This window comes from Flavobacterium proteolyticum, assembly GCF_015223105.1.
Classification (GTDB): Bacteria; Bacteroidota; Bacteroidia; order Flavobacteriales; family Flavobacteriaceae; genus Flavobacterium; species Flavobacterium proteolyticum.
Window position 1 is genome coordinate 1,038,087 of the sequence record NZ_JADFTZ010000001.1, and the last position, 115,343, is coordinate 1,153,429.

92 protein-coding genes and 2 tRNA genes (2 of these 94 cut by a window edge) are annotated in these 115,343 nt (G+C 32.8%); 57 read left to right on the forward strand and 37 right to left on the reverse strand.

Going from position 1 to position 115,343, the window contains the following annotated elements; genetic code table 11:
• Positions 1 to 344: the 5' portion of a riboflavin synthase gene (locus tag IM755_RS04540; RefSeq protein ID WP_194094034.1), read on the reverse strand. It extends 247 nt beyond the left edge of the window; only the first 344 of its 591 coding nucleotides appear in the window; it begins with the start codon at positions 342 to 344; its stop codon lies beyond the left edge, outside the window.
• A 58-nt stretch (positions 345 to 402) separates the two neighbouring features.
• On the opposite strand from IM755_RS04540, the gene pdxA reads away from it, so the two are divergent.
• The 6 genes from pdxA to accC all read left to right on the forward strand — a co-directional run bounded on the left by pdxA (position 403) and on the right by accC (position 5,397).
• Positions 403 to 1,452, forward strand: a complete 1,050-nt coding sequence (gene pdxA, locus IM755_RS04545) for a 4-hydroxythreonine-4-phosphate dehydrogenase PdxA (RefSeq protein ID WP_194094036.1) — start codon at positions 403 to 405, stop codon at positions 1,450 to 1,452.
• An 81-nt stretch (positions 1,453 to 1,533) separates the two neighbouring features.
• Positions 1,534 to 2,073: a YceD family protein gene (locus IM755_RS04550; RefSeq protein WP_194094038.1), complete on the forward strand. Its 540-nt coding sequence runs from the start codon at positions 1,534 to 1,536 to the stop codon at positions 2,071 to 2,073.
• Between the two features lie 9 nt (positions 2,074 to 2,082).
• Positions 2,083 to 2,277, forward strand: coding sequence for a 50S ribosomal protein L32 (gene rpmF / locus IM755_RS04555; protein WP_008255033.1), 195 nt, complete (start codon positions 2,083 to 2,085; stop codon positions 2,275 to 2,277).
• A gap of 166 nt (positions 2,278 to 2,443) precedes the next feature.
• Positions 2,444 to 3,439 carry a beta-ketoacyl-ACP synthase III gene (locus IM755_RS04560; protein ID WP_194094040.1) on the forward strand — a complete coding sequence of 332 codons (996 nt, stop codon included), beginning with the start codon at positions 2,444 to 2,446 and terminating at the stop codon, positions 3,437 to 3,439.
• Positions 3,440 to 3,466: 27 nt separating this feature from the next.
• A complete protein-coding gene (accB, locus tag IM755_RS04565) occupies positions 3,467 to 3,955 on the forward strand; it encodes an acetyl-CoA carboxylase biotin carboxyl carrier protein (protein ID WP_026726015.1) in 489 nt (162 codons plus the stop codon).
• Between the two features lie 92 nt (positions 3,956 to 4,047).
• Positions 4,048 to 5,397, forward strand: coding sequence for an acetyl-CoA carboxylase biotin carboxylase subunit (gene accC, locus IM755_RS04570; RefSeq protein WP_194094042.1), 1,350 nt, complete (start codon positions 4,048 to 4,050; stop codon positions 5,395 to 5,397).
• Between the two features lie 38 nt (positions 5,398 to 5,435).
• Here accC and IM755_RS04575 read toward each other — a convergent pair whose 3' ends face one another.
• The 3 genes from IM755_RS04575 to IM755_RS04585 all read right to left on the reverse strand — a co-directional run bounded on the left by IM755_RS04575 (position 5,436) and on the right by IM755_RS04585 (position 11,236).
• Entirely contained in the window at positions 5,436 to 5,951 is a 516-nt protein-coding gene (locus tag IM755_RS04575) for a hypothetical protein (protein WP_317172428.1), read from the reverse strand.
• A gap of 71 nt (positions 5,952 to 6,022) precedes the next feature.
• Positions 6,023 to 7,927, reverse strand: coding sequence for a S9 family peptidase (locus tag IM755_RS04580; protein WP_194094044.1), 1,905 nt, complete (start codon positions 7,925 to 7,927; stop codon positions 6,023 to 6,025).
• A gap of 93 nt (positions 7,928 to 8,020) precedes the next feature.
• On the reverse strand, positions 8,021 to 11,236 hold the full coding sequence (locus tag IM755_RS04585; protein ID WP_194094046.1) for a reprolysin-like metallopeptidase: 3,216 nt from the start codon (positions 11,234 to 11,236) through the stop codon (positions 8,021 to 8,023).
• A 264-nt stretch (positions 11,237 to 11,500) separates the two neighbouring features.
• Between IM755_RS04585 and IM755_RS04590 the strand changes: the two genes are divergently transcribed.
• The 11 genes from IM755_RS04590 (at position 11,501) to IM755_RS04640 (ending at position 24,329) form a co-directional block, all read left to right on the forward strand.
• Positions 11,501 to 12,745, forward strand: a complete 1,245-nt coding sequence (locus tag IM755_RS04590) for a dicarboxylate/amino acid:cation symporter (RefSeq protein ID WP_194094486.1) — start codon at positions 11,501 to 11,503, stop codon at positions 12,743 to 12,745.
• Positions 12,738 to 13,430 (forward strand): DedA family protein, encoded by a 693-nt coding sequence (locus IM755_RS04595; RefSeq protein WP_194094048.1) that lies wholly within the window; start codon positions 12,738 to 12,740, stop codon positions 13,428 to 13,430. Before IM755_RS04590 ends, IM755_RS04595 begins: the two co-directional genes overlap by 8 nt.
• The gene (locus tag IM755_RS04600; RefSeq protein ID WP_194094051.1) at positions 13,430 to 14,542 is read left to right on the forward strand and encodes an NAD(P)/FAD-dependent oxidoreductase; all 1,113 of its coding nucleotides are present in this window, start codon (positions 13,430 to 13,432) and stop codon (positions 14,540 to 14,542) included. The genes IM755_RS04595 and IM755_RS04600 overlap by 1 nt, the downstream gene beginning before the upstream one ends.
• Position 14,543: 1 nt before the next feature.
• Entirely contained in the window at positions 14,544 to 15,281 is a 738-nt protein-coding gene (gene mtgA / locus IM755_RS04605; protein WP_194094053.1) for a monofunctional biosynthetic peptidoglycan transglycosylase, read from the forward strand.
• A 10-nt stretch (positions 15,282 to 15,291) separates the two neighbouring features.
• Entirely contained in the window at positions 15,292 to 16,116 is an 825-nt protein-coding gene (locus IM755_RS04610) for an SDR family NAD(P)-dependent oxidoreductase (RefSeq protein WP_194094055.1), read from the forward strand.
• 98 nt (positions 16,117 to 16,214) lie between these two features.
• Complete coding sequence (locus IM755_RS04615; protein ID WP_194094057.1) at positions 16,215 to 19,187, forward strand: sensor histidine kinase; 2,973 nt, start codon at positions 16,215 to 16,217, stop codon at positions 19,185 to 19,187.
• 19 nt (positions 19,188 to 19,206) lie between these two features.
• Positions 19,207 to 19,959, forward strand: a complete 753-nt coding sequence (locus IM755_RS04620) for a LytR/AlgR family response regulator transcription factor (RefSeq protein ID WP_194094059.1) — start codon at positions 19,207 to 19,209, stop codon at positions 19,957 to 19,959.
• 98 nt (positions 19,960 to 20,057) lie between these two features.
• Positions 20,058 to 22,517, forward strand: coding sequence for a T9SS type A sorting domain-containing protein (locus IM755_RS04625; RefSeq protein ID WP_194094061.1), 2,460 nt, complete (start codon positions 20,058 to 20,060; stop codon positions 22,515 to 22,517).
• Between the two features lie 28 nt (positions 22,518 to 22,545).
• A complete protein-coding gene (locus tag IM755_RS04630; protein WP_194094063.1) occupies positions 22,546 to 22,866 on the forward strand; it encodes a hypothetical protein in 321 nt (106 codons plus the stop codon).
• Between the two features lie 107 nt (positions 22,867 to 22,973).
• The gene (locus IM755_RS04635; protein ID WP_194094065.1) at positions 22,974 to 23,777 is read left to right on the forward strand and encodes a TIGR00266 family protein; all 804 of its coding nucleotides are present in this window, start codon (positions 22,974 to 22,976) and stop codon (positions 23,775 to 23,777) included.
• Between the two features lie 78 nt (positions 23,778 to 23,855).
• Positions 23,856 to 24,329, forward strand: coding sequence for a hypothetical protein (locus IM755_RS04640; RefSeq protein WP_194094067.1), 474 nt, complete (start codon positions 23,856 to 23,858; stop codon positions 24,327 to 24,329).
• A 24-nt stretch (positions 24,330 to 24,353) separates the two neighbouring features.
• Here IM755_RS04640 and IM755_RS04645 read toward each other — a convergent pair whose 3' ends face one another.
• The 8 genes from IM755_RS04645 to IM755_RS04680 form a co-directional block, all read right to left on the reverse strand.
• Positions 24,354 to 24,806: a 6-pyruvoyl trahydropterin synthase family protein gene (locus tag IM755_RS04645; RefSeq protein ID WP_194094069.1), complete on the reverse strand. Its 453-nt coding sequence runs from the start codon at positions 24,804 to 24,806 to the stop codon at positions 24,354 to 24,356.
• Between the two features lie 6 nt (positions 24,807 to 24,812).
• Positions 24,813 to 24,992 carry a hypothetical protein gene (locus IM755_RS04650; protein WP_026726002.1) on the reverse strand — a complete coding sequence of 60 codons (180 nt, stop codon included), beginning with the start codon at positions 24,990 to 24,992 and terminating at the stop codon, positions 24,813 to 24,815.
• Entirely contained in the window at positions 24,989 to 25,744 is a 756-nt protein-coding gene (locus IM755_RS04655; RefSeq protein ID WP_194094071.1) for an enoyl-CoA hydratase/isomerase family protein, read from the reverse strand. The genes IM755_RS04650 and IM755_RS04655 overlap by 4 nt, the downstream gene beginning before the upstream one ends.
• A 2-nt stretch (positions 25,745 to 25,746) precedes the next feature.
• Entirely contained in the window at positions 25,747 to 29,196 is a 3,450-nt protein-coding gene (locus tag IM755_RS04660; protein ID WP_194094073.1) for a T9SS type B sorting domain-containing protein, read from the reverse strand.
• A 67-nt stretch (positions 29,197 to 29,263) separates the two neighbouring features.
• The gene (locus IM755_RS04665; RefSeq protein ID WP_194094076.1) at positions 29,264 to 32,668 is read right to left on the reverse strand and encodes a porin family protein; all 3,405 of its coding nucleotides are present in this window, start codon (positions 32,666 to 32,668) and stop codon (positions 29,264 to 29,266) included.
• Between the two features lie 117 nt (positions 32,669 to 32,785).
• Positions 32,786 to 33,136: a hypothetical protein gene (locus IM755_RS04670; RefSeq protein WP_194094079.1), complete on the reverse strand. Its 351-nt coding sequence runs from the start codon at positions 33,134 to 33,136 to the stop codon at positions 32,786 to 32,788.
• Between the two features lie 69 nt (positions 33,137 to 33,205).
• Positions 33,206 to 34,459, reverse strand: coding sequence for an aspartate kinase (locus IM755_RS04675; protein WP_194094081.1), 1,254 nt, complete (start codon positions 34,457 to 34,459; stop codon positions 33,206 to 33,208).
• 83 nt (positions 34,460 to 34,542) lie between these two features.
• Complete coding sequence (locus tag IM755_RS04680) at positions 34,543 to 35,013, reverse strand: GNAT family N-acetyltransferase (protein ID WP_194094083.1); 471 nt, start codon at positions 35,011 to 35,013, stop codon at positions 34,543 to 34,545.
• Positions 35,014 to 35,127: 114 nt separating this feature from the next.
• Here IM755_RS04680 and fbp point away from each other — a divergent pair, with 114 nt between their 5' ends.
• The gene (gene fbp, locus IM755_RS04685; protein ID WP_026725996.1) at positions 35,128 to 36,135 is read left to right on the forward strand and encodes a class 1 fructose-bisphosphatase; all 1,008 of its coding nucleotides are present in this window, start codon (positions 35,128 to 35,130) and stop codon (positions 36,133 to 36,135) included.
• A 77-nt stretch (positions 36,136 to 36,212) separates the two neighbouring features.
• Here the strand turns inward: fbp and IM755_RS04690 are convergent, their stop codons facing one another.
• Complete coding sequence (locus tag IM755_RS04690; RefSeq protein ID WP_194094086.1) at positions 36,213 to 36,647, reverse strand: tellurite resistance TerB family protein; 435 nt, start codon at positions 36,645 to 36,647, stop codon at positions 36,213 to 36,215.
• A 141-nt stretch (positions 36,648 to 36,788) separates the two neighbouring features.
• Between IM755_RS04690 and IM755_RS04695 the strand changes: the two genes are divergently transcribed.
• From IM755_RS04695 to IM755_RS04710, 4 genes are read left to right on the forward strand one after another with little or no spacing between them, the layout of a single operon-like run.
• Entirely contained in the window at positions 36,789 to 37,382 is a 594-nt protein-coding gene (locus IM755_RS04695; protein ID WP_194094088.1) for a HupE/UreJ family protein, read from the forward strand.
• A complete protein-coding gene (locus IM755_RS04700) occupies positions 37,382 to 37,810 on the forward strand; it encodes a deoxycytidylate deaminase (protein ID WP_194094090.1) in 429 nt (142 codons plus the stop codon). Before IM755_RS04695 ends, IM755_RS04700 begins: the two co-directional genes overlap by 1 nt.
• Position 37,811: 1 nt before the next feature.
• Entirely contained in the window at positions 37,812 to 39,380 is a 1,569-nt protein-coding gene (locus IM755_RS04705) for a S41 family peptidase (protein WP_194094092.1), read from the forward strand.
• Positions 39,381 to 39,392: 12 nt separating this feature from the next.
• On the forward strand, positions 39,393 to 39,908 hold the full coding sequence (locus IM755_RS04710; RefSeq protein WP_194094094.1) for a hypothetical protein: 516 nt from the start codon (positions 39,393 to 39,395) through the stop codon (positions 39,906 to 39,908).
• Positions 39,909 to 39,912: 4 nt separating this feature from the next.
• Here IM755_RS04710 and IM755_RS04715 read toward each other — a convergent pair whose 3' ends face one another.
• From IM755_RS04715 to IM755_RS04725, 3 genes are read right to left on the reverse strand one after another with little or no spacing between them, the layout of a single operon-like run.
• Positions 39,913 to 40,521 (reverse strand): FAD-dependent oxidoreductase, encoded by a 609-nt coding sequence (locus IM755_RS04715; RefSeq protein ID WP_194094096.1) that lies wholly within the window; start codon positions 40,519 to 40,521, stop codon positions 39,913 to 39,915.
• The gene (locus IM755_RS04720) at positions 40,521 to 40,718 is read right to left on the reverse strand and encodes a hypothetical protein (RefSeq protein ID WP_194094099.1); all 198 of its coding nucleotides are present in this window, start codon (positions 40,716 to 40,718) and stop codon (positions 40,521 to 40,523) included. Before IM755_RS04720 ends, IM755_RS04715 begins: the two co-directional genes overlap by 1 nt.
• A gap of 12 nt (positions 40,719 to 40,730) precedes the next feature.
• Complete coding sequence (locus tag IM755_RS04725; RefSeq protein ID WP_194094102.1) at positions 40,731 to 41,312, reverse strand: MarC family protein; 582 nt, start codon at positions 41,310 to 41,312, stop codon at positions 40,731 to 40,733.
• Positions 41,313 to 41,653: 341 nt separating this feature from the next.
• On the opposite strand from IM755_RS04725, the gene IM755_RS04730 reads away from it, so the two are divergent.
• The 7 genes from IM755_RS04730 to IM755_RS04760 all read left to right on the forward strand — a co-directional run bounded on the left by IM755_RS04730 (position 41,654) and on the right by IM755_RS04760 (position 51,857).
• Positions 41,654 to 42,220 (forward strand): DUF3109 family protein, encoded by a 567-nt coding sequence (locus tag IM755_RS04730; protein ID WP_194094105.1) that lies wholly within the window; start codon positions 41,654 to 41,656, stop codon positions 42,218 to 42,220.
• A 268-nt stretch (positions 42,221 to 42,488) separates the two neighbouring features.
• Positions 42,489 to 43,466 carry a ribonucleotide-diphosphate reductase subunit beta gene (locus IM755_RS04735; RefSeq protein ID WP_194094109.1) on the forward strand — a complete coding sequence of 326 codons (978 nt, stop codon included), beginning with the start codon at positions 42,489 to 42,491 and terminating at the stop codon, positions 43,464 to 43,466.
• Between the two features lie 251 nt (positions 43,467 to 43,717).
• Positions 43,718 to 46,153 carry a ribonucleoside-diphosphate reductase subunit alpha gene (locus IM755_RS04740; RefSeq protein ID WP_194094111.1) on the forward strand — a complete coding sequence of 812 codons (2,436 nt, stop codon included), beginning with the start codon at positions 43,718 to 43,720 and terminating at the stop codon, positions 46,151 to 46,153.
• A 118-nt stretch (positions 46,154 to 46,271) separates the two neighbouring features.
• Positions 46,272 to 46,496, forward strand: coding sequence for a hypothetical protein (locus IM755_RS04745; RefSeq protein WP_026725983.1), 225 nt, complete (start codon positions 46,272 to 46,274; stop codon positions 46,494 to 46,496).
• A gap of 5 nt (positions 46,497 to 46,501) precedes the next feature.
• Positions 46,502 to 47,014, forward strand: a complete 513-nt coding sequence (locus tag IM755_RS04750) for an RDD family protein (RefSeq protein ID WP_194094114.1) — start codon at positions 46,502 to 46,504, stop codon at positions 47,012 to 47,014.
• Between the two features lie 73 nt (positions 47,015 to 47,087).
• Complete coding sequence (dgt, locus tag IM755_RS04755; protein ID WP_194094489.1) at positions 47,088 to 48,428, forward strand: dGTP triphosphohydrolase; 1,341 nt, start codon at positions 47,088 to 47,090, stop codon at positions 48,426 to 48,428.
• A gap of 90 nt (positions 48,429 to 48,518) precedes the next feature.
• Positions 48,519 to 51,857, forward strand: a complete 3,339-nt coding sequence (locus IM755_RS04760) for a PA domain-containing protein (protein ID WP_194094122.1) — start codon at positions 48,519 to 48,521, stop codon at positions 51,855 to 51,857.
• Positions 51,858 to 52,329: 472 nt separating this feature from the next.
• Here the strand turns inward: IM755_RS04760 and IM755_RS04765 are convergent, their stop codons facing one another.
• Both IM755_RS04765 and IM755_RS04770 read right to left on the reverse strand, forming a co-directional pair.
• Positions 52,330 to 53,271, reverse strand: a complete 942-nt coding sequence (locus IM755_RS04765) for a DUF3078 domain-containing protein (protein WP_194094124.1) — start codon at positions 53,269 to 53,271, stop codon at positions 52,330 to 52,332.
• A complete protein-coding gene (locus IM755_RS04770; RefSeq protein WP_194094126.1) occupies positions 53,264 to 55,039 on the reverse strand; it encodes a 1-deoxy-D-xylulose-5-phosphate synthase in 1,776 nt (591 codons plus the stop codon). Before IM755_RS04770 ends, IM755_RS04765 begins: the two co-directional genes overlap by 8 nt.
• 42 nt (positions 55,040 to 55,081) lie before the next feature.
• On the opposite strand from IM755_RS04770, the gene IM755_RS04775 reads away from it, so the two are divergent.
• The 4 genes from IM755_RS04775 to pbpC all read left to right on the forward strand — a co-directional run bounded on the left by IM755_RS04775 (position 55,082) and on the right by pbpC (position 64,437).
• Positions 55,082 to 55,522, forward strand: coding sequence for a nucleoside deaminase (locus tag IM755_RS04775; RefSeq protein WP_194094128.1), 441 nt, complete (start codon positions 55,082 to 55,084; stop codon positions 55,520 to 55,522).
• A 114-nt stretch (positions 55,523 to 55,636) separates the two neighbouring features.
• Positions 55,637 to 61,129, forward strand: a complete 5,493-nt coding sequence (locus tag IM755_RS04780) for an alpha-2-macroglobulin family protein (RefSeq protein WP_194094130.1) — start codon at positions 55,637 to 55,639, stop codon at positions 61,127 to 61,129.
• Between the two features lie 52 nt (positions 61,130 to 61,181).
• Entirely contained in the window at positions 61,182 to 62,057 is an 876-nt protein-coding gene (locus tag IM755_RS04785) for a hypothetical protein (protein WP_194094132.1), read from the forward strand.
• Positions 62,032 to 64,437 (forward strand): penicillin-binding protein 1C, encoded by a 2,406-nt coding sequence (pbpC, locus tag IM755_RS04790; protein ID WP_228063892.1) that lies wholly within the window; start codon positions 62,032 to 62,034, stop codon positions 64,435 to 64,437. Before IM755_RS04785 ends, pbpC begins: the two co-directional genes overlap by 26 nt.
• A gap of 186 nt (positions 64,438 to 64,623) precedes the next feature.
• Here the strand turns inward: pbpC and IM755_RS04795 are convergent, their stop codons facing one another.
• Positions 64,624 to 66,168 (reverse strand): Rne/Rng family ribonuclease, encoded by a 1,545-nt coding sequence (locus tag IM755_RS04795; RefSeq protein WP_194094493.1) that lies wholly within the window; start codon positions 66,166 to 66,168, stop codon positions 64,624 to 64,626.
• A 261-nt stretch (positions 66,169 to 66,429) separates the two neighbouring features.
• Positions 66,430 to 66,723, reverse strand: a complete 294-nt coding sequence (locus tag IM755_RS04800) for an HU family DNA-binding protein (protein ID WP_194094134.1) — start codon at positions 66,721 to 66,723, stop codon at positions 66,430 to 66,432.
• A 131-nt stretch (positions 66,724 to 66,854) separates the two neighbouring features.
• On the opposite strand from IM755_RS04800, the gene mutY reads away from it, so the two are divergent.
• Genes mutY through gldD form a run of 4 tightly spaced genes read left to right on the forward strand, consistent with a single transcriptional unit; the run spans position 66,855 to position 70,215 of the window.
• Positions 66,855 to 67,904, forward strand: a complete 1,050-nt coding sequence (gene mutY, locus IM755_RS04805; protein WP_194094136.1) for an A/G-specific adenine glycosylase — start codon at positions 66,855 to 66,857, stop codon at positions 67,902 to 67,904.
• Positions 67,905 to 67,942: 38 nt separating this feature from the next.
• Positions 67,943 to 68,344, forward strand: a complete 402-nt coding sequence (locus IM755_RS04810; RefSeq protein ID WP_194094139.1) for a single-stranded DNA-binding protein — start codon at positions 67,943 to 67,945, stop codon at positions 68,342 to 68,344.
• Positions 68,345 to 68,359: 15 nt separating this feature from the next.
• Positions 68,360 to 69,652 (forward strand): gliding motility-associated protein GldE, encoded by a 1,293-nt coding sequence (locus IM755_RS04815; protein WP_194094141.1) that lies wholly within the window; start codon positions 68,360 to 68,362, stop codon positions 69,650 to 69,652.
• Positions 69,653 to 69,654: 2 nt separating this feature from the next.
• Positions 69,655 to 70,215: a gliding motility lipoprotein GldD gene (gene gldD, locus IM755_RS04820; protein ID WP_194094143.1), complete on the forward strand. Its 561-nt coding sequence runs from the start codon at positions 69,655 to 69,657 to the stop codon at positions 70,213 to 70,215.
• Positions 70,216 to 70,248: 33 nt separating this feature from the next.
• Here gldD and IM755_RS04825 read toward each other — a convergent pair whose 3' ends face one another.
• Positions 70,249 to 70,617, reverse strand: a complete 369-nt coding sequence (locus tag IM755_RS04825) for a heavy-metal-associated domain-containing protein (protein WP_194094145.1) — start codon at positions 70,615 to 70,617, stop codon at positions 70,249 to 70,251.
• Positions 70,618 to 70,727: 110 nt separating this feature from the next.
• On the opposite strand from IM755_RS04825, the gene IM755_RS04830 reads away from it, so the two are divergent.
• Positions 70,728 to 71,597 (forward strand): DMT family transporter, encoded by an 870-nt coding sequence (locus tag IM755_RS04830; protein WP_194094147.1) that lies wholly within the window; start codon positions 70,728 to 70,730, stop codon positions 71,595 to 71,597.
• A 50-nt stretch (positions 71,598 to 71,647) separates the two neighbouring features.
• On the opposite strand, the gene IM755_RS04835 is transcribed toward IM755_RS04830, so the two are convergent.
• Together IM755_RS04835 and IM755_RS04840 are read right to left on the reverse strand one after the other, a co-directional pair.
• Positions 71,648 to 73,699, reverse strand: a complete 2,052-nt coding sequence (locus tag IM755_RS04835) for a M16 family metallopeptidase (protein ID WP_194094156.1) — start codon at positions 73,697 to 73,699, stop codon at positions 71,648 to 71,650.
• 12 nt (positions 73,700 to 73,711) lie between these two features.
• Complete coding sequence (locus IM755_RS04840) at positions 73,712 to 75,037, reverse strand: M16 family metallopeptidase (RefSeq protein WP_026725347.1); 1,326 nt, start codon at positions 75,035 to 75,037, stop codon at positions 73,712 to 73,714.
• Positions 75,038 to 75,226: 189 nt separating this feature from the next.
• Here IM755_RS04840 and rplU point away from each other — a divergent pair, with 189 nt between their 5' ends.
• The 4 genes from rplU to IM755_RS04860 all read left to right on the forward strand — a co-directional run bounded on the left by rplU (position 75,227) and on the right by IM755_RS04860 (position 77,431).
• Positions 75,227 to 75,649: a 50S ribosomal protein L21 gene (gene rplU, locus IM755_RS04845; RefSeq protein WP_194094158.1), complete on the forward strand. Its 423-nt coding sequence runs from the start codon at positions 75,227 to 75,229 to the stop codon at positions 75,647 to 75,649.
• A 19-nt stretch (positions 75,650 to 75,668) separates the two neighbouring features.
• The gene (rpmA, locus tag IM755_RS04850) at positions 75,669 to 75,929 is read left to right on the forward strand and encodes a 50S ribosomal protein L27 (protein ID WP_026711141.1); all 261 of its coding nucleotides are present in this window, start codon (positions 75,669 to 75,671) and stop codon (positions 75,927 to 75,929) included.
• Positions 75,930 to 76,052: 123 nt separating this feature from the next.
• Positions 76,053 to 76,134: transfer RNA gene (locus tag IM755_RS04855), tRNA-Leu, on the forward strand.
• Positions 76,135 to 76,207: 73 nt separating this feature from the next.
• Entirely contained in the window at positions 76,208 to 77,431 is a 1,224-nt protein-coding gene (locus IM755_RS04860; RefSeq protein ID WP_194094160.1) for a BaiN/RdsA family NAD(P)/FAD-dependent oxidoreductase, read from the forward strand.
• On the opposite strand, the gene IM755_RS04865 is transcribed toward IM755_RS04860, so the two are convergent.
• Entirely contained in the window at positions 77,409 to 78,767 is a 1,359-nt protein-coding gene (locus IM755_RS04865; protein WP_194094162.1) for an LPP20 family lipoprotein, read from the reverse strand. The genes IM755_RS04860 and IM755_RS04865 overlap by 23 nt on opposite strands.
• Entirely contained in the window at positions 78,767 to 80,401 is a 1,635-nt protein-coding gene (locus IM755_RS04870; protein ID WP_194094164.1) for a hypothetical protein, read from the reverse strand. The genes IM755_RS04865 and IM755_RS04870 overlap by 1 nt, the downstream gene beginning before the upstream one ends.
• Positions 80,402 to 80,560: 159 nt before the next feature.
• Between IM755_RS04870 and IM755_RS04875 the strand changes: the two genes are divergently transcribed.
• Positions 80,561 to 81,145 (forward strand): hypothetical protein, encoded by a 585-nt coding sequence (locus IM755_RS04875; protein ID WP_194094166.1) that lies wholly within the window; start codon positions 80,561 to 80,563, stop codon positions 81,143 to 81,145.
• A gap of 70 nt (positions 81,146 to 81,215) precedes the next feature.
• Here the strand turns inward: IM755_RS04875 and IM755_RS04880 are convergent, their stop codons facing one another.
• A complete protein-coding gene (locus IM755_RS04880) occupies positions 81,216 to 81,692 on the reverse strand; it encodes a TspO/MBR family protein (protein ID WP_194094168.1) in 477 nt (158 codons plus the stop codon).
• A gap of 82 nt (positions 81,693 to 81,774) precedes the next feature.
• Here IM755_RS04880 and IM755_RS04885 point away from each other — a divergent pair, with 82 nt between their 5' ends.
• The 7 genes from IM755_RS04885 (at position 81,775) to IM755_RS04915 (ending at position 88,061) form a co-directional block, all read left to right on the forward strand.
• Positions 81,775 to 82,851, forward strand: a complete 1,077-nt coding sequence (locus tag IM755_RS04885) for a diphosphomevalonate/mevalonate 3,5-bisphosphate decarboxylase family protein (RefSeq protein ID WP_194094170.1) — start codon at positions 81,775 to 81,777, stop codon at positions 82,849 to 82,851.
• Positions 82,852 to 82,897: 46 nt separating this feature from the next.
• A complete protein-coding gene (locus tag IM755_RS04890) occupies positions 82,898 to 83,836 on the forward strand; it encodes a mevalonate kinase family protein (RefSeq protein ID WP_194094172.1) in 939 nt (312 codons plus the stop codon).
• 1 nt (position 83,837) lies between these two features.
• Positions 83,838 to 84,380, forward strand: a complete 543-nt coding sequence (locus tag IM755_RS04895; RefSeq protein WP_194094174.1) for a hypothetical protein — start codon at positions 83,838 to 83,840, stop codon at positions 84,378 to 84,380.
• Positions 84,367 to 85,287: a geranylgeranylglycerol-phosphate geranylgeranyltransferase gene (locus IM755_RS04900; RefSeq protein ID WP_194094176.1), complete on the forward strand. Its 921-nt coding sequence runs from the start codon at positions 84,367 to 84,369 to the stop codon at positions 85,285 to 85,287. Before IM755_RS04895 ends, IM755_RS04900 begins: the two co-directional genes overlap by 14 nt.
• A 28-nt stretch (positions 85,288 to 85,315) precedes the next feature.
• Complete coding sequence (locus IM755_RS04905) at positions 85,316 to 86,209, forward strand: pseudouridine synthase (RefSeq protein WP_194094178.1); 894 nt, start codon at positions 85,316 to 85,318, stop codon at positions 86,207 to 86,209.
• A gap of 157 nt (positions 86,210 to 86,366) precedes the next feature.
• Complete coding sequence (locus tag IM755_RS04910; protein ID WP_194094180.1) at positions 86,367 to 86,726, forward strand: nuclear transport factor 2 family protein; 360 nt, start codon at positions 86,367 to 86,369, stop codon at positions 86,724 to 86,726.
• A 105-nt stretch (positions 86,727 to 86,831) separates the two neighbouring features.
• Positions 86,832 to 88,061: a hypothetical protein gene (locus IM755_RS04915; RefSeq protein ID WP_194094182.1), complete on the forward strand. Its 1,230-nt coding sequence runs from the start codon at positions 86,832 to 86,834 to the stop codon at positions 88,059 to 88,061.
• On the opposite strand, the gene dusB is transcribed toward IM755_RS04915, so the two are convergent.
• Entirely contained in the window at positions 88,058 to 89,053 is a 996-nt protein-coding gene (dusB, locus tag IM755_RS04920; RefSeq protein ID WP_194094184.1) for a tRNA dihydrouridine synthase DusB, read from the reverse strand. The genes IM755_RS04915 and dusB overlap by 4 nt on opposite strands.
• 157 nt (positions 89,054 to 89,210) lie before the next feature.
• Here dusB and lepA point away from each other — a divergent pair, with 157 nt between their 5' ends.
• From lepA to IM755_RS04940, 4 genes are all read left to right on the forward strand, one after another.
• Entirely contained in the window at positions 89,211 to 91,007 is a 1,797-nt protein-coding gene (gene lepA, locus IM755_RS04925; protein ID WP_194094186.1) for a translation elongation factor 4, read from the forward strand.
• A 127-nt stretch (positions 91,008 to 91,134) separates the two neighbouring features.
• Positions 91,135 to 95,424 carry a T9SS type B sorting domain-containing protein gene (locus tag IM755_RS04930; protein WP_194094188.1) on the forward strand — a complete coding sequence of 1,430 codons (4,290 nt, stop codon included), beginning with the start codon at positions 91,135 to 91,137 and terminating at the stop codon, positions 95,422 to 95,424.
• Between the two features lie 60 nt (positions 95,425 to 95,484).
• Positions 95,485 to 96,750, forward strand: coding sequence for a Y-family DNA polymerase (locus IM755_RS04935; protein WP_194094190.1), 1,266 nt, complete (start codon positions 95,485 to 95,487; stop codon positions 96,748 to 96,750).
• Complete coding sequence (locus IM755_RS04940) at positions 96,741 to 97,178, forward strand: LexA family protein (RefSeq protein WP_194094193.1); 438 nt, start codon at positions 96,741 to 96,743, stop codon at positions 97,176 to 97,178. The genes IM755_RS04935 and IM755_RS04940 overlap by 10 nt, the downstream gene beginning before the upstream one ends.
• A 51-nt stretch (positions 97,179 to 97,229) precedes the next feature.
• Here the strand turns inward: IM755_RS04940 and IM755_RS04945 are convergent, their stop codons facing one another.
• The 7 genes from IM755_RS04945 to IM755_RS04975 form a co-directional block, all read right to left on the reverse strand.
• Entirely contained in the window at positions 97,230 to 99,293 is a 2,064-nt protein-coding gene (locus IM755_RS04945) for a peptidylprolyl isomerase (protein WP_194094195.1), read from the reverse strand.
• Positions 99,294 to 99,392: 99 nt separating this feature from the next.
• Positions 99,393 to 100,658, reverse strand: coding sequence for a hemolysin family protein (locus IM755_RS04950; protein ID WP_194094197.1), 1,266 nt, complete (start codon positions 100,656 to 100,658; stop codon positions 99,393 to 99,395).
• A 7-nt stretch (positions 100,659 to 100,665) separates the two neighbouring features.
• Positions 100,666 to 100,845 carry a hypothetical protein gene (locus tag IM755_RS04955; protein ID WP_194094199.1) on the reverse strand — a complete coding sequence of 60 codons (180 nt, stop codon included), beginning with the start codon at positions 100,843 to 100,845 and terminating at the stop codon, positions 100,666 to 100,668.
• A 47-nt stretch (positions 100,846 to 100,892) separates the two neighbouring features.
• Positions 100,893 to 101,453: an LPS export ABC transporter periplasmic protein LptC gene (gene lptC / locus IM755_RS04960; RefSeq protein ID WP_228063893.1), complete on the reverse strand. Its 561-nt coding sequence runs from the start codon at positions 101,451 to 101,453 to the stop codon at positions 100,893 to 100,895.
• 1 nt (position 101,454) lies between these two features.
• Positions 101,455 to 102,816, reverse strand: a complete 1,362-nt coding sequence (locus IM755_RS04965; RefSeq protein WP_194094201.1) for a tetratricopeptide repeat protein — start codon at positions 102,814 to 102,816, stop codon at positions 101,455 to 101,457.
• A 19-nt stretch (positions 102,817 to 102,835) separates the two neighbouring features.
• Positions 102,836 to 104,101, reverse strand: coding sequence for a porin family protein (locus tag IM755_RS04970; protein WP_194094203.1), 1,266 nt, complete (start codon positions 104,099 to 104,101; stop codon positions 102,836 to 102,838).
• On the reverse strand, positions 104,094 to 104,828 hold the full coding sequence (locus IM755_RS04975) for a type III pantothenate kinase (protein WP_194094205.1): 735 nt from the start codon (positions 104,826 to 104,828) through the stop codon (positions 104,094 to 104,096). Before IM755_RS04975 ends, IM755_RS04970 begins: the two co-directional genes overlap by 8 nt.
• Before the next feature lie 122 nt (positions 104,829 to 104,950).
• On the opposite strand from IM755_RS04975, the gene IM755_RS04980 reads away from it, so the two are divergent.
• Positions 104,951 to 105,023, forward strand: a tRNA-Phe gene (locus IM755_RS04980).
• A 54-nt stretch (positions 105,024 to 105,077) separates the two neighbouring features.
• Here IM755_RS04980 and IM755_RS04985 read toward each other — a convergent pair.
• Genes IM755_RS04985 through IM755_RS04995 form a run of 3 tightly spaced genes read right to left on the reverse strand, consistent with a single transcriptional unit; the run spans position 105,078 to position 111,084 of the window.
• On the reverse strand, positions 105,078 to 105,992 hold the full coding sequence (locus IM755_RS04985) for a GYDIA family GHMP kinase (RefSeq protein ID WP_194094207.1): 915 nt from the start codon (positions 105,990 to 105,992) through the stop codon (positions 105,078 to 105,080).
• Complete coding sequence (locus IM755_RS04990) at positions 105,992 to 107,308, reverse strand: hydroxymethylglutaryl-CoA reductase, degradative (RefSeq protein ID WP_194094209.1); 1,317 nt, start codon at positions 107,306 to 107,308, stop codon at positions 105,992 to 105,994. The genes IM755_RS04985 and IM755_RS04990 overlap by 1 nt, the downstream gene beginning before the upstream one ends.
• Before the next feature lie 44 nt (positions 107,309 to 107,352).
• Positions 107,353 to 111,084, reverse strand: coding sequence for a PAS domain S-box protein (locus tag IM755_RS04995; RefSeq protein WP_194094211.1), 3,732 nt, complete (start codon positions 111,082 to 111,084; stop codon positions 107,353 to 107,355).
• A gap of 745 nt (positions 111,085 to 111,829) precedes the next feature.
• On the opposite strand from IM755_RS04995, the gene IM755_RS05000 reads away from it, so the two are divergent.
• Together IM755_RS05000 and IM755_RS05005 are read left to right on the forward strand one after the other, a co-directional pair.
• Positions 111,830 to 114,001, forward strand: coding sequence for a S9 family peptidase (locus IM755_RS05000; protein ID WP_194094214.1), 2,172 nt, complete (start codon positions 111,830 to 111,832; stop codon positions 113,999 to 114,001).
• A 26-nt stretch (positions 114,002 to 114,027) separates the two neighbouring features.
• Positions 114,028 to 115,343: the 5' portion of a peptide MFS transporter gene (locus IM755_RS05005; protein ID WP_194094216.1), read on the forward strand. 388 nt of this gene lie beyond the right edge of the window; only the first 1,316 of its 1,704 coding nucleotides appear in the window; it begins with the start codon at positions 114,028 to 114,030; its stop codon lies off the right edge, out of view.

A 115,343-nucleotide genomic window follows, 5' to 3' on the forward strand; every position in this document is an offset into this window, starting at 1 on the left:
CCATTAGCTTCTTTAATGTTTGTACACGTTCCAGTTTGGTCAACATGGCCTTGAACAATGTGTCCGTCAAGTCTGTCGCCAAGTTTCATCGCACGTTCTAAATTCACAACATCTCCAACTTTCCAAGTCCCAATAGAAGTTTTATCAATCGTTTCTTTAATAGCGGTTACGGTGTAATTTTTGTTTTCGATTTTCACTACCGTTAAACAAATACCGTTATGCGCAACGCTTTGGTCAATTTTTAATTCATGAGTAATGTCGGACTCCACCGTTACATGCAGGTTTTCCTGATCTTTTTCGATTTCTTTTATAATTCCAAGGGTTTCTATAATTCCGGTAAACATAACTGATTTAATTTTACTAAATTTGCACATCAAAAGTAAGCAATAAATCACACTTGTCATGGTTAAAAAAGCAGAAAATATAATTGTTGGAATTTCGATTGGAGATTTAAATGGTATTGGAAGCGAAGTAATTTTAAAAACATTTGAAGATACTCGAATGTTAGAATTGTGTACGCCAGTAATTTTTGCAAATGCTAAGATTGTTTCTTTTTTGAGAAAAGAATTAAATATTGATATTGCCATTCACGGAATTGATAAAATAGAGCAATTGGTTGTTGGAAAAATCAACGTACTAAATGTTTGGCGTGAAGGAGTAAATCTTGAATTAGGTAAAAATGATGATTTAGTAGGAAGTTATGCAATTAAATCTTTTGTTGCTGCAACAAAAGCTTTAAAAGAAGGTTTGGTTGATGTTTTAGTAACAGCACCTATTAATAAGTATAATATTCAATCAGAAGAATTCAAATTTCCAGGTCATACCGATTATTTGGATAAAGAATTAGAAGGCGATGCTTTAATGCTAATGGTTCACGATGATTTGCGTGTTGGTTTGCTAACTGATCACGTTCCAGTGAATGAAGTGGCGAAACATTTGAATGAAAAATTAATCTCGAGTAAAATCAAAACCATCATTCAAACGTTAAAGCAAGACTTTGAAATTGAAAAACCAAAAGTGGCTGTTTTAGGATTGAATCCACATTCGGGTGATAATGGAGTTATTGGTCAAGAAGAGGAAAAAATCATCAAACCGGCCTTGAAAAAATTATTTGAAGCTGGAAATATGGTATTTGGGCCTTTTTCGGCAGATGGCTTCTTTGGTTCGGCTCAATATGAGAAATATGATGCGGTTATTGCAACGTATCATGATCAAGGATTAATTCCTTTCAAAACATTATCTTTTGGAAACGGAGTCAATTATACGGCTGGATTAAATAAAATTAGAACTTCACCCGATCACGGAACTGCATATGAAATTGCAGGTAAAGGAGTTGCTAATCACGAGTCATTTAAAGAGGCGGTTTATTTAGCAATTGATATTTTTAAGAAAAGAAATGACTATCAAGAGCTGATTAAAAACCCTTTAAAAACAAAAGAAAAGCAGTTATAAACAAAAAAATGTTTACAACTAGTTTGAATTTATAAATATTTTATATCTTTGCACACCTTTTAAAAAGGTAAAACTGTTGTTATGAACAATTTAAAAGAATATTTAATTCCTTTTGTGGGATTAAAAATAGGGAAGCATCAGTTTGATTATCAAATAGATAATACGTTCTTTAAAAACTTTGATTACGACGAATTTAATGACGTTTCGGTTAAAGTAGATATTGTTTTAGAGAAAAAGAGCACCATGCTTGAACTCGATTTTAAACACAAAGGAACTGTAAATGTGCCTTGTGATGTTTCGGGTGAAGAGTTTGATTTGCCAATTAAAGGAAAATTAAAACTTTTAGTTAAGTTTGGAGATGCCTTTAATGATGAAAATGAGGAGTTGCTCATTTTACCACATGGTGAATTTCAAGTAAATGTAGCGCAATATATATATGAATCTATTGTATTGTCAGTTCCTTTACGAAGAGTACATCCTGGTGTTAAAGATGGTTCGCTGTCTGATGTAATTGAAAAATTAGAATCGCTTTCTCCAAAAGAAAACAAAAAAGAAGAACAACAAAATAATGATATTGACCCTAGATGGGAGAATTTAAAAAAACTATTAACGGATAAATAAAATAGAACAATGGCACATCCTAAGAGAAGACAGTCGTCTACAAGAAGAGATAAGAGAAGAACACATTACAAAGCGACAGTTGCTCAAATCGCAACATGTCCAATTACTGGTGAAGCACACTTATACCACAGAGCTTACTGGCATGAAGGTAAAATGTACTACAGAGGTCAAGTTGTAATTGATAAAAATGAAGCAGTAGCTTAATTGCATCAACAAAAAAATAGAGAAAACTCTCACATTGTGAGAGTTTTTTTGTTAAGTACCCATTCGTTTTAAATTAATAAAAACGAATAGGATTCGTTTGAAATTTTTTTTGTAATTTCCACCACTTTTTGAATCTTAAAAATTCAGAAGGAAAAATTAATCGAAGATGAATAAAATAACAGCAGCAATTACGGCAGTAGGTTCTTATGTTCCCGACTTTGTTTTGTCGAATCAAGTATTGGAAACATTAGTAGATACGAATGATGAATGGATTACCACTCGTACCGGAATTAAAGAAAGAAGATTGTTAAAAGAAGAAGGTCAAGGAACTTCTTTCATGGCAATTAAAGCCGCTCAAAACTTATTAGAAAAAGCCAATTTAGATCCTAAAGATATCGATTTAGTGATTATGGCAACGGCGACACCAGATATGCCAGTAGCTTCAACAGGAGTTTATGTGGCTACACAAATTGGAGCAACGAATGCATTTGCATTTGATTTACAAGCCGCTTGTTCAAGTTTCCTTTACGGAATGTCTGCAGCATCAGCTTATATCGCATCTGGAAAATACAAAAAAGTTTTATTGATAGGTTCTGATAAAATGTCATCGATTATCGATTATACTGACAGAGCTACTTGCATCATTTTTGGTGATGGAGCAGGAGCTGTATTGTTTGAACCAAACACAGAAGGATTAGGTCTTCAAGATGAAATCTTAAAAAGTGATGGAATCGGAAGAGAATTCTTAAAAATTGAAGCAGGTGGTTCTATTTTGCCCGCTTCTGAAGAAACCGTAAAAAACAAACAACATTTTGTATTCCAAGATGGAAAAACGGTTTTCAAATACGCCGTTTCTGGAATGGCTGATGTGAGTGAAAAAATCATGGAGCGCAACAATTTGTCACATGATGATATCAATTGGTTAGTGGCTCATCAAGCCAATAGAAGAATTATTGATGCTACTGCAAATAGAATGGGATTAGACGAAGCTAAAGTTCTAATCAACATTCAAAAATACGGAAATACCACTTCGGCAACCCTACCATTATTATTATCAGATTTTGAAAACCAATTGAAAAAAGGAGATAACATTATCTTTGCAGCTTTTGGTGGCGGATTCACATGGGGTGCTATCTATTTAAAATGGGCTTACACTAAATAATAACAAAACTAAACTAAATCAAATATTATGGATATTAGAGAGATTCAAAACCTAATCAAATTTGTAGCTAAATCAGGTGCTACAGAAGTAAAATTAGAAATGGACGATTTTAAAATCACCATAAAAACAACTGCTGAAGGAACAGAAAGTACAACAACTTATGTACAGCAAATGCCTATGCAAGCAGCGCCTCAAATGGCAGCTCCACAAATAGCAGCAGCTCCAGTGGTTGCAGATGCTCCAGCAGCAACTCCAGCAGCTGATGATAATGCAAAATATATTACAGTAAAATCGCCAATCATTGGTACTTTCTATAGAAAACCAGCTCCAGACAAACCAATGTTTGTAGAAGTAGGTTCAACTATCGGAAAAGGAGATGTTCTTTGTGTGATTGAAGCAATGAAATTATTCAACGAAATCGAATCTGAAGTTTCTGGTAAAATTGTAAAAGTTTTAGTAGATGATTCATCTCCAGTTGAATTTGATCAACCATTATTCTTAGTTGATCCATCTTAATAAAGTTAGAAATTAGAGGTTAGAAGTCGAAAATCATTTCGCTTCATAATTGTCTAATTGACAGATTGTCTAATTGTCTAATTATAAAGTACATGTTTAAAAAAATATTAATTGCCAATAGAGGTGAAATTGCACTACGTGTAATTAGAACTTGTAGAGAAATGGGTATTAAAACAGTTGCGGTTTATTCAACTGTTGATGCGGAAAGTTTGCACGTAAAATTTGCTGATGAAGCGGTTTGTATTGGACCTGCACCAAGTAAGGATTCTTACTTAAAAATGTCAAATATTATAGCTGCTGCTGAGATTACAAATGCAGACGCTATTCACCCAGGATACGGATTCTTATCTGAGAATGCAAAGTTTTCAAAAATTTGTCAAGAGCATGGTATCAAGTTTATTGGTGCTTCTCCAGAAATGATTGAAAAAATGGGAGACAAAGCTACGGCAAAATCAACGATGATTGAAGCTGGAGTTCCATGTGTTCCAGGTTCTGAAGGGATTTTAGAGTCATTTGAACAAGCTAAAAAAATAGCAAAAGAAATCGGTTACCCAGTAATGATGAAAGCTACTGCAGGTGGTGGTGGTAAAGGTATGCGTGCTATTTGGAAAGAAGAAGAACTAGAAAAAGCTTGGGAAAGTGCACGTATTGAAGCAGCTGCAGCCTTCGGAAATGATGGTATGTACATGGAAAAGCTTATTGAAGAGCCACGTCATATCGAAATTCAAGTTGTTGGAGATTCTTTTGGAAAAGCGTGTCACTTATCAGAAAGAGATTGTTCGGTTCAACGTCGTCACCAAAAATTAACGGAGGAAACTCCTTCACCATTCATGACAGATGAATTGCGTGAAAAAATGGGTACAGCAGCAGTTAAAGCAGCAGAATATATCAAATATGAAGGTGCTGGAACCGTTGAATTCTTAGTTGACAAACACAGAAATTTCTACTTCATGGAAATGAATACTCGTATCCAAGTAGAGCATCCAATTACAGAGCAAGTTATTGATTACGATTTAATTCGTGAGCAAATTTTAGTTGCGGCTGGTGTGCCAATTTCTGGTAAAAACTACTATCCACAATTACATTCTATAGAATGTCGTATTAACGCTGAAGATCCTTATAACGATTTCCGTCCTTCGCCAGGTAAAATTACGGTTTTACACGCGCCAGGAGGACACGGAGTACGTTTAGATACACACGTTTACGCTGGATATACAATTCCGCCAAATTATGACTCTATGATTGCTAAGTTAATTACAACTGCTCAAACTAGAGAAGAGGCTATCAATAAAATGAAGCGTGCTTTAGATGAGTTCGTAATTGAAGGAATCAAAACCACAATTCCATTCCACAGACAGTTAATGGACGAACCAGATTATGTGGCTGGAAATTATACTACAAAATTCATGGAATCTTTTGTAATGAAAGACCCTCAAGAATAAAAACTAAAAAAGCGATTTCAAATTGAAATCGCTTTTTTTTATCCTAAACTTTTAATTAATTCGTCAATTTCTAGTTTCTGATTTTCATATTTCAATCGCAACGGATTGGCTTCTTTTTCTGAACGATTGTAATAAATCATCGCTTTTTCAGCAAAAAACTTTTGATGATGCACCGAAGCTTTTGGAATTAAAGGGAATTCTTTGTGAAACAACATTTCGTAATAAGCTTGCCATTCGCGCTCGTTTTTATCTTGCATGGCTATTTCTGGTGCTTTTTGTTTTACGTGCATCATTTCATGTGCCAATAAATTCAACATCAAAACCAATGGAAATTCAAACGTGTTTTCTGGAATTCGTATAATTTGTGTGCCTCCAATTTCACCTTCGGCAGTCATTAAAATAAAATCGGGTTTTGCGGCTTCTCTAAATTCAAAACCAGCAAAATTTGGATGTTCTAATTCATATACTTTTAAAAGCCATAACGCTGCCTCTTTCGTTAAGCCATGCTTATGAAAGGTTTTGATGGTGAGTTCTATGTCTTCGAATGGCATCATTTTCAAGGTCAAAAATCAAATTCAAGAACAAGAACAATTTGAAAATTGAACTTGCTCTTGCCCTTGAACTTTTAAAGTGTTTCTTTCAACCAACCAAAAAATTCTTTTTGCCAAACTAAGGCATTTTGAGGTTTTAATACCCAATGGTTTTCATCTGGGAACAATAAGAATTTACTTTTAATTCCTTTTAATTGAGCCGCTTGAAAAGCTTCTTGTCCTTGTCCAATTGGTACACGGTAATCTTTTCCGCCTTGGATAATTAAAATCGGTGTATTCCAATTGTTAATTAACTTAATTGGATTGAATTCGTTATACGTTTTTTGTGCTTTTGCATTATCTTTTTCCCAATAAGCACCACCTGAATCCCAATTCGTAAAGAAAACTTCTTCTGTAGTTCCATACATACTTTCTGTATTGAAAATACCACAGTGCGAAATGAATGTTTTGAAACGATTTTTGTGAATTCCAGCTAAATAGAAAACAGAATATCCGCCATAACTCGCACCCACAGCACCTAAACGTGTTTTGTCTACGTACGATTCTTTTGCTACATCATCAATTGCAGCTAAGTAATCATCCATAACTTGTCCGCCCCAATCACCTGAAATTTGTTCGTTCCAAGCCGTTCCGTGTCCTGGCATTCCTCTACGATTTGGTGCTACAATTACATAGCCTTGCGAAGCCATTAATTGGAAATTCCAACGGAAAGAATACGATTGTGTCAACGCACTTTGTGGTCCGCCTTGGCAGTATAAAAGCGCTGGATATTTTTTAGTTTTATCGAAATTTGGAGGTAAAATTACCCAAACCAACATTTTTTTACCATCGGTAGTCGTAACCCAACGTTTTTCTGTTTTACAAGAAGCGATTTTAGCGTAAGCTTCATCATTTACTTTGGTAATTTGTTTCCAAGTTTTCTTAGCTAAATCATACGAATATATTTCTGGCGCATGGTTCATATCATTTCGAGTCACTAAAACAGAAGTTCCTGAAAAACCTACAATCGCATTTACATCAAAATCACCATCTGTAATTTGTTTAACTTTATAATTCCCTAAAGTAACGCCTATATAGGTTACTTCAAAAAGTTGTTTTGTTCCTTTGATTGGTGCAATGAAATATACTTTTTTTCCATCCTTACTCCAAATAAAACTGTCTATAGTTCCATCCCAGTTCTCAGTAAGATTAACAAACGTTTTATTGTGTTTAATAATAATATCATTTTTATCCGCTTCAAAACCATCGCGTTTCATTTGTAACCAACTCAATTCCCCAAGTGGAGAAAAAATTGGATGGGTGTCGTAACCTAAATTACCTTCGGTAAGGTTTTTTGTGATTTTTGTTGCTAAATCGTATTCGTATAAATCGGTGTTGGTGCTGGTTGCATAAGCTGTTCCGGCTTTCTTTTTACAAACGTAGATGATTTTTGTCCCGTCTGGAGACCAAACATAATCTTCATCACCACCAAAAGGTTTTTGAGGAGCATCATAAGGTTCGTTTGGCATAATGTCAATTCCAACGGCATCTTTTTTATTTTCGGAATAGAAAACATGATTGTGCGTTCCATCATTCCAAGTATCCCAATGACGATAATCTAATCCAGTATAAACTTGAGCAGTAGTTTTTGATAATTCAGGATAAAGGTCTTTTCCTAATAACTTTTCTACTTTTACTTCTTTCGAAAATAAAAGGTTTTTTCCATCAGGAGAGACATTTTTATCAGCTAATAACGATTTGTAATCTTCCACCAAAGTAGCAGTTCCACCTTGAACAGGAATTGTATAATATTTTGAATTGATTTTGTTTTCTTCCACAGAAGGTGTTCCCACTTTGTAAACTAAAAGTTTTCCATCTTTTGAAATTCCTAAAGGCGTAACTCTTCCTAATTGCCATAAGGTTTCGGGAGTCATTACGTTTTGTGCGCTTGCGGCAGTTATACTCATAATACAAGTAATTAGTAAGGCTAATTTTTTCATGTTTGTAAATATTAATGGTATAAAAATACAAAATTAAACGCATAAAAAAACCGCTCAATTACTGAGCGGTTTTTAGATTTCCATTTACTGGAATTATTGTTTGATGAAACGTTTCATGTTTGTTCCATTAGCAGTAGTAACTTCAATCATGTAAGTTCCTGTCGCTAAGTGACCCACATTGATAGCGTTGTTTTCTACTTTTCCATTACCTAAATCTTGACCCATAGCGCTGAAAATTCTGTAAGAAGCTTCGCCTTCAAAGTCTGAAATGTTTAACACGTCTCCTTTTACAGGATTTGGATATAAACTGAAAGTTAATGGTGTTGTATTAACCTCTTTAGCAGTTGAAGTTACGTTAATGGTGTAATCTTCTACTTGTCCGTATGAGAAAGCTTCGCATGATGTTGGTATACCATTATATTTCATAGAAACTCTCATTCTTTTCGCTCCTACTGTTGTTGTTGCAGGAATTGTGAAACTTCCAGTTGCAGGAGTTGTTGTTGAAGCAGCTTTAGTAAATACTGTTTCTCCAGCATCAACGAAATCACCATCGTTATTGTAATCGATAAATACAGCATAACCTTCACTGTAAACAGTACTTGTCCAAGATGGAGTAATAGTAATTGTGTATGCAGTTCCTCTAACAGCATTTGTTGAAATTGCTGTAAAGTTTTCGTAACCAGCAGTTCCTGTAGAAGCATTGTTAATAGTTCCAAATTGTACTCTTCCAATTCTCTCGTCAGCTGTGCTATTTCCTTGAGAAGCACAATACGTTACTGTTGTATTTGCTAAAGTTGTTACGTTTACGGTGTTACTTGAAGCTGAGATATTTCCAGCAGCATCTTTAGCTCTAACTGTAAATGAATAAGCAGTTGAAGCTGTTAATCCAGTTGCAGTATATGTATTTCCAGTAACTGTTGTAAGTAAAGTTGTTCCTCTATATACGTTATAACCTGTTACACCTACGTTATCAGTTGCAGCTGTCCAAGACAAGTTAGTGCTTGTTTGAGTAGTTCCTGAAGCAGATAATGTTGGAGTTGATGGTGCAGTTGTATCAGTTGTGTTAGCTAAAGTTGTTACGTTTACGGTGTTACTTGAAGCTGAGATGTTTCCAGCAGCATCTTTAGCTCTAACTGTGAATGAATAAGCTGTTGAAGCTGTTAATCCTGTAGCAGTATAAGTTGTACCAGTAACTGTTGTAAGTAAAGTAGTTCCTCTATAAACATCATAACCAGTTACACCAACATTATCAGTTGAAGCAGTCCAAGACAAATTAGTACTTGTTTGAGTAGTTCCAGAAGCTGTTAAGTTAGTTGGAGTTGAAGGAGCTGTTGTGTCAGAAGTTCCAGCAGTAATTGTGAAATTTGTATTGGATACATCAAAGAAAATATGATTTGTTCCTTTAATCATAATTCTGTTTTGAGTCCCGGCTGTATTTGGAATAGTAACCGCTTGAGTTCCATCATTTGGAGTAGCTGCTAATAATGTTGACCAAGTTGTACCTCCGTTAGTTGAGATTAAAATATCAACATTAGCACAGTTTACACCATTTGCAGTTGTCCCTGCTACGTTCCAAGTAATGGTTTGAGATGAACCACCCACATATGAAACCGCAGTATTTGGTGCAGTTACAGTAAATGGGCCAGCAGTTGCATTAACTGTAACAATCATGTCGTCACTGTTATTTGTTGAACCACCTGCTCTGTTGTCTCTCACAGTAAATCTAAAATTCATGGTTCTTGCCACAGAAGGTAAAGCTTCTACTACAATTTCAGAACCCGAAGTAGTAGTAGCACCTGTTAATACAGATTGCATTCTAGGAAAATATCTTGTTGTTGATGTTGATGGGCTGTATGATCTGAATGTTGGTCCAGATGTTTTAGTTGCACTTGCCGCAGAGCTTGCTCCAGTTTGAGTTGAAGAAGCATTGTCAAATTGTTCCCAAATGTAAGTCAAAGCATCGCCATTAGCATCGGTTCCAGAACCTGTTAACATGAATGGAGTGCTTTTTGGAATCGTATAATCTAATCCTGCATTTGCTGTAGGAACTGAATTTCCTGTTGCAGTGATGGTTGGACAAGTTTTTGTTTTGATGTTATTCGTTACTTGTTGGATGCTGATTGCATGAAAATATGGGTCAGAATTCATTTGAATGTCTTGACTTGTAATTCCAGCATATCCCATGATGGTTGAACCAGAACCAGGCTCCATATTAGCACCTGTTCCTTCGTTATTCATAGAGAAAGTGTGGTTAGCTCCAAATTGGTGACCCATTTCATGAGCTACATAATCAATATCAAAAGCGTCCCCTGAAGGAACTCCGTTAGCTGGTGAAGTGTAACCACTTCCTTTTCCTAGTGGAACAGTAGAAGTTGGATTCACACAAACACAACCAATACAACCTGCATTTCCACCACCACCAGTTGCGCCAAATAAGTGACCAATATCATAATTAGCATTTCCAATTGTATTTGTTAGAGTAGTTTGTAATTGTTGGTTCCAGTTTGACATCGAACTTGATGCTGAATACGGATCCGTTGAAGCACTTGTGTAAATTACTAAGTCAGTATTTGAAATTAACACCATTCTAGCGTTAAAGTCTTTTTCGAAAACACCATTAACACGTGTCATTGTGTTGTTAATAGCTGCTAAAGCTTGCGCTTTTGTACCTCCAAAATAAGCGGTATATTCACCAGTAACAGACATTGCTAAACGGAAAGTTCTCAAACTTCCATCATCTGCATTTGGTCTTAAATTATTGCCATCTGTAGGAGTTATTCTGTCTAAAACAGAACATTCGAATTTAGTGAAAGCCGTTCTTTTATCAGATTTGGTGTAAACCGTATAGGTTTGTAAATCTTGAGAAAAAGGCTCTACAAATACCGCCGGTTTCCCTGGGTTTAACACCATAGATTTGAATCCAAGTGGCGAAGTACTGATGTAAGCACTTGCAGTTGGATTGTCAATTCCAATCCCAATATACGATTTGATTTCTGGATATCTTGCTGCTAATTCAGGTTCCATGTTGGAATTTTCATAAATTTTGAAATTTTCCATTGTCCCATCAGGATTAGGTAAAGCAAGAATTACATTTGAATTTTGATTAGAAAAACGATTGGGAGCATTTTTTAAAAAATTTGCTGCTGCTGGAACATCTAAATCTAAAAGTTGTTTTTCTGGAAGGTCTAATTTACTTTCCAAAGCCACTTTGCTTTTGCTTTGAGCTGTTTTCCAAAAGGTTCCTTTATCTTGAGCTTGTAGGAAACTCGTAGTTGCTAATAAAGCAATAAAGAGAAATTTTTGTTTCATAAGTTATAGTTTGGGTTTTAGTTGAGCAAATATATTTAAGTTTTTTAATATTGCAATACGAATAATTAAAAAAAAATATTTAAAAAATAGCATATTTGTAATTTTAAAATAAAATAATTAAACATATGTTAATAAATTATTGGTTATTTTACTTTTAAAGTAAAACGTTTGTTTTTGTAATTTTAAACACAACTTCAAAATAATATTACATAATCATTTTAAGGTTTAAAAAATATACTTATTTTCACAATCTTAAAATTATAGATTGTGAAGAATAATAAATTATTTGTTTTAATCATTATTTCATTAATAATTGGTGTTGCATTAGGTGGAATCGTACATTACCAGTTTCCAGATTCAATTGATGCTTTTTCAAAAAATATAAAACTTCTTGGAACCATATTTATCCGATTAGTTCAAATGATTATAGCTCCATTAGTTTTTTCAACTTTAGTGGTTGGAATTGCAAAAATGGGCGACATGAAGATGGTTGGTCGTGTTGGAGGAAAGGCAATGGCTTGGTTTATTTCTGCATCGTTGATTTCTTTACTTCTTGGAATGGTGTTAGTTAACTTTTTTGCACCAGGAAAAGGAACTTCTATCAAGTTAGAAGATACTTCTAGTGCGTCTGAATTATTAGAAAATTCTAAAGGGTTTTCATTAGAAGAATTTGTGAAGCACGTTATTCCAAAAAGTTTGTTTGAAGCTTTGGCAACCAATGAAATTTTACAAATCGTAATTTTTTCTATCTTATTTGGTGTCGCTTTGGCTGCTTTTTCAAAAAAAGAAGCAAAACCTATTTTAAAATTATTAGATACAGTATCTCACGTAGTTTTAAAAATGGTTACCTATATTATGTGGACCGCGCCGTTAGGAGTTTTAGGAGCTGTTGCAGGCGCAATTGCTAAACATGGTTTTGAAGTATTTACGTTATACGCAAAATATTTAGGTGCCTTTTTTGTTGGTATATTAGTTCTTTGGTTATTGCTATTGTTTGTAGGATATTTAATTTTAGGAAAGCGATTGTTTGTCTTATTAGAAAGAATCAAAAGTCCTTTGTTAATTGCCTTTTCAACTACTAGTAGTGAAGCAGTATTTCCAAAAATGGTTGAAGAATTAGAGCGCTTTGGTTGTCAACCAAAAATAGTATCATTTACATTACCTCTTGGTTATTCATTTAACTTAGATGGAAGTATGATGTATATGACATTTGCCAGTATTTTCATAGCCCAAGTATATGGAATCGATATGTCAATAGGTGAGCAATTAACTATGTTATTGGTTTTAATGTTGACGAGTAAAGGTGTGGCTGGCGTTCCAAGAGCTTCTTTAATTGTGGTTGTGGCAACTTGTGCTATGTTTGGTATTCCGCCTGAAGGAATTGCATTAATTTTACCAATTGACCATTTTTGTGATATGGCAAGGAGTATGACAAACGTTTTAGGAAATGCATTGTCAACTGCAGCAATCGATAAATGGGAATCTAAACCAGAAGAGCATCATGGATAATTTTCACTGGACTAAACTTTTTAATCCCGAGTTCTACATCACTATGGAAGTAGGAGGAATTCCTATTGGGATTTACATGGTTTTATTCATCGTCTTTGCTGAAACGGGTTTGTTTGCTGGATTTTTTCTTCCAGGAGATAGTCTTTTGTTTCTGTCCGGAATTTATAGTCGTGAATTAGTTGAAACCTTTTTCATGATTCCAAGTGATTTATCTAACGTCACCATTTTAGCTTTATTAATTGCAACTGCTGCAACTTTAGGGAATATCTTTGGGTATTGGTTTGGCGCCACTAGTGGACAATTTTTATACAACAAACAAGATAGTTTCTTTTTTAAGAAGAAATATTTATACGAGTCGCAAGCTTTCTTCGAAAAACATGGTGGAAAAGCTATTATTTTTGCTCGTTTTTTACCAATTGTTAGAACATTTGTACCTATTATAGCTGGAATTGTTCACATGGAGAAAAGCAAATTCATGTTTTATAACGTGTTAAGTTCCCTTCTGTGGTCCTTTCTTTTGGTTTTTGCAGGTCATTATTTATACGGATTATTTAATGAGGAATTTGGTATCGATTTAAAGAAACATATTGAAACAATAATCTTAATTTTAATTGCTGTGACTTCATTTCCATTGATAATGAAAGCCATTAAATCTAGAAGAAAGTCAGCAAATACTCAAGAATAATGCAACTCAGTTATTGGGAAATAAAAAATTGGTTTTCAAACGTAGATTTTACTATCGTAGGTAGTGGAATTGTAGGCTTACATACCGCATTAGCGTTGCGTGAAAGATTTCCTTCGGCAAAAATTTTAATTCTTGAAAAAGGGGTTTTACCTCAAGGTGCGAGTACAAAAAATGCAGGTTTTGCTTGCTTTGGAAGTATTTCCGAAATCATAGACGATTTAAAAACCCATACCGAAGAAGAAGTCATTCAACTCATTCAAAAACGATATGCTGGTTTACAATTGCTTCGAAAAAATCTCGGCGATTCAGTCATTGATTTGAAACCTTATGGCGGCTACGAATTATTCTTAAAAGAAGACGAATCGTTTTATAACGAATGCATTCAGAAAATCCCATTCATTAACGATATTATAAAACCGCTTTTCAAAACCGATGTTTTTTCGAAAGAAGTCGATCGATTTAATTTTGGAAGTATTTTCGAAAATTTGATTTTCAATCCGTTTGAAGCGCAAATCGATACTGGAAATATGATGCAAGCTTTGTTAAAAAAAGTATATCAAAATGATATCCTGATTTTAAACTCTCAAACCGTAACGAATTTTCAAGAAGTACACGATGGTGTTGAGGTAGAAACCAATGGGATTATATTCAAAACCAATAAATTATTATTCACCACAAATGGTTTTGCATCACAACTCACAAATAATCAAGTAAAACCAGCTCGGGCGCAAGTTTTAATCACAAAACCAATTCCGAATTTAGATATTAAAGGTACTTTCCATTTAGACAAAGGCTATTTTTATTTCAGAAATATAAACGATAGAATTCTTTTTGGCGGCGGAAGAAACTTAGATTTCGAAGGAGAAACTACAACTTCTCATGATACAACCGAATTGATTCAAAATCGTTTGGAAGAGTTATTAAAAAAGGTAATTTTGCCTCATCAGGAGTTCGAAATCGAACACCGATGGAGCGGCACTATGGGTGTGGGAATACATAAAAAACCTATAGTGGAACAACTTTCAAATAACGTTTATTGCGGAGTTCGTATGGGCGGAATGGGAGTTGCCATTGGCAGTTTGGTCGGACAAGAATTAGCAGATTTAATATAGAATGACAAAAAAAACTACTACAAAAAATAAATCACCAAAAGCACCAGCTAAAAAAAGAACTACAGGGCAAAAGATATTACGTTTCTTTTGGTTGCTCTTTTTATGGTTCAATATCATTAGTTTTTCGGTTGTTTTACTTTTCAAATTTGTTCCAGTTCCGTTTACACCTTTAATGGGTATGCGCGCTTTAGAACATAATGAAGCCGGGAAAGAAATGACATGCAGTCACGAATGGGTGCCAATTGATGAAATTTCATTAAACCTTCAAAAAGCAGTTATCGCTAGTGAAGATGGTCGGTTTTTAGAACATTCTGGTTTTGATTTTGAAGCAATGCAAAAGGCTTTCAAGAATAATCAGAAAGGGAAACGTTTAAAAGGCGGAAGTACGATCTCACAACAAACCGCAAAAAATGTTTTTCTTTGGCAAGGTAGAAGTTATGTTCGTAAAGGTTTAGAAGCATATTATACGGTTTTAATAGAACTAATTTGGGGTAAAAAGCGTATTATGGAGGTTTATCTTAATAGTATCGAAATGGGAGATGGTGTTTATGGAGCAGAAGCTGCAGCAAAACATTGGTACAGAAAAGATGCCGCTAGTTTAACCCGTTATGAAGCGGCTGGTATTGCAGCTATTCTTCCAAATCCAAGAAAATACAAAGCTTCAAATTCATCATCATACATTAATCGTAGAAAAGCAAGAATAAGTCGTGAAATTGGTTACGTGAAATTGGATTATTAAAAATACAAATTTGAAAAAAACTATACTTATCACAGGTGCTTCAAGCGGAATTGGGAAAGAAACTGCCTTATATTTTGCAAATAATAATTGGACGGTAATTGCTACTATGATTTCACTTGATTTAGCGGATGATTTAGATACGATTCCCAATGTTTTTTGCTATGAACTCGATGTGACATCTTCTCAAAGTATTACAAAAGCAAAAGATAAAATTTTAAATAACCACAAAACCATTAATGTTGTTTTAAACAATGCTGGTTTAGGCTACAGAAGTTTTGTGGAGTTGTCTGAAGATAATAAAATTGATAACATTGTTAATGTTAATTGGTTGGGCGCTGTTAAAGTGTGTAGAGCTTTTATACCCGTTTTTAGAGAACAAAATTTTGGGCAATTCATTACAATTTCATCCATTGCGGGATTGGTTAACTTACCTTTAGGAAGTTTTTATCACTCTACAAAGCAGGCAGTAGAAAGTTTCTCAGAATGCATGGCATATGAACTTTTAGATTTTAATATTAGCGTTAGTACGGTTCAATTTGGTAATGCACCTACTTCTTTTCAGGCTAATGTGACAAAATGTAACGCCACGATAATAGAATCTTACAATAGGTTAATGGATAAAGTGACTGCAATTTTACACAAAAAGACAAAGAAAAACACCAATCTAACACCAATAATTACTAAAACTTTATTGAATATTGCAGAAAACCCTAAGAAAAATTTTAAAAGATACACCATTGGCTTTGATGCTAATTTTATGAGTTTTATTAGACGTTTATTAGGATATAAATTATTTAATTCGTTAATTCGAAAATCGGTTTTGGGTAAATTTTAATATTTATATAATCGTTTTAGAAAGAAATTCACAGGTTTTAAAAAGTTTATTTCTAATTTTTCATCGGATTCTACTACTTTTATGGTTTAATCTGAGTTTTGAAAAGTAAATTTCTTCCATTTATTTTGCTGTTGTTTGCTGTCCAATTCTGGGCACAGCAGCCTGTTACTATTCAGTTAACAGAAAAAGATGGTTTGCCTGATATCGAATTTTACGATGTTTTGGAAGACAAAAACGGTTTTGTTTGGTTAGCCGCCGACAAAGGTTTGTTTCGATATGATGGAAAAACATTTTTAAACTTTTCTCATCCACAAAAAAGAGGGTTATCGGTTTTTGGTTTGTTTGAAGATGCGGAAGGAAGAATTTGGTGCAATACCATTTCGGGTCAGTTTTTCTATATAAAAAATGGGAAAATGACTTTGTTTACTGATTTAAAAGACGAACTAAAAGGTCAACTTCCCGAATTTGAAGTAATTCAAAATCAATTGATTGCTTTTTCTGAAAAAGGAGTTTTTGTTATTGATGTAGCTACAAAAAAGCAAAATGTAATTAAAGATACTTCATCAGCTTCGCCTTATTATGGTTATCCTTTCCATTACAAAAACCAACTTTATTTTACATTTGACAATCAAATTAAAATCTTTGAAAATAAAAAAATAAAATCTGTTTTTACGTTTTCGAACAAAAGAATTCAAACAACTAATAATGCGTTTTGTAATCTAAATAACGGGATTTTCTTTTCTTCCAATTTTGAAGGAAAACAACACTTTTTTATTAAAAATGATACGAGCAATTCATTTAAGGAATGCTCCGTTCCAAAAGAGTTAGTAAATAAAGTCATCGTTAATGTAATTAAAAGCGATGATTTGTTATGGTTTTGTACCAATCAAGGTGTGATGGTTTGTACGATTTCAGGTGATAAAATAGCGTATAAAGCTACTTATTTAAAAGATGAGTATATCACAAAAATTATCAAGGATAAAAATAATAATTATTGGTTTACATCGCTTCGAAATGGTGTTTTTGTTATGCCAAATATTTATATCCAAAAAGAAGATTTCAATGGAATTTCGAATCAAATTGCAACACTTTGTAATGTAGAATCTAATTATTTGGTTTACGGAACTACAGATGGTAAAATCGGATTTTGGGACAAAAAAAATAACAAATGGACGCAGTTTTCTTTAGATTCCAATGCAAAAGTGGCCCAAATTCTCTACAATCCTACCTTTAAAAGTATTTTTATAAGTCAGGATAACCAATCGTATATATGGAATCTAAATCGAAACGAAATTCATAAAGTTTCCTTTTTTGTTTCTTCAAAAAGCATCTCAATTTCCGCTAATAACGATTTGTTAAACGCAAGTTATGATAGGGCAACTGTTATGAAAAATCCTTTTGAAACAGTAAAAATTGGAACAGGTAAGTTGGTTATTCAAATTCCCCGTTTTGTTGAAAAGAAAGGATTGGAAATTAAAAATGATATTCGTTTCAAGCGTGCTTATGCGTCTTTTTACAGTTCAAAATACAATGCTAATTATGTTGGTTTCGTTGATGAATTGATGCAATTTGATACTCAAAACAACTCTTTTACTATTCGAAATAACAACAAGCCCATTTTAGCTTTAGATATTCAAGAAACAAGTGATGGAACAATCTGGGTAGCGACTTTTAATGATGGAATTATTGGAATTCAAAATCAAAAAGTAGTTGCAGTTTTAGGTACGAATAATGGTCTTTTGTCGAACCAAATTAACAAGTTAAAAAGTAGTCATAACGAGTTGTGGATTGCCACCGATAAAGGAGTTCAGTGTTATAACACGAAAGATAAAACGTTTAAAAATCTCACTCGAAATGATGGATTAGAAAGTTATACGATTTCCGATATTGAAATTATAGATAACACGATTTTCTTGTCATCCAACAAAGGAATTTATAGTATCGATAGAGCCAAAGGGTTCAAAAAATTGTTGCAACCTAGTGTGTATTTCACTTCAGTGTCTATTCAAGAAAAGGATACCATTTTACAACTAAATTATGAGTTAGATTACGATCAAAATGCCATTAAATTTAGTTTTAATACCAATGGATTTCAATCGAACGAAAGTATTCAGTATCAATACAAAATGCAAGGCCTGAATACGAATTGGTTAACCTTGGAAAAAGGAAATGATTTTGTACGATATTCCAGTTTGCCAGCGGGAAATTATACGTTTTCTGTGAAAGCAATTAATGCTAACGGAATTGCATCTTCACCCATTTCAACATCGATAATAGTTCAAGCGCCTTTTTGGCAAAAGTGGTGGTTTTATTTCTCGGTAATTGCGGGTGTAATTACGTTAAGTTGGATGTATTTCAAAGTAAGATTGCAAAGAATCGAAAAAGAAAAGAAAATTGCCTTAGAAAAAGCCGAAATGGATAAAGAATTGGTTTTTTCACAATTGGAAAATCTGCGTTCCCAAATGAATCCGCATTTTATTTTTAATGCTTTGAATTCGATTCAGGAATATATCGTTACGAATGAAAAAGAAACCGCGAGTGCTTTCTTGGTTAAGTTTTCAAGATTAATTCGTATTTATTTAGAACATAGTCGATTGAGTGAAGTTCCGTTAGAAGAGGAATTAAAAGCATTGCAATTGTATTTAGAATTAGAAAAAGACCGATTCGAAGATACACTGCAATATTCGATTCATGTTGCTAAAGATTTAGATTTAAAAAATAGCAAAGTTCCGTCGTTATTCATTCAACCTTATGTCGAGAATGCTTTGAAACACGGATTACTTCATAAAAAAGAAAATCGAATTCTTACTGTAAGTTTTGATTTAAGTGCTACTAAAGAAATGCTCATTTGTGCGATTGAAGATAACGGAATAGGTAGAACAGCTTCAGTTCAATTGAATTCGTCGAGATCCCATTCGCATAAATCGTTTGCTACCACGGCTAATCAAAGAAGAGTTGAGTTAATCAATAAAACAAAAAAGAACAAGACAACTGTAACTATTGAAGATTTACAAGATGTAAATATGAATGCACTCGGCACAAAGGTTGTAATTGCAATGCCTCTAACGTAGTGAAATAAAGAATAAAAAAATGAAAGTTATAATTATAGACGACGAAAATAAAGCAAGACGATTAATAAGTACATTATTAACCGAAAATTGCTCTGATATTACTCTCCAATTAGAGGCGAATGATTTGGAAACAGGTGTGGCTTTAATTAAAGAACACCAACCCGATATTGTGTTTTTAGATATTGAGATGCCAAAACATTCGGGTTTACAAATAGTCGATTTTTTTGAGCCTCATGAAATGAATTTTCAAATCATTTTTGTAACGGCTTATAACGATTATGCTATTCAGGCATTTAAGCTTTCGGCAGTAGATTATATTTTAAAACCAGTAGATGTTTTGGAATTAAAAAGTGCCATTGAAAAAGCCAAAAAGAATATCGAATCAAAAAGCATCAACAATCGATTAGACGATTTGAAAAGAGTGTTTCAACAATTGTCGTTAAATAAAATGATTTTAGAAGTACCAAAAGGAATTCTATTTGTGTCGCACGACGATATTATTTTGTTTGAAGCCGATGGTATGTATACCAAAGTGTATATGAAAAATAATGAATCGCAACTCATTTGTAAACCCATGAAGCACTTTGTAGACCAGTTGGAAGACAAACCTATTTTCTACAAACCACACCGTTCTTTTTTAGTGAATTTGAAATACATAAAAGAACTTTCTAAAAAAGATGGTTTTCATTTAATTATGGAAAATAACAAAACCATTCCCATTGCAAAAGAAAAGAAAGACGAATTCATGCAATTGATTCAAGATTTGTTTTAAATAAATGTCGGTTTAGAAAGAAAAGCCGATGATTCAGAAAAAAATAGGAGAAAGTGGTTTATATAAGTAGGAGATTTGACCAAACAAATTTCTTACTTATGAAAAAACTATTACACATTTTAAGTTTATTTATCTGCTTCACAATTAATGCGCAAAATCCTGGAGATATTTCGCAAAATTTTGGGTACTACTCTGGTTTTAATAATGTTGTAAGAGCTATTGAAATACAAGTAGATGGTAAAATTTTGATTGGTGGAGATTATACCAATTTTAAAGGCATTACTGAAAATGGAATTATTCGTTTGAATCCTGATGGATCTAAAGATACGTCATTTAACATTGGTTCAGGTTTTAATGCAACTGTTTGCGCAATTAAGAAACAATCTGATGGTAAAATTCTAGTGGCGGGAAATTTTACTACCTATAAAGGTGTTACTGAAAATAGAATTATTCGATTAAATGAGGATGGGACAAAAGATACTTCTTTTAGCATTGGTACAGGTTTTAATAACGTTATTTATTCACTTGCATTACAAACTGATGGTAAAATTGTAATAGGCGGACAGTTTTCCATGTATAATGGAATTACCGAAAAAGGGATTATTCGTTTGAATCCTGATGGCACTAAAGATACTACTTTTAGTACTGGAGCAGGATTTGACTTTACAGTTTTTACGATTAAATTACAAACCGATGGTAAAATTGTTGCAGGTGGAGATTTTACTACTTATAAAGGTGTTACCGAAAATAGGATTATTCGTTTAAATACTGATGGCACTAAAGACACTACTTTTGCCACTGGAACAGGATGTAACAATGCCGTTTATACAATAGAACAACAAGTTGATGGTAAAATTATATTAGGAGGTTCATTTACTGGTTACAAAGGTGTAACACAAAACAGAATTATTCGTTTAAATGCCGATGGAACAAAAGACACTGCTTTTAATGTAGGAACTGGATTTGACGCTACTGTTTACACAATTAATATTCAGGCCGATGATAAAATCGTAATAGGAGGTTCTTTTAATGCCTACAAAGGTGTTACTGAAACAAAAATTATCCGTTTAAATACAGATGGAACAAAAGATGCAACTTTTAACTCAGGAACGGGTTTTAATAACTATCCGTGGGTTATAGTACAACAAGCTGACGGTAAAATTTTAATAGGCGGAAATTTTACTACTTATAAGGGAATTTTTGAAAATAAATTCATTCGCCTTAATACAGATGGAACAAATGATACTACCTTTAATACAGGTGACGGATTTAATAATATTGTTAACACAACAAAACAACAAGCTGATGGTAAAATACTTGTAGGAGGCTCTTTTACAACCTATAAAAGAACAAGTACCAATAGAATTATACGGTTAAATACTGATGGAACAAAAGATGATTCTTTTAACATAGGAACTGGTTTTAATAATAGTATAAGGGCAATAGAAATTCAAAACGATGGTAAAATTTTAGTTGGAGGTGATTTTACAAGTTACAACGGTGTTACCGAAAATAGAATTATTCGTTTAAATGCTGATGGAACAAAAGACACTTCTTTTGGCATAGGAGCAGGGTTTAATGATATTGTTTATACTATCAAACAATTAACAAGTGGAAAAATACTTGTAGGAGGGGCTTTTACTTCTTATAAAGGAATAACTAAGAATAGAATTATCTGTTTGAATTCAGATGGTACAGAAGATACTTCTTTTAACACAGGTACTGGGTTTAATATTGTTGTTATGACTACTAATCAACAAGCTGATAATAAAATTATAATAGGAGGAGGTTTTACTTCTTACAATGGTATTTCAGAAAACAGACTCATTCGCTTAAATACAGATGGGACAAAAGATGGTTCTTTTAACATAGGAACAGGTTTTAATAATAATGTAAGTGCAATAGAAATTCAAAACGATGGTAAAATTTTAGTTGGAGGTGATTTCATTACTTACAAAGGAATTGCCGAAGTAGGAATTGTTAAATTGAATTCAGATGGGACAAAAGATGCTTCCTTTAACACGGGAACAGGTTTTAATAATAGTGTAAGTGCAATAGAAATTCAAAATGATGGCAAAATTTTAGTAGGCGGAAATTTCACTACCTATAAAGGTGTTACCGAAAATAGAACCATCCGCTTAAATACAGATGGTAGTAAAGATACTACTTTTAATACAGGAACTGGTTTTAACAATGCAGTAAATACTATAGAACAATTGGCTGATGGGAAAGCTCTTGTAGGAGGTGCATTTACGACTTATAAAGGAAATTACGAATCGGTTTATTTAGTAGGTTTAAATTCCGAAACAACTTTAAGTTCAGACGACTTTGTCCAACCCAAAACCTTGAGTGTTTACCCTAATCCAAGCAACTCGATAATAAATATTGATAGTGAGATAGATATAGAGCAAGTTATTGTTTTTTCATTACAAGGTCAAGTTGTTTTACATTCTAACAAAAGTACAATAGATGTTTCTAATTTATCTAACGGAATTTATTTAATACAAGTAAAAACTACTGATGGTAAAATAAATAACCAAAGAATAATAAAAAATTAGTAACTTTCACTTTGTAAAAAATAGAAATATGAAAAAAATAATTTTGCTTTTTAGTTTAGCTTTCTTTTCATCGTTTGTTAGTGTTGACGGATGTTATTTAGAAAATGAAGTTACGAAAAAATTTGTTTTAAGTAGCAGTTTTAGTTTGATTAATGATTCCAAAGACAAAATTTCGATTCACACCGGGACAGGTTTTGTTTCTTTAAATAAAGGTTCAAAAACTAGTATTGGTTGTAACGTAGGAAAAGAAGTGTGTTGGGCAAATGAAGGTAAAAAAGGAGATGTGATCTTTAAAATTACAGCCGATATGTGCGGAAAAACGTTAAAATTATCCGAGTTAATGAAATAATTTATTCTAGTTGTAATTTAAAAACCGAAAGCACTATTGTTTTCGGTTTTTTGTTTTTGTAGTAACATTTTAAATAGGTGTTCGACTAATTATTAAAAATTAAAATTATGCAAGCACACGAAATTGATTACCATATTTATGGTGAAGAAATGCAATATGTTGAAATCGAATTAGATCCCCAAGAAGTTGTTATTGCGGAAGCTGGGAGTTTTATGATGATGGAAGATGGAATTAAAATGGAAACTATTTTTGGTGATGGAAGTCAAGAACAACAATCAGGAATTTTTGGTAAATTATTGTCGGCAGGTAAACGCGTTTTAACAGGAGAAAGTTTGTTTATGACCGCCTATCAAAATCAAGGATTTGGAAAACGTAAAGTTTCTTTTGCTTCACCTTATCCCGGAAAAATTGTTCCAATAGATTTACGTCAATTTGGAGGAAAATTTATTTGTCAAAAAGATTCGTTTTTATGCGCTGCTAAAGGTGTTGCGGTAGGAATTGAATTTTCTAGAAAAATTGGAACTGGGTTATTTGGAGGCGAAGGTTTTATCATGCAAAAAATTGAAGGAGATGGAATGGCTTTTGTTCACTCAGGAGGAACTTTAGCTCGAAAAGACTTGCAGTCAGGAGAATTATTACGTGTTGATACGGGTTGTTTAGTTGGATTTACCAAAGATGTAGATTATGATATCGAATTTGTTGGTGGAATTAAAAACACCATTTTTGGAGGTGAAGGGATTTTCTTTGCAACGCTTCGTGGTCCTGGAATTGTTTATATTCAATCGTTACCATTTACTCGTTTAGCAGATAGAATTATAGCATCGGCACCTAAAGCTGGTGGAAGCAGTAGAGAAGAGGGAAGTTTACTTGGAGGATTAGGAAGAATGCTTGACGGCGATAATCGTTTTTAATTTAACTTATTTTTATATATTGATTTTCAGTAGTTTAGATTAAAATTTGTAATTTTATTAGTCTAAACTCTGGAAATCATGAAAAATAGAACAGTATTAAAAAATGCATACCTAATTTTTTTAGGTATCGGATTGTTTTTCCTATTAATGGATTTTTTAGGATTGGCAAGTAAAAATTACTTACGCTCGTTAAACGCTTTTATAGTTTTATACGGAATTCATAAAACAATTAAGTATAATTACGATAAAGGGAAAATGGACTATTTTGAAAATCTATTTTCTGGATTTGTAACAGGAGTGTTAGGCGTTTTCCTTGGAATAGTTGGTTTAATCGCATTCATCTATATAAAAGGAGGAGAAAGCTATTTAACAACATTGTCTGATACTTTCTTTTTTGTTGGAAAAATAAATATCATTCAGTATTGTGGCGTTTTGTTTTTTGAAGGCGTTGCTTCAAGTTTAATTGGCGCTTTTGTAATGATACAATTTTATGGTGACAATAAAATTAAAACTATAATTAAAAAGCCAAAAACAGCAAAGTCTCCATTATAGGGACGCACTTGTAATTTAGATTTGCTAATCATTATCACTAGCAAACCATTCTGCAAAAGAAGTCTCAGTTTCTTGCAAACGTAAGGAATGTAGTTTTATGTTTTCAGGTAAAAGATTTTTTATTTTATTTGAAAAATCAATTACCATGTTTTCGCTAGTAGGTTGGTAATCTACTAGAATAACATCATGCCCTCTTGATTTTAATTCATGAGCTAGTTCTATATGTGGAGTGTTTTTATTAAAAACCGTGGCATGATCAAAAATATCAACAATTTGTTCCTTTACAATTTTTTTCAAATCACCAAAATCGATTACCATTCCAAATTTTACATTTGATGAGTCTTTGATAGGTTTCCCAATAACAGTAACTGACAGTTTGTAACTATGTCCGTGAACATTTTTACATTTCCCGTCATAACCATAAAGTGCATGACCTGTTTCAAAGTTGAATTGTTTGGTGATTCTTATATTAGACATGGTGTTTTATTTTAAATTTTGTTCTTTTTTTTTAGCTCTGTAATATAGTGTATAAGCTATTACTGCTAATACAATAAAAGGTACAAATGATCCAATTAAAACTCCTATTTGATATTGACTATCTGGAGCTTCTTTTAATTTTTGTTCTACATTTACTTGTTGTAAAAAAATAATTAAGTTTCTCATTTCTTAAATTTTTCTAATGCTTTTTTTGTAAAATCAGACAAAACTAATCTTCCTGAAATAGCAGCTCTTTCATACAATAAGCTATCCCAATTATCGGTGCCTTCCCACAATATTTGTTTTAAATCGGCTAAGGCTTCCTTATTATATAGTGCAAGTTCGTTTGTGTAATTTTCGAGACGTTCATCTAAATCATCTATGTTTTCAAAAACTTCAGTGAATAGACCTTTTTCTTTTGCCCAATTGGCCGATTTCCATAAAGTTGGGGTTAAGGTCATTTCAGCTAAAGCGGTTTTTCCTATTTTTCTACTCACAGCTGGCTCAATTACAAATGGACCAATTCCAATAGCAATTTCTGATAATTTGATATCGCTTTTTTGTGTTGCAAAAGTGTAATCACAAGCAGCAGCAAGGCCTACACCACCGCCAACAGCTTTTCCATGAATTCTTCCAATGATTAACTTAGAACATTTTCGCATGGCATTAATTACATTAGCAAATCCAGAGAAGAATTTACTTCCGTCTTCATAATTCGATATAGCTACCAATTCATCAAAAGAAGCTCCTGCACAAAAAGCACCAGTTCCTTCACTTTGTAAAATAATTACTGTTACAGATTCGTTTTTATTTAGTGATGCTAACTCATCTGTTAATTGTTGTAATAATGAGCTTGGAAATGAATTACTAGCCGGGTGAGAAAAAGTAACCTTGGCAATATTATTTGCTATTTCTGTCTTAATTGAACCTAATTCCATTTTTATCTTTTTAAACTGAAATGTGATTTAAATTCTTTCTTTTGATTATTTTCTAAATACTCTACTTTAAACCAATAATCAGTAGAAGGCAATAAATTTCCATTGTATGTTCCATCCCAACCTTCGCCATATGGACTAATTTGTTTTAATAATTTGCCATATCTATCGTAGATATAAATTACACCTTCATAAGATTCAGGTAAATAGATATTCCATTTGTCGTTATAGCCATCATTATTTGGTGTGAAATAATTTTGGTATGTTATGGTTTGGATTATGTTAGTTTGTAATAAGCCACAACCTTGAATATCTCTTACATAAATTGAGTAACTTCCATTTGGTAAATTGGGAAATATTGGACTTGACTGCCAATCTATAGCATTTAAACTATATTCATAAGTTCCAAATCCACCAACTGCTGTTGCGGTAATGGTCGATAGTCCAATAGAAAAAGCTGGTGTAGATAGAGTTGCATAAACCGATTCTGGTTCTGAAGAAAAAGTTGCCGTAATACTATCGGTTTCTGAACAACCTGTAATAGTATTGGTTACAATTACTGAATAGGTTCCTGCTGCTGTAATATCAAATAATGGTGAGTCTCCATTTGGATTTGCTGGTGTCCAAACATAAGAATAATTCCCTGGAACCGTTGGAGTAGCGTCTACAATTTGAGAGCCAATTCCTGTTACAGGATCTAAGCACAAAGTGAAATTAACCCCTAAATCGATTACAGGTAATGGATTAATAATTAGTTCAAGCCAAGGTCCTAAACCAACACATTCATTATTTAAATTACTATCCATTCTAACCCAAATAAGTTGGTTGTTTGGAATTGTATTTCTAAAATTAGTAACATCTGTAATTCTATTTATTTCTGAAATAGCATCTGTTTCTGTTAGATAGTAAGAAAAATTGTAAGATTGACTAGAAGGAAATAAAGAGGTTAAGTTGTTTTCAATTCCAGTTAAATCAAAATAATGAATACCATCTCCACTTGGATCACTTGTATTAAGAAAAACATCACATTCTTCATTTTGGTATCGATAGCTTTGAGCAATTGTAGTAGCCGAAACGATTAGATTTACTTTAGCAGTTCTATAACATCCTTCTGAATTAACAATTCTTGCCCAAACTACAGCTCCATTAAATGCATTAAATAAGATTTCATTAGTAACAAGATTTGTGTTATTCTCTGCTCCGTTTTGTGTATTATGATAACTAAATGTATAGGTAGCATTATTAGAAATTAAAACATTAGCTTCTGTTAAATTAAAATCAGTTCTTGCATCTGTATCCGTATCACATTGTTTTAGCGTAACTTCATTATTAACTACAGGTCTTGGATTTACTACTAGATTAAATGAAGTAGTACTATAACAAGATGTTGAAGTGTTTGTTAAACGTACATAAATTATTCTACTATTTGTGTAAATAGAAGTTATAGCATTTGTGCCTAAAATAGCATCATTAGGGTCAGTATGATAGGTAACCACAATTCCAGATTGCGATCCAAGTATTTCGTTGTTTTTCGTTGTTAAATTAAAAGTAACAAATCCATTAGTGTCATTTCCATCGGCAGTATTATCACATTCTTTTAAATCAGTTATAGGAGAAATTATCGGTAACGGATTATTTGTTACTGTAATTACAGCAGAAACACCTTGACAAACACCAACAGAAGGAATAGTATAGGTATAGGTGCCACTTGTATCAACAGCTGGATTAAATATGCCGGTTCCAGAAGCTAATGCTGGAGACCAAATACCACCTGTTTGTGCTCCAGTTCCTAAAAGTGAAAATAAATCAAAAGGAGCATTATCTCTACAAATTGCAATAGCATTATTAGTTCCTGCATTTCCTGCTTGTTGAATAGTTACGTTAACTTTTACACTAATAGTTGTTAAAGATGCATTACAATCTTTTGTAAAAGAATAAACATATTCTCCTGGAATATTTATTGTAGCATCAAAAACATTACCGTTCAATGGTGCTCCACCAACTGGCACAGTCCAGGTTCCTCCAGTTCCTGGATTTCCATTGATGGCATCAAATAAGTTGGCTGTTGAAACAGAACATACGGTAATATCCGAATCTTGAGGAGTACTGCCAAATCCAGAATAATATCCTGCATATCCTGAAGCGTTACCTAAAAAACCAAATACCCCAACAGCAAGAGGGCCTGTTGATACTACATTTACATCACCTGTAACGCCACCAATACGATACGTAACCCAATCGGTATTTCCTAAAACGGTTTGTGCTTGTGTCGTTGGAATTGCGTTTCCATTTACAGTTAGAGTAGCATTTGAATATGTTAAAATCATTAAATCAGATGTGTAACTAGTACTTCCAATTTGATCAACAGCAGGTATATTAACAGAATTTTGAAAGAAACAACTCAAAGGTGGAATAAAATTCATTCCAGAAGTTGCTGTGTCGTTTCCGCCTCCTAATAATTGATATGCAAAAACCGGTTTGTTTGTTTTTACATATATATTCCTATTTATTGTTCCCTGATATCTTGAATTTGGCACCAAATAGAATTGACCTGCATTGATAGTTGCTGTTGGAGTAGTATCATCATTAATAAAGATCTCTGTTCCATCTTCATGAGCTACGATTAAAGGAGTTTCCATTTCAGGAGTTCCATTACCTTCAATAAAAATATATTCTGTTCCAATTTGAGATGCTGATACAATTTGATCTAATGCGAAATCACCTCTGCCTTCATCAATTCCTCCTAATGCATTTCCGGTATTTACAGCAACCGGCTTATCAGAACTTACTAAAGCCCCAATAATCCCTTCTAAGTTATCTGTATATAAGCTATATCCACTAAATACAACACTTTGTCCTTCATTTAATACAAATGTTTGTGAATCGCTAGTAATATCACCAGTTCCGGAAGTAAAAATAACACCTGTATTGTAGTTTGATAATGTTACAGTTGTATTGTCTTCGGTTGCCATTACACTATTTACAAAAGATTTTCTATTATCGAGTGTTTCATTTATCATGCAACCTAATCTAAAGCTTGTTCCTATGCCAGGTCTGCCTTTTGAGATTAAAGTTTCGGCATGACTCGTATGTCTCATCCTGAAACTTGCATAAAAATCTTTGGATCCTTGAGCTATAATGCCACAATTTGAAACTACTGTGTTTACATCTGCAATGTCTAAAAACATTTTTGTAGGTTGTCCATTCCCAATAGTAATTACAACAGGTGTGGCTTGCGATAAACTAAATGGAGAGCCCGGAAATGGTGCTCCATTACCATCAGTTACGGTAACTAAAAAAGGAGTAACTTCAGGTGTTGATAAATAAAGATAATGGTCTTGTATTGCAATTTCAGATCGAGAATGCAAAGGTGGAATCCAATGCTTATTACTCAATTGAGAAAAACCTAATGAAGTTATTAATAAAACAACAGTTATGAATATATTTTTAATCATAATTTAAATTCGGGTAATTTATAGCTCGTAAAATTAAATAGAAATTTAGAACTAATCTAAATATTAACTAAAAAAACGCTCGTAATTGAATATTTCCTGTATGAATAGTTTTACTAGTTTCACTATCTCTTCCCTGATAATTGATGTTGATATCTAAGTATTGGGTAAGATTCTTTTGTAAAAGCAATCGCCAGGTCTGATTTTTTCCAGGTTGTAAACCTTCAAGCATCTGAAACGCAACTGGCGCTAAATTATTGCCATCAAAAGTGTTTTTATAATAGGAAAACTCTCCGTTTATACTAAATCCTTTAGTACTATTAATACTAAATGACGTTCCAAATCTGCTTTGAACTAATGTCTCTAATGCGCCTATCTGATTTTCCTTATTTTGATATTCGTAAAACACATCCCAACTCGCATTTTTAGAGAACAAGTAACCAATTTTTGGCGCTATTTGGTAACTTTTAATTTCATAATTGCGACTTGGATAATTCTCAGATGTCGAGTTTGTTTTTGTAGTATTTCCAGATAGGTTCACTAACCAACTTTTACGAATTAGGTGTTGGTATTGCAATTGGTGCGATTGATTATAAGCTGCTACACTTCCTACAGAAAGTAAACTTCTGGATTCGTTTGATAAATAAGAATATGTAGTAGAATGGTGTTGTTTTCCTCGATTAAAAAACAAACTGTTTCTAAAATTTAAATTCATTCCTACTAAATCTGCTTCTTTATTTTCAAATGGATTCAAGTTAAAATTATCTCCGTTTCTCAAATTTTTTCTATCAATTAAATAGGATGTTTGATTGTAAAAATGAGAAACCAATTTCTTTATTCCCGTTGCTTTTTGCCATTCTGAAAAATTCAGATTTACAGTTTGAGAGAATTTATTTTGATGTGTTCTAATAAAAACCTGATTCGGCAAATAGACTCTAACATATTTAGCTAAATCTGGAAATGGAGCAATTTCAAACTCTTGTAATTCCTGAATTCCATTACCATTATAATCGTTCCACATGTAAGTTCCTTGCGTTGGATCAACTTCTAAATAGGTGAATTCTTGTTGGGCTATAGTTCCAGATAAGGTTTCATAAACGGTTGTCAGTTGCAATTTCTGTCCAAAAAAACGATCATTATACAAAACTCTTGAATTCAATGAAGGTTCATCTTTTTTGTTAGCATCTTCATATTGCAATCTTCGATAATTGATAAAAACGGCTAAGTTGCTTTTTTCGGTTTTCAGTAATTGCGATTTCAAATAATAAGAATTAGAAGTATTAACACGTGCTATCGAATTGTTTTGTAAACTATCATTTTTACGTTGCAAATAACCCAATTCTACAAAAACCTTGGTCGAATCTCCTCGTCCTACAAAAGCACCATATTCGGTAAAGCGCTGACTCAATGCAGAAAACGTGTTCATAGCTTTTATTTTTTCCGAATTGTCTTCCAAGTTTAAAGTAGCGCCAATCCAATTTTTGTTGATTTTGTACGAAGTACGATTTTGACTTCTTATGAATTTCGATTCCGAAGCTGTTGCGTCGCTTTTCATGGCGCTCGAATTACTCCAAATCATCCAGTTTTTTGAAGCATATCCTCCAGATAACGTATGCTTATTTCCCGAAAATGTATCGCCAAAAGTCAAATTTTCAAACTGATACAGTGCTTTTCCTTTATTGTTGAAATTGAAATCCAGTCCCGAAGTTACAATACTTTGATTGCCCAATGGCGTTGCCGAAATGTTCCAATCTCTATTAAATTCAATGTTGTATAAACGCTCAATCGTTTTGAAATTTTCCTGTACAAATTGAAAATTCGTAAAAACATCCATTTTTATGGATTTGTCGATAAGACGTTGCTTTCCATTAAATTTTCCTGCAAAACCCTTATTGTTATTGTCATCAATAGGAGAATATAAATTTCGGTCGCTATTACTCAATGCCATTTCGAAATCTAAATTTGTTTTTTCAGTTGGATTATATGTTCCAAAAACGGTTGCCATTTGAATTTTTGTTGGCGCAATCAATCGGATAATAGGTTCATAATTTCCTTGTGGAACGCCAGCAATTGGAGCCACATATTCGTAAATTTTTCCAATCGCTTGATTGTTGGACAAAACGTAATTTCCGAGATTATTTCCTACCAATGAAAATGTTACGTTGTATAAAATGTCATTTGGATTATTAGAATATTCAAACACTTCAACTGGGCCAACAAACACTTTTCTATACAGAATTTTATTTTCAGAATAGCTGTCCAAATAAGCCGATTCGCTAATCATTGCTGAAGTGTCATCTCCTGCGGCTTGTAAAACATCAATTTGTTCCGAAGATAAATTTTGTTGCAAAGGCTGGTTTTTAACATCACTTTCCGAATACACATAACCTCCAATTTGCCAATTTTCTCGCTCGTGCGAAATCCCGCCATACGTGATAAATCGTGTATAATTTCTATCGGTGTATTGATATTCGATGTTGATTCGCATTTCGGAAGTAATCGGAAATAACGAAGTAAAGATGATTTCCCCTGCGTTGTAATCGATGATGTAATCATTGTTTTCTCCACGGGTTTTCAAAATTCCGTTCACATAAACCCGTTCCGAACCTGAAATTACTAAAACGTACAATTCGTTATTATTGCCACGCAGTTTATACGGACCTTGATTACCCTCTTGACCTGTAAAAGTACTTCTTGCGTATTGACCACGCACCAAAGCACCAGATGCAATGACTTCAGTTTTTTTATCAGGTGTTCCAAAGATGAAGCGAGTGGCTAAACCTTGTACTTTTTTGTTGAAATTCAGGAAAGCTGATTTTCTATTTTCCAGAAATAAATCTCCAGCGCGAATATTCCATTTATCTGAAAATAATTCGATGAAGATTTGGTCAAATTCGTCCAATTTTTGCGAATAACCACCTTCTTGCAACGGAATATTACTATCTTGAATGGAAGCGCGTAAACTGACTTTATCCGAAATTTTTCCTGTGATTTGTAAATCTAAATTGGAATTCACCACCGTGTTTTGATTGTTTCCAACCGTAACGCCACGTGTAATACTTCCCGAAGTATTCAATCCGTCGAAAGGTTTGAATTTGGTGTTTTTGTCTTTTTTGAAAACGACTAATTTTCCTGCTTCGTTGGAAACCACTTTGTCGTCATCGTAAATAGAATACGTTTTGGTTAAAAACTCTGGAAATTTTGAATAGCGAACCACTAACGAATCAGAAGTGTTGATTTCTTTGGTGAAAACTAAGGTTCCTTTTTGGAAATTTACTTTGTAAAAGCTGGTATCAATGAGTTTTCCGTTTTTGTCTTTAATTTCAAAAAAGGAATTATTTAAACTAAATTTTTCAATCGAAATCGTGTCTTTTGAAAACGCAATTTTTTTAGTTGGATACGATTGCAACGTTTCCTGAGCAAAACCGCCCAAAAAACACAATAAAAATCCCGCTAAAAAAACAATTTTTTGCATAAATACTATAACTCCGAATCTTCAAAAGTAGTATTTATTGTTGGAAAAAAGGAATGATTTTGTTTGAACCGCGGATTCGCAGATTTTTTAAATAATAATCTGCGAATCTGCGGTGATTTATTTTAACTGTTTGTTTTCGTAGATAGAAATTATCTCATTATAAATATAATAACTAAAAGCTTTGTCTTTGTTTGTAAAACGTTTAAAATTCGATTTACTATTTCTATTATTTAAATGATAAACATTGTAAAAAAAGAAATTCTTTTCAATTACCCAACCTTCATCTGTTCGTTTATCTTCGCAAAACAACAACCAACTTTTATGTGTTGAATCATTTTTAATCAAATATTCATACACAAGTAATTCAGAAAAATCATCAAAATAACATTCTTTAACCAAATTATAAACTGATATATTTGGTTTTGAATTCAATTCTTTCGGAATATTTAATAATTTTTCTAAACTCATTATCTCGCTTATTTTTAGAAAAAGTTATGAAATTGGCACATCGACTAATTGTCTAATTGCCAAATTAAACTACTCCTTCGTAATCACCTGCATCGTTTCTCTCGAAATCTGACGTAGCAATATCGTTTTGTTTGTTTCTACTACTTTTGCAGCGTTTTCATCAAAATGTCTGATGGTGTAAAGCGATACGTTTTCGTTATAAGAAACTTTGAATTTTTTTGCTAATACTTTTCTTAACTCTTCGAAAGTGTTGTATTTATCTTCGATACAAACGGAGAAACTAATTGCTGTGTTTTGAATTAAATTCACTTTAATCTTGTATTTTGAGAACAAGCCAAAAATCTCACTAATGTGATTTTCCATGATAAAATCGAAATCAATTGATGATAATGATAATAACAATTGGTTTTTCTTAACGATAAAACACGATGTTTTTGGTTCTAAATCGGCACCTTTTGAAACGCTTGTTCCTGGTAATGTTGGATTGATAAACGATTTTACATACAACGGAATTTCCTTTTTCTGTAAAGGTTGTAATGTTTTTGGGTGAATGACTGAAGCTCCGTAAAACGCTAATTCAATTGCTTCTCTGTAGGATATTTGGTTCAACAAAACCGCATTTTCAAAATATCTTGGATCGGCATTTAAAACTCCGGGAACGTCTTTCCAAATGGTAACGCTTTCCACACCTAAACAATACGCAAAAATCGCAGCCGTATAATCCGAACCTTCACGACCTAAAGTAGTCGTAAAATTATTCTCATCCGAACCTAAAAATCCTTGTGTGATGTTTAAAACTTTCTTTTTAACACCTTTTGAAATCAATTTTTGAGTGGTTTCCCAATCTACTTGACCATCACGGTAGTTGTTATCGGTTTTGATCAAGGGGCGAACATCAATCCAATGATTTAACATGCCTTGCGAATTGAAATAATGACTTACAATCGTGGTAGAAACCAATTCTCCAATACTTACCACTTGGTCATATACAAAGTTGTAATTTGGAGATTTATTACTGCGAATAAAATATTCTAAATCGTCAAAATGTGCATTAACATCAAAAAACACATCGTGCTCTTCGTCCTCAAATAAGTCTAATAAAATTTGGTTGTGGTATTTGCGAACTTCCTGAAGTGACGCATTCAATTCTTTCGATTTTTCAAAATAGTTTTTGATAACTACTTCCAAAGCATTTGTGGTTTTTCCCATGGCAGAAATTACCAACAAAACATCTTCGTGTCCTACCGTGTTTAAAACATGCAATACATTTTTTACGCCTTCGGCATCTTTAACCGATGCACCTCCAAATTTGAATATTTTCATCTTAAAAATTAGTTGTGTTTGTATATAGGAACACAGATTATAGAAATTTCTAAAATTTTTAAAATCTGTGTTCCAAAAATGATTTATTCGTTTAAAAAATTAGTAATTCCGTTTTCATCCATATGCACCACACGCCAATCGCGCAAAACTTTAGCACCCGATTTTTCATAGAAATCGATAGCTGGTGTATTCCAATCCAAAACGTTCCATTCGATTCGGCGGACATTTTCGGCTTTTCCTTGTTTGATGATTTCTTTGTAAAGTGCAAATCCGGCACCGGTTCCGCGTTTACTCTCTTTTACGACTAAATCTTCTAAATGGATCGTTTTACCTTTCCAAGTCGAGTAACGATAATAGTACAAAGCCATTCCGATAATCTCGTTTTCAACTTCGGCAACAAAGCATTGAAAAAGTGGATTTTCGGAAAAACCATCGCGAACCAAATCATCTACGGTAACTACAACAGCATCAGGTTCTTTTTCAAAAGTGGCTAATTCCTGAATCAATTCTAAAACCGAAGGCATGTCGTTTTTTGTAGCTTTTCTAATCATCATTTTTTCAAATTTTTTACAAAAGTAAAATTAACTTAAACATCTTTTCAAATATTTTACATGATTTCACAAAAAACACGATATTTGTGCCTTAAACACAACTACATCGTTTTCATAATGGAAGAAAGAAATAGAACCTTAGGCGAATTTATTATTGAGCATCAAAATTCGTTTCAGTATTCAACAGGAGAATTATCTCGAATCATCAACTCTATCCGATTAGCCGCAAAAGTGGTAAATTACAAAGTAAACAAAGCCGGATTAGTAGATATCGTAGGTGCTGCTGGAGAACAAAACATTCAAGGTGAAGACCAACAAAAATTAGACGTTTATGCGAATGAAGTTTTTATTCAAACCTTAATTAATCGTGAAATTGTTTGTGGAATTGCTTCGGAAGAAAATGATGATTTCATTACCGTTGCAGGTTCAGATAATTCTCACAATAACAAATACGTGGTTTTGATGGATCCATTAGATGGTTCTTCAAATATTGATGTAAATGTTTCGGTAGGAACGATTTTTTCAGTTTTCAGAAGAATTACACCCGTTGGAACTCCGGTAACTATTGAAGATTTCTTGCAACCAGGTGTAAATCAAGTAGCAGCAGGTTATGTAATTTATGGAACATCAACCATGTTAGTATATACGACAGGTGATGGTGTAAACGGATTTACATTGAATCCAGCTATCGGAACGTTCTATTTGTCGCATCCTGATATGAAATATTCGGAAGACGGAAAAATTTACTCGATTAACGAAGGGAATTACGTTCATTTTCCACAAGGTGTGAAAGATTATATCAAATATTGCCAGTTAGAAGAAGGCGATAGACCTTATACTTCTCGTTATATTGGAAGTTTAGTTTCTGATTTTCACCGTAACATGATTAAAGGAGGAATTTATTTATATCCAACTAGTTCAAAAGCACCAAACGGAAAATTACGTTTGTTGTACGAATGCAATCCAATGGCATTCATAGCGGAACAAGCAGGCGGAAAAGCTTCAGATGGTTACAAAAGAATTATGGAAATTCAACCCACAGAATTACACCAACGCGTTCCATTCTTTTGTGGAAGTAAAAACATGGTAGAAAAAGCTGAAGAATTTATGGCGAAAGCGAAGTAGATTTCTGAAATAGATAAAATACAAAAAGCACAAACTCGTTAGAATTTGTGCTTTTTGTATTTTAAAAACAGGTTGAATTATCTGTTCATGTGTTGCATTTCGTAAGTGAACGTGTCTAAATCCACATTCATATCTACTAATTTTAAAGCTTTATCTACAATATAACCTACGTTTCCAGCAGTAAAGCCTAAGGCTAAAGCGAATTTTTTAAGTAATTCGTGTTCTTTTTCACCTAAAACATGTTCGTCTGCATATACCATTCTTGATAAATCATATAAACGTTCTAAACGATGTGTATGCAATAAAGGCGGATTTACAGGGTATTTTAAAGGATTTTCTAAAATTTCCTCATATTCTGCTTGAGAAATTTCTAATTTGATAGCTAATTTGTCTAAAAAATATTTTTCTTCTGGACCAATAATTCCGTCAGACAAAGCTACTCTTACAATTGCTGAAAAATGACCTTTGTTTCTGTTTCTAAAACCGCTATCGAATAAATCTGAAATTGACATGTTGTTTGTTTTTTTATATTAGAGCAAAATTACACAAAAAATCTATTTTTTTACAACAATTTCACATGCTTTTGTGATGTAGAATTTGGTAACATAAAAAAATAAATCGTAAGTTTGAAAATCCCCAAATAAATTGTAGTTATGTCAGAATTTTGGATGTATTTTAATATTGGTCTTAAGCATGTGTTAGATATTAATGCCTACGACCACGTTTTGTTTTTGATAGCTTTAATGGTGCCGTACGCTTTTAAAGACTGGAAAAACGTTTTTGTTTTGGTATCACTTTTTACTTTAGGTCACACCTTGGCTTTGCTATTATCGGTTTATGGAGTAGTGCAAATTCAAGCTAGTTTGGTTGAGTTTTTAATTCCAATTACCATTTTAATAACGGCTATTTTTCATCTTTTTACTGCTGGAAAATCGTCTAAAAATGAAAGTATCACCTTCGTTGCCATCGTAACTTTATTCTTCGGAATCATTCACGGACTAGGTTTTTCAAATTACTTCAAAACAATTTTACCAGGAAATGCTTCAGATAAATTATTGCCTTTATTGGAATTCGCATTAGGTATCGAAGCGGCACAGATTATTGTAGTGTTAGTAGTTTTAATCATTTCGTATGTAGTGCAAACTTTATTCCGTTTTTCAAAAAGAGATTGGGCTTTAGTTATGTCAGCATTTATAATTGGCGTAGTTTTGCCAATGATTATTGAAAGCGAAATTTGGAATCGATAATGAAGAAAGAAAAAAAAGAAAAATACGATAAAGCTTATTTGCGAATTGCCAAAGAATGGGGTAATTTGTCTTATTGCCAACGAAAAAAAGTAGGCGCGATTATCGTTAAAAATAAAATGATTATTTCCGATGGTTACAACGGAACACCATCTGGATTTGAAAATTGTTGCGAAGACGAAGATAATGTGACCAAATGGTACGTGCTTCATGCCGAAGCAAATGCCATTTTAAAAGTAGCGCGTTCTACTCAATCGTGCGAAGATGCAACATTATACATTACACTTTCACCCTGTAAAGATTGCAGCAAATTAATTCATCAATCGGGAATTAAAAGAGTGGTGTATCATCAAGAATATAAAGATACTTCAGGTGTTGATTTCTTAAGAAAAGCAGGTGTTGAGGTCGAATTAATTGAAGATTTGAGCTAAAATGAGAATGAACAAAGTATATTTTCCAATAGTAATCGCAGTAGCTGTTGCGGTGGGTTTGTTATTGGGAAGTAAACTCAATCCTTCTACAGAAACAGCTTTCTTAAACCGAAATGCCAATAAAAATAAGCTCAACAAACTCATCGATTTCATCGAAAAAGAATACGTTGATAGTTTGAATACCGATTCGATAGTCGATTTAACGGTGAATGGTATTTTAGAAAAACTCGATCCGCATTCGGTTTATATTCCTAAAAGTCAATTAGAAGCAGTCGAACAAGAAATGCGAGGCAATTTTGTGGGAATTGGCATAAATTTCTACATGTATAACGATTCGTTAGCGGTTATAAAACCCATTGCAAACGGACCTTCGGAAAAAGCAGGATTAAAATCGGGCGATAGAATTCTTTTTGCCGATAAATTACAATTGTACAATAAAAAATTAGAAACAGATTCGTTATTTTCCATCTTAAAAGGCGAACAAGGTTCTAATGTAAAACTAACGGTTTATCGAAAATCTGAAAAAAAGAAATTCGCCGTAAACGTTATCCGTGATGTTATTCCAATCAAAAGTGTTGATGTTTTCCAAATGGTCGATAAAACTACAGGTTACATCAAAATCAACCGCTTTGCCGAGAAAACCTATGATGAATTTTTATCGGGTTTAACCCAATTAAAAAAAGAAGGCGCCAAACATATTATCATCGATTTACGTGATAATGGTGGTGGTTATTTGGAATCAGCCGTTGCAATTGCAGATGAATTCTTAAAAAACAAAGAATTAATCGTTAAAACGAAAAATAAAAAAGATAAAATCGAAAGTACACTAGCCACCGAAAAAGGAATTTTTGAAACGGGCAAAGTCAGTATTTTAATCAATGAAAACAGTGCTTCAGCAAGCGAAATTTTAGCTGGAGCCATTCAAGATAACGACAGAGGTTTGATCTATGGAAGACGTTCGTTCGGAAAAGGATTAGTACAACGCGAAATGCCATTAGGTGATGGTTCGGCAGTACGATTAACCATTGCTAGATATTACACACCATCAGGACGTTCTATTCAAAAGCCTTATGAAGACAAAGGTGAAAACTATTTCAACGAATTCGACAAACGCTTCGAAAGTGGTGAATTGTACGAAAAAGATAAAGCCAAAATAGCCGATAGTTTAAAATTCAAAACTAAAAAAGGCCGCATCGTGTATGGCGGTGGCGGAATTATGCCTGATATTTTTGTTCCACTAGAAGATTCGCACGGAGCAGAAGGTTTAACGATGTTGATGCAATCGGGATTGGTGAATTATTTTGTGTTTGAACAATTAGATCAAAACCGCAAAAAGTTTGAAAAAATCTCGATGGAAGCTTTGGAAAAAGAATTGCGTTCTGGAAATTATTTTAATGATTTCAAGACTTACATGGCTAAAGGCGGTTTGCTTTTCAATTTAGAGAATCAAAAAGAAAAAGTGTTATTCTATCTTCAAGCAGAATTTGTACGCCAACTTTTTAATGAAAACGCATATTACCAATTGATTTTAAAGAAAGACAATATGGTGAATAAGGTATTGAGTAAATAAAATGTCTTTAAAATGAGTAAAAGAGATAAATTATTCGATTTACCAATTTATAAAAAAGCCGAATTGATTTTAGATTTGGTAAATAGTTTATTAAATACCATAAGTGAAGAGGATGAGTATTTGAATGCTACAAAATATATGATGCGAGATGATGCCGCAATAATTTGCGCTAAAATTGCAGGAGCTGAAGGTGGAGATATGTATAGTATCCGAATGCAAAATGCTGCTATCATTAGAGACCATGCGATGCATTTGTATGTGCAAGTTGGAAGTTTGCGATTTCACGATTCTTTTAAAGATACTGATTATGTTACTTTGATTAGAAAAGAAATTGATGAATTCAGAGAATTATTTATCAATTGGGTAGCTAACTTTGATAAGAGTAATTATTATTGGGACGAATGGGAATTGTTCAATCCACCTGGAGCTATTCCACCTGATCCAAATGCATGTCAAGATCCAATCAATTGGGATGATTTTTTAGAAGGATTGAATTTTGATGATGAAGAAGACGATTCAGAAGAATAAAAGTCTATTTCCCCAAAGCATCATGCACTTGCACCGGATTTCCGTTATTCCACAACGTTAAAATATCCGTTGCTACTGAAGCACCACTTCCAGCGGCAATGCTTAACTGACTTCTATGTCCGGCTAAAACTCCGGCTGCATAAATACCTTCGGCAACTAAATGATCGGTGTTTTTTAATTGGATTCTATTTTTCTCTGGAGCGACTTTTTGATGCGGCATTACAAACGATTCCAAACCTTCAATGGTAAAAGGATTTCCAGCGCCAATCGCAATCACTACAATTTTAGCTTGAATTGAAGATTTGTTGGTAGTAATAGTGAAATTTCCTGCTTCACCTGAAATAGAAAGTGCTTTTTCGCCATGAATTTGTTGAATATGCGGATAAGATTGGGTCAAATGTTCCAAACTTTCTTCCAACAATTCACTGCCTAATTTCCCTGCGGGAATTCCGTAAGCGTTATTAAAAATGGCATTTTGTAATGAAGACGCTTTTTGGTGTGCTACAATTGCAATTTTCTTATCTATTGCAAACGGTTTGTTTTGAGCCGAACCCAAAATCAAAGCACAAGAAACGCCTGAAACTCCAGCGCCAATAATTAAAACGTCAAACATTATTGTCTTGTTTTTTCTTCAATCATTTTTGAAAAACGCAATAATACTAATAATAGGATTGCGCAAATTCCAGCCACAACACCAATGATGGCAATTGTGCTATTTCCTTCAAACGGATTGCTGTAATCAATTTGAAAAAGATTAAAAGCAATTAAAACTAAAGCAATGGCAACCGCCACATAAGTAAAAATTTTCATTTTGTATATTCTCTAAATAAATAATCCTTTAACATTCGCGGCGAATAATTTTACAGCAATCGCCAATAAAACCACGCCAAATATCTTACGAATCACACCCAAACCATTGGCTCCAAGTAATTTTTCGATTTTTCCAGACGATTTCAATACACCGTAAACTACAATTACATTAATCAAAATAGCAATAATAATGTTGATTTTATCATAAGCTGCTCGAAGTGATAATATCGTTGTCATCGTTCCAGCTCCAGCAATTAATGGAAATGCAATCGGAACTATAGAAGCCGTACTCGGATTGTCTTCTTTGTATAATCGAATGCCTAAAATCATTTCCAAAGCAAGGAAAAACAACACGAATGAACCAGCAACTGCAAATGAATTCGCATCAATACCAATTAATTTCAGAATTTCTTCACCTACAAATAAGAAGGCAATCATAATGACCGCCGCCACAATAGTAGCTTTCTCCGATTGAATATGGCCCATTTTACTGCGTAAATCTACAATAATTGGAATACTTCCCACAATATCAATCACAGCAAATAAAATCATGCTGATGGTAAAAATGTCTTTCCAGTTGATTCCGAATTCCATAAAACGCTGAATATTTGTGCAAATATAAGGATATTGAATCAAGAACGTTTCTAATTTAACGATACATTATCAATTGCAAGGTCAAAAATCAAGAACAAGAGCAAGTTCAAAACAGTGTGTGAAATTTAAACGCAAAGTCGCAAAGTTCGCCAAGAAGAAAGTGAAATGTCTCGGTGTGTCTCTATATCAACACAATAAAAATCAAAAAAAAACTCGGTGAATTTCGGTGAAAAATTATAGCCATTTCTCAAATTTCCAAAATCTGTGTTCCAAAACTTCTAAATGCTTATTTCTAAATTCTGAATTCAAAATCGTATCTTTGCACTTTAAACTTACCCAATATGTTTCAGTTAAATAAAACCATCGTTTCCGAAGAAATCTTAGAGAAAGAATTCGTTTGCAATTTGTCAGCTTGTCAAGGTGCTTGTTGTGTGGATGGCGATGCAGGTGCTCCTTTGGATGACGAAGAAACCCGAATTTTAGCTGAAATTTTTCCAAAAGTAAAACCCTTTCTTCGTCCAGAAGGAATAAAAGCCATTGAAGAACAAGGAACGCATGTTGTTTCCGATTTTGGTGAATTAGAAACACCACTTATCGATGGAAAAGACTGCGCCTACGTAATTTTTGACGGAAAAACGGCACTTTGTGGAATCGAGCAAGCCTATAATCAAGGGATTGTAGATTGGAAAAAACCGGTTTCTTGTCATTTGTATCCTATCAGAATCAAAGAATATTCAGATTTCGCGGCGGTGAATTACCACAAATGGCATATTTGCGATGACGCTTGTTCGTTAGGACAAGAATTAGGAGTTCCGGTGTACCAATTTGTGAAAGAAGCACTAGTTAGAAAATTCGGACAACAATGGTTTGACGAATTAGACAAAGTGGCAAAAGAGTTGAAAAAATAATCTCATTTTTATCGATTAAAAACACTCGTGAGTTGCTTATTTTTCAGTTGCTTACAAGGTTTTAACAGTTGTTTTATTTGTTTTTAACTTGTTGATTTACAGTGTTTTAAAAAACCTATATTAATTTACTGACAATTATCAGCTTTGTTAAAAACTTGCTCCAATTGTGAATAAGTTTGACTTTCATTTCTCGTTTCAAATGACAAACTTTGTAATCCCCAAATAAGTCAATTTAACCAATCATTAACATTTTTAAAATCAAATAGCTATGTCTATAGTGGAACCTATTTTGCAAGAAAACAAAGATCGATTTGTAATTTTTCCTATCAAACACCAAGATATTTGGGAATGGTACAAAAAACAAGAAGCGTGTATTTGGACAGCAGAAGAAATTGATTTGCATCAAGATTTAAGCGATTGGAACAATAAATTAAACGATGACGAAAAATATTTCATCAAACATATTTTAGCATTCTTTGCTGCTTCTGACGGAATTGTAAACGAAAACTTAGCGGAAAATTTCGTTAACGAAGTACAATATCCAGAAGCGAAATTTTTCTATGGTTTCCAAATCATGATGGAAAACATTCACAGTGAAACCTATTCATTGTTAATTGATACGTATGTGAAAGATGAAGTAGAGAAAAATCAATTATTTCATGCAATTGAAGTGTTTCCAGCAATTAAAGAGAAAGCAGAATGGGCATTGCGTTGGATTCAATCGGATTCATTTGCAGAACGTTTAATTGCTTTCGCAGCAGTGGAAGGAATTTTCTTTTCAGGTTCGTTCTGTTCGATTTACTGGTTGAAAAAACGTGGATTAATGCCAGGATTAACCTTCTCAAACGAATTAATTTCTCGTGACGAAGGAATGCATTGTGATTTTGCGGTTCACTTACACACGCATCATATTGTAAACAAAGTGCCAAAAGCAAGAATTACGGAAATTATTGTAGATGCATTAAATATCGAAAGAAAATTCATCACGGAATCATTGCCAGTAAGTTTAATTGGAATGAATGCAACTTTAATGACGCAATATTTAGAATTTGTAACCGATAGATTATTGGTAGAATTAGGATGCGATAGAGTGTACAACTCTTCAAATCCATTCGATTTTATGGATATGATTTCGTTACAAGGAAAAACGAATTTCTTCGAAAAACGCGTTGCGGAATATCAAAAAGCCGGTGTAATGAACTCGGATGCAGAGTCAAATAAAATTAGCTTCGACGCTGATTTCTAAAAATATTTAAACACATAGACACATAAGATTGTTTTTATGAATTTAAGGCGTTTCACTTTTTTGAGTTGACATAGCGCTATGTGTATTCAGAATGAACTATCTAAATCTTTTTCTAAAAGTTTTATCTATGTTTCTATGTGTTTTAAAAAAAAAATAAAGCGCTATAAAATGTCGGGAGACTCGCGCTTTAGTTCATTAATATTAACCGAAAGCAGGGAAGGGATTGTCTGTTTTCAAAAACTAAAAAGCTTATGTATGTAGTAAAAAGAGATGGCCATAAGGAGCCAGTAATGTTTGACAAAATCACGGACAGAATTAAAAAACTATGTTATGGATTAAATGACATGGTGGATGCTGTAAAAGTGGCAATGCGTGTAATTGAAGGATTATACGATGGAGTTACCACTTCTGAATTAGACAATTTAGCAGCAGAAACCGCAGCTTCCATGACCGTAACGCATCCAGATTATGCTCAATTAGCGGCTCGTATTGCAATTTCTAACCTACACAAAAATACCAACAAATCATTCTCGGAAACGATGAGTGAAATGTATCACTATGTAAACCCAAGAACGAATCAAGCAGCGCCTTTGATTTCAGATGAGGTACACGAAGTTATCCAAGCTAATGCAGAATTTTTAAATTCTCACATCATATACAACCGTGATTTTAATTACGATTACTTTGGTTTTAAAACTTTAGAACGTTCGTATTTATTAAGAATCAACGGAAAAATCGTAGAACGTCCACAACACATGTTAATGCGTGTTTCTGTTGGAATTCACTTAAACGACTTAGAAGCGGTAATTGAAACTTACGAATTAATGTCGAAAAAGTTCTTTACACACGCTACTCCAACATTATTCAACGCTGGAACTCCAAAACCTCAAATGTCTTCTTGTTTCTTATTAACGATGCAAGATGATAGTATCGATGGAATTTACGATACTTTAAAACAAACAGCAAAAATTTCGCAATCAGCGGGAGGTATCGGTTTAGCTATTCACAATGTTCGTGCTACAGGTTCATACATTCGTGGAACAAACGGAACTTCAAACGGGATTGTTCCGATGTTACGTGTTTTCAATGATACTGCTCGTTACGTAGATCAAGGTGGAGGAAAACGTAAAGGAAGTTTTGCTATTTATTTAGAAACTTGGCATGCTGATATTTTCGAATTCCTAGATTTGAAAAAGAACACAGGAAAAGAAGAAATGCGTGCAAGAGATTTATTCTTCGCGATGTGGACTTCTGACTTATTCATGAAACGTGTAGAAGAAGACGCGGCTTGGACGTTAATGTGTCCAAACGAATGTCCAGGATTAGACAATGTTTATGGAGAAGAGTTTGAAGCGTTATATACTTCTTACGAAGCGCAAGGAAAAGGTAGAAAAACCATCAAAGCGCGTGAGCTTTGGGAAAAAATTCTTGAATCTCAAATCGAAACAGGAACGCCTTATATGTTGTACAAAGATGCAGCGAATAGAAAATCGAACCAAAAGAATTTGGGAACCATTCGTTCGTCTAACTTATGTACTGAAATTATGGAGTACACTTCTCCAGATGAAATTGCGGTATGTAACTTGGCGTCTATTTCGTTACCAATGTTTGTGGAAAACGGAGCATTCAATCACGAATTGTTATTCAATGTAACAAAACGCGTTACTCGTAACTTAAATAAAGTAATCGACAGAAATTACTATCCAGTTAAAGAAGCAGAAAATTCAAACATGCGTCACCGTCCGGTAGGATTAGGAGTGCAAGGTTTAGCAGATGCTTTCATTATGATGAGAATGCCGTTTACAAGTGACGAAGCGAAAAAATTAAACCAAGAAATTTTCGAAACTTTATATTTCGCAGCCGTAACCGCTTCTATGGAAATGGCTAAGGAAGAAGGACCATATTCTTCTTACGAAGGTTCGCCAATTTCAAAAGGAGAATTCCAACACAACCTTTGGGGCTTAAAAGACGAAGAATTATCTGGTCGTTGGGATTGGGCAAGTTTAAGAAAAGAAGTAATGGCAAACGGAGTAAGAAACTCATTGTTAGTAGCGCCTATGCCAACGGCTTCAACTTCTCAAATTTTAGGAAATAACGAAGCTTTCGAACCTTATACTTCTAATATTTACACAAGAAGAGTACTTTCGGGAGAATTCATCGTGGTAAACAAACACTTATTAAACGATTTAGTGGAAAGAGGTTTGTGGAACGAAACATTGAAGCAAGAAATCATGCGTCACAATGGTTCGGTACAGCATATTGAAAGAATTCCTGCTGATTTGAAAGAATTGTACAAAACAGTTTGGGAAATGTCGATGAAAGATATTATCGATATGTCGCGTCAAAGAGGTTATTTTATTGACCAATCGCAATCGTTGAACTTGTTTATGCAAGATGCTACGTATGCGAAATTGACTTCGATGCACTTCTACGCTTGGAAATCAGGTTTAAAAACGGGAATGTACTATTTAAGAACAAAAGCTGCTGTTGATGCGATTAAGTTTACTTTAAACAACGACAAAAAAGAAGCGCCAATTGAAGTAAAAGAACAACATGTTGAAGTGAAAAAAGTGGAAGCTATTGCCGTTTTAGAAGAGCCAGCAGAAATGTCAGCTGAAGAATATAGAGCCATGATCGAAAGAGCTAGAAATTCTGGCCCAGAAGATTGTGAAATGTGTGGTTCTTAATTTTAGAGAATAGAATAAAGAAAATAGAATAAAGAAAGCAGTTGTTCGCTAATGCGAATGACTGTTTTTGTTTTAAATAATTACAATCCAATTCGTACATTTGAAAAAAATAGAAAATATGTCAAAAGATAAAAAAGGGGTTTACACCGGAATCATAGAAAAAGACGCAGATGGGAATTATTTCTGTGGTGAATATTTATTGGATTACCAATACACAGAGAAAAACTTCAAAGTAGGAGATGAAATTAATATCAAATCGGTTATCGTAAATCCGAGTGATAAGAGTTATAATCAGTATCCAAAAAAATCGAGAAATTTCTTTTTGGCTAACGAAAAAGAGTAAAATTTATGGAACAAAATCAAAAACAACAATTTGTAGTAACTAGTAATATGTTGGCCTCTCAAGGACAACGACTTGGAAATTATTTCATTGATTTAATTTTTCAGTATATTATAATCTTTTTGTTATCACTAGTTCTAGGTCTTTTTGCAGCATTTTTTGGTGTTGATGCATTTCTCGGTTGGGCGGAAAACATTGGAGGTTTAGGTGAGTATTTAATAGGAATAATTATTACTGTGATTTATTATTTAACAGCAGAGACCCTTTTTTCAAGAACAATAGGCAAGTTAATTACAAAAACTGTTGTTGTTGATATAAACGGTGAAAAGCCTGATGGTGTGAAAATTCTTAAACGTACTTTCAGTAGATTAATCCCGTTTAATCATTTTTCTTTTTTGGGAGGAAATACAAGAGGATGGCATGATTCTCTGTCTGATACGTATGTGGTTAAGAAAGAATTGTTAGACGAGCGAAAAAATCAATTTTATGAATTAGATGAAATTGGTAAAAATCAAGAATAACACATAGAAAATTAGAAAATATTTTCACGGTTCTATAAAATTAATGATCAGTCAAAAAATAGATGATTTTATGATGCAATGGGAACAATTATTGTCCTTAAAAAGACAAGGCGACACCAGTAAACGTTTACGAAAAGAGCAAGACGACACCCGTTTAGGCTTTGAAGTCGATTATGACCGAATTATTTTTTCTGCAGCTTTTAGAAGTTTGCAAGATAAAACGCAAGTCATTCCACTTTCCAAAACCGATTTCGTACACAACCGATTGACTCATAGTTTAGAAGTTTCGGTTGTAGGTCGTTCACTTGGGCGTTTAGTCGGAAAGCAAATCATTGCAAAATATCCACATTTACAAGAAGTTCATGGCTATCAAGCGAATGATTTTGGTGCTATTGTAGCGGCTGCAGCGTTGTCACACGATATTGGAAATCCACCTTTTGGTCATTCAGGAGAAAAAGCGATTGGCGAATATTTCAAAACCGGAAATGGATTACAATACAAAGACCAATTAACCGAAAAACAATGGCAAGATTTAATTGATTTTGAAGGGAATGCTAATGGATTTTCAGTATTGGCTTCCTCTCGGGAAGGAATTGAAGGCGGTTTACGTATTTCGTATGCGACTTTGGGTGCTTTTATGAAATATCCTAAAGAGAGTTTACCTAAAAAGCCAACACAAAAAATTTGCGATAAAAAGTATGGTTTCTTCCAGCAAGACAAAGAATTCTTTGCAGAGGTTGCTAATGAATTGGGATTGATTTCGAATAAATCAGGAAATGATATTGGTTTTGAACGTCATCCGTTAGCCTATTTAGTCGAAGCAGCTGATGATATTTGTTACACCATCATCGATTTTGAAGACGGCATTAACTTAGGTTGGATTCCAGAAGAATACGCATTAGAATACCTAATCAAACTAGTCAAAAACGGAATCGATACCAAAAAATACAACGAACTCATCACTAAAGAAGACAGAATTAGTTATTTGCGTGCCTTAGCTATTGGAAGTTTAATCAATGATGCGGTTGTAATTTTTATGGAAAATGAAAAAGCTATTTTAGCAGGAGAATTTCCATTTGCCTTGATGGATAAAAGTCAGTACAAAGCCCAAATGAATGACATCATTCAAATCAGTATTAAAAACGTATATCAAAGTAAAGATGTAATCCAGAAGGAAGTAATGGGGTATAAAATCATCCATAGTTTATTGGATGGATTTTGTACAGCTTATAATAAAAAAGTAAGCGGTACTGCTTCTAACTATGATGAGCTTTTATTGAAATTGTTGCCAGAACGTTTTCAATTTCAAAAAGAAAGCGTATGCGACAGACTATTGCATATTTGTCATTTTGTATCGTTGCTAACAGATGGTAAAGCTTTCGAATTATATAAGACAATTCAGGCAAATAAATGAATATGAAAAAATAATTCGTAAAAAAATTTGAAATTATCTGTAAATTGTTAATTTTGTTTTAATTATAATAATACTAACCCAATGATTACCATGAAAAAACAATTACTATTGGTTGTATTCTCATTATTTTTTGTAACATTAGGTTTTTCTCAAGAAAAGGAAAACACTAAAAAGCAAAAGCAGAATACAGAAACAAAAAATGATGCTAAGCCATCTGCTGATGTTGTAGTCGTTAATCCTAAACCAACTAAGGAGGTTTTAGAATTAAGAAAAAAACATGAACAACATTTAGAAAATAATCCTTTCAAAAAGACATTTTTAATGTCTAAAAGAGAAAGAAAGTCTGAAGGTATCCCACCTAATAAGTACAACGAACAAGAGTGGATTTTATCTATGAATCCTGCTTTGGGATCACCAACTCCTGAAAATCTGGAAGTTATCAGACAAAGATTAAGTCAAGAAAGACAAGCTATGTTGGCTGAAGGAAGAACTCCAGGTGATGGTACTGATAACTTATGGGTTGAAAGAGGACCAAATAATGTAGGAGGTCGTACTAAAGGAATTATTTTTGATCCTACAGATGCTACATTTAATACTGTAATTGCTGGAGGTGTAAGTGGAGGTCTTTGGAAAAACACGAATATTACAAGTAACGCAACTGTTTGGACTAGAATATCAACTTTTCCTGAGCATATAAATGTACAGAATATTACAGTTGATCCTAATAATTCTAGTACTTGGTATGTAGGTACAGGTGAGTCTTACACTGGAGATGCAAATGGTAATGGTATTTGGAAAACAACCAATGCTGGTCTAACTTGGACAAGAGTTTTTGGTGGAGGTACAGTTTCTTCAACTCAAAATCAGTTATTTAACTTGTATGTTACAGCTCCTTCTAACGCAGGAGTAATAAGAGGTTATAGCACAGGATTAGCAGGTTTTGGTGCGCCACCTGCTAGTTTTGGTAGTAATAAGTCTATTGTTCTTGTAAATGATGGGGTTGCACCAACAGATGATGCTTGTTCATCATTGACAGCAGGATCGTTGACGAATAAAATTGCTTTAATTAGAAGAGGAACATGTACTTTTGAAAGTAAAGTATTAGCTGCTGAAATCGCAGGAGCTGTAGGTGTTATTATAATGAATAATGTTGCTGGAGCTGGACCGATAGGTATGGCAAGTTCTGATTTAGGTGCTACTATACCATGTGTAAGTATTTCTAAAGAAGATGGTGATTTGTTAGTTGCTAATTTGACAAATCTAACTGGTGATTTTGCTGCTGCTTTACCTGGAGAGTTTTCTGGTACAGCTGTAACAGGATTTCAATTTATTAATGATATTGCAATTAAAAATGTTGGTGGGGTTTCCCACATATATGCTGCTATTGGAGATTCTTACAATGCAGGTTATCATAATTCATCTAATTATGGGTTGTATAAATCTACAGATGGGGGTGCAACTTGGACAGCATTAACTTTACCTTTAGCTCCAAGCGGAAATAAAACTTGTCCAATGGATATCGAGATTGCTGTAGGCGGAAAAATTTGGGTTTCTTCAACTGATAGTTCAACATTTGGTGACGGTGGTGGAAAAATCTTTGTGTCTTCTAATGACGGTGCAACTTTTACAACAGCGTATACAGTTACTGGTGGTCAGAGAACTGAAATTGAGGCTTCTAATACTACTGCAGACGTTATTTATGTTTTATCACAAATAGCGCCAGTATCTCCATCAACAATTGAGGTTCAAATGCTTAAAACTACTAATGGTTTTTCAACAGCACCTACAGTGTTGGCTCTTCCTACTGATGCTTCTGATTCAAGAATTGGTACATATGGTTTTACAGGTGCACAAGCTTTTTATAATTTATTTATTGAAACAGATCCGACAAATGATGCTAAAGTATTTATTGGAGGTTTAAATGTTTATAGATCTACAAATAGTGGAGGTGCATGGACAGCTATTTCTAGATGGAATAGTGGTAATTTAGTTCACTCAGACCAACATGCAATGGTGTTTAAACCAAATAATCCAGATGTTGCGGTTGTTGGTAACGACGGAGGTATTTATTACAACGCAGCTTTATCAACTGCTACAACTTCTACCACATTTGCTTCTAGAAATAATGGGTTTAATGTAACTCAATTTGTTGGTGTTGCGGTTCAGCCATTAGGTGTAACAGGTTTATCTGGAGACTTTTTTGTTGCAGGAGCACAAGATAACGGATCAAATTATTTCCCATCAACTCTAAGTACAACTACTGGGGCAGCAGCTGGAATAAGCGGTAGCTCTGAAGTTCAAGGTGGAGACGGAGGAATACCTTTGTTTAAACAGAATCCAACATCAAGTTCAACAGCTTATTATGTTACAAATTATGTATATAATGATAATATGAACAAGAGAGGTTTAAATGGAGCAGTACAAAAAACACTTAGTGATGGTACTGCAAATCGTGGATTGTTTTATCCAGCTGTGACATTAGACTCTAGTAATGATATTGTTTATTCTGATTTTTCTGATGGTGCAAATAGAGTTTATGTTGTTAGAAGATATGCTTCATACATGGGAGGACCAGCACCTTCAAGAACAGATTTGTCTAATGCTTTATTGACTTCTTATCCAACAGCATTAAATACAGGTAAAGTTACTAAGACAACTTTATACATTGGTACGGCTAATTCAAAACTTCTAAAAGTTACTGGAGCTAATAATACTGCAGGAACATGGTCTGATATTTCTGCGACAGCTTCATTTGTAGGAACCATTTCAGATATTGAATTTGGAGCTGACGATAGTCAAATTTTTGTTACTTTGAAAAATTACGGTACAACTAATATTTGGTATACAAACAATGGTGGTACTAACTGGTACAATATTGAAGGTGATTTACCTGATATGCCTGTTCATGCTATTTTACAAAATCCATTAAATTCAGCTGAGTTAATGATTGGAACTGATTTAGGAGTATGGTATGCAAATACCTTTAATCCAGCTACTAATGCTAATCAATCTTTGGCGTGGAAATCTTCTTTTAACGGAATGATGAACGTTAAAGTAACGGATCTTGATTTACAGCCTAATTCACCAACAGCACCAACTGCTTACAATGTTTTTGCTGCTACTTATGGTAGAGGAGTTTTTTCAGGAGCATTAACTAGTGTAACGCTTTCAAATGAAGATGTTGCTTTGTTAAAAGGAATCAATATTTATCCAAATCCAGCTAAATCTTCAATAAATATCGGGATTGCTAATTTTACAGGTGATTTAAATATTGAGATATATGATATCAATGGTAGATTAGCTTTAACAACGGATGTTGATTTTTCTGGAACTAAATCGTTAAATATTGGTGATTTACAATCAGGTATATATATCTTGAAATTAAAAGGACAAGATTTATCTTACTTTCAAAAAATTATTGTTAATTAAGTAGATTAATTATATTTCATTTAAAACGGTTCAAAAATATTTTTTTGAACCGTTTTTTATAATTTTATTTTGAATGAGTTTGTTAAGTAAAAAAAGCTATTTTAATAAATAGATTTTTTATGGTGATAAAATAAACATCTTTTATAATCTTTCAAGATGTTTTTAAAATTATAATATTGAAAATCTAAACAATATTAATAATAGTTTGTTTATTTTTGGATAAAGTATGGTGTGATTAATTTTCCTAAACGTTTATTGCAAACTTGTAGGTAAATTTAGATTCAATAAATCCTCGATTGGACATTGAAAAATGAATTACTTAAGCATTGCTAAGAATAAATGTGGAATTATTTTCTTTATTATATCTCGAGATAATAAATCTTAAAATTAGAACATGATATAATTTACACACATGAAAAATTAGTTCAAATAAAAGAATAAAAAAATGCTTCAAAATTGAAGCATTTTTTTATTAAAACGAATAAACTAATCCCACACCAAGTATTTGTTTAAGCTGAACTTTTGGACCTTTAATAACTTGTGTTCCGTTTATTTCTTCTTTTGATTTAATGTCGTCATCATAAACAATATGTGTGCCAATATTGGCTTTTACATATTGATTTACGGTCATATCTAATTGTAGTTGCCAGTCAACATCAATATTTCCAAAATTATTAATATAATCTGTGTATAGAGCAATTCTGTGTTCTAACATAATGTTTTTATACAATTCTTTTTTCCATTGGTTTGTAACTAAGATTCCAGTTTCATTTCTAATATTTTTACCTTCCTTAATAAGATTGCCAAATTCATCATAAATAGCTTTTTCAACTCCAAAAGCGCCTTGATTAGCTAACCTTTGGTCGAAAACCATAGTTGTTTTTTGTGTTAAAGGAGAAAGATATAGGTTAAGATTCAAATCTTTTCTTGAATATTCCGCTCCAATACCTAAGAATGTATAAGCAGGTGCAAATGGTTTAGAAATTGCTAAATCAGTATTAGGATAAGCATAACCATTTGCGAATTGTGTGTTAAAATTAAATTTACCCGCATAATACCAGTTCGAAATTGTATCTGTTCGATATCCAAATGTAGAGTTTATTTGTAATTGGTCATCTGTTTTTCTTACATCTTGCTTTTCTTGTTTATTAATTCCGTATCGAGCAATTAATTCGTTTTTCCAATGAATATTTTGTTTGATATATGTACGAATAAACTGTCCTTTCAAAAGTCCTGAAACAGAATTATTTCCCCCTGCATTCCAGTTTACAAAAGTTATTTGTGAAATATCTAAACCCACTTTATTTTCTTTTTTCCAATATGAAATAGAATCTGGTAATTTAGTTCTAATAATTTGCGCTGAAGATTGAAAGCAGATCAATATTAGCCCTAATAGGATAGCTTGTTTAAACATCTGAATAAGTATTAAATAATTGTTTTAAATGATTAATGTCGATTTTACAAAGTTGTTGCAACTCAAAAACTGTTCCATGTTCTATGAATGAATCAGGAATTCCGAGATTTATAATTGATTTATTTAAATTATTTGTCGCAATGATTGAACAGATTTGTTCTCCAAAACCACCTGTAATTACTCCATCTTCGATAGTGATAATTTGGTCGTGAGAATTTATAATAGATTTGATAGCATCAATGTCTAATGGTTTTACAAACGGAAAATGGTAATGCGAAAATAATTCTGAATTTTCAACTTCTTTTAAAGCTTTCGTTACATTATTACCAATAGTTCCCGCAGATAAAATGACAACTTTGCTTCCTTTTTGAAGTGCCACAATTTTACCAATTTCAATTTTTTCAAAAGGCTGTTCCCAATTCACATTTTCACCTCTTCCTCTTGGATAACGAATCGCAATCGGATGATTCAAGCCTTCTGAAGCCGTAAACATAATATTTCGTAACTCCATTTCATCTTTTGGAGCTGCAATAATCATATTCGGAATACAATTCAAATACGCAATATCAAAAACGCCATGATGTGTTGCGCCATCTTCACCAACCAATCCTGCTCTGTCTAAGCAGAAAATAACGGATAAATTCTGTAAAGCGACATCATGAATCACTTGATCATAAGCACGCTGCAAAAAAGTGGAATAGATATTACAAAAAACTACCATTCCTTGTGTTGCCATTCCAGCCGCTAAGGTAACGGCGTGTTGTTCAGCTATTCCAACGTCAATTGCACGTTTTGGAAAAGCTTCCATCATATAAGTCATCGAACTTCCCGTAGGCATGGCTGGAGTAATTCCAATGATTTTTTCGTTTTGTTTTGCTAATTCCACCAAAGTATGTCCGAAAACATCTTGAAATTTTGGTGGTAAATGTGATTCGTCTTTAGGATGAATTTTTCCAGTTTCGGCATCAAATTTTCCAGGCGCATGGTATTTTACTTGATCTTCTTCCGCCAATTGTAATCCTTTGCCTTTGGTAGTTATCACATGCAAAAATTTTGGACCTTTTACCGATTTCAATCGCTCTAACTCCGAAATTAACTTAGGTAAATCATGACCATCAATCGGACCTGAATAATCGAAATTCAAGGATTTGATGATGTTATTTTCTTTCGGATTTTTTCCTTCCTTGACTGCTGTCAAATAATCTTTTAATGCACCAATACTTGGGTCAATTCCAATCGCATTATCATTTAAAATTACCAATAAATTCGCATCAGTAACTCCAGCATGATTCAGGCCTTCAAAAGCCATTCCGCTTGCGATTGAAGCATCTCCAATCACCGCAATGTGTTGCTTTTCAAATTCTCCTTTTAATTGAGAAGCCAATGCCATTCCTAAAGCAGCCGAAATCGAAGTTGAAGAATGCCCAACACCAAACGAATCATAAATACTTTCGCTTCGCTTTGGAAAACCTGAAATTCCGTTTAATTCTCTATTGGTATGAAAAATGTCGCGTCTTTCAGTTAAGATTTTGTGTCCGTAAGCTTGATGACCCACATCCCAAACCAGTAAATCTTCTGGTGTGTTGAAAACGTAATGAAGCGCAATCGTTAATTCGACAACGCCTAAACTCGCACCCAAATGCCCTTCTTTTTTTGAAACAATATCAATGATAAAGTCTCTCAATTCTTTGGCCAATTGAGGTAGTTGATTTTCAGGAAGTTTCCTTAAATCGATAGGGTTGTTAATTTTTGAAAGCAAATTTTCCATTACAGCACAAAAGTAAGAATTGGTTGTTGTATTTTTGTACTTATGGAGAATATTTTTACCGATGAATATTTTATGAAAAAAGCCTTACAGGAAGCCGAAATAGCTTTTGAAAAAGGTGAAATTCCTGTTGGCGCAGTAATTGTGATTGACAATCGTGTCATCGCAAGAACACATAATTTAACAGAATTACTTCACGATGTTACCGCTCATGCCGAAATGCAAGCGATAACTAGTGCTGCAAACTTCATAGGTGGAAAATATTTAAAAGATTGTACTTTATACGTAACATTAGAGCCTTGCCAAATGTGTGCTGGCGCTTTATATTGGTCCCAAATTTCTAAAATTGTTTTTGGCGCATCCGATGAGAATCGTGGTTTTCAAAAAATGGGAACACAATTACACCCGAAAACCCAAGTGATTTCAGGTGTTTTGGAAAAAGAATGTGCTGATTTGATGAAAGCATTTTTTAAAAATAAGCGATAAATTTTTGTAAGGATTTTATTTAAAAATATTTTTATATTTACGTAAGAATTTGCACGGTTTTTGTTATTGCTAATTTGAGAACAAAAACAAACTAACTCTCTAATCTCCTTCCAAATGAAAACAACTCGTTTTTTACAATTGATATTTGTATTGATTGTAGCTTTGTCGTGCTCTAAAAGCGCTAAAGATTTCAATTCTGATTTCTCTCAGTTCAAAGCGTATATTCTCAACTTTAGTTCGGGATTGGTCTCGGCAAACAGCGACATTAGAGTAGTTTTAGCTTTCGATAAAAAAGAATGGACAGCCAACGAAGAGTTAGATGAAAATCTGTTTACCATTAGTCCAAGTGTTGATGGAAAAGTAGTAGCGCTTTCAAATAATACCATCGCTTTTATTCCAGAAAAAAAATTAGACCAAAATAAAGAATACCAAGTTACGCTTCATTTGTCGGAATTAGTTAATGTTCCTGATAAATTAAAAGATTTTAACTTCACAATTAAAACCATAAAGCAAGATTTTATGGTAACTACAAATGATTTGCAATCGTATAGTAAAGATTACCAATATTTAAACGGAGTAATCACGTCGAGTGATGATTTGGATTTTGAAACTGCTAAAAAACTTGTTTCTGTTAATCAAGAAGATAAAGCGGTTAAGGTTAAGTTTGTCAAAGAATTAAGCAATAAAAAAGAATACAAATTTGTAATTGATAGCATCAAAAGACAAGTTGAAGACAGTAAAATCAAAATTTCATGGGATGGAACGCCTTTTGATATCGACCAAAAAGGCGAAATGCTTTACGATATTCCCGGAAAAAATAATTTCAAAATAGTTTCGGCCGAAGTTGAGAAAGATAACAATCAAGTTTTATTATTAAACTTTTCTGACCCATTAAACAGAGATCAGGATTTTTCTGGTTTAGTGCAAGTCGAATCAGCTGTAAATTTACGATTTGCAACCGCTGGAAATTTATTAAAAGTGTTTTTCAACGAACCTTTAAAAGGCGAACTTTTAGTAGAAGTTTTTCAAGGAATTGAAAGCGAAGACGGCTATAAGATGAAACAAAACTTTTCCGAAAAAGTTACATTCGAGCAAGTAAAACCTGGAGTTCGTTTCATAAAAAGCGGAAGCATTTTGCCAAGTTCAAACAACTTAAAAATCAATTTCGAATCGGTAAATCTGAGCGCGGTTGATGTAAAGGTGTACCAAATTTACAAAAACAATATTCTACAATTCTTACAAGACAATGAATTAAACGGAAGTCGAAATTTAAGAAAAGTAGCCCAACCCATAGTTAAGAAAACCATCGCATTAAATAAGAACAAATTACAAAATTCCAGCAAATGGAATGCGTATGCGATAGATTTATCTAAAATAATTACACCAAATCCTGGTGCTATTTATCGTGTTGAAATATCGTATAAACGTAAATATTCGCTTTACAAATGTACTTCGGCATACGTTGATGAAGGTAATGAAGAAGAGGAAGAACAAGATGATGAAGTGAGAAGTAATCAGGATTATTACGACGATTACTATTACGAAGGCTATGATTGGTACGAAAGAGAAGATCCGTGTACCGATTCGTACTATTACAACAACACCATTTTTACGAATGTTATTGCTTCCGATTTAGGCGTTATAGCAAAACGTGGCGGAAATGGTTCGTATGTTTTTGCAGTAAATAATATTGTTTCTACAGAGCCTGTTGCTTCTGCAAAAATTGAATTGTATAATTTCCAACAACAACTTTTAGGAACTATCACAACCGATAGCGAAGGAATAGCAAAAACCGAGTTGAAAAAATATGCTTTTTTCGCTATTGTTACCAAAGACAAAAACACAACTTATGTGAAATTAGATGAAGGTCAATCTTTATCGGTCAGTAATTTTGATGTCGGTGGCGAAGAATTGCAAAAAGGTTTAAAAGGTTTTATTTATGGTGAACGAGGTGTTTGGCGTCCAGGCGATACTTTGCATTTGGCTTTCATGTTGAATGATGTGGAAAGTAAATTAGAAAAATCGCACCCAATTACTTTTAAATTAAGTGATCCGCAAGGAAAAGTGCGTTACCAAATGGTTCAAAAGTATAATGGTTGGAATCATTATAAATTCAAATTAGCAACGAAAGATAACGACCCAACAGGAAATTGGGAAGTGAAAATTTCGGTTGGTGGCGTGCATTTTTACAAAAGCATCAAGATAGAAACAATTAAACCAAATCGATTAAAAATCAAAAATAGTTTTGCAGATAAACAACTTTCTGGTAATAGATTAAACGGTGGCGAAGTTGAAGTAGCTTGGTTACATGGAGCGGTTGCGAAAAACTTGAAAGTAGAAATGCAAGCCAAATTTCTAGAACAACAAACTGTTTTCAAAAAGTATGAGAAATATGATTTTGATGACGAAGTGCGTAAATTCTATACCGAAGAAGTAAACGTTTTTTCAGGAAAAGTAAACGATTTAGGGAAAGCTAAAGTTGCGATTCAACCAAAAATCACTAGTCAAGCGCCAGGAAAACTGAAAATGGTTTTTCAAACAAAAGCCTTTGAAAATGGAGGCGATTTTAGTACAGATGTAGCAACAGCAACGTATTCTCCGTATAAAACTTACGTTGGAATAAAAGCACCAGAACCAAATAAATACGGCTTATTAGAAACCGATAGAGTTAATCGCTATGATATCGTGACTTTAGATGAATTGGGTAAACCAAAATCGGTTAAAAATTTAGAAGTTCGTGTGTATAAAGTCGAATGGCGCTGGTGGTGGAATTCTGATGGTGATGATTTATCACAATACAATTCTTCGGAAGTAACAACCGCTTATAGAAACTACGTGGTTTCAACTGATGCCTCAGGAAAAGCAAGTGTTCAATTTAAAATTCCTGAAGCCGATTGGGGAAGATATTTGATTCGTGTAGAAGATACGAATGATGGTCATGCAACGAGTTTAACTTCGTATATCGATTGGCCATATTGGTCTGGAAAATCACGCCAAGGAAGTAGCGAAACGGCAAATATGTTGGTATTTACAACCAACAAAGAGAAATACAATGTTGGAGAAAACGCTATCGTTTCTTTTCCATCAAGTGAAGGCGGAAGAGCTTTAATTTCAATTGAAAACGGTTCAAAAGTCATCAAAACACTTTGGGCAACCACTAAAAAAGGTGAGACGCAAGTTGAAGTTCCTATCACAGGTGATATGGCACCAAATGTGTATTTCCATATTTCGTTGTTAAAACCACATGCTTCTACGATAAACGATACACCTATTAGAATGTACGGAATTTTGCCAGTGGAAGTAATCAATAAAAATACCGTTTTAGAGCCAGAAGTAACAATTCCTTCAGTTTTAAAACCGGAACAAAAAACAACATTGAAAGTTAGTGAAAAATCAGGTAAAGAAATGACCTATACTATTGCAATTGTAGATGATGGTTTATTAGATTTAACCCGATTTAAAACACCAAATGCGTGGGAAAAATTCTATTCAAGACAAGCGCTTGGCGTAAAAACTTGGGATGTTTATGATGATGTAATTGGTGCATATGGTGGAAAAATCAATCAAATTTTCAGTATTGGTGGTGACCAAGATTTAGCAGGTGGAAATGCCAAAAAAGCTAACCGATTTAAACCAGTAGTCATTTATTTAGGACCATTCAAATTGGAAAAAGGGCAAACCAAATCACATACGATTACCTTGCCAAATTACGTTGGTTCAGTACGAACAATGGTTGTTGCAGGTGATGCTAAAACTAGTGCTTACGGAAGCGTAGAAAAAACTTCTTTTGTGAGAAAACCAGTTATGGTATTGGCTTCGGTGCCTAGAAAAATTTCTCCAAACGAAAGAATTACGTTGCCCGTAACCGTTTTCGCAATGGAAAGCCAAGTGAAAAACGTTAATGTGCAATTGAAAACAAATAACGGAGTACGAATTATTGGAAATGCAACTCAAAATGTAAGTTTCAGTTCGCCAGATGAAAAAGTAATCTATTTTAATTTAGAAGTTGGAAGCGCAACAGGAATTGGAAAAATAGAAGTCATTGCCACATCAGGAAAAGAAAAATCGACCTATGGGGTAGAAGTTGATATTACGAATCCAAATCCGGTTACGAATGATTACGTAGATATGGTAATTCCTGCAAACGGTTCCAAAACAATCAATTGGAAAACATTTGGAGTAGCAGGAAGTAATAAAGCAAGATTAGAAGTTTCGTCTTTCCCAACCATCAATTTCAATGGACGTTTGAGTTATTTGATTCAGTATCCGCATGGATGTGTGGAGCAAACGACTTCGGCGGTTTTTCCACAATTGTATTTGGCGGATATTATGGATGTTGATGCTAACAAAAAAGCAGAAATTCAACGAAATATTAATGCTGGAATTCAAAAATTAGGGAATTTCCAACTATCAAATGGTGGATTAAGTTATTGGCAAGGAAATAATTATGTGGATGATTGGGCAACTTCTTATGCAGGACATTTCTTACTTGAAGCTGAGAAAAAAGGCTATGTTTTACCAATCGGATTTAAAAACAAGTGGATTTCGTTCCAACAATCCGAAGCAAAAAAATGGCGATTCAACGCACAGTATCGTAACGATTTTGCGCAAGCGTATCGTTTATATACTTTAGCATTAGCAGGTTCAGCCGATATGGGTTCAATGAACAGATTAAGAGAAACTACCGGAATTTCAAACGAATCCAAATTGCGATTAGCAGCCGCTTATGCTTTAGCAGGTCAAAAGAAAGCAGCTTTATCTTTGATAGGAACAACAACTACGCAAGAAGACAAACGCTTTGCAGATTATTACTATGGTTCGGAAGAAAGAAATCGAGCGATGATTTTAGAAACTTACATTTTGTTAGACAATAAAACGAAAGCGTATGAAATGGCAAACAAATTAGCGAAAGATTTATCGTCAAATCGTTACATGAGTACTCAAACTACCGCTTTTGGATTGTATGCTATGTCCAAATTTGCGCTTAAAAATGGTGGAAAAGGTGTGAATATGACGTATTCAGTAGCTGGAAAATCTGAAACCATTAGCTCTAAAAAAGCATTTGTAGATAGAAATTTAGTGGCGAAACACGGTTCTAATTCGGTAACAATTCAAAATAAAAATAGCGGAACACTTTATGTTCGTGTCTTAAATAGTGGCATTTTACCTGTTGGACAAGAAAAAGAAATTCAGAAAAACTTCTCAACTTCGGTAGTTTATAAAGATAGAAAAGGAACAGTACTAAATTTAAGTTCTGTAAAACAAGGAACCGAAATCGTCGCGCAAGTAACTATTAGAAATCAATCGGATGAAACATTAGAGAATGTAGCGCTTTCGCAAATTGTTCCTTCTGGATTTGAAATTATGAATTCACGTTATACCGATTTTGGAAGTTATGCCGAAAACAAAGCCGATTACATTGATATTCGCGATGATAGAACACAATTCTATTTCGGAATCAGAGCGGGTGAAACCAAACCGTTTACCATGTTGTTAAATGCAACTTATTTAGGAAAATATTATTTCCCTGGAGTGCAATGTGAAGCGATGTACGACAATAATTATTTGGCAAGAGCCAAAGGACAATGGGTGCAAATCGTGAAATAAATTACCAAACTACTTCATTGTGTAAATGCAATGAAGTAGTAATTCTTACCAAATGAAAATAGCTCTTAAAATCGGAATGCTTTTACTGTTAACAGTTACAAGTTGTAAAAGCAATAAATCAAATTTATCTAAAAGTGAAAGTGATTCAATTAGTGACACGACTTTTGTTGTAAATACTGACACTATAACTTATCAGAAAATTCAAGAAACTGAAAAAGAAATAGTTTTAGATATTGATAGTGTTTTAAATGCGAACGTCAATATCAAAATTGATTATCAAGATAGCTTGGTTTATGCGTTAGGAATTAAAGAGTTTTACGACACAGCCAATGGACAAATAGTTGCCTTTACCAAACTGAAAGATAATAGTGAGCTATTTGCAATTGTTTATCCGAATACTTTCGATGATAAGATGCAACCTAATGTTTTGTTTTATATTCTTAAAGATCAAGAATGGGTTTTGGTTTCCAAATTCGATTCGAGCGAGGTTTTTTCCTTTGAAATTGTAGATGTAAACAATGATGGAGTGAGAGAAATTCAGTCAACTGGTTATCCCAATATGAACGGCAATTATTGGAACAATTTTTACAGTTTTTTAAAAGAAGACAATAAATTTATAGCTGGTGGTGGCTTTTTTTCTAGTATGTACGAATTTAAACCTCAAGTAAGTAGAATTGATGTCGAATACGGCGGAAGCTGGTATATGCCCAATACTAAAACCATTTATTATTGGAAAAATCAAAAACTTATTCCATTTAAAGAAGTAGAAGTTGGTTTAAAAATTGCCGACATGAAACATGATGATTACTATATCAAGTATTCAGAAAATTTGACTTTGGAGAAAGATTCGGTTCAGTTTGTGTATAAAAAATCGTTTCGAGGTAAAAATTTGAATCAATTTTATGATAACTTTTTTGAAAATAATTAAAGTGAAAAATCGATTCCAAAAATTCTATAATTTCATTAAACTAAAAGTGAAAAACAATAAGATAAAATCAATTGTCTTGTTGTTGCTTTTGGTTGTTTACTATTTTTCACTCCCAAGACAACTTTTTGAAAACAACTATTCCACTGTAATTGAAAGTCAAGATGGGCAACTTTTAGGGGCTAAAATTGCTTCTGATGGGCAATGGCGTTTTCCCGAAAGTGATAGTGTGCCTCATAAATTTCAAAAATGTATTGTTGCTTTTGAAGACCAACATTTTTACAAGCATTTTGGGTTTAACCCAATTTCCATGTATCATGCTTTTAAGCAAAATCGAAAAGCAAATCGTGTGGTTCGTGGCGGAAGTACTTTAACCCAACAAGTGATTCGTTTGCACCGAAAAGGAAAATCGCGCTCCTATTTTGAAAAAGCAATTGAAATGATTCTCGCAACGCGTTTAGAATTTCGTCATTCGAAAGATAAAATTCTAGAATTGTATTGTGCGCATGCGCCTTTTGGAAGCAATGTGGTAGGTTTGGAAATGGCGTCTTGGAAATATTTCGGATTGCAACCCCATCAATTATCATGGGCGGAAGCAGCTACTTTAGCGGTTTTACCCAATGCGCCAAGTTTAATTTATCCCGGAAAAAATCAGGAGCGATTATTAGCAAAACGTAATCGATTACTAAAGAAATTGTACAATGATAAAGTCATTGATAAAGCAACTTACGAATTATCATTGCAAGAAAGTTTGCCTCAAAAACCGTTTGATGTGCCACAAATCGCGCCTCATTTGGTTCAAAAAGTAGCGAAAGAACATCCAGCAGAAAAAATAAAAACCACCATTCAATTGGATTTGCAAGAACACACCAACGAAATCGTAAAACAATATTATAACTATTACAAACAAAATCAAGTCTATAATATTTCGGTTTTAGTAGTGGATGTAAAAACTCGCAATGTAATCACGTATGTTGGAAACAGTCCAACCGACAAAGAACATCAAAAAGATGTCGATATTATTGAAGCACCAAGAAGTACAGGAAGTATTTTAAAACCGTATTTGTACGCTGCCATGTTGAATGATGGCTATATTTTACCACAAACTTTGGTTCCCGATGTTCCTACGCAGATTTCAGGATATTCACCTCAGAATTTTAATTTGACTTATGATGGTGCTGTTCCTGCGAGTAGAGCTTTGGCGCGTTCGTTGAACATTCCATCGGTTTTGATGTTGCAAGATTATTCGGTGAATCAGTTTTATGAAAAATTACAGCAATTGAAATTGCGAAATGTTAATCGTCAGCCTTCAAATTACGGTTTGTCATTGATTTTAGGAGGTGCGGAATCGAATTTATGGGATTTGTGTAAAGCCTATGCTTATATGTCTTCTACGCTAACGTATTTCAACCAAAACGATGATAAATATCGTAAGAATGAAATGCTAAATTTGAATTACGATGCCAATTCTCAACCTAATTTCGGAAGTAGTTCACCTCAGAAAAACATTTTTGGCGCAGGCGCTATTTGGCAAACCTTTAATGCAATGAAAGAAGTCAACCGACCAGAAGGCGATGAAGCTTGGAAATTCTACGATTCTTCATTAGAAATCGCATGGAAAACAGGAACAAGTTTTGGAAGTAGAGATGCTTGGGCAATTGGTGTTACCAAAGATTACGTGGTGGGAATTTGGGTTGGAAATGCCACAGGTGAAGGAAGACCATTATTAACAGGAGTTGATAGTGCAGCTCCGATTTTATTTGATGTTTTTAGGTTGTTACCAAAATCGAAATGGTTTGAAATGCCGTATAACGATTTAGATCCTGTTGAAGTTTGTGAGCTTTCGGGTTATCTAGCACAAGACCATTGCCTGAAAATAAAACAATGGATTCCAAAAACAGCTAAAAAAACAGACAATTGTCCGTATCATAAAATTATTCATTTAGATAAAAACCAGCAATTTAGAGTCAATAGTACTTGCGAAAGTGTTGATGAAATGGTAGCTAAATCTTGGTTTGTTTTGCCACCGGTTATGGAATGGTATTATAAAAGTAAGAATGTAAACTATCAAAATTTACCACCTTTCAGAAGTGATTGTGTCGATGCCTTACAAGACAAACGTATGGATTTTATTTATCCCAAAGCAAATACTAAAATCATATTAACTAAGGATTTTGAAAGTAAACTACAGCCAGCGATTATCAAAGTTGCACATTCTAATTCTAATGCTGAGTTGTTTTGGTATTTAGATGATAAATATGTAGGAACTACAAAAACCTTTCATGAGAAACCTATTTTTGCTACAACTGGATTTCATGTTATTACTGTAGTAGATGAATTTGGTAATGAAATCAGGCGAAAAGTACAATTTGAAAGTGAATAAAAACAAAAAAACCGCCAATCTTTCGAAAAGCGGTTTAGTTTTTATTTAATTTCATTTCCTTCTTTGTCAAGGAAGTGATATTCTAGATACGTGTAAGCGTCACGAGATTTGATATTAAGAGGAGGAAGTCCAGTGGACTTCAGGTACAAAAAAACCGCCAATCTTTCGAAAGGCGGTTTTTTGTTTTTATTTAATTTCATTTCCTTCTTTGTCAAAGAAATGATATTCAAGATACGTGTAAGCGTCACGAGGTATAATCTTCACCCATTTCTTATGCTCGAAAAACCATTTCGAACGTAAGGATGGAAAACCTTTAGTAAGGTATGCTGCCACAAAAGGGTGTGCGTTTAAAACAACCTTTTTATGGTCTTTAATAATGCGTTCAAGATCAGACGTAATTTTGTCAACAATTAAAATTGGAGCTTCAATTTCCCCATTTTCGTTATTTGGGTCTTCTTCTCTTGTTTTAATGTTAACTTCTGGTCTAACTCTTTGTCTAGTAATTTGAATTAATCCAAATTTACTAGGAGGCAAGATTTTATGCTTGGCCTTATCGTCACTCATTTCTTCTCTTAAGAAATCGTACAATACTTTGCGATTTTCTGGATTTTGCATATCAATGAAATCCACCACAATAATTCCGCCCATGTCTCTAAGTCGTAATTGACGCGCAATTTCGGCTGCAGCAATCATGTTTACTTCTAGAGCAGTATCTTCTTGGCTTGATGCTTTTGCTGAACGATTTCCACTGTTCACGTCGATAACGTGTAGAGCTTCTGTGTGTTCAATTATTAAATAAGCACCTTTGCTCATGGAAACTGTTTTTCCAAAAGACGTTTTTATTTGTCGCTCAATATTATATTTTTCAAAAAGAGGCAGTTCCTTAGACTGATAGTGTTTTACGATTGACACTTTATCCGGAGCTATCTCTTGCAAATACTCCTTCGTTTCAAGATACAAATCTTCATCATCTACATGAATACCTGTGAAGGTATCATTAAATACATCTCGTAAGATAGAAGACGCTTTATTCAGTTCTCCTAATACTTTTGATGGATGATGAGCCGTTTGTAATCTTCTACACATAGCAGACCAGCGGTCCATCAATGTTTGTAGATCTTTGTCTAGTTCGGCTACTTTTTTGCCTTCGGCTACTGTTCGCACAATAACACCGAATCCTTTTGGTTTGATAGATTGAACCAAGCGTTTTAATCGGTCTTTTTCTTCTCTCGATTCTATTTTTTGCGAAACAGAAACGCGATCTGAAAAAGGAACTAAAACCACATATCTTCCGGCTAACGAAATCTCAGAACTAATTCTAGGACCTTTAGTCGAAATAGGCTCTTTCACTACCTGAACTAAAACTGATTGATTGGCGCTTAGAATGTCGGTTATAGCACCATCTTTATCAATTTCAGCTTCAAAAGGAAAATTTTTGAGTGAATAATCTTTTAATTTACCTGCGCTTACAAGTTTAATAAATTTCATCAAAGAAGGTAAGTTGGGACCTAAGTCGTGATAATGCAAAAAAGCATCTTTTTCATGACCTAAATTCACAAAAGCGGCATTTAAACCAGCCACAGGTTTACGGATTTTAGCAATAAAAATATCGCCAACCGCAAAATTGCTTTGCTTTTCTTCTTCTTTGTGTAATTCTATTAGTTTTCCATCTTTTAATAAGGCAAAATCTACAGCGTCTGAACCAGATCTAATAATTAACTCTTTGTTCATGCAGTACATTTTTATCCATTCGCCAGAGCGAACAGATGGATTAAACATTTTTTACAGGCAGTTGTACCTGGGAATCAATTTAAAAATCGATTCATTTCAATGAACTTTTCTCTAAAAAAGAAAAAGTAGTTTTAAACTACTTTTTCTTTTTATGACGGTTTGCTCTCGCTCTTTTCTTACGTTTGTGAGTTGCTACCTTATGTCTTTTTCTTTTTTTACCACTTGGCATAACATGTTGGTGTTTAGATTAATAAATAGTTTTTATACTGTAACTTCTGTTTTTTCTTTAACGCTTTCAATAAACACTTTAGCAGGTTTGAATGCTGGAATGTTGTGTGCAGGAATTTTAATTGTAGTATTTTTAGAAATGTTTCTTCCTGTTTTTTCAGCTCTTGTTTTAATAATAAAACTTCCAAAACCTCTTAAATAAACATTGTCACCAGTTTCTAACGAGTTTTTCACTTCTTCCATAAAAGTCTCAACTGTTGCTTGAACATCTCCTTTTTCAAGTCCTAATTTTTCTGAAATTTTCGCTACGATATCTGCTTTCGTCATTTTCTTTCGTATTTATATTTTGTGTATTTTTTTGAGTTTGCAAATATAAGAATTAAAAAAACAATAATTCAACCTTAATTGATTAAATTTTAATTACTAAAGATTTATTTTTGTTGTCCCAATATAAAAACATGGAATTTTCTAACTCTTTAATTCAATGGTATTTACAAAATAAGCGTGACTTACCTTGGCGAAATACGACTAATCCGTACCACATTTGGCTCTCAGAAATCATGCTTCAACAAACGCGAGTAGCGCAAGGTTTGCCTTATTTTTTGTCTTTTACCGAAGCTTTTCCAACCGTTTTTGACCTGGCGAATGCCGATGAAGAACAAGTGCTAAAATTATGGCAAGGTTTAGGCTATTATTCTAGAGCCAGAAACCTTCATGCCACTGCAAAACATATTGCTTATGAAATAAATGGTGAATTCCCATCTAATTATAAAGGCTTACTAAAATTAAAAGGAGTAGGTGAATATACCGCTGCCGCCATCGCTTCTTTTTCATTTGAAGAACCAGTTGCAGTCTTAGATGGTAATGTGTTCCGAGTTTTGAGTCGATACTTTAATGTAGAAAGTGATATTTCATTTCCCAAAACCAAAACAGAATTCCAATTATTAGCACAGGAACTTTTAGATAAAAAGAATCCTGCCTTGTTTAATCAAGCAATTATGGAATTTGGTGCGTTGCAATGTGTGCCGAAAAATCCAAATTGTGAAGTTTGTGTTTTAAATTCGAGTTGTGCAGGATTACAACATAAAAAAGTAAATGAACTTCCAGTTAAAACCAAGAAAACAAAAGTAACTCCTCGTTACCTTAATTATTTAATTATAAAAGATTCCGATTCTAATTTTATCGTTCAAAAGCGCGAAGGAAAAGGGATTTGGGAAAACTTATACGAATTCCCTGTTCTTGAAACCGAGTCGCAATTATCAGTAAATGAAATTATCGAACAAGTTTCTAAAATGGAATTCTTCAATTTGCAACCTATTGAAGTTATATCACTTCACAACGATGTTAAACTGCATAAGTTGTCACACCAACATTTGAATATTCGCTTTTTTGAAGTGCATTTCGCTTCAAAATTACCTGATTCAAAACCAATTACGGAAATTGAAAAACTTCCTTTTCCAATAGTAATTCACAATTTTATTGTTGCAAATTATTGTAATTCACTTTAAATTACTATTTTTGATTAACCCTAATAAATATATAAGCCATGAACGGAACATTAAACAAGGTTATTTTGATAGGTCATTTAGGTGACGAAGTTAAAATGCATTACTTTGAAGGTGGTAATTGTATCGGACGTTTTCCTTTAGCGACAAACGAAGTATACATCAACAAAACTACCGGAGAAAAAATTACTTCTACAGAATGGCACAACATTGTTGTTCGAAATAAAGCAGCCGAAATTTGCGAAAAATACCTTTCTAAAGGTGATAAAATTTACATTGAAGGCAGAATCAAATCGCGTCAATGGCAAGCAGAAGATGGTGCTACAAAATATACTACTGAAATTCAGGTGACCGAATTTACATTCTTAACTACCAAAAAAGATACCGATTTAAGTAAGTCTTCTTTGCCAACAGGTAGCGCACCAGATGATTATAATGTTTAACTAAATTGAATTAATTTGGATCCTGATCCTGCCAGTTTTCTCCATTCGATAGACTTTGAATTCCTTTTTGGAATAATCGCAATTGTGATATTGCTTGCTTGTTCTGCCTTTATTTCGGGTTCAGAAGTGGCACTTTTTTCTTTGTCTCAAAAGGATATTGACGATATTTCAAACAAAGATTACAACAGCGGAACGCTTATTTCAAGATTATTAGAAAAACCTAAAAAGTTATTAGCAACCATTTTAGTAGCTAATAATTTTGTAAATATTGCCATTGTTATCATTTTCTCCTCTTTTAGCGGACGTTTATTCAACGGAATTGAGTCAACTATAGTGCGTTTTATTTTAGAAGTGGTGGTAGTTACGTTTTTCATTTTGCTATTTGGAGAAGTTTTGCCAAAAATTTACGCCAATCGGAACAATATGGATTTTGCTAAAAAAGTTGCAATTCCGATTTCGATTATGAATAATATTTTATCTCCAATCAGTGTACCAATGCGAAACGGAATTCTTTTTATCGAGAAGAAATTGAATGTTCAAAAAGGAAATTTTTCGGTTGACCAACTTTCACAAGCACTAGAATTAACATCGCAAACAGACACTACTGATGGTGAGCAAAAAATATTGGAAGGAATTGTAACTTTCGGAAACACCGAAGTGCGTCAAGTAATGAGTCCGAGAATTGATGTTTTTGCTTTGAATATTGAAGAAACTTTCTCACAAGTAATGCCGAAAATTGTCGAAAAAGGCTATTCTCGAATTCCAGTTTACAAAGAAAATATCGACCAAATTGAAGGAATCTTATTTATTAAAGATTTAATTCCATACATCGATAATGAAGATTTTGATTGGATCAAATTATTGCGTCAACCTTTCTTCGTTCCAGAAAATAAAAAGCTAGACGATTTATTGAAAGATTTTCAAGGCATGAAAAGTCACTTAGCAGTTGTGGTGGACGAATATGGCGGAACTTCGGGAATTATTTCATTAGAAGATGTCTTGGAAGAAATTGTTGGCGATATTAGTGATGAATTTGATGATGAAGATTTGATTTATTCTCAAATTGATGATAAAAATTTCCTTTTTGAAGGTAAAATTAGTTTGAAAGATTTTTATCGAATTATTGAAGTGGATGAAAATGAATTTGAAAGTAAAAAAGGGGAAGCTGAAACTTTAGCAGGATTCTTACTTGAGATTTCTGGAAATTTTCCAAAGAAAAGACAAAAAATAACGTTTCATAATCTTATTTTTACCATCGAAAATGTAGATAAGAGAAGAATAAAACAAATAAAAGTTACGTTATTGTAATTATGATACAAAATATAGTAAAATTAAGTTGTTTGGGATTGTTTTTAAGTTTGATTTCTTGTGGAGATGAAACGTTGCCAAAACCTAAAGGACAATTGAGTTTGGAATATCCGAAAGCGAAATACTCTAAATTAGAATCGAATTGTTCTTTTACTTTTGAGAAAAACAATTTAGCCTTGATTAAAGATAAATCATGTGCTTTTGAAATCAATTATCCAAAGATGAAAGCCACGATTTATTTGACTCACAAATCAGTAAACAACGATATTGATAAACTATTGCGAGATGCTCAAAAACTTACTTACGACCACGTGGTAAAGGCAGACGATATTACCGAGCAACCTTTTATAAATGGAAAGAAAAAGGTGTATGGAATGTTTTATGAAGTAGGAGGCAATGCCGCAACAAATGCTCAATTTTACGCCACCGATAGCACGAAAAACTTTATTGTAGGAAGTGTTTATTTTTATGCAAAACCTAATTTTGATTCTATTTTACCGGCCGCTCAATATCTAAAAGAAGATATGCGTAGGATAATGGAAACATTAGAATGGAAACAATAAAAAAAAGCCCTGAGATTATCAGGGCTTTTTTTATTACATTTTTTTCGATTCCGTAACTTTGTAAGAATCACCACCAGCAACACCTTCAATGGTTTTGGTTAAGGATTCTAATGATTGTTTTTCAGCGTCGAATTTTACAGTTGCAATTTTAGTATCGAAATCCACAACCGCCTGTCCAACACCTTCTTGTTCTGCTAATTTGTTTTCGATAGTTTTAGCACAACCCATAGCACACGTCATTCCGTCGATAGTAAAACTTGCAGTTTGCATTTTAGCTAAATCAGCTTCAGAAACGGCTTCTTTTTTCGTTTCTTCAACTGCAACTTCTTTGTTTTCTTGTTTGCAACTTGCTAATGAAAGCGTTATTAAAAGTGCTAAACCAATATTTTTTAAATTTTTCATATCTGTGAATGTTAAATTATTTATCTCACAATAAAGACATTGCAAAATTACAAAAATTCATAGTGCTATTTTAAAAATAAAGCCTGAATTTTGACGAACAATTTAGTGCTATGGAAAACAATTCGACAAAATGGTATTTATTAGGCTTTTTAGGCTGTGTTTGGGGAAGTTCCTTCATCTTAATGCAATTGGGATTAAAAGGGGTGAATTCGGTGCAATTAGGAAGTTTGCGAATTCTTTTTGCAGCTATGTTTTTGATTGTTGTTGGATTCAAACAAATTCCTCAAATTCCACTACACAAATGGAAATTTATTGCACTAACTGCTTTATGCGGTACGTTTATTCCAGCGTTTTTATTTGCTTTTGCACTTTCAAAAATTGATGGTTCCATCAGTTCGATATTGAATTCATTAACACCTTTGAATACTCTTTTAGCTGGATTGCTCTTTTTTGGAATGAGTGTGCAACGTAGCCAAGTTTTTGGAGTAATTATAGGTTTTATTGGTTGTGCTTTGCTTGTTTTATTTGGTGACGGAGAAAACACTACCGAAAATTATTATTACGCAATCTTAATTGTAATTGCCTCAATTTTTTACGGGGTAAATGTCAACTTAATTAAAAAATATTTATCCGATTTAAAACCATTGACGATTAGCACGGGAAACTTTTTGATTATGTTTTTTCCAGCTTTAATTGTTTTATACTTTACAGGTTTTTTTGATATTATTCATGAAACAAAAGTGCAAACCTCATTAGGCTTTATTGCTATTTTAGGGATTGTAGGAACTGGTTTTTCGAATATTTTATTCTTTAAGTTAATTCAATTGTCATCACCTGTTTTTGCTTCTTCGGTAACTTATATTATTCCTGTGGTTGCTTTTGTTTTGGGCTATTTATTTATGAATGAAACGCTTTCTGTAATTCAATTGTTAGGCGCTTTAATTGTTTTGATTGGTGTTTATTTTTCGAGTAAGAAATAAAAAAAAGCGCCCAATTTCTTGAGCGCTTTCTGAATTTCATGTTTTGTTTATTATTTGAAATCAGCATCAGTTACACCTTCGTTAATTTTAACTTCAGTTGTAATTAATTCGATTTCGATACCAACATTCATGATGGTTTTATACGGAAATTTCAATCCTTTTACGTCTTTGTAATCTTGGTAGTAAGTAGTCTGAATCATTTTTTGACCACCTTGCTCTAATTCTTTAGATTCAGCAATTTTAAATCCAGTTTTTACATCATAGAAATAAGTAGATTTTCCATTTTTGATAGTATAAGCATCTGTACCATTAATATTTTCAATACCTGTTAAAGTAACATCTTTATCTGTTAATAAAGATAATTCTTTAAAGTTACCTGCCATATCTTGCATGTCTTTCAAATCTTGGTCTTTGAAATCTTTTCTTTGACCTTGTTGTACCATGTAAGCTTCTTTTTCGTTAACCACTTGTTTCATCATTACCATTCCCATAGCCTTCATTTCAACGCCTAATTTTTTAGGAGCTGTTTTTACTACTAATTCTAAAGGTGTCCCTTGAACAGTTCCTGCTGACATTACTGCTAACGTTTTTACGTTTTTAACTGCTTTCTCGCCACCAATAGCATTGATGTAGTTGTTTAAAACCGTTTGAGCTGTAACACCTGCGGGAATTGGCTTTTTAACTTCTGGTTTTTCTGTTGGATTACCATATTTGTCAAAATAGAAAATTGGTAATTTTTCTCTTTTGCTCATTGTTTCTAAACCAGGTAAAACATCTGCTGCTTTTCCTACGATAACGACTCTTGTTTTATCAGATAAGAAATATTTGTTAGCAGCATTTTTGATATCTTCTGCAGTAACTGCATTGATGTTTTTAATGTAGTTTTCGTAGAAATCTTCTGGTAAACCTTGAGTTTCTTTGTTTAAAGCGTAACCAGCAATAGTTGATGGTTTTTCAATTTGCATTACGAAGTTACCAACGTATTTTGCTTTTGCATTTCTTAAATCTTCTTCAGAAACTAATTCTGTTTTGATTCTTTTTAACTCATTGAAAAATTCTACAACCGCACTATCCGTAACTGTATTTCTTACTGAAGCACTTGAACGGAATTTGTTGATGTATTTTCCAGCTCCAATTGAAGAGTAAGCACCGTATGTCCAACCGTGTTTTTCACGTAAGTTTAGGAATAATCTTCCTTCACCTCCACCACCTAAAATTTGGTTAGCTAATAAAACTGAAAAATATTCTTTATCTGTCATTTTTAAGTTTGACAAGTTTACTAGAGCGATTTCAGATTGTACTGCATTTGGAGTATCAATAAAGTTGATTTGGCTGTATTGAACGTCTTTTGGAGAAGTGTAAGATAGTTGCGGAGCAGTAGCTTTTTTCCAAGTTCCAAAAAGTCTTTCTACTTCTTTTTTAACTTCTTTAAAGTTAACATCTCCTACAATTACTAAATAAGCATTTGCTGGAACGAAATACGTGTTATAATTCATAACAACGTCGTCTAATGTTACATTTTTTAAAGTTTCTTCACTAGTGAATTCTCCTTTGTAGTGTTCTTTTCCAAACGTTAATACGTTTTCTACTCTACGAGCAATAGCGGTAACGCTTTTTTCATCTGATTTTAAACCTTCGATGATTTTTTCTTTTTCTTTTTCGAATTCTTTTTGGTCAAATAATGGGTTTAATGCACCATCTGCCATTAATTCTAAAATTCTTTTTGAATATCTAGAAAGTCCATTTGCCGAAGCTCCAGAAGCATAAAAGTTAATGTCCGCTCCTAAGAAGTCGATTTCTTCATTATATGCGTCTTTAGTAACAGTCTCTGTTCCATTACCTAGCATTCCACTTAAGATATCAGAAACGCCTTTTTTGTTTCCTTCTGCATAAGGCGGGTTATCCAATGTTAGATTGAAAGAAACACGTGGTAATTTGTGATTTTCCACAACTAAAACTTTCAAACCGTTTTTAAGAACAAAACTCTGAGGCTTGTTAATGTTAATTGTAGGAGCTGGTCCTGCTTTTGGTTGTGGTCTGTCTTGTGCTTGCATAGTTATTGTTAAAAATAAACTGGCTGCTATGTATATAAATTTTTTCATATTCTTCAAATCTTAGTTTTGAGCTTTGTCTTTAGCAGGAACATAATCTAAAATCATTCTTTGGTTTGAGTTTAGATATTTTTTTGCAACATCTCTAATTTCTTCTCTTGTGATAGAACGATAAATATCAATTTCAGTATTGATTAAGTTGATATCACCATATAACATATAGTAAGTAGCTAAATTATCTGCAATTCCTTCAACAGAAGCATTGTTACTTACATAGTTGCTTTCGAATTTATTTTGAAGTTTTTGGAAATCTTTTTCAGAAATTAATTCGTTTTGCATTTTTGCGATTTCCTCATCAATTTCTTTTACAAGAGATTCTGTTGTATTTTGTCCCATTGGTAAACCATAGATTAAATACATTCCGTAATCTTCCTGACTGTAGTTAAAAGCTCCAATTTGTAAAGCCATTTTTTTATCGTCTACAATTTTCTTGTATAATTTCGAACTTTTACCATCAGAAAGGTAAGAAGAAATCATATCTAATACTCTAGCATCACGAGTTTTCATAGATGGCGTTCTGTAAGAAGCTACCACCATTGGAATTTGAATGTTTGGATCTTGCCAAGTTGCTTTAAATTCTTTTGTAATAGGCGCTTCTTCTACTTTAGTTCTTGTTACTGGTGCTCCTTTTGGAATAGCGCTAAAATATTTTTTCACCCATTCTTTTGCTTGCGCTTTGTCAAATTGACCTGCAATTACTAAAACCGCATTGTTAGGCACATAGAATTTTTTATTAAACGCTAAGAATTCCTCTAAAGTAGCAGCGTCTAAATGTTCCATTTCTCCAATGGTTGTCCATTTGTATGGATGTACTTTAAACATGTTTTCTTTAACTGCTTTGATTAGATTTCCATAAGGTTGATTGTCAACACGTAATCTTTTTTCTTCTTTAACTACTTCGTTTTGTGTGTCAACACCTTTTTGGTCAATTACTGGATGCATTAATCGTTCTGATTCCATCCAAATAGCTAATTCTAGATTGTTTGAAGGGAAAACTTCGTAATAATACGTTCTGTCGTCAGTAGTATTAGCATTATTGTTTCCTCCGTTTGCTGTAACTAGTTTAAACCATTCGCCTTTACCGATGTTTTTTGTTCCTTCAAATAAAAGGTGTTCAAAAAAGTGAGCAAAACCAGTACGGTTTGGTTGTTCGTCTTTTGCTCCTACATGGTACATTACCGATGTAATTACCACAGGTGCAGAATTATCTTGATGAAGTACAACATGTAATCCGTTGTCTAAATCAAATTCCTCGAATGTTACTTTTTGAGCAGAAGCAGTTCCGCCAAGCATTAGTGCAGTACCCAAAGCCATTAAAGATTTTTTCATACGTTATTAATTTGTTTGATATAATTGTAATAAGACGCAATTTCGGGATAATGTTACAATTTTAAGTAACATTTTACTTGAAAAAACATTAAAATTCGGTTTTGAGATATTTTATTTATAAGTATAGTTGTTTGGTTTATAAATTATTGTATATTTGCAACCTTAAAATTTTTAACTAAAATCATTGTTATGTACGCAATCGTAGAGATAGCAGGGCAACAATTCAAAGTAAGCAAAGACCAAAAGGTTTATGTTCACCGTTTAGCTTCAGAAGAAGGAACTAAAGTTTCTTTTGATAAAGTTCTTTTATTAGATGAAAACGGAACAGTAACTTTAGGCGCCCCAGCTGTAGAAGGTGCTTCAGTAGAAGCCAAAGTGTTACAACACTTAAAAGGTGATAAAGTAATCGTTTTCAAAAAGAAAAGAAGAAAAGGTTACAAAAAGAAAAACGGTCACAGACAATCTTTCACTCAAATTTTAATTGAAGGAATCGTTGCTGCTGGTGCTAAGAAAAAAGCTGCTAAAAAAGAAGTTGAAGTTGAAGTAACTGAAGCTACTGAAGAAGTTAAGCCAAAAGCTAAAGCAACAAAAAAACCAAAAACTGAAGAATAACATTTAAAAATATTACGTCATGGCTCACAAGAAAGGTGTCGGTAGTTCGAAGAATGGTAGAGAATCAGAATCGAAACGTTTAGGCGTTAAGATTTATGGTGGTCAAGCTGCTATTGCTGGAAACATCATTGTTAGACAAAGAGGTTCGAAGCACAACCCAGGTGAAAACGTTTACATGGGTAAAGATCATACTTTACATGCTAAAGTTGATGGAGTTGTAAAATTCCAGAAAAAAGGAGAAAACAAATCATTTGTATCTGTAATTCCTTTCGAAGCTTAATAATTTTATTTAGCAATATATTAAAAACCTCTCTTTTTGAGAGGTTTTTTTATTAAAATAAATGTGGTTTGTGTTTGCATATTTAATGCATTTGCCTATATTTGCACCCACAATTATGCATACGCGGGTATGGTGAAATTGGTAGACACGCCAGACTTAGGATCTGGTGCCGCAAGGTGTGAAGGTTCGAGTCCTTTTACCCGCACTTAAAGCTCTAACGAAAGTTGGAGCTTTTTTAATTTAAAATAATTACTTTTATTCAAATTAAAATAAACTCATTGAACTCAAAATACGACATTATCATTATTGGCGGAGGCGCAGCTGGATTTTTTACAGCTATCAACATTGTAGAAAAAAATCCAAATCTAAAAGTAGCTATACTTGAAAGAGGAAAAAGCGTTTTAGAAAAAGTACGTATTTCTGGCGGTGGTCGTTGTAATGTGACACATGCGTGTTTTGTGCCGAATGATTTGGTAAAGTTTTATCCAAGAGGCGAAAAGGAATTGAAAGGTCCGTTTCATCAATTTTGCTCTGGCGATACGATTGAATGGTTTGAAAAACATGGAGTTGAACTAAAAATTGAAGACGATGGTAGAATGTTTCCCGTTTCCAACTCATCGCAAACAATAATTGATTGTTTTTTAAAAGCAACTCAAAAACTTAAAATCGATATTTTAACGGGTCATAGTGTTCAGGAATTGTATCAAGGAGAAAATTATTGGAAAATTTCGACTCATCATGAGGTTTTCAGTTGCCAAAAAGTGGTTATAGGAACTGGAAGTAATCCGAAGATGTGGGAATTACTACAAAATCTTGGACATTCGATTATCGAACCTGTTCCTTCGTTATTTACATTTAATATTAAAGACTCGCGAATAAAAGATTTAATGGGACTTTCGGCTTTTGCATCGGTAAAAGTAAAGAAATCGAAATTACAAGCATCTGGACCTTTATTAATCACTCATTGGGGAATGAGCGGTCCCGGAATTTTGAGACTTTCTGCGTGGGGAGCAAGAGAATTAGCGGATAAAAAATATCAATTTGCCATTCAAGTGAATTGGTTAAACGAAACCGATTTTGAAGAAGCTATCGATTTATTGAAAAACATCAAAGAGGAGAATTCTAAAAAATTAGTAGCAAAATACGCGCATTTCGATTTGCCAAAACGCCTTTGGGAAAATCTCGTAAAAGCATCAGGAATTACAGAGGAAACCAAATGGGCAGATGTGAATAAGAAACAATTGAATACGTTAGCCGAACAATTAACCAATGGCGAATTTCAAGTTAACGGCAAAAGCACGTTTAAAGAAGAATTCGTTACTGCTGGCGGAATCGACTTGAAAGAAGTGAATTTCAAAACCATGGAAAGTAAAATTTTACCCAATATGTTTTTCGCAGGTGAAATTTTAAACATTGATGCAATTACGGGCGGTTTCAACTTTCAAAACGCTTGGACTGGCGGATTTATTGTGGCTAATGCTATAACATCGCTTGAATCATAGCGTTATAATTCACGATTTTAATTTTATCTACTAGCGATTGTAAAGCATCTTGCTCTGCTAATTCTTTACTTGAGCCAATCCCGATAATGTTGTGAAGCGTTTCTTGATACACAATGTGATTGTTTACATTGGTAATTTTAATACGGCTTTCTAGTTTTGTAGAAATTTTACCATTTACTTCTAAGTTTTCAATCTTTTTACTTTCAATGGTAATAGTAAAATCTTTTTTTGCTTTTCTTGAAGCTAAAGTGAAATAATCGGCAGAAAAAACCTGAAACAATTCATCTTCTAGAGCATTCAAATTTTTCTTAGAATTTTCCATTAAATAAATGTCAAATTCAATTGTTGGTAATTGTTTTGAAATCGCTAATTCGAATTTTTTAGATTGATAATTTTCGAATATTTTTTGAACTACTCGGTTTTGACTTAAATTTTTTACCAAAGAATACGTATCTAAAACAGCAGTGATTTTTTCTAAATTGTTTTTACTACAATTTCTTGGAATAATTAATGAAATAGTGCCATTGTTCTCCGAAACCAAATTCAAACTTTGCCCAGGTTGCCAAGAATAAAAAATAGAAACAGGAATATTACTTAATGCTTTATTTTGAGATTGAATGGTTATGGGTTGAATGGAGATGTCTTTAGCGTCAGTAGCATGTCGGATGTTTAATTGCTTTACAGGAAATACGATTTCGATTTGGTTCAAATTTGCAAAAATAGTATTCATTAAAAGACTAACGTAAGGTCTTTCTGTTTGATTTTCTTTGTAGCGTAAATCTTCGTTTAAAAACTCACTAATGTCTTCTAATGCTAAAATTTGTTGTTTAATTGCTTCAGAAAAATCTTTTTCAGCAGTTAGTTTTTTCGCATAATCAAATTTGAAAATGGAAGTTTCTAAGGCTTTATTAATTCTGGCTTTTCGTAATTGTTGGTGTTTTTGTTTGGATAAACTCAAATAGGTGTAATAGTAATTTTCGGTTTCAAAAACATCTACCACATCATATCCTTCCAAGAATGAAGCACTGGAAACCATACTGTTCATGCGATAAAACTCATTAAAAGTATCGTCGTATTGAAAAACGTTTAACGAATTATTACTAGAAACCGTAACCGAAATACTATTTGAAATTTCGGTTAAAGCCATTTTTTGCGCTTTTTCTCTGTAATCAGACGAAGCTTTTGATGCCATTCCAATTCCGATATAATTGAAATTACTCAAAGGTGTTTTAGAAACCCATTCTGGTGCGTTTTCAGGAATTGCGGAATTGTTTTTAGAACTTCCACATGAAAGAAAAAGAAAAAGACTAGTAAGTAAAACGATATATTTAAGCATTATTCTTCTGGATTAAAAAGCAAAACTTCAGAAACAATTCGTTTTCTAAAATCGGTTAAAATGTTGTCAACTAATAATTGATTGTTAATTTGATCACTAGTCTGAAACAAGGTTTGTAAATTTTTATAATTTGAATCGTCTCTCATAATTCTGTCAGCAGTCATACGAGTTGGATAAATCATTTTATAACTTGAACCACTATTACGTGCATATCGTAATTCTTGCTCTTCATTTTTTTGAATGGTTTTTTGCATCAAAATTTTTCCGCTGGCAATGTCAACTAATCGATAAGTTATGCTAGATTGTAATGTGCTTCTTTTTTCGTATTCTTTATAAACAACCATTTTTTCAACTAATGAATCAGCACCATTACGGGCTTTTAATTTTTTTACTTCTAATCCATTAACATCATAACTTCTAACAGGTTCGTCTTGTAACTGATATTGATTAATATGTATTGTTAAAACCGCTTTTGCATTTGTTCTTACATAAAAATTATCTATGTATCGCTTTAATTGTGTGTTGTTTTTGCTTGTCTCCGAAATATTATAATACGGAGAAGAAATGTCATTGCTTCCTTTAATGATTTTTACAAACGGATTTTTGCTTGCTAAAATATCTTCAATAACAGCATTTTGAATGTTACTTTCAAAACCACTTGAGTTTCTTCCTCTATATGATTCTACGATAATTGGATATTCTGCACATACTAAAGCATCCGACTTTAACTCATCAGCATTTTTATAACTATCAAATCTTTGAATAATGTCATCCAATCCTAAATAAGCGGTTCTGCATTTTCCTTTCTTTAAATCTTTAATCGCTTTTCTGTAGATAGGTTCACTATAGGCTTCACGGTGTAAATTTTTAACATCTAAATAGTTGCTGTTTATGTTCTTAACCTGCTCAAAAGCCAATTCTGCTTCTTTAAAGTTTTCTTGCATTAAATAATAACTTCCTTCTTTGTAGCGCTCGTTTAATGCTTGTTGCAATTTGTTTTTTACGTCTTTATAATTAGCCTCACGAGTGTAAATCTCATTCCATTTATCATAAGCAGGCATGTATTTTTTTTCTCCAAAAAGTTGAATTCCAGTTAGATAAATAGGTTCGTTAACGGCGATACTTAGTTGCTTAGGAGTGTCTTTATAATTTGCATTGAATTTGGAAATGGTGTTAAAAACACTTTCTGCTTCTGCAAATTTTTGTTCGGAAAGAAATTTAATTCCTAGATCATACTGACCAATTAAATATTGATCTAAGTTTTTATTATAAATCGCTTTGGTTTGTTGGTCAATATCTAAATTCTTGGTAAAATAGTTAACTTGGTTTACAAAACTATTCAAATTGAAGTATTCGTTTACAACACCTTCTTTATCTCCTTTTTCGTTTTTGGTTGCGATTGAAAAAGCGGTTTCTGAGATGTGTAATTGCGCACTTCTTCTTAAGGCATTTTCAATTTCTGGTAAATTAGGTTTTTTAAATAATACACCTAAATACAATTCAGAAGCTTGTTTAAAATTTCCTGCTTTTTCCATTTCGGCTCCTTTTTTCAAGGTCGAATTTTTAACACTACAAGCAAATAAGAATAGGAATAATAGTACACTTAAATATTTTGGGGTAAAGTTTAATTTCATAAATTGGCACGTATTTTGTTAAATATGTTAAAGTTAAATGGCAATTTTAAAACAAAAATAACAAACAAACGTTTTTTTTAGTTGTTTTTTTTGTTAATATTGACAAAACTTTCAAATTTGATACCAAAAAAGAGTGTTTAACAAATAATTATACAAAAAATGAGAAAAATTACAAACATGAGAAATACAATTTTAGTAGGTTTATTAGTGCTTAGTGCCGCTTCTTGTAGAAGTAAAAAAGAAGAAAAACCAGTTGATGCTCCAAAAGGAGAAACAAAAGTAGAGGTTTTGTGTAGTGGTCCAAAATACTTCACCGATAAAGATTTCTTTAGAGCAAATAGTGTTGGTGAAAGTCCAGATCAAGCAAACTCTAAAAGAATGGCATTAAGTAATGCACGTTTAGAATTAGCAGGACAAATTGAAGTTACTTTGAAAGCGGTTATTGATAACTACTTTAACGATGTAAATTCAGCTGGGAAACAAGAATACATTGCTAAATATGAAGGATTAAGCCGTGAGGTAATCAATCAGTCAATCTCTGGAACTAAAACAATCTGTGAAGAATTAACTAAAACAGCAACTGGGAAATATAAAACTTATATTGCAATTGAGTTAAATAATTCAGCATTATTAAATACTTTAAACAATAGAATTTCTGCTGATGATCGTTTGAAAGTTGATTACAACTACGAAAAATTCAAAGAAACTTTCTATAAAGAAATGGAAGAAATGGGAAATAAATAATCCTTTTCAACATATAAAAAAAAGGCGATTTCAATTTGAAGTCGCCTTTTTTATTTTATAAAAATGTTGATTATCGATTCAGCCAATAAATGCTTCCTGTTAAAATGGAGGCAAATCCAACCCAAGCTAAATATGGAATTAATAAATATCCTGCTTTTTTGTCAACCTGTTTGAAGATGTAATACGTTTCGTAAATAATCAACCAAAGCAAAATAATTTCGATTAATGCTAATAAAATATTATTTAATCCAAAGAATAAATACGACCATAAAGCATTTAAAAGAAGTTGTGCCGTAAAAAACAACAATCCTTTTTTTACCAATTCTTTGTTCGATTCTAACTTATTCCAAACCATTCCTGCAGCAATTCCCATTAGGATGAAAAGCATGGTCCAAACCGGTGCAAAAACCCAATTTGGGGGATTGAAAATTGGTTTTTCAATTGTTGGGTACCAGGTTTTTATACTAGATTGTGTTACATTACTAGATAAGTAACCAACAGCCAAACAAATGGCAACACAGTATATGATTTTAAGATATTTACTCATGTTTTCAATTTTATAGGCAAATTAACGAAATATCAAGGGAACAAATCAATCAAAATCGGTATTTTTGTCAAAATTTTAAGCTATGCTTACCGAAAAAGATTTTATCGCAACTTCATATAATTCCATTGAATCCGCTAGTTTCGAATGGAGCGCGCCTAGTAATATTGCCTTAGTGAAATATTGGGGAAAGAAAGAAAACCAAATTCCAGCCAATCCTTCGATAAGTTTTACGTTAAACAATTGTAAAACAATTACGAAGTTAGATGTAGTTAAAAAATTGGAAAACAATAGTTTTTCATTCGATTTACTTTTTGAAGGAAAACCAAAAGAAGATTTCAAACCAAAAATTCAAAAATTCTTTGAAAGAATCGAAAAATATTGTCCGTTTTTAAAAGATTATCATTTTAAAATTGATACCCAAAACACCTTTCCACACAGTTCAGGAATTGCTTCTTCTGCATCTGGGATGGCAGCTTTAGCAATGAATATCATGAGTTTGGAGAAAACAATTAATCCAGCCATTTCTGATGACTATTTTTATTCAAAAGCTTCATTTTTAGCAAGATTAGGAAGTGGAAGTGCGTGCAGAAGCATCAAAGGGGAAGTGGTTGTTTGGGGAAATCATGTTCAAATTAATGGGAGTTCGGATTTGTTTGGAGTGGAATTTTCAGAAATTCATTCCAACTTCAAAAACTATCAAGACACGATTTTATTAGTAGATAAAGGAGAAAAACAAGTTTCGAGTACGGTTGGACACGATTTAATGCATAATCATCCTTATGCCGAAAGACGTTTTGCTCAAGCACACGAAAATTTATCTCAAATAAAAGCAATTTTATCATCAGGAAATGTAGCAGAATTTATCAAAATTGTAGAAAGCGAAGCTTTGACTTTACATGCGATGATGATGACTTCGATGCCTTATTTTATTTTGATGAAACCCAATACATTGGAAATCATCAATAAAATTTGGAAGTTTAGAAATGGAACCCAAATTCCAGTTTGTTTTACGTTAGATGCAGGAGCAAATGTACATGTTTTGTATCCTGAAAGTGTAAAAGAAAATGTATTGCAATTTATTCAAGATGAATTAGTTGGCTATTGTCAAAATGGTCAGTATATTTGCGATGAAATTGGAAATGGTGCTAAATCAAATTAATTTTGTACATTTACTCATTGTTTACTGAAAAAGAAAACTGAAATCTATGAAAGGACCACTTTTTTACTCAAAAATATTACTTTTCGGAGAATATGGAATTATCCAAGATTCGAAAGGACTTTCAATTCCTTATAATTTTTATAATGGTGCTTTAAAGAACGATGGAAATTCGTCTGAAAGTGCTATTAAATCAAACGAAAGTTTAAAGAAATTCGTTGTTTATTTAGAGCAATTGCAAACGGAGCAACCTGAGTTGGTAACTTTTGATTTGGCTTTATTGCAAAATGATGTAAATAACGGAATGTATTTCGATTCTAGTATTCCGCAAGGATATGGAGTAGGAAGTAGTGGTGCTTTAGTTGCGGCGATTTATGATAAATATGCGAATGATAAAATCACAGTTTTAGAAAATTTAACGCGTGAGAAATTATTGCAATTAAAAACGATTTTCTCTCAAATGGAATCGTTTTTTCACGGAAAAAGTTCAGGTTTAGATCCGTTGAATAGTTATTTGAGTATTCCAATTTTAATCAATTCGAAAGATAATATTGAAGCAACTGGAATTCCAACGCAAAGTACACAAGGAAAAGGTGCTGTTTTCTTAATTGATTCTGGAATTGTGGGTGAAACTGCTCCAATGGTTTCGATTTTCATGGAAAACTTAAAGGATAACGGTTTCCGTACGATGTTAAAATCACAATTCATTAAATATACCGATGCTTGTGTGGAAAATTTCTTGCACGGCGATGTAAAATCGTTATTAGAAAACACCAAACAATTATCAAAAGTAGTGTTGAACAACTTCAAACCGATGATTCCAGAGCAATTTCACCAAGTGTGGCAAAAAGGAATTGATACCAACGATTACTACCTAAAATTATGTGGTTCTGGCGGTGGCGGTTATATTTTAGGATTTACTCAAGATTTAGATAAAGCAAAAGAGTCGCTAAAAGACTATAAATTAGAAGTAGTTTATAATTTCTAGAATGGAATTATTTCTATTTGGATACAATCTATTAACTGCATATTTATTTGGATATGCAGTTTTTTTTATAGTTTCTAACCTTTTTAAAAATCAAAAATTAGTAGATTTTGTTGGTTTTTCAGAATCCCTGGTTCCTGTTTTCGGATTGTTAATTGCTTTTTTATTAATGCTAGGTTTTGTTTCTGTTTTTTATGAAGACTTTTTTTCGATTGGATACACAACTTATAGTTTTCCTGGTCAAAAATTATTTCCAAACATTTATGTTTATTCCATTTTAACAGCTTTATGGTTTCTTTTTTCCACGCAATTATTCAGAATCAATAGAGTTAAAAATTCTATAATAATTAAATCTATACTTGTATTATTCTTTATTTTTGAATTTGATTGGGTTTTAATTGAAATAGAAGAATTCTTGAAATTAAGAGGACCAAAATCATATTTTTCTTTTTCTGAATTCGGAATAGGAATTTTTAAAAAGATATTGGTTTATCTTGTATTGAGTTTCATATTATTTAAATTCTTTAAGAAAAATGCTAACACGTAAATCCAAATTAGTTCTTACTAAAATCTTCAGCTTCTTTTCTGTGATTAGAGGATACAATATTTGGGTGGTGGCGTTAGCGCAATATCTTTCAGCTATATTCATCTTGGCTCCCGAAAAACGAGCATTAGATATTATTCTTGATTGGCGTTTATTTTTAATCGTGGTTGCTTCTACTTTAACTATTGCTTCGGGTTATATCATCAATAATTTTTACGATGCGAAAAAAGATTTAATCAATCGCCCTAAAAAAGTCATGATTGACCGTTTGGTGAGTCAGGAAACCAAGTTGAAAGTGTATTTCGGAATTAATTTCATTGTTGCTTTGTTGATGTTTTTCATTTCATGGCGAGCGGTTTTGTTCTTTTCGACTTATATTTTCCTAATTTGGTTTTATTCGCACAAATTGAAAAAAATGTTCTTGGTTGGAAACATCACAGCTGCAGTTTTAGCAGTTTTGCCTTTCTTCGGAATTTTGATGTATTACAAGAATTTTTATCATGTCATTTTTGCTCATGCAACTTTCTTATTATCGCTGATTTTAATTCGGGAATTAATTAAAGATTTAGAAAATATCGAAGGTGATTTAATTGCCGATTACAAGACGATTCCTGTTGTTTTTGGTGAAAAAATGGCGAAATCTATTATTTCTGTTTTAACGATTTCTACTCTAATTCCGGTTTATTTTTTAATTGAAATATATGATGTAGGCTACATGGATATTTACTTCTATTTAAGTTTGATTGGTTTGTTATTTTTTACCTTGCTTTTATGGAAGTCGACTTCTAAAACGGAATACCTAAAACTACACTTTTTATTGAAGTTTATCATTGTTTCAGGGGTTTTTTGCATTGTTTTAATCGAACCATCGGTTTTAATTCATGGCAAAAAATTGATTTCAGCATATTAGTTATATCTTTGCAAAAATTGTTTATAATATGTCACGTCATCAAGATAGCGATAAAAGTCGTCCAGGTTCAGGAAGACAAGGAGGTTACAAAAAAGATAGTAATTCAAGAGGAAATGCGCCAATTCGTAAAGCGCCTTCAAAGTTTAAAACCAAACCAGAAGCAGCTAAAGATGCGCCTAAAGCTCCAAAATCTCCGAAAAAACCATCTAATCCAGATGAAATTCGTTTGAACCGCTACATTTCTAATTCGGGAATGTGTAGCCGAAGAGATGCGGATATTTACATTCAAAGTGGAAATGTAAAAGTAAACGGTGAAGTAATTACCGAAATGGGTTACAAAGTAAAATTAACCGATACTGTTCAGTTTGATGGTGTTAACATTACGCCAGAAAAGAAAGAATATATCTTATTAAATAAGCCAAAAAACTTTTCTACAGCAGGAGATGATTCGCAAGGTTCAACTAATGTTTTAGATTTAGTTCGAAATGCAACTAAAGCTAAATTACAACCTGTGGGAAGAATGGACAAAACCACAACTGGTTTGTTGTTGTTTACCAATGATACTGAAATTATTCAAAAATTCACTGCTCCAAACCAACGTTCATCGAAAGTATATCAAGTTACTTTGGATAAAAACTTAAAATTTGAAGACTTAGAAAAAATTCAAAAAGGATTAACGATTGATGACCACAGAGTTTATGTGGAAGAAATCACTTATATCGAAGATCAGCCAAAAAGTGAAATCGGTTTGAAAATGAAAACGTCAAACGTAAAAATCGTTCGTAGAATTTTCGAACACTTAAAATATGATGTTTTAAAAGTAGACCGCGTAACATTCGCAGGTTTAACTAAGAAAAATTTACCAAGAGGCGATTGGAGATTCTTAACCGAACAAGAAATCATCAACCTTAAAAATGCTTAAACGTATTTTTTGAAACACATAGGCACATTAATTTTTTCTTTGTGCCTTTTTTTTAAATTTTTCACAACGCTATGTTTTCTATGCAGAGTGAAACGACTTTTTTTAAAACTATGAAACCTATATGTCTATGTGTTTCAAATAAAAAATAGTGTTATCTATGCCAAATCAACTACAACAAATCGCCATTAAATGGTTCGATGCTTTTAATACGAAAAACTTAGAAAAATTATTAGAATTATACGATAACGAAGCCCAACATTTCAGTCCGAAATTAAAAATTCGTCAACCTGAAACTAATGGGTTAATCATTGGAAAAGAAGCCATGCGCGTTTGGTGGCAAGATGCTTTTGATAGATTACCCACATTGCATTACAAAGTAACTTCATTAACTGCTAACACCGACCGAGTTTTTATGGAATACACACGTCAAGTAGCAGGTGAAGCCGATATGTTAGTAGCTGAAGTTTTAGAAATTAAAGAGGGAAAAATTGTGTTTTCTAGGGTTTATCATGGGTAGAAAATAGAAGTTTATTTTTGAACTTATTTAGAGTTTTTAATCCTAATTCCAACCTTTTTGTAAAATAAAGCATCTATATAGTTATGCAATTTTCTATATTTGATTATGATTAAAAAAGTTTTCCTTCTTTTTCTCTTTTTTCAATTGGGTTTTGGTCAAAAAGTCATCAATGATTCTTTGATTTCAAAATTCGAAAAAGATCTTGTGTATAAAGCAATTGAAGTTTCAAAACTTCCAGATTTAAGAAATGATACTTTGTCAGATTTTTATTTTAGATTAAATCATACAGATTTAATGATTGATTTATATAAAGATAATTACGGAAAATTAATCTTAAAATCCACACAGTATTTTGTTAAAGAAAAGAGTAATATCGTTAAAGACACAATAATCTTTACAAAATTACACGATTCAAACATCGCAAATTGGTTATATACTAATGTGTCGAATTCAAAATTAGAAGATATGATTCCAGCCAAAAATGATAGTTTTGGAAAAGCTGGGGTTTTTATGAGTGATGATTATTACCTAGAATTTTCTAATAAAAAACAATACATAATTAAGTCATTTCGTTTTTCAGATTTAGATACAATTTCTGAAAATTATTCTTTAAAAGATCTTATTAATGACTCGTTTGAAAAAATGGAAATTGAAAAATTAAAAAAGGAATTTCGTGAAGATTTACCCGGAGGTTTTTCTTATTTAAAGAAAAATGGATATATGTTTTACAAACTTCATAATTCTTTTGTAATTCTTGATTACCTTGGAGATTATAGATTGCCATTCGGTTTTATTAGTTATTATTATGTCAATAAAATCGCTAAGAAAAGGTTTAATTTAGGTGTCTCAATCAATTATCAAGTTGGTTTTAATGGGAATTCAAGTGTTAAGACCTATGTTAATAAATACAATTTATTTTCAGATAATAGATCTTATTCTGATTTAATTAGATTTTCTTATGAGAAACACGATTTAGATTATATAAAATCGGTTGAGCAATTTGAAAATTATAAAATAAACTATGCTTTTTCAATTTATAAATATTTCAATTTAGGAATTTCTTACAATCAACTTGTGATCGATTCAAGATTCAATGGTCTGGATTTATCAATAAGTAAAAATATAGAGTCTATAGAATTGAAACCTTATTACGAAATTAACTTATATGAAAATCATTTAACCAATTATGTTGTAGGTGTTTCAAAAACAATCAAATTTAATATTCATGAAAAGTCAATCAGAATATACTCCAATTTGTATTATGAAAAATTGTTTGACTTTAAAAGTCTAAATTTTTCATTGCAAATACCGCTTCTGAATTTTGGATTGAATTAAATTTGATGTTGATAATCCGCATACACTTGCTCAATCTCAGTAAACACATCTAATAATTGATTGATGCCATCTGTGGTAACCAATTTTTGTTTATACTCTTTAAAACCGTGAATGCCTTTGAAATAATTGGTGTAATGACGACGCATTTCGTTGATACCTAAACGTTCGCCTTTCCATTCGATACTCCAAATTAAGTGATTTCTTGCGGCTTCAATTCGGTCGTTCATACTAGGTGGTGCTAGTTTTTCTCCTGTGGCGAAATAATGTTTAATTTCATTAAAAATCCAAGGATAACCAATCGCAGCACGACCAATCATCATGCCGTCTAAACCGTATTTGTTTTTGTATTCCAATGCTTTTTCAGGAGAATCGATATCGCCATTTCCAAAAATTGGCATTGTAATTCTCGGATTTTCTTTCACACGCTGAATGTGAGACCAATCCGAATGACCTTTGTACATCTGTGCTCGCGTTCTGGCATGAATCGTTAAAGCTTGCACGCCAATATCTTGTAAACGTTCAGCAACTTCATCTATATTAATCGAATTTTCATCCCAACCTAAACGCGTTTTTACAGTAACAGGTAAACTTGTTCCTTTGATAACAGCTTTCGTTAAACGAATCATCAAATCTACATCTTTTAAAACCCCAGCGCCGGCACCTTTACAAACGACTTTTTTTACAGGACAACCAAAATTGATATCCACTAAATCAGGTTGAACGGCATCCACAATTCGCGATGACATTTCCATAGCTTCTTCATCACCGCCAAAAATCTGAATTCCCACCGGACGTTCGTAGTCGAAAATGTCTAATTTTTGTTTACTTTTCATCGCATCACGAATCAATCCTTCTGAAGAAATAAATTCAGAATACATCAAATCAGCGCCATGTAATTTACATAAACGACGAAATGGTGGATCGCTCACATCTTCCATTGGGGCTAATAATAAAGGAAAATCAGGTAGTATGATGTTACCAATTTTAGGCATGGTGCTTCAATTTTTTTGCAAAAATACAAATTTTTGTTGGTTTCAAGTTTAAGGTTTCAAGTTTCGGCCTTATAAATCAAAACTTTGCTTTATATTTGCAGATTAATTGTTCGAAAGAATTGCTATTGAAATTTGAACTTGACATTGAACTTGAAGAATGAAACACATTAGAAATTTCTGCATTATTGCACACATTGACCACGGAAAAAGTACGTTAGCCGACAGATTGTTGAGTGCTACACAAACGGTTTCGGCTCGCGAAGAAAAAGCTCAGTTACTAGATAACATGGACTTAGAGCGCGAACGTGGGATTACCATAAAAAGTCACGCCATTCAAATGGAGTATAAATATAAAGGCGAAGATTATATCTTAAACTTAATTGACACTCCAGGTCACGTGGATTTCTCGTATGAGGTTTCTCGTTCTATTGCGGCTTGTGAAGGTGCTTTGTTGATTGTTGATGCAGCGCAAAGTATTCAGGCACAGACGATTTCGAATTTATATCTGGCGTTAGAAAATGACTTGGAAATTATTCCTGTTTTAAATAAAGTGGATTTGCCAAGCGCTAATCCTGAGGAAGTTAGTGATGATATTATCGATTTATTAGGATGTAAATTGGAGGATATTATTCACGCTTCTGGAAAAACAGGTTTTGGTGTTGAAAATATTTTGGCAGCTATTATTGAAAAAATTCCAGCACCAAAAGGTGATCCAAACGAACCCCTTCAAGCCTTGATTTTCGATTCGCATTACAACCCATTCAGAGGAATTGAAGTAATTTTCCGTGTACTTAACGGAGAAATGAAAAAAGGTCAGAAAATTAAATTCATGGCGACTGGAAATGAATATTATGCAGACGAAGTTGGGACATTGAAATTAAATCAAGTGCCGAAAAATGTAATTTCGGCTGGAGACGTAGGCTATTTAGTTTCGGGAATTAAAGAAGCAAAAGAAGTAAAAGTAGGAGATACGATTACGGATGCTAAAGAACCAACAAAAAATGCAATTCAAGGATTTGAAGATGTAAAACCAATGGTTTTCGCCGGAATTTATCCTGTAGATACAGAAGATTACGAAGATTTGCGTGCTTCGATGGAAAAATTACAATTGAACGATGCTTCGTTAGTTTTTCAAGCGGAGAGTTCGGCGGCATTAGGATTTGGTTTCCGTTGTGGATTCTTAGGAATGTTACACATGGAAATTATCCAAGAACGTTTAGAGCGTGAGTTCGATATGACGGTTATTACAACTGTTCCTAACGTTTCGTATCATGCTTTTACTAAAAAAGAGCCTGATACGATTTTAATCGTTAACAATCCTTCGGATTTACCAGAACCTTCAAAATTAGATAGAGTAGAAGAACCTTATATCAAAGCAACGATCATTACAAAATCTGATTTTGTTGGAAACGTAATGAGTTTGTGTATCGAAAAACGTGGTTTAATTACAAATCAAACCTATTTAACAACTGAGCGTGTTGAGTTGAATTTCGATATGCCGTTAGCGGAAATTGTATTTGATTTTTATGATAGATTAAAAACAGTTTCTAAAGGATACGCTTCTTTTGATTATCATCCAATAGGAATGCGCGAATCAAAATTAGTGCGTTTAGATGTATTGTTAAACGCACAACCAGTAGATGCACTTTCGGCTTTAATTCACGAAAGTAATGCTTACAACATTGGTAAAAAAATGTGTGAGAAATTAAAAGAATTAATCCCAAGACAGCAGTTTGATATTCCAATTCAGGCTGCCATTGGAGCAAAAGTAATCGCTCGTGAGACTATTAAAGCGTTAAGAAAAGACGTTACTGCTAAGTGTTACGGTGGAGATATTTCTCGTAAACGTAAACTTTTAGAGAAACAGAAAAAAGGAAAAAAACGTATGCGTCAGGTAGGAAATGTAGAAATTCCTCAAGAAGCATTTATGGCAGTTTTGAAATTGAATGATTAACGATAAGTTATGTAATTAACAGAAAGTTTGAATATTATTTAATATTCAAACTTTTTTTGTTTTAATAATATTTGATTTGCCTTTTTTGATTATATTTATATCAATGATTTTAAACCCCATGAAAATCTTGAAAAACTTACTTTATATATTCGCCTTTTTGTATTCAACTTGTATCTTTTCTCAAGGAATAACAGTTGACAATACTACTAATACGCCAGCTGATTTGGTTAATTTACTTCTTGGTAATTCATGTGTTGAAGTTTCAAATATTTCGGTTTCTTCCACTCAAGCCGTGGCTTATTTTAATCAAAATGGATCTAGTTTCCCTATTTCTGAAGGTATTATTATTAGAAACGGAGTGGCGACTTTTACACAAGGTCAATATTCTGGTGCTAATTTGAGTAGTTCTGTCACGAATTCAGGGGATGCTTTTTTACAAACTTTAAGCAATACTAACGGCGGAACAAGTCCAATTGTGAATGCCGAATTTTTAGAATTTGATTTTATTCCGCTTTCGAATAGTTTTAGTTTTAATTTCTTATTCGCTTCAAACGAATATGGTTTCTATCAATGCGAATTCAGTGATGTTTTTGCTTTTGTTTTAACCGATTTGTCTTCTGGAGTTTCAACAAACCTCGCTGTAATTCCGGGTACAAGTACACCAGTTTCGGTAACTACAATCAGAAATAGTATTTACAACGATCCTTCGAGTCCAAATAATAGTTGCGCTTCAGTAAATCCAACTTTTTTTGGAACATATAATGTTGGGAATACAACTTCAGCATTAAATATGAGAGGGCAAACAGTGGTTATGAATGCCTCGTCAGGCGTAGTTCCTAATACACCATATAGGATACGTTTGGTGATTGGTGATTATGCTAATTCAGGTTTTGATTCAGCAGTTTTTATAGCTGCAGGAAGTTTTACTACGACTTTAGATTTGGGTTTAGATCAGATTATTTGTTCGGGAGATGAAGTTGTTTTGAATACCAATTTAGATAATACTTTTACTTATACTTGGTATGAAAATGGAAATCCTATTCCAGGGGAAACAAATTCTACTTATACAGTAACTCATGCCGGAACATATACAGTTGAAGCAGTTAGAGGAACTTGTGTAATTACAGATACAATCGTCTTTACAGATTTGGTTGTAACAAGTCCGTCTGACTTGCTTACATGTAATACAGGAGCGGCAACATATAATTTTAATCTTGCTTCAAATAATGAATCTACTTTAGGAATTGATACCACTATTTACGATGTTTTTTACTATGAAACACCTGCCGATATTGTTGCTAATAATCCAATTCCTAGTGCGAATTTGACTTCTTACCCAAGTGCAGGTGCTCAAACAATTTACATTAAAATATTTAATACGGTTTCAGGTAATTTCTGTGATGCGGAATATTCTTTTGATTTGATTGTTAACAATGCAGCGGTTGCAACTGCACCTAGCCCAATTTCAGTTTGTGAAGGGCAGGGAAGTACTAATTACACTTTTACTGCTACAACTACAAATGAGGTTTTAAATGGACAATCGCCAGCTAATTATACAGTTACTTATTATAATTCAGTTGGAGAGGCGGCTTCTGGATCAAATCCAGTAACGTCTATTACAATTCCAAACGGTACTACTACAGTTACTGTCGGAATCCGAGTTCAAGATAATTCAAATCCAAATTGTTTTGATGTCACTTCTGTTGTTATTACAGTTAATCCGTTACCATTAGTAGATGATATTCCAGATCCAATTGAATGTAGTCAATTTACCTTGCCAACAATTGTTAATGGAACCTATTATCTTTTGCCAGGTGGTCCAACAACGCCAGGTCAAGTGCAATTTAATATTGGAGATATTTTAGTAGATGGTGGAACGTACTATATTTTTGCTGGTCCAGATGCAAATGGCTGTACTAATGAATCTAGTTTTAATTTAACATTGATTGATGAATATGTTCCGCAATTAGATCATTGTGGGCGATTTGTGGTGCCATCACCGCCTGAAAATATTGGAAATTATTATACGCAGCCAGGTGGTCCATCAGGTACCGGTGTTATTGTTCCAGCAGGAACAGAATATTTGAATGCAACAGCAGCAACTATTACACAAACTTTATATTATTATGCAGAGGTAAATGGTGTGTTTTGTAGAGATGAGCAATTTATTTTCTTTATACATCCAGTACCATTGGTAGATGATCCTGCGGATGTTACAACATGTGATTCTTATGTTTTGCCACCATTAACTAACGGAAATTATAACACAGATCCAAATGGAGGAGGAATGGCTTTGAATGCAGGAGATGTTATTAGTGTTGCCGGGCCAAATTTCCCAGGAACCTACTATGTAGTTAATTCTTTAGCGCACACAACAAGTCAAGGTTTGCCAGGAACTTGTATTGAGTCTAATGATATTGTGATTAATTTAGTAGATACTACATTATTTTCTACGGTTTATGCGTGTTCTCAACAAGGGTATGTTCTGCCTCCAGTTACATTTGGGGGCTATTTTACAGGTCCTAATGGGTCTGGTGTTTCGGTAGATCCTAATATTCCAATAACATCAAACCAAGTGGTTTATTATTTTACAAATACATCTGTTTTGCCTAATTGTACTAGCAATTTAAATTACAATATTGTTATTCATCCCACGCCATTAGTTGACGATATTCCAGATGGACCTCAATGTGGAGAATTTGTTCTACCTGTTTTGTTAAATGGAACATATTACACATTGTCAGGCGGTCCGACAGCATTTGGACAGCAACAATTATTTGCTGGTGACATTATAGATTTATCTGGAACTCATTTGAATCCTGGAACTTATTATGTCTACAATGAACAAATATTTAATAATCCAGATGGGTCAACTACATTATGTTCCAATGAAGATTCTTTTACCATAAGTATTAATCCGTTCCCTGCTGCAGATAATGTATTCAGTAGAACAGAATGTTTGCCTTATTCTATACCAACACCAGTAAATGGAACTATTTATACATTGCCTGGTGGTCCAAGTGGAGGAGGAACTGTTGTTTCTTCAACTCAAGTTTTTGATGCTACTCAAACCTTTTATTTGTATAATATTGATACAGCGACTAATTGTGAAATCAATCGTCCTTTCACGATTACTTATAATGGTATTAATTTACCTGATTATCTTGATGAGCTACATTGCGAATTTGAAAATTATCAATTGCCAACATTAACACATGTGGCGCCAACACCTTTTAATTACACCATTGGTTATTTTTATGCTCCTAATGGAGTAAATCCTGTGCCGCCAGGGACCATTTTTAATACACCAAATACGACTACAACAATTTATGTTTACGCAGTAAATGGAGATAGAATTATCTGTACACAAGAAGATAGTTTTAATGTTGTTATTTCTGAAACGCCAAATTTAGCTACTTTAGGATTGGTTTTCGATAATGAAGAATGCGGAACTTATGTGTTGCCAACGATGCCAACAACAACGTATAACATTGGTTATTATTCGCAATCAGGTGGTAATGCTGCTGATTTAATTACGAATTTGAATATCACAACTCCTGGAACTTATACGTATTATGTGTACGCTTCCGCTATTGGTAATCCAAATTGCAACGACGAAATTTCTTTCACATTCACAGTTCATCCTCTTTTAGATAGATCGATTCAAGGCGGAATTATCTGTGTGGATGCTCAGACAGGTGATGTGTTACGAACCTTTACTATGGATTCTGGTTTAAATCCTGCATTTTTTACTGTAAATTGGTATTTGAATGGAACTTTAATGGGAACTGGTCCAACTTACACTGCTTCACAAGCAGGAGTTTATACGGTTGAATTTATCAAACTAACACCAGATGTAGGAGCTAATTGTAATTACGCTACAACAACAGTAACTATTGTACAATCGAGTCCAGCTGTGGCTGATTTTACAGTAAGTACTCCGTTTGAAAACAATACTTTCATTACAGTGAATTTAACAGGCGGATTCGGAGATTATTTATATCAATTGGTTTATCCGGATGGAAGCGTCACTGAATATCAATCGAGTAATGTCTTTACAAATTTACCAACCGGAGCATATTACGTAAATATTTATGATATTTTAGGAGGATGTAATCCAACAATTGTAGGTCCAATTTATATTATTAATTACCCTAATTATTTTACACCAAATGCGGATGGAGTCAACGATAATTGGAATATTTGGGATTTAAGCCATCAACCTGATGCTGTGATTTCTATTTTTGATCGTTATGGTAAATTCTTGAAGCAAATGTCTCCTGCTAGTACAGGTTGGGATGGAATTTATAATGGTGAAAAACTGCCTTCTACCGATTATTGGTTTACCGTTGAATATTTGCCTCAAAATGGAACTACAAAGCAAATTTTTAAAGCTCATTTTTCTTTGAAACGATAATTTATTAACATTAACAATTGACTCATTTTCTTTTTGTGAAAGTTGAAGTAACTTTACAAGATGTATGCTTTAGTCGATTGTAATAACTTTTACGTTTCATGCGAACGTGTTTTCCAACCTCAGTTAAATGGCAAGCCTGTTGTGGTATTGTCTAACAATGATGGTTGTATCATTTCGCGTAGTAACGAAGCCAAAGCATTAGGAATTCCAATGGGCGCGCCTGAATTTCAAGTTCGCGATTTGATAAAACAACATGATATTCGCGTTTTTTCTTCCAATTATGCTTTATATGGCGATTTGAGTCATAGGGTAATGAAAATCTTAGAAAATTATACGCCAAATGTTGAGGTGTATAGCATCGATGAAGCTTTTTTGAATTTTTCAGGAATGACAATTCCGGATTTTAACGCGTATGGTGCCGAAATCCAACACAGAATTTTGAAATGGTTAAGTATTCCAATCGGAATCGGTTTTGCTCCTACGAAAGCGCTCTCGAAAGTAGCTAATAAAATTGCTAAGAAGTTTCCAGAACGTACAAAAGGGGTTTATGTAATTGACACCGAAGAAAAACGAATCAAAGCCTTAAAGTGGACTAAAATTGAAGATGTTTGGGGTATTGGTTTCCGTCTTACCAAAAAAATGCAAGCTAAAAATATCAAAACGGCTTATGATTTTACACTTCCGTATAACGAAGCCTTTATTCGTAAAGAAATGGGAGTGGTAGGAATGCGTTTGAAGTATGAATTGGAAGGGAAATCAGTTTTAGAAATGGAAGAACCTAAGGCAAAGAAAAATATCGCTGTAACGAGAAGTTTCGAGAAAGATATTACTGATTTTAATGAACTCAAAGAGCGAGTAGTGACTTTTGCAAGTGTTTGTTCTGAGAAATTACGTAAGCAAAACTCGTGTTGTAATGCCGTTATTTTGTATTTGCGAAAAGATAAATTTAAAGCTAATGGTGAAAAGTATAGTTTTTATCGCATGCAAACTTTATCTTTTCCTTCCAATACTTCTTTTTCAATTAGTCAAACCGCTATTATGATGTTGAAAGATTTGTATCAAGAAGGAACCGCTTACAAAAAAGCAGGTGTTATAGTTTCAGAGATTGTGCCTTCTTCTCAACGCCAATTTAAACTTTTTGATGAGGAGAATCCCAAATACCAAAAACTTATGGAAGTTATGGATGCGGTTCAAGCGAAAACAGGTGAACGTAAACTTAGATTAGCGTCACAAGATTTAAAACGCACTTGGAAGATGAAACAAAACTATTTATCCAATCGATATACAACGAATTTTAACGAATTACTAGAAGTAAAATGCAAGTAAATCCAAAAATAACTTTCTTTATTCCTGATTTTGAAAGTCCAATAGAAACTTCATTCATTTCGAGCGAAATTAAAGCAGGATTTCCATCACCAGCAGCTGATTTTGAAGAATCAAAAGTAAGTTTAGATCACTTATTGATTAAAAATAAAGAGGCAACCTTTTATGCAAAGGCAAGTGGAAATTCTATGATAGGTGCAGGGATTGATGATGGTGATATTTTAGTAATTGACAGAAGTCTTGAACCAAGAAATAATGCGGTTGCAGTTTGCTTTATCGATGGAGAATTTACAGTAAAAAGAATCAAGAAGACAGATGAAGCTGTTTTTTTAATGCCCGAAAATCCAACTTATGTTCCCATTCAAATAGAACCACATAATGAATTTATAATTTGGGGTATTGTTACTTATGTTATAAAACAAATTAAATAAAAAAGGCTATCACGATTTTCGGATAGCCTTTTTTATTATATGAAATTCTTCTTAAAAGTTAGCTCTGTTATCTTTAATCTCAGCTTTATCTTTTAAAGCTGTATAAGCTTTAGAGATAGCGTATGATTGATTTTGAGTTCTATCTTGAGTAATGTAAGTTGCGTAACTTGGTGCTTCAGGTGCTTTAGTTACAGCTTTAGCTCTAACCATAAACATACCTGAATTTCCTTCAATAACTTCAGAAGTTTTACCTGCAGCTAATCCAAAAGCTTTACCTACAACTTTAGGTTCATTACCGATATTAGGAATAACAGGCATTTTTAATGAAACTCCCATAGCAGGTTGAACAGAAGCTCCAGAAGCTTTTGCAACTGCTTCTAAAGAAGCGCCACTCATTTTTTTCTTGATAATTTCAGCTTTTTTCTGGTTTCTGATAATTGGTTCAACTTGTTGTTTTGCTACGTCAATTGGTAATAATCCACTTTCGTTTCTATCTTTTAATTTTGCAATAACAAAACCTTGAGGAACTTCAAAACGTCTAACATCACCAATTTCTGTATCTTTATTGAATGACCATCTGATGATTTCTCTTTGAGAACCAACTCCTTGAACGTATTCGTCAAATCCTTTTAAGTTTGTAGCTGGAATTAACTCTAACCCTGCTTTTTTAGCTAAAGCTGCAAAATCTGCATTTTCATTAGCATCAGCTTCTAATTGACTTGCTTTTGTATAAATAGCGTCAATAGTTGCCTCAGATGGTTGAATTTTTTGAGCTACAGTTCCCATTAAAACAGCATCATATTTATCGGTAACTTTAATTACGTGGAAGCCAAAATCAGTTTCAACAACACCGATAGAGCCTACAGGATTATTGAATACGAAGTCGTTAAATTTAGGTACCATTTGACCTGGGGTGATATTGTCATACTCACCACCATTATTTTTAGATCCTGGATCGTCTGAGTTTGTCATTGCTAACATAGCAAAGTTCCCTGGATTTGCTTTTGCTTGAGCTAATAAGTCATTTGCTAAAGCTTGAGCTTCTTCTTTAGTTCTAGTAGCAGTAGATTGAGGAGCCCCTTTGTAAGCTAATAAAATATGACTTGCTTTTGCGCTAGCATTTCCTTTTTTAGCAATCATTCTAGAAATACATTGGTGTCCATTAAAAACGTATGGTCCATAAACACCTCCAACAGGTAAGTTGAATAATGCTTCTTGGTAATCAAGAGGTAAATCTTTTTTCGCTAAATAAGTAGAATCAAATTTAATATCTGAATTAGCATTTACAAATTCTCCAATATTTGCAACTGCAACTGAGTCAAATTTTACTTTAACATCACCAATTGAAGATAACATTGCTTGTTCGTCTTCTTTTGATGGTTTGTTTTCTACTAAAACGAAATCAATACTTGTTGTATTTTCAGATTTATATTTCTTAGGAGATTTTTTCATAAAGTCGATAATCTCAGCATCAGAAACTTTTACTTGATCATCATTTACTGTTGAAAAAGCAACAGTTACATATTCGAAATCAACTTTATCGTTTTCTAATTTGTATTGGAATTTACCTTCTGCTTTAGTAGTGTAAACACCAGACTTTATCATAGTGTTGTACATTTGCTCTACAGCATATCTTTCAATATTTTTTTCAAACGTTTTCCACTCTGTCCATTGTGTTTGGTCTGGAGCATTTTTGATTCCTTTCAAAAATTCTTTGAATTTATTTTCGTCAAATTGACCAGCAGCATTCAAAAATTGAGGGTTTTGAGCTAAGTTAGGATTTTGTTTGATAACGTTAATTAATTGTTCGCTACCAATTTTTAAGCCTAATTTATCGAATTCTTCTGTAAGGATAATTCTTCTAACTTCTTGTTCCCAAGCGCTATTCATTGCTTGAGTAGTGCTGGTACCTTGACCTTGTTTTTCAATGTTTGAAACATTTTGCATAAATTCTTGTGCTTCAATGTCTGTCCCATTAACCGAACCTACATCGTTAGCTCCAGTGCTAAATGTACCACTTTGAATTACATCTGCTAATACAAATGAAAACAATGCTAAAGCAATGATAATAATTAGGAAGAATGAACGTTGTCTAATTTTAGATAAAACTGCCATTTTTATTTGTGTTTAATTTTTTTCAGAGGGCGAAAATACAATTATCTATTTAATAATAAAATAGTAAAGTCATATTTTACTTCAAATTTTTAAAGATTTTTATCTTTTTTCTTCTTTTACCGAAAAACGAACCAGTTCTATTTTTTTATTACTGGCCGAATGGATGATAATTTCAAAATTTTCTATGATTATTTTTTCTTCATTTGTTGGAATTTCCTTTGTGTGATTTACAATGTAACCGCCTAAAGTTGTGTATGAATCCGATTCTGGAATTTGTAAGTTATACTTTTCATTTAAGAATTCAACTTCTAGTCGGGCAGAGAACAAGTACGTGTTTTCTTCTATGATTTCGTCTATTAATTCCTCGTCTAAATCATGTTCATCTTCAATTTCTCCAAAAAGTTGCTCGATAATATCTTCCACGGTTATGATTCCAGATGTTCCACCGTATTCATCTAAAACTACTGCAATACTTTTTCTTTTTTTAGTTAGTAAATCTAAAGCATCTTTGATGTAAATTGTTTCTGGAATATATTCCACAGGAATCATTATACTTTTGATAGTTTTAGGTTTTCTGAACAATTCGAATGAATGCACATATCCTAAAATATCATCAATAGAATTTTGGTAAATCAGTAATTTAGAATAGCCTGTTGTTACAAATAAATCTTTTAGTTCTGAAATAGAATCTAAAATATCAACACCACTAATCTCGGTTCTCGGCGTCATAATATCTCTCGCTTTCAAATCGGAAAACTCAAGTGCATTTTGGAATATTTGAATTTCGGAATCGATTTCATTGTCTTGCGAAACATTGTTCATTTGTTCCGTAATATAGTTTCCTAATTCTACTTTACTGAAATATTCTTTTACTTGATCGCCTGGAGTTTTAAAAAAGGTTCTTAAGATAATGTCTGAAATCCAAATGATAAATTTTGTTGGCCAAAAAAATAATTGGTAAAAGAAATAACTTGGAACGGCAAAAAACTTAATAAAGGAATTGGCATAAATTTGAAAGAAAACTTTTGGAAGAAATTCTGCTGTTAATAAGATGATTGCCGTTGAAATCAATGTTTGAAGCAACAATCCAATAAATGCTGTAAATTCAAAAAAGCCTTCTAGCCAATCGATGATTAAATCTCCAGAATAAATACCATAAACTACTAATACCACATTGTTTCCAAGGAGCATTGATGTTATAAACTGTGAAGGTTTCTCTGTAAGTTTATTAAGGATAGAGGCATTAAAGTTTTGTTGTCTTTTCTCTATAGATAAATATACTTTGTTTGAAGAAACATAAGCGATTTCCATTCCAGAAAAGAAAGCCGAAAGTAGTAAGCAAATTACAATAATGGCTATCTCCATTTAGAGTTTATTTTTTTTGGTATTTGTTGTGAAAATGTCTTCTGAAGAAAAACATCCCTATAGAAACAGCAGCAATAATAATGCTTAAAAGGTAATCTTCATTTTTGTTGAATTTATCAAAAGCATCGTATAGAAAGAAAACTGCAAAAATTAAATAGATATATTGAATGAATTTTAAATAAGTCATGATTTAATAAATTTATCAAATGTAATAAAAAGCAAATTGCAAAACAATTATTTGTCAGTAGTGTTTACTTCGCCGCTACTTTGTTGCATGTTAAAAACTTTAAAGTCTTTGCTGAAATCTACACCTGGACCTTCTAAATAACCTCCCGCCTCATCGGTATATTTGAAATGTTTTTCAGTAAAAAACCATTCATTTTTTTGATCAAAATACAATTGAGAAGTTTCCAGTTTTTTACCATTTTGAGAGCTAATGGTTACATTGCCTTGAAGATCAATGATACTCGTTTTTTTGTAGGAAATGGCGTAGTTTGAAACAACGGTGGTAGCATTTCCTTTATTGTCAATTAATGTAACATGGATGCCTTTTGGGAATTCTGTAAATGGATTTGTGATGTTACTATAATCTAACATTTTTGGACTTTTTAAAATAGATTTAATTTGTCCAGAATCGGTATACTTTAAATTGATGGTGTCGGCTTCTCCAGTTGGTATAAAACTTGTTTCGCTAAGTTGTTGTACTTTTTTGATGTCGCTTTCACATGAAAAAAACATAGTCACGATAAAAATCGTGACCATGTTTAGAATATTATTTTTAATGAATAACTTCATTTTACAAATTTGGAACTACAATACTTTCTCCAACCCAACAGTTAAAGGCAACTCTTTGTCCAGCTTTTCCAGATTGGAAAATTTCTGTTTTAGATGGAGCAGCGGCTCTATAACTTGCAGCTGTTTTACTTGCAGTTGCTTTGATTGATGAATCAACCGCTCCTGCTTTATCACAATATTGAGCAGCTAACCAATACATTGCTCTTTTTTCAAATTGGTCGTTTCCGCAATCATTGATGCTGCTTCCATAAAGTTGAGCAATCAATAAATACGCTTTACCAAAAGAAGGTTTTACAGCTAATGCTTTTCTTGCATATGTACGAGCTTGCACTTTGTTTGACTTGCTGTACATTGTTGCAATTCTGTAATACACATTTGCTTTTTTAGTGTTATCTGTGAATAAGTTAGCAGCTTGATTAAAATAATCTAAAGCTTTAGTAGTGTTTTTTCTTTGAATTTCCACTACACCTAACTGATACGCAGCGTCAGCACTTGGATTTAATTTGTAAAGCGCTTCAGATATTTTTGAGAATATTGGGTCAGAATCACATCCTTTTACATCTAAACGATTTGCAGCTCTTTTTAACCACTCTTCATTCGTTTTGTTTAACTCAAAACCTTTTTGGTAAAATGGAATAAGTTTTTCACAAGTAGATAATTCTAGTACAATATTGTCCATGTCATTTCTAACATTTCCAAAAATTTCTAAACTATTTTCGATTCTAACTTTTCTGGCTTTTTCTTTGTCAGTTAAAGCTTGTCCGGCTTCTTCTTTTGTTAAGAAGCTATCATTTTCTTCAGATAATTCTTTTTCTTCCTCGTCAAGTTTTTTAGAAATATCGTCATATTTATCAAATACTTGTTGTAATTCTACGCCTTTATTAGCTTTGTGGTTGTTTACTAAAATTTCGAAATAAACATACATCGCTTTTGCATACTTAAAGTTTGCATAGTCAGTTTTGAATGCAATATCTAGTAATTGAAATACTTCATCAGTTGTTCCAACTTTGTTTTCAAACAACACTAAACCTTTTTTCATTTTATTTCCAGCGCCATTTCCAGGAAAATATTGATCGTGCTCATCATATAATTTTAATAAATCACGAACGTATTTTTCTTTATCTTGTGGTGTTGTTGCTTTTTCAATTTTCATTTTGATAGCTAATTCACCGTAAGAGTAAATGCTTTTATGGAAAGACGGGCAGTCTTTTCTTAAAGTTGTTAAATAATCATAACTTGCTACATCTTTCGCTTTTACTGAAGTAGCCATTAAGCTTAAAGTTTCAGTACAAGCTTCTGTGTTTTGTGCTTGAACAAAAAAACTAGCTGCTGCTATAAAAAGTAAAGTTAATTTCGTTTTCATTTTTTGGGTGCTATAATTGTTAATTTATTTCTCTTTTTCTAAACCATAAATCATTTAACGATAATCCAATGTTAAGGTTAAAATAATTCTCTTGAACTAAGCCTTGTGATGTGGTTCCTTTTTTTCCAATTTCAAAGCCTAAATTAATTTTTGATAATCCTACAGGTAATCCTATTCCAAAAGTCATGCCATAATCGTTTATGCTTTCATTTCTTATAACAAGACCTGTGTTTTCATATCTAAAACCTGCTCTATAAATTACTCTACTGAAATAATTAGAGAAGGAGTCGTGTTTGGGTACAAAATAGCCTCCTAAAGAAATCCTTGTTGAATTTTCAAAGGTTGCATTACTAATGTCTTTAAATCGATTTCTTAACTTGCTGTTTTCTTGAAATGAAATTTCTGCTCCCAAAAACCACTTTTTATCCATACCAATTCCACTACCAAAAGTGTATTTTGCCGGTATTTTCATTTTTTGATCTTCAACAGGTATATCTTGGGTTGGTAAACTAATTATTTCGCCTCCATAAATATTATAAAATATTGTAGCAATATTTCTTGAGTTTTCAGAAACTAAAGTAGCTTCAGGACTGTATACAAAAGAAGAATTCAGTTTTAATTTTTGATTTAAATTTCTTGAATAATAAACCCCTGTGTTAAAAGAAAAACCATTAATGTTTGAATTATTTCTTTCTCGTGTTCTAAGTTGTAGTTCGACAGGTGCGTAAATAGTTTCAATAAATTCTGTTTCTACTACCCCAAAATTATAGTTAATATTAAAACCGAAACTTAGTTTTTTATTTATTGCATAAGATGACCCTATAAATAAACGATTGATGTTTCCGTTTCCTGTAGAAATTTTCGTTCTATCTGAGTTGTCTGCATCATTATGGGAGTTGCTTTCGATTTTGTAACCAACCGCCGAATAAGGCATTAGTCCAAAAGAAACGCCAAATTTCTTAATTGGTAAGCCAACAGCTAAATAATTTAGATTGGTACGCTTAGCTTTTTCACTATTTCCGTTTGTTTCAAAAGTAGAAAAAGTTGAAGTAGATCCAATCGCGAAAGTACTAAACTTTATTTTTGAGTAAGAAGCTGGGTTTAACAAATTGAAATGAATACTATCTGCAACAATTCCAATGCCTCCCATCGATCTAGCATCTTCTGTACCTTTAAATTTAATTTCGCCAAGACCATAATAAGAATAAGGTGAAGCAGTATTTTCCTGACTCCATGAAACTATCGAAAATAATATACTAGCAAATACTATAAGTTTTTTAATCATTTTTTTCTGTGTAAAGTGATAATAAGTTCAAACTCTCTAGTAAGAAATTTGAATTGGCAAATATGGTGCTTTTTAATCTTTTAGCCAAAAATTCTGCGTCTCCTCCTGTTAAAATTATTGTTAAATCTTGATTTTTAAGAGAATATTGTGAAATAAACCCTTCGATTTCAAAGAGAACTCCGTTAATTACTCCGCTGTGAATAGCACTTTTTGTACTATTTCCAATGATATTAAAATTTTCACTTAAAGATAATAACGGCAATTTTGAAGTGTAATTGTTTAAACTCTTATATCTAATTTTAATTCCTGGAGATATTGCACCTCCTAAATATTGATTTTCAGAATTTACAAAATCATAAGTAATACAGGTTCCGGCATCAATAATTAATCTATTTTGATTAGGATGCATCAAGGTAGCGCCAGCGGCTAAAACCATTCGATCTATTCCTAAAGTTTCGGGAGTCGAATATAAATTAGTGAAAGGAAACTTTGATTTGTGTGTGATTGTTTCTGTTTGAAACTGACTTTTGATATAATTCACCACGTCTTCATCTAGTTTTCCAACCGAAGAAAGGATGATTTTTTGAAGATTAGAATATTTTTTAAAAATATTTTTAAAATTTTTTAGCGCTTCATTTGTTTCAAAAATAAAAAAGTCAGCTTGCTTATTGTGTTCAAAGACAGCAACTTTAATTCTTGAATTTCCAACATCGATTGTTAAAAGCATGGTTTTGTTTTATGAAGTGCAAATATACAAATTGATTTTTTTTAAAATTTGTTTTGGAAAATATAAAAATGGTTCTATATTTGCACCCGCAATCAACAAGCAGTAATGCTCTAAATTGTAAAGGTACCTTAGCTCAGATGGTAGAGCAATGGACTGAAAATCCATGTGTCCCTGGTTCGATCCCTGGAGGTACCACAAAAACCACTCAATTGAGTGGTTTTTTTGTTTTATATTGGTTTGAAAGCAGTATTATAAAATCATTTCTTCATAAGAAAGTACAACTGAATATCCTTTTTCTTTAAAATAAGCTGTAGGATTGTCTTTAGATATTGCCATTACAAAATCACCGCCCCAAGCCCCCAAACTTTTAATTACACCTTTAAAATCTGGAAAAAGTTTTTCTTGAATGGTTTCAATTTCTAAAACATCACTCATTATAATTTCATGCTTTTCCATTTGTTTAGCAAATTCTTTTCCTTCTTTGCAATCTATGGTGTCGTAAGTTATGGTGTTGATTTTTGAAATTACTGCATTCACATGATGATGTTTTGACATATAATTTGCAATCGCCAATTTGCTGCTTTGTTTCTGATTCAAATACACAAAGTGAATGTTCTCCTTGAATGAAGGATTAAAATGAATCGATTTAAAATGAGGATTTTCATTTTCTAAATGATACACTATTGGCGAATTCGATTTGGCACAAGCAATATCATAACCACTTCCACCAAAACTTTTTTGCAATAATTCAAACGCATCAATGTTTAGCCAATCGCCAATACTGTTTATAAGAGTAGAAGAAGTACCTAAACCCCAAAGCCTTGGGAAAGTTAAATGGGTTTCAATTTCGTAACCTTCTTTTTCTAAAAACGATGCATTTTGAATAAAAGCTTGATGCAAAATTTCAATCAAAGTGTTTTTTACAGCGGAATTTTTATCGTTTGTGCTTTTAATTTTTATTTCCTCAAACGAAATAACGTCTTCAAACCAAATACTTTTATCCGAATCAAAACTCGTCCATTTGATTTGATGATTGTTTCCTGATTTCACTGCTAAGCTTTGCCCGAATTTTGTAGGTAAAGCCAATGCTTTTGCGCCATCTAAAACAACGTATTCGCCTGTGATGAGTAATTTTCCGTTACTATAAAATGTTTGGGTTTCCATTAACTTCTAATTTTTCCCAAATAATCTACTACTAAACTATGCGAAACTGTTGTGTCTTTGAAATACTCTAAGACTTTTTGTTTCTCTTCTTTGGTAGCATGATGTTGGTTTAAAATATTCATCAAGTGCATTTTCATATGACCTTGTTGAATTCCTGTTGTGGTTAACGAACGAAGCGCTGCGAAGTTTTGAGCTAATCCAGCCGCTGCTACAATTTGCATTAATTCTTCTGCCGATGGTTTTCCTAACAATTCCATAGAGAATTTTACTAATGGATGTAACGAAGTTAATCCGCCAACTGTTCCTAATGCTAATGGAATTTCCATCCAAAAAGTAAAAATATCATTCTCAATTTTCACATGAGATAAACTCGAATATTGTCCCGATTTACTTGCATAAGCGTGAATTCCGGCTTCAACAGCTCTGAAGTCATTTCCGGTTGCTAAAACTACGGCGTCAATTCCGTTCATGATGCCTTTGTTGTGGGTTACAGCGCGGAAAGGTTCTACTTCCGCAATTCGAACAGCGGTAGCAAATTTTTGAGCAAATTCAACTGAATCGATGCTTTTATCATCTGAAAGTTGATTTACAGGACAAGAAACTTCAACTCGAACAACACAATTTGGTACGAAGTTGCTTAGAATACTCATTACAATTTGAATGTTTTTTTCTTCTGAAGTAAAATCGGCATATTCATGCGCTTGATTTTCTAATGTTTTTGCAAATTGTTCTAAACACGTATTGATGAAATTCGCACCCATGCTGTCTTTTGTGTTGAAAGTAGCATGTAGCTGATAATAATTTGGAATTTCATGGGTTTTATCTCTTAGTTCGATGTCTAAAATTCCGCCACCACGCTTTTGCATGTTTTTGGTAATTTCTTGAGTTTCATCGAAAAAAATCGGTTTAATTTTATTGAAAAAAGTAGTTAACTTTTCTGTATTTCCACGGAAAAGAAAATGCACTTGTCCAATTTTTTCAGTATTGATAATCGTAGCTTTAAAACCGCCTCGTTCTCCCCAAAATTTTGCTGCTTTTGAAGCCGCAGCCACCACAGAACTTTCTTCTATAGCCATAGGAATGGTGTAGCTTTTTCCGTTTATGGTAAAGTTTGGCGCTACTCCGTAAGGAAGATAAAAATTGGTTAAAGTGTTTTCGATGAATTCGTCGTGCAATTTTTGTAAGTTTTCGTCGGAATTCCAATATTTTACGATGCTTTCTTTTGCTTCATCTGGATTAACAAAGTACGTATTGGTAATCCAATTTATTTTTTCTTCTTTAGATAATTTTGAAAAGCCTTTAACATTTTGATTCATAGCGGTGAATTTTTTTCAAATAGAAGGCAAAGATACTAATTGGATTAATTAGGAAGACTATTTATCCATTTAATTAAAGTAGTTTCAAATAAAATTTTATCAATTGGTTTAATGATAAAATCATTCATCCCAACTTCTAAACATTTTTCTTTTTCGCCAGTGATGATACCTGCCGTTATGGCAATAATGATGGTTTTTCTATTTGTTTTTCTTATTTCTGTCGTTGCTTCATATCCGTTCATAATTGGCATTTGAATATCCATAAATATAATATCTGGATTTTTTTCTAATGCTAAATCAACCGCTTCTTGACCGTTTCTTGCTTCGTAAATAATGCTATTTGGTACTTTATTTTGGATTAAAGTTTTAGTTAGTAGCATATTAATTTTGTTGTCGTCAACTATTAGAATGCTGACAGAATTCGCTGTAACTTCTTCTTTATGAACTACTATTTGTTGTTGTTTTTCGGAATTGTTTTTATTGATGTAGTTTTGTAAAGTTTCGTGTTTTATTGGTTTTATAATGCTTTGTGCGTTTTTATTGGTTCCAGTTTCATTAAATTTTGAATTGGAATTTTGCATCACAATTATAGAAATTTTTGGCAAAATATTTAATTCCTTGATGATTTCAATTGTTGTTTTTTCCGATAGATATTCTAAATCTAGTAGTAATAAATCAATTTGATTTTCTTGTATAAATTTTGAAATAGTTTCGATATTATTCTCATATGATTCTGTTACAATATTATAGCATTGTAACATGTTTTTAATTATTGAAGTGACAAGTTTATTATCTTCAATAAGTAAAGCTTTTTTAAAGTTATGATTGTGAACAGATAAATGATAGTTGCATAATTCTGATTTTAATAACAATTCAAAACTAAAAGTTGATCCAACATTAAGTTCACTTTCAATTTCTAATTTGCTATTCATTAATTTTAAAAGACTGTTGGTGATGGTTAATCCAAGTCCGGTTCCACCATAATTACGGGTTGTAGAATTGTCTTCTTGTGTAAAAGCTTCCAAGATTTTTTTCTTGTTTCCTTTTTTTATACCTATTCCAGTGTCTTTTACGCTAAATCTAATTTTTGAAGTGTTTTCGTTTAGATTTACAGCAGAAACTTCTAATTCGATTTGCCCTTTTTGAGTAAATTTAATCGCATTATTTAACAAGTTTTGGAGAATTTGTTTTAGTCGCATTTCATCTACCCAAATAGCGCAATGTACATCTTTGTGAATATTTACAATGAGTTCTAGGTTTTTTTGATGTGCCATAAATTTCATCATATCAATACATTGATTGATGATGGTATGCAAACTTGTTTTTTCTTTGTCGATTATTAATTTTCCGGCTTCAATTTTAGAAATGTCTAAAATATCGTTTACAACATCTAATAAAGTAGCGGCCGATTGATTAACAGTTTCTAAATGTTGTTTTTGAATTTCAGTTAAATCAGAGTTTAAGAGCAAATTGCTAAAGCCTATAATTCCATTTAAAGGCGTTCTAATTTCATGACTCATATTGGCCAAGAATTCTGATTTAGCTTTGTTAGAAGACTCGGCTAATTCTTTTGCAATAACGGCTTCTTCGGCAACTTTTCTCTCTGTGATATCAATTAAAACTCCTTCAATGTAAGCAACCTCATTATTAATTGTAATTCCTTCTCCATATTCTTCAATCCAAACATAGTTGCCGTCTTTTCGTCTAATTCTACATGTTACTTTATAGGGTTTTCTGTTTTGTAAAGCTTCGTCTATAATGAGTCTTAATTCTTCTTTTTCTTCAGGATGATACAAATCGAGTAACGAAATTTTGTTAGTCATGAAATCATCACGATGATATCCTGTTAATTTTTCGATTTCATCATTTAAATAGACTTTTGTTCGCGCAGTGTCATATTTAACTAGGAAAACAGAAGCGGGAATGTTATTGGCTAATAATCTGAATTTTTCTTCACTTTCTGCAATTGCTTTTTCGTTGTTAATTCTTATAATTGTTGAAGCAATATTATTGGCTAGTGTAAGTAAAATACTAATTTCTTCTTCGGTCCAAATGCGTTCGTTTTTACAATCATCAAAACCAATAAAACCTATGAAAGTTTCCTTGTCAAAAAGAGGAATTATTAAGATTGAAACGATGTTTTGATCAATTAATAAATCTTTAAAATTGCTTTCTGGAATATCTTTGGTTAAATTTAGATATGGTTTTTTGTTTAATATAATTTGCATAAAATCTGCAAATTCATCATGAGGAATATTTTGTAGTAAAGGATTGTCAATCTCTGCTAAATCAGTTTCAGAAACCCATTCAAAGCGTTGACTCATTAAATTTGTTTTGATGTCATTTTCAAAATAATACAAACGATCTACTTTTAATACTTTACCTATTTGCTCTATTGAAACATCAAAAATATCATCTTTGTCTTTGTGAATTAATAAATTGCTAGTAACGTTTGCAATTGCAGTTAAAATTTCGTTTTTGTAAATAATTTGATTTTCAGCGTTTTTTCTTCTTGTCGTTTCTATTGCTAAAGCTATAATTTCGGCAACTGTTTTACAAAAGTTAATGTCTTCATTAGTCCAATATCTGACTTCATGAGTAGCTTCTAAGCACAAAATATTGTTTAGTTCCCCACCTATGTATATAGGTATATCTAGTAACGATTTAATATCATACTTTGGAAAATATTCTGTGGTAAACTCTTTTAGAGACTCACTTTTATAAACATCAGACGCAATAATTATAGGTTCTGATTCTATGTTTGAAATATAAGTGCTTATACTTTTCTTTGGTATTGATAAGTCTGCATAATGTTTGTCTTCACTTTGTACATATATGTTTCTTAAATCAATTTGGTCTTTCTCAAAATTCCAAAGCGCCACACGGTCAATTTTTAATCCTACAGCAGTTTCTTTACAAATGTGTTGAATTAAAGCATCTAAATTTGGAAATGTTAAGAAGTTTAAGGTAGAAAGTTTGTTAGAAACGTTGTTTAATCTGCTTATTTCTTCTATTCGTTTGTGTTCTTCTAGTTCTAAAAGTTTTGTAGCTGTTATATCTCTAATAATGCATGAAAAACCTGAGATCATATCGTTTTCGTCTCTTTTAATGGTTACTTTTTGGGAAACCCAAATTTCTTCGCCATTCTTTTTAATTATCGGAAATTCTAAAATATCAAATTCATCGGTTTCAGAAATAGAATCGACATAAAATTTTGACACAGTGCTTTTAAAATCTTCTCTAATGAAATCACTAAAGTGTCTTCCTAAAAGTTCTTCAAGTTTGTAACCTAGTGTTTGAATTGAAAATTTATTAGCATAAATTATATTTCCATATCTATCGCTTTCATAGATAATGTCTTTAGCATTTTGAATTAAATTGGCATATTTAGTTTCTAAACTAATTTTTGAGGTAACATCTTGTCCTGTTGCTACATAAGTGTTGTTGGTTTGTTTAAAATCAGTCCATTGAATAAACTTGTATTCGCCATTTTTACACTTTAACTTTCGGAAATAAACTGCATTAGGTTTAAATTTACTTGAATAATCGCCGGCTTCAAACTCGGTATCTTCTGTTAAAGACCAAAATGCTTTTCCCAAAACTTCTTCAGGAGTGTAACCTAAAATTTTAGTTATAGAATCATTACAATATTGAACATTTCCTAAATTGTCAGCTGCAATAATTATGGAGTTTGTGTTGTTTATAATGTCTTGAGTAAAAATTAATCGTTCATTAGCTTTTATGTTTCTAATTATTTGTCCCAAATGAATGACCATAATTATAAATAAAGCATTTATGAGTGTTATGATGTTAAGTGTTTCTTCGTTTTTAAAAATGGTCAGAAAGAACAACAAAAAAAAGTTAATGCTTATAAAAATTAAATAGGTGGTAAATCTTTTAAAAATAGCAAAAGCAAAAAATAGCAGTAGTAAATATTTTGAAAACAAAAGAAAGTTCATACTTTCTTTAAAAAATTCATAAATGACTGATAAAAGAAGTAGATAAAAGCAAGATCTAAAAATAACGTAACTGTATTTGGCTATTTCATTTTTTGCAGTAATTAAAAAAATAAAAACACAAAAAGCACCTGTAATAAATTCAAAATAAGAATTAACACTTTTCGATTCATTAAAAATCAAATGAAACAATTCTGCAACAGGAAAAATTAATCCTAGATATAAAAAATAATAGCGATATTGGGAATTAGAATGGTAATTTATAGTGTTTCTTAAAGTTCGAAAATCAATATTAGACGATCTTAATTGAAAATTAAAAAACAACCCAAAAACAGTAAGAAGTAAAATTAAATAAAGAAAGACATACAAGTTAGCAACCACGAAAGTGTTGGATAAAATAAATAATCCATTTTGTAGTGTTACTGTCATTTATTTATGTTGCCATTTCAATTATAAATGTAGTTAAATATTTTTTAAAAATCAAAAAGTTTATTAAATGAAGTTAAAATTATGGTTAATTCATATATTTTCACTAAAATTGGAGGTTTTTTAAGAACATAATATTATGAAAAAATACAGTTTAGCGATTTTACTTTTTGTAGTAAGCTCATTATCAGTTGTAGCACAACAAAAAATTACTTTGGAAGAAATTTGGGGCGGAGCTTTCAGAACCAAAGGGATGGATGCTTTGAGCGCCATGAAGAACACCAACCAATACACGGTATTAAATTACGACAGAACTTCGAAAAGTTACCAAATCGATTTGTATGATTTTGCTACTTTAGAAAAAGTGAGTACTCTTTTCGATACCAAAAATCATCCAGAAGTTAAATCAATTGATAGTTATTCATTCGATAAAAACGAGAAAAAGATTTTAATTGCAACCAATTCTAATCCTATTTTCCGTCACTCTTTTACAGCACAATATTTTATTTATGATATTTCATCAAAAACGGTAAATAGTTTTACTTCTAATGCTATTCAAGAGCCAACATTTAGTGCTGATGGAACCAAAGTTGCTTACGCATTTGAAAACAATCTATATGTTCATGATTTATCATCAGGTGTAAAAATTCAAATTACGCAAGACGGACAAAAAAATAAAATCATTAATGGTATTACGGATTGGGTTTATGAAGAAGAATTTGCCTTCGTAAAAGCGTATGATTGGAATGTAACAGGTACAAAAATCGCTTACATCAAGTTTGATGAAACCGAAGTTCCGGAGTTTTCAATGGACATGTATAATGAAGGATTATATCCAACACAAACGGTTTTTAAATATCCAAAAGCAGGTGAGAAAAACGCCATTGTTTCTTTACATATTTTCGATTTAAAATCGGGGACAACTAAAAAAATCAATTTAGGAGATTATAAAGATTTTTATATCCCAAGAATCAAATGGACTAACGACGCTGCTGTTTTAAGCGTTCAGGTAATGAACCGTCACCAAAATAATCTTGACTTACATTTTGTTGATGCCAATGCAGGAACTACAAAAATCGTTTTAAATGAAAAAGACGCGGCTTATGTAGATGTTACCGATAACCTAACTTTCTTAAAAGATAACAGTTTTATTTGGACATCAGAAAAAGACGGATTCAATCATATTTACCACTACGATAAATCAGGTAAATTGAAAAAACAAATTACTTCTGGAAAATGGGAAGTAACCAACTATTATGGTTTCGATGAAAAATCAGGAATGATTTATTATCAATCAGTAGAAAATGGCTCTATCAATAGAGACGTTTATGCTATTAAAGTTGATGGAAAATCAAAAGTTAGATTGTCTACGAAAACAGGAACCAATTCAGCAACTTTTAGCCCGAATTTCCAATTCTTCATCAATACGTATTCAAGCGCAACTTCAGCACCAACTTATACTTTAAATGATTCTAAAACGGGAGCGGTTGTTAAAACAATTGTTTCTAATGAAGCGGTAGAGCAAAAATTAGCAAAATATGATGTAACTCCAAAAGAGTTTTTCGTTTTAACTACTGAAAAAGGGCACCAATTGAATGCTTGGATGATTAAACCAAAAAATTTCGATCCAAATAAAAAATATCCAGTTTTCATGTATCAATATTCTGGTCCAGGATCGCAACAAGTAGATAATGCTTGGAATAGTACAGATGATTATTGGTTCATGATGTTAGCGCAACAAGGCTACATCGTAGCTTGTGTAGACGGTAGAGGAACTGGTTTCAAAGGAGCAGCTTTCAAAAAATGCACACAAAAAGAATTAGGTAAATACGAAGTAGAAGATCAAATCGACGCAGCTAAAGTAATTGGAAAATACAACTACGTTGACGCTTCAAGAATCGGAATTTTTGGATGGAGTTATGGAGGTTTCATGTCGTCTAACTGTTTGTTCCAAGGTGCTGATGTATTCAAAATGGCAATTGCAGTAGCTCCAGTAACTTCTTGGAGATATTACGATAGTATTTATACAGAGCGTTATATGCAAACACCACAAGAAAATGCAAGTGGTTACGATAACAATTCGCCAATCAATCACGTAAGTAAATTAAAAGGAAACTTCTTATTAATTCACGGAACAGCTGATGATAACGTTCATGTTCAAAATACAATGAAAATGATTGAAGCTTTAGTACAAGCCAACAAACAATTCGATTGGGCCATTTATCCAGATAAAAATCACGGAATTTATGGTGGAAAAACGCGCTTACAATTGTACACCAAAATGACAAATTACATCAAAGAAAAACTATAATAAACCAATAAACTAAAACAAATTATATGAGTGAAGCAGTAAAAACAGGTCATCCAAAAGGACTATGGGTTTTATTTGGAACCGAAATGTGGGAAAGGTTCAATTTCTACGGAATGCGAGCGATTTTGACATTGTTCATGGTAAATGCCTTAATGTTAGGGGAATCAAATGCATCTATTATTTATGGAGGGTTTTTAGCTCTTTGTTATTTAACTCCTTTATTAGGAGGATTTATATCTGATAAATATTTAGGAAACAGAAGTTGTATTATGCTTGGAGGTACTCTAATGGCAATTGGTCAATTTTCGTTGTTTTATAGTGCTACTATTTATGATACCAATTTAGATTTATCTAAAGGCATATTTTGGCTAGGTCTTTTTGTAATCATTTTTGGAAATGGATTTTTTAAACCAAATATTTCATCAATGGTGGGAAGTTTGTATCCAGCTCAGGAAAAAACAAAATTAGATTCAGCTTTTACCATTTTTTATATGGGAATTAATATTGGTGCTTTATTAAGTCAATATTTTGTTCCACTTATTGCCGATGTAAAAGTTAATAATGTTCAAGACCCAACAGTTTTCAAATGGGGATATTTGATGGCTTGTATTGCAATGATCTTAGGAACATTGGTTTTTTTCTTTTTAAAAAATAAGTATGTAGTTACGCCAGAAGGAGAACCTATCGGGGGTAAGCCTAACAAAGATAAATCTAAAGGAGAAGTTGAAGAGCAAGCAAGTTTTTCTTCAAAGTCTATTGGAATAGCTTCAGTTTTATTTGTTTTGTTGTTTTTTGCATTTAGATATTTTTTAGTGTCTGAAGTAGGATTTAGTAATTTTGAAATAGGTACATTAGTAAAAGGAATTATTTACCCAATAATATATTCTGCAGGAATTTCTTTAGCATTTCTTATTATGAGTTCAGCTGAGAATACAGTGGAAAGACAAAGAATTTGGGTAATTTATATTGTTTCGTTTTTTATTATTTTCTTTTGGGCTGCGTTTGAACAAGCAGGTTCTTCTTTGACATTTATTGCTTCTAATCAAACGGATAGACATTTCTTGTTTGATTGGGAAATGCCGGCTTCAATGGTACAAATTTTTAATGGCCTTTTTGTTGTTATTTTGGCAGTTCCTTTCAGCTTAATGTGGGATAAATTGAGAGCAAAAGGTAAAGAGCCAGTTTCTCCATTAAAACAAGCTATGGGATTGGCATTAATTGCATTAAGTTATTTTATCATCGCACATAATGTTAAAGATTTAGGAAATTCTGGATTATTAGCTATTAAATGGTTGGTATTGTTGTATTTTATTCAAACAATGGGGGAGCTTTGTTTATCTCC

Coding starts and splice junctions, on each gene's coding strand:
- pdxA (WP_194094036.1), top strand. CDS start 403: ATGGTTAAAAAAGCAGAAAATATAATTGTTGGAATTTCGATTGGAGAT.
- IM755_RS04550 (WP_194094038.1), top strand. CDS start 1,534: ATGAACAATTTAAAAGAATATTTAATTCCTTTTGTGGGATTAAAAATA.
- rpmF (WP_008255033.1), top strand. CDS start 2,083: ATGGCACATCCTAAGAGAAGACAGTCGTCTACAAGAAGAGATAAGAGA.
- IM755_RS04560 (WP_194094040.1), top strand. CDS start 2,444: ATGAATAAAATAACAGCAGCAATTACGGCAGTAGGTTCTTATGTTCCC.
- accB (WP_026726015.1), top strand. CDS start 3,467: ATGGATATTAGAGAGATTCAAAACCTAATCAAATTTGTAGCTAAATCA.
- accC (WP_194094042.1), top strand. CDS start 4,048: ATGTTTAAAAAAATATTAATTGCCAATAGAGGTGAAATTGCACTACGT.
- IM755_RS04575 (WP_317172428.1), bottom strand. CDS start 5,951: ATGATGCCATTCGAAGACATAGAACTCACCATCAAAACCTTTCATAAG.
- IM755_RS04580 (WP_194094044.1), bottom strand. CDS start 7,927: ATGAAAAAATTAGCCTTACTAATTACTTGTATTATGAGTATAACTGCC.
- IM755_RS04585 (WP_194094046.1), bottom strand. CDS start 11,236: ATGAAACAAAAATTTCTCTTTATTGCTTTATTAGCAACTACGAGTTTC.
- IM755_RS04595 (WP_194094048.1), top strand. CDS start 12,738: ATGGATAATTTTCACTGGACTAAACTTTTTAATCCCGAGTTCTACATC.
- IM755_RS04600 (WP_194094051.1), top strand. CDS start 13,430: ATGCAACTCAGTTATTGGGAAATAAAAAATTGGTTTTCAAACGTAGAT.
- mtgA (WP_194094053.1), top strand. CDS start 14,544: ATGACAAAAAAAACTACTACAAAAAATAAATCACCAAAAGCACCAGCT.
- IM755_RS04620 (WP_194094059.1), top strand. CDS start 19,207: ATGAAAGTTATAATTATAGACGACGAAAATAAAGCAAGACGATTAATA.
- IM755_RS04625 (WP_194094061.1), top strand. CDS start 20,058: ATGAAAAAACTATTACACATTTTAAGTTTATTTATCTGCTTCACAATT.
- IM755_RS04630 (WP_194094063.1), top strand. CDS start 22,546: ATGAAAAAAATAATTTTGCTTTTTAGTTTAGCTTTCTTTTCATCGTTT.
- IM755_RS04635 (WP_194094065.1), top strand. CDS start 22,974: ATGCAAGCACACGAAATTGATTACCATATTTATGGTGAAGAAATGCAA.
- IM755_RS04640 (WP_194094067.1), top strand. CDS start 23,856: ATGAAAAATAGAACAGTATTAAAAAATGCATACCTAATTTTTTTAGGT.
- IM755_RS04645 (WP_194094069.1), bottom strand. CDS start 24,806: ATGTCTAATATAAGAATCACCAAACAATTCAACTTTGAAACAGGTCAT.
- IM755_RS04650 (WP_026726002.1), bottom strand. CDS start 24,992: ATGAGAAACTTAATTATTTTTTTACAACAAGTAAATGTAGAACAAAAA.
- IM755_RS04655 (WP_194094071.1), bottom strand. CDS start 25,744: ATGGAATTAGGTTCAATTAAGACAGAAATAGCAAATAATATTGCCAAG.
- IM755_RS04660 (WP_194094073.1), bottom strand. CDS start 29,196: ATGATTAAAAATATATTCATAACTGTTGTTTTATTAATAACTTCATTA.
- IM755_RS04665 (WP_194094076.1), bottom strand. CDS start 32,668: ATGCAAAAAATTGTTTTTTTAGCGGGATTTTTATTGTGTTTTTTGGGC.
- IM755_RS04670 (WP_194094079.1), bottom strand. CDS start 33,136: ATGAGTTTAGAAAAATTATTAAATATTCCGAAAGAATTGAATTCAAAA.
- IM755_RS04675 (WP_194094081.1), bottom strand. CDS start 34,459: ATGAAAATATTCAAATTTGGAGGTGCATCGGTTAAAGATGCCGAAGGC.
- IM755_RS04680 (WP_194094083.1), bottom strand. CDS start 35,013: ATGATGATTAGAAAAGCTACAAAAAACGACATGCCTTCGGTTTTAGAA.
- fbp (WP_026725996.1), top strand. CDS start 35,128: ATGGAAGAAAGAAATAGAACCTTAGGCGAATTTATTATTGAGCATCAA.
- IM755_RS04690 (WP_194094086.1), bottom strand. CDS start 36,647: ATGTCAATTTCAGATTTATTCGATAGCGGTTTTAGAAACAGAAACAAA.
- IM755_RS04695 (WP_194094088.1), top strand. CDS start 36,789: ATGTCAGAATTTTGGATGTATTTTAATATTGGTCTTAAGCATGTGTTA.
- IM755_RS04700 (WP_194094090.1), top strand. CDS start 37,382: ATGAAGAAAGAAAAAAAAGAAAAATACGATAAAGCTTATTTGCGAATT.
- IM755_RS04705 (WP_194094092.1), top strand. CDS start 37,812: ATGAGAATGAACAAAGTATATTTTCCAATAGTAATCGCAGTAGCTGTT.
- IM755_RS04710 (WP_194094094.1), top strand. CDS start 39,393: ATGAGTAAAAGAGATAAATTATTCGATTTACCAATTTATAAAAAAGCC.
- IM755_RS04715 (WP_194094096.1), bottom strand. CDS start 40,521: ATGTTTGACGTTTTAATTATTGGCGCTGGAGTTTCAGGCGTTTCTTGT.
- IM755_RS04720 (WP_194094099.1), bottom strand. CDS start 40,718: ATGAAAATTTTTACTTATGTGGCGGTTGCCATTGCTTTAGTTTTAATT.
- IM755_RS04725 (WP_194094102.1), bottom strand. CDS start 41,312: ATGGAATTCGGAATCAACTGGAAAGACATTTTTACCATCAGCATGATT.
- IM755_RS04730 (WP_194094105.1), top strand. CDS start 41,654: ATGTTTCAGTTAAATAAAACCATCGTTTCCGAAGAAATCTTAGAGAAA.
- IM755_RS04735 (WP_194094109.1), top strand. CDS start 42,489: ATGTCTATAGTGGAACCTATTTTGCAAGAAAACAAAGATCGATTTGTA.
- IM755_RS04740 (WP_194094111.1), top strand. CDS start 43,718: ATGTATGTAGTAAAAAGAGATGGCCATAAGGAGCCAGTAATGTTTGAC.
- IM755_RS04745 (WP_026725983.1), top strand. CDS start 46,272: ATGTCAAAAGATAAAAAAGGGGTTTACACCGGAATCATAGAAAAAGAC.
- IM755_RS04750 (WP_194094114.1), top strand. CDS start 46,502: ATGGAACAAAATCAAAAACAACAATTTGTAGTAACTAGTAATATGTTG.
- dgt (WP_194094489.1), top strand. CDS start 47,088: ATGCAATGGGAACAATTATTGTCCTTAAAAAGACAAGGCGACACCAGT.
- IM755_RS04760 (WP_194094122.1), top strand. CDS start 48,519: ATGAAAAAACAATTACTATTGGTTGTATTCTCATTATTTTTTGTAACA.
- IM755_RS04765 (WP_194094124.1), bottom strand. CDS start 53,271: ATGTTTAAACAAGCTATCCTATTAGGGCTAATATTGATCTGCTTTCAA.
- IM755_RS04770 (WP_194094126.1), bottom strand. CDS start 55,039: ATGGAAAATTTGCTTTCAAAAATTAACAACCCTATCGATTTAAGGAAA.
- IM755_RS04775 (WP_194094128.1), top strand. CDS start 55,082: ATGGAGAATATTTTTACCGATGAATATTTTATGAAAAAAGCCTTACAG.
- IM755_RS04780 (WP_194094130.1), top strand. CDS start 55,637: ATGAAAACAACTCGTTTTTTACAATTGATATTTGTATTGATTGTAGCT.
- IM755_RS04785 (WP_194094132.1), top strand. CDS start 61,182: ATGAAAATAGCTCTTAAAATCGGAATGCTTTTACTGTTAACAGTTACA.
- pbpC (WP_228063892.1), top strand. CDS start 62,032: ATGATAACTTTTTTGAAAATAATTAAAGTGAAAAATCGATTCCAAAAA.
- IM755_RS04795 (WP_194094493.1), bottom strand. CDS start 66,168: ATGAACAAAGAGTTAATTATTAGATCTGGTTCAGACGCTGTAGATTTT.
- IM755_RS04800 (WP_194094134.1), bottom strand. CDS start 66,723: ATGACGAAAGCAGATATCGTAGCGAAAATTTCAGAAAAATTAGGACTT.
- mutY (WP_194094136.1), top strand. CDS start 66,855: ATGGAATTTTCTAACTCTTTAATTCAATGGTATTTACAAAATAAGCGT.
- IM755_RS04810 (WP_194094139.1), top strand. CDS start 67,943: ATGAACGGAACATTAAACAAGGTTATTTTGATAGGTCATTTAGGTGAC.
- gldD (WP_194094143.1), top strand. CDS start 69,655: ATGATACAAAATATAGTAAAATTAAGTTGTTTGGGATTGTTTTTAAGT.
- IM755_RS04825 (WP_194094145.1), bottom strand. CDS start 70,617: ATGAAAAATTTAAAAAATATTGGTTTAGCACTTTTAATAACGCTTTCA.
- IM755_RS04830 (WP_194094147.1), top strand. CDS start 70,728: ATGGAAAACAATTCGACAAAATGGTATTTATTAGGCTTTTTAGGCTGT.
- IM755_RS04835 (WP_194094156.1), bottom strand. CDS start 73,699: ATGAAAAAATTTATATACATAGCAGCCAGTTTATTTTTAACAATAACT.
- IM755_RS04840 (WP_026725347.1), bottom strand. CDS start 75,037: ATGAAAAAATCTTTAATGGCTTTGGGTACTGCACTAATGCTTGGCGGA.
- rplU (WP_194094158.1), top strand. CDS start 75,227: ATGTACGCAATCGTAGAGATAGCAGGGCAACAATTCAAAGTAAGCAAA.
- rpmA (WP_026711141.1), top strand. CDS start 75,669: ATGGCTCACAAGAAAGGTGTCGGTAGTTCGAAGAATGGTAGAGAATCA.
- IM755_RS04865 (WP_194094162.1), bottom strand. CDS start 78,767: ATGCTTAAATATATCGTTTTACTTACTAGTCTTTTTCTTTTTCTTTCA.
- IM755_RS04870 (WP_194094164.1), bottom strand. CDS start 80,401: ATGAAATTAAACTTTACCCCAAAATATTTAAGTGTACTATTATTCCTA.
- IM755_RS04875 (WP_194094166.1), top strand. CDS start 80,561: ATGAGAAAAATTACAAACATGAGAAATACAATTTTAGTAGGTTTATTA.
- IM755_RS04880 (WP_194094168.1), bottom strand. CDS start 81,692: ATGAGTAAATATCTTAAAATCATATACTGTGTTGCCATTTGTTTGGCT.
- IM755_RS04885 (WP_194094170.1), top strand. CDS start 81,775: ATGCTTACCGAAAAAGATTTTATCGCAACTTCATATAATTCCATTGAA.
- IM755_RS04890 (WP_194094172.1), top strand. CDS start 82,898: ATGAAAGGACCACTTTTTTACTCAAAAATATTACTTTTCGGAGAATAT.
- IM755_RS04895 (WP_194094174.1), top strand. CDS start 83,838: ATGGAATTATTTCTATTTGGATACAATCTATTAACTGCATATTTATTT.
- IM755_RS04900 (WP_194094176.1), top strand. CDS start 84,367: ATGCTAACACGTAAATCCAAATTAGTTCTTACTAAAATCTTCAGCTTC.
- IM755_RS04905 (WP_194094178.1), top strand. CDS start 85,316: ATGTCACGTCATCAAGATAGCGATAAAAGTCGTCCAGGTTCAGGAAGA.
- IM755_RS04910 (WP_194094180.1), top strand. CDS start 86,367: ATGCCAAATCAACTACAACAAATCGCCATTAAATGGTTCGATGCTTTT.
- IM755_RS04915 (WP_194094182.1), top strand. CDS start 86,832: ATGATTAAAAAAGTTTTCCTTCTTTTTCTCTTTTTTCAATTGGGTTTT.
- dusB (WP_194094184.1), bottom strand. CDS start 89,053: ATGCCTAAAATTGGTAACATCATACTACCTGATTTTCCTTTATTATTA.
- lepA (WP_194094186.1), top strand. CDS start 89,211: ATGAAACACATTAGAAATTTCTGCATTATTGCACACATTGACCACGGA.
- IM755_RS04935 (WP_194094190.1), top strand. CDS start 95,485: ATGTATGCTTTAGTCGATTGTAATAACTTTTACGTTTCATGCGAACGT.
- IM755_RS04940 (WP_194094193.1), top strand. CDS start 96,741: ATGCAAGTAAATCCAAAAATAACTTTCTTTATTCCTGATTTTGAAAGT.
- IM755_RS04945 (WP_194094195.1), bottom strand. CDS start 99,293: ATGGCAGTTTTATCTAAAATTAGACAACGTTCATTCTTCCTAATTATT.
- IM755_RS04950 (WP_194094197.1), bottom strand. CDS start 100,658: ATGGAGATAGCCATTATTGTAATTTGCTTACTACTTTCGGCTTTCTTT.
- IM755_RS04955 (WP_194094199.1), bottom strand. CDS start 100,845: ATGACTTATTTAAAATTCATTCAATATATCTATTTAATTTTTGCAGTT.
- lptC (WP_228063893.1), bottom strand. CDS start 101,453: ATGAAGTTATTCATTAAAAATAATATTCTAAACATGGTCACGATTTTT.
- IM755_RS04965 (WP_194094201.1), bottom strand. CDS start 102,816: ATGAAAACGAAATTAACTTTACTTTTTATAGCAGCAGCTAGTTTTTTT.
- IM755_RS04970 (WP_194094203.1), bottom strand. CDS start 104,101: ATGATTAAAAAACTTATAGTATTTGCTAGTATATTATTTTCGATAGTT.
- IM755_RS04975 (WP_194094205.1), bottom strand. CDS start 104,828: ATGCTTTTAACAATCGATGTTGGAAATTCAAGAATTAAAGTTGCTGTC.
- IM755_RS04985 (WP_194094207.1), bottom strand. CDS start 105,992: ATGGAAACCCAAACATTTTATAGTAACGGAAAATTACTCATCACAGGC.
- IM755_RS04990 (WP_194094209.1), bottom strand. CDS start 107,308: ATGAATCAAAATGTTAAAGGCTTTTCAAAATTATCTAAAGAAGAAAAA.
- IM755_RS04995 (WP_194094211.1), bottom strand. CDS start 111,084: ATGGTCATTCATTTGGGACAAATAATTAGAAACATAAAAGCTAATGAA.
- IM755_RS05000 (WP_194094214.1), top strand. CDS start 111,830: ATGAAAAAATACAGTTTAGCGATTTTACTTTTTGTAGTAAGCTCATTA.